Source organism: Lysobacter sp. Soil_N_51 (assembly GCF_057655755.1).
Genome location: NZ_JBDGLR010000013.1, coordinates 1 through 115,343, shown reverse-complemented (window position 1 = coordinate 115,343; position 115,343 = coordinate 1). Strand labels below are relative to the sequence as shown.

The following is a 115,343-nucleotide window of genomic DNA, read 5'->3' as shown; positions in this document are numbered from 1 at the left end:
CGCCGTCCTTGACCGCGACGGTCGCGCCGTACGGCAGCTTGTAGCGCTCGCGCTCGCGGCCGTGCGGGTCGAGCACCGACAGTTCGCCCGAACGCGAGACCGCGACCAGATGGCCGTTGGCGTGCGCGACGTGCTTGAGGTTGTTGAACTTGATCGAACCGGTGGTCTTGACCGTGACGTTGTCGATCGCCGCAGCTCGCGACGCCGCACCACCGATGTGGAAGGTACGCATGGTCAGCTGGGTGCCGGGTTCGCCGATCGACTGCGCGGCGACGACGCCGACCGCTTCGCCGTGGTTGACCAAGTGACCGCGGCCGAGGTCGCGACCGTAGCAGTTGGCGCACACGCCGAAGCTGCTGGTGCAGGTGATCGTCGAGCGGACCTTGATCGACTGGACGCTGGCTTCTTCAAGCTTCGCGACCCAGGCTTCGTCGAGCAGGGTGTTGCGGGTGACGATCGGATCTTCATCGTTGCCCGGCAGGAACACGTCCTCGGCCACGACGCGACCCAGCACGCGATCGCGCAGCGGTTCGACCACGTCGCCGCCTTCGACGATCGGGGTCATCATCAGACCTTCGAGCGTGCCGCAATCGTCTTCGGTGATCACCACGTCCTGGGCCACGTCGACGAGACGACGGGTCAGGTAACCGGAGTTGGCGGTCTTCAACGCGGTATCGGCCAAGCCCTTACGCGCACCGTGGGTCGAGATGAAGTACTGAAGAACGTTCAGGCCTTCGCGGAAGTTCGCGGTGATCGGCGTTTCGATGATCGAGCCGTCGGGACGCGCCATCAGGCCGCGCATACCGGCCAGCTGACGGATCTGCGCCTGCGAACCACGCGCGCCGGAGTCGGCCATGATGTAAATCGAGTTCATGGACTTCTGCGGAACGCGCTTGCCTTCGGCATTCTCGACGGTGTCGGTGCCGATCGCGTCCATCATCGCCTTGGCAACGCGCTCGTTCGTGCGCGACCAGATGTCGACGACCTTGTTGTAGCGCTCGCCGGCGGTGACCAGACCGGACTGGTACTGCTGCTGGATTTCCAGCACTTCAGTCTCGGCTTCGGCCAGGATGCCCTTCTTCTCGCCCGGGATGATCATGTCGTCGATGCCGATCGAGACGCCGGCGCGGGTCGCGTAAGCGAAGCCGGTGTACATCAGGCGGTCGGCGAACACGACGGTGTCCTTCAGGCCGAGCATGCGGTAGCACGAGTTGATCAAACGGCTGATGTTCTTCTTGGTCAGCTCGGTATTGGCCAACGCGTACGGCAGGCCGTCGGGCAGGATCTCGCGCAGCAGCGCGCGGCCGACGGTGGTGTCGACGATCGAGGTCTTGGGCTCGCGGGTGCCGTCCTCGTTGATCACGATCTCGCTGATGCGGACCTTGACCTTGGCGTGGATCTGCACGACGCGGTTGTCGTAAGCGCGCTTCACTTCGGCGACGTTGGCGAACACCATGCCCTCGCCCGCCTTGTTCTCCAGGGCGCGGGTCATGTAGTACAGACCCAGCACGACGTCCTGCGACGGCACGATGATCGGCTCGCCGTTGGCCGGCGACAGGATGTTGTTCGACGCCATCATCAGCGCGCGCGCTTCCAGCTGGGCTTCCAGCGAGAGCGGCACGTGGACGGCCATCTGGTCACCGTCGAAGTCGGCGTTGAACGCGGTGCAGACCAGCGGGTGCAGCTGGATGGCCTTGCCTTCGATCAACACCGGCTCGAACGCCTGGATGCCCAGACGGTGCAGGGTCGGCGCACGGTTCAACAGCACCGGATGCTCGCGGATCACCTCTTCGAGGATGTCCCACACCTCGGCCTCCTCACGCTCGACCAGCTTCTTGGCGGCCTTGATCGTGGTGGCGAGACCGCGACGCTGCAGCTTGGCGAAGATGAAGGGCTTGAACAGTTCCAGCGCCATCTTCTTCGGCAGGCCGCACTCGTGCAGACGCAGGGTCGGGCCGACCACGATGACCGAACGGCCCGAGTAGTCCACGCGCTTGCCGAGCAGGTTCTGACGGAACCGGCCCTGCTTGCCCTTGATCATGTCGGCGAGCGACTTGAGCGGGCGCTTGTTGGTGCCGGTGATGGCGCGGCCGCGACGGCCGTTGTCCATCAGGGCGTCGACCGATTCCTGCAGCATGCGCTTTTCGTTGCGCACGATGATGTCGGGCGCATTGAGCTCAAGCAGACGACGCAGACGGTTGTTGCGGTTGATGACGCGGCGGTACAGGTCGTTCAAGTCGGAGGTCGCGAAGCGGCCGCCGTCCAGCGGGACCAACGGACGCAGGTCCGGCGGCAGCACCGGCAGCACGGTCATGACCATCCACTCGGGGCGGTTGCCCGACTCGAGGAAGGCTTCGACCAGCTTGATGCGCTTGGTGAGGCGCTTGAGCTTGGTCTCCGAACCGGTCGACGCGATGTCTTCCTTCAACTGCAGCATTTCGGCCTGCAGGTCGATGGTGCGCAGCAGGTCGTAGACCGCCTCGGCGCCCATCGCGGCTTCGAAGTCGTCGCCGTGTTCCTGGCGCGCGGTCAGGTACTGCTCTTCGGTCAGCAGGTTGCCGCGTTCCATCGGGGTCAGGCCCGGCTCGGTCACGACATAGGCTTCGAAGTACAGGATCCGCTCGATGTCGCGCAGGGTCATGTCCAGCATCAGGCCGATGCGCGAGGGCAGCGACTTGAGGAACCAGATGTGCGCGACCGGCGAGGCCAGGTCGATGTGGCCCATGCGCTCGCGGCGCACCTTGGCCAGGGTGACTTCGGTGCCGCACTTCTCGCAGACCACGCCACGGTGCTTCATGCGCTTGTACTTGCCGCACAGGCACTCGTAGTCCTTGATCGGTCCGAAGATCGCGGCGCAGAACAGGCCGTCGCGTTCGGGCTTGAAGGTACGGTAGTTGATGGTTTCGGGCTTCTTCACTTCGCCGAACGACCACGAACGGATCAGGTCCGGCGAGGCCAGCGCGATCTTGATCGCGTCGAAGTCCAGCGCGGGACGCTGCTGGTTGAAGAGATTGAGCAAGTCTTTCATTTTTGACTCCGGGATTCGGGATGAGAGATTTGAGATTCGTTAAAGCGGGGATCCGGAGGATCGGGACGGTCGGCGTTCGCCTTTACCAATCCCGAATCCCGAATCCCCAATCACCGCTTCTCAGTTCTCTTCCAGCTCCATGTTGATCGCCAGCGAGCGGATTTCCTTGACCAGCACGTTGAACGACTCCGGCATGCCGGCGACCATCTCGTACTCGCCGTCGACGATGTTCTTGTACATCTGGTTGCGGCCCTGCACGTCGTCGGACTTCACCGTCAGCATTTCCTGCAGGGTGTAGGCCGCGCCGTAGGCTTCCAGCGCCCAGACTTCCATTTCGCCGAAACGCTGACCGCCGAACTGCGCCTTGCCGCCCAGCGGCTGCTGGGTGACGAGCGAGTACGGACCGGTCGAACGCGCGTGCATCTTGTCGTCGACCAGGTGGTTCAGCTTGAGCATGTGCATGTAGCCGATCGTGACCGGACGCTCGAACGCTTCGCCGGTACGGCCGTCGTGCAGGATCGTCTGGCCGCTGAGCGGCAGGTCCGCCAGCTCGAGCATGCGCTTGATCTCGACTTCGGCCGCGCCGTCGAACACCGGCGTCGCCATCGGCACGCCGTCGGTCAGGTTGTGCGCGAGCGTCAGCAGCTCCTCATCGGAGAACTGTTTCAGGTCGACGCGCTGACCGTGCAGCTTCTGGTCATGGTTGTAGATGTCGTCGAGGAACTTGCGCAGTTCGGCGATCTTCTGCTGCGCTTCCAGCATGCGCTGGATCTTCTGGCCCAGGCCCTTGGCGGCCCAGCCCAGATGCACTTCGAGGATCTGGCCGATGTTCATGCGCGACGGCACGCCCAGCGGGTTCAGCACGATGTCGACGGTCTGACCGTCGGCCGCGTACGGCATGTCCTCGACCGGCACGATGGTCGACACGACGCCCTTGTTGCCGTGACGGCCGGCCATCTTGTCGCCCGGCTGGATGCGGCGCTTAACGGCGAGGAACACCTTGACCATCTTCAGCACGCCCGGCGCGAGGTCGTCGCCCTGGGTGATCTTGCCGCGCTTGTCGGCGAAGCGACGATCGAATTCCTTCTGGTGGACGTCGATCTGCTTCTGCGCGCGCTCGATCGCCTCGATCGCTTCCTCGTCCTTCATGCGCAGGGTGAACCAATCGGTGCGCTTGAGGCCGTCGAGCACCAGGCTGGTGACCGTGTCGCCCTTCTTCAGGCCGGCGCCGCCGTTGGCGACCTTGCCGATCAGCTGCGAACGCAGACGATCGTAGATGGCCGCTTCGAGGATGCGGAACTGGTCGTCGAAGTCCTTCTTGACCCGGCGGATTTCCGACTCTTCGATCTGACGGGCGCGCTTGTCCTTCTCGATGCCGTCGCGGGTGAAGACCTGCACGTCGATGACGGTGCCGTCCATGCCCGGGGGCACGCGCAGCGAGCTGTCCTTAACGTCCGAAGCCTTCTCGCCGAAGATCGCGCGCAGCAGCTTCTCTTCCGGAGTCAGCTGCGACTCGCCCTTCGGCGTGACCTTGCCGACCAGGATGTCGCCGGCGCGCACTTCCGCGCCGATGTACACCACGCCCGACTCGTCGAGGCGGTTCAAGGCCTGCTCGGAGACGTTCGGGATGTCGGCGGAGATTTCCTCCGGTCCCAGCTTGGTGTCGCGCGCGACGCAGGTCAGCTCTTCGATGTGGATCGTGGTGTAACGATCCTCTTCGACCACGCGCTCGGAGAGCAGGATCGAGTCTTCGAAGTTGTAGCCGTTCCACGGCATGAACGCGACCAGCATGTTCTGGCCGAGCGCGAGCTCGCCGATATCGGTCGAGGGGCCGTCGGCCAGCACGTCGCCGCGGGCGATCACGTCGCCGACCTTGACCAGCGGGCTCTGGTTGATACAGGTGTTCTGGTTCGAACGCGTGTACTTGATCAGGTTGTAGATGTCGACGCCGGCATCGGTGACGCCGGAGATCTCGCTCTCGTTGACCTTGACCACGATGCGGGCCGCGTCGATCTGTTCGATCGTGCCGCCGCGCAGCGCATTCACCGTCACGCCCGAGTCGCGCGCCACGGCGCGCTCGATGCCGGTGCCGACCAGCGGCTTCTGCGCCTTGAGGGTCGGAACGGCCTGACGCTGCATGTTCGCGCCCATCAGCGCGCGGTTCGCGTCATCGTGCTCCAGGAACGGAACCAGCGCGGCCGCGACCGACACGGTCTGCATCGGCGAGACGTCCATGAAGTGGATCTCGGACGGCGGCTTGAGCAGGGTTTCGCCCTGGAAGCGGCAGGCGACGAACTGGGCGGTGATCATGCCCTTGTCGTCCTGCGGCGCGTTGGCCTGGGCGATGACGTACTCGTTCTCTTCGATCGCCGACAGGAACTCGACGTCGTCGGTGACCTTGCCGTCCACGACCTTGCGGTACGGCGTCTCGAGGAAGCCGTACTTGTTGGTGCGGGCGAACACGGCGAGCGAGTTGATCAGGCCGATGTTCGGGCCTTCAGGCGTTTCGATGGTGCACACGCGGCCGTAATGGGTCGGGTGCACGTCGCGCACTTCGAAGCCGGCGCGCTCGCGGGTCAGACCGCCCGGGCCGAGGGCCGACACGCGACGCTTGTGCGTGACTTCCGACAGCGGGTTGTTCTGATCCATGAACTGCGACAGCTGCGAGGAGCCGAAGAACTCCTTGATCGCGGCGGCTACAGGTTTGGCGTTGATGAGCTCCTGAGGCGTGAGGCCTTCAGACTCGGCCATCGACAGGCGCTCTTTCACCGCGCGCTCGACGCGGACCAGGCCGACGCGGAAGGTGTTCTCGGCCATTTCGCCGACCGAACGCACGCGACGGTTGCCCAGGTGATCGATATCGTCGACCACGCCGCGGCCGTTGCGGATCTCGGTCAGGGTGCGGATGACGTCGAGGATGTCCGAGGTCTGGCCGAGTTCGTTGCGCAGGCGCACCGATTCCTCGTCCTTACGCTCGGAGAAGTACTTCGCGTCGTACAGCACCGAGGCGCCGACGGTTTCCTTGCGGCCAATCCGGCGGTTGAACTTCATCCGGCCCACGCCCGACAGGTCGTAGCGCTCGAAGGTGAAGAACAGGTTGTGGAACAGGTTCTGCGCGGCGTCCTTGGTCGGCGGCTCGCCCGGACGCATCATGCGGTAGATCTCGACCAGCGCTTCGAGCTGAGTCTTGGACGGATCGATGCGCAGGGTGTTGGAGATGTAGGGACCGCGATCGAGGTCGTTGACCCAGATCGTGCCGACCTGCTCGATGCCGGCCTTGCGGAACGCGGCCAGCTGCTCTTCGCTGATCTCGTCGTTGGCCGAAGCCAGCAGCTCGCCCGACTTGGTGTCGACCACGTCGTGCGACAGGATGCGGCCGACCAGGTACGCATCCGGCACGGCCAGCGCGGCGATGCCGGACTGTTCCATCTGCTTGACGTGGCGCGCGGTGATGCGCTTGCCGGCTTCGACGATGACCTTGTCGCCGTCGGCCAGATCGAAGTCCAGGGTTTCACCACGCAGACGCTCGGACACCAGCTCCCACTGCACGCCCTCGGACATGATGTGGAAGGTGTTGATCTCGAAGAACTCCGAGAGCATCTCGGTGTTGTTGTAGCCCAGCGCGCGCAGCAGCACGGTGACCGGCAGCTTGCGGCGGCGGTCGATACGGGTGAACAGGGCGTCCTTCGGGTCGTACTCGAAGTCGAGCCACGAGCCGCGATACGGAATGATGCGGGCGCTGTACAGCAGCTTGCCCGAGCTGTGGGTCTTGCCGCGGTCGTGATCGAAGAACACGCCCGGCGAGCGATGCAGCTGCGAAACGATGACGCGCTCGGTGCCGTTGACGATGAAGGTGCCGTTGCCGGTCATGAGCGGAATCTCGCCCATGTAGACCTCTTGCTCCTTCACGTACTTGATCGCCTTGGTCGACGACTCGCGGTCGTAGATCACCAGGCGCACGGTCACGCGCAGCGGGGCGCCGTAGGACAGGCCGCGGTTGCGGCACTCGCGCTCATCGAATACCGGATCGCCGAGCTTGTAGCCGACGTATTCGAGAGCGGCGTTGCCGCTGTAGCTGGAGATCGGGAACACCGACTTGAGCGCGGCGTGCAGGCCGCGATCGGCGCGCTTGGCCGGATCGGTGTGTTCCTGCAGGAATTCGCGATAGGAATCGACCTGGATCGCGAGCAGGAACGGCACTTCGAGGATGGACTTGCGCTTGCCGAAGTCCTTGCGGATGCGCTTCTTTTCGGTGAACGAATACTGTTGCGTCGTGGAAGCTGTGGTCATGGTGAGCTACCGCCTCGATTTAGCTAATGGGCCGGGAAAGTCGCCTGACAGCGAGTCTTTCCGGGCGAGCCGCGCGTCCGCGGTTCAGGGGACTAATGCGAAAACAAAATTGCCAGTGGGAAGTCGCTGGTATTGCCGGCACCAGCACGCCTTCTCCCGCTACTTCCGACTGCCAACTCGTTGGGGCCGGGAATCGGGAATCGAGAATTAGGAATCGGTAGAAGCGACAGCCGCTCTTACGATTCCCAATTCTCGATTCCCGACTCCCGTGGAACGGCCAAAGGCCGGGGACTTTCGTCCCCAGCCTTCAGTGGTCGCCAAATAAAAACGGCGACGCAAGTACGGCTTACTTGACTTCGACAGTCGCACCAGCGGCTTCGAGATCCTTCTTGAACTTCTCGGAGTCGGCCTTGTTGACCGCTTCCTTGACCGTCTGCGGAGCGCCTTCGACCAGGTCCTTGGCTTCCTTCAGACCCAGGCCGGTGATGGCGCGGACGGCCTTAATCACTTCGACCTTCTTCTCGCCGGCGGACTTCAGGATGACGTTGAACTCGGTCTGCTCTTCGACCGGAGCGGCGTCAGCAACGGCAACGCCGGCGGCAACCGGAGCAGCGGCGGAAACGCCGAACTTCTCTTCGATCGCGCGGACGAGTTCCATGACTTCCATCAGGGTCTTTTCGGCGATGGCTTCGACGATTTGTTCGTTGGAAAGGGACATTTGAATAACCTCAGGAAATATTGATCTTACGAATCGGATTCAGTGAAGCGGTCGCGTGTGCGGGGCGGCGATTACGCCGGTTCCGCTTCGGCCGGCGCTTCGACAGCGACTTCGCCGCCGCCCTGCTGGTCGGCCACGGCCTTGACGGCGCGGGCGAACATGCTGGCGGGTTCGGACAGGACGCGGGCCAGCATGGCCAGGGCCTGGTCGAGAGTCGGCAGCGAGGCGAGGACGTCGACGTGGCTGGCCGGATACAGCTGACCACCCATCGCGACGACCTGAGCCTTCAGCTTGTCGTTGCCCTTGGCGAATTCCTTGATCAGACGACCGGCGGCGCCGGGTTCTTCGGTCGAGAACGCATACAGCAGCGGACCGACGAGCTTGTCCTGGACGCACTCGTATTCGGTACCGGCCACGGCACGGGAAGCCAGGGTGTTCTTGACAACGCGCAAGTACACACCGGTTTCACGAGCCTTCTTGCGCATCGCGGTCAGTTGAGCAACCGTGAGGCCAGCGTACTCGGCCGCAATCAAGGAGTGAGCCTTCGCAGCGACTTCTGCCAGTTCGGCGACTACTTCTTGCTTCTGAGACAGATTAAGAGCCATTGCACTCCTCCAAAAGCCGGGATTCGAGATTTGGGAGTCGGGATTCGCAAAGCGGCTTTCGCCTTAGCTTTACTAATCTCTAATCCCGAATATCCAACCTCGGCCAATTAACTCCGCTTACGGCTCCTGCCGCTTGCGGTCCTGGGCGGCGACCGTCCTTGGCGCCGGGGACGCCGAAGGCGTCCCGGGTGGTGGCCTTTCCTGAAGATTCATTACTGAATTCAGTCGGGGCGGCACCATCTGCGCGGGCCCGGGCTCCGAAGAGTCCGAATTAAGCGATCTCGCTTGCACCGACGGCGACTCCTTGCCGTATCGAGCTTCCGTGCCCGTCGTCGGTACGCGCTGACCGCGCCTGCGGTCTTTGACGGCTATCGCGCGGGGTTTTCGCCCTTTGCGATGCCCTCAAAATGCTAGGAACGAGTTGGGAGAAGCGAGAAACGAGTCAGAGCGACTAGGCTTTCCGCTCTCACTCCTCACTTCTCTTCACTCACTCCTGCTTATTCGATTACTTGAGCGACAAGGACGCCTGATCGACGATCACGCCCGGACCCATGGTCGAGCTGATCGAGATCTTCTGCAGGTATTGACCCTTGGCGGTCGCCGGCTTGGCCTTGATCAGGTCCAGCAGCAGCGCCTGCAGGTTGTCCTTCAGCGAGCCGTCTTCGAACGAGGCCTTGCCGATGGTGCAGTGGATGATGCCGGCCTTGTCGGTGCGGTAACGCACCTGGCCGCCCTTGGCGTTCTTGACCGCTTCGGCCGGATTGGCCGAGACGGTGCCGACCTTCGGGTTCGGCATCAGGCCGCGCGGGCCGAGCACCTGGCCCAGCTTACCGACGACGCGCATGGCGTCCGGAGTGGCGATGACGACGTCGTAGTTCAGATCGCCGGCCTGCATCTTCTCGGCCAGGTCGTCCATGCCGACGGCTTCCGCGCCAGCGGCGAGGGCTTCGTCGGCCTTGGCGCCGGCCGGGGCGAACACCGCCACGCGCACCGACTTGCCGGTACCGGCCGGCAGCACGGTCGAACCGCGCACCTGCTGGTCGGACTTCTTCGCGTCCACGCCCAGGCGGACGGCGACGTCGACGGACTCGACGAACTTGGCCTTGGTGGCGGTCTTGACGATCTTGACGGCTTCGTCGAAGGAGTAAGCCTTGCCCGGAACGACGGCGGCCTTGATTGCTTTTTCGCGCTTAGTGATCGCCATGTCTTAGCCCTCCACCACGAGACCCATGCTGCGGGCGGAGCCCGCAATCGTCTTCACCGCCGCATCCAGATCGGCCGCGGTCAGATCGGCTTCTTTCGCCTTGGCGATGTCTTCGAGCTGCTTGCGGGTGACCTTGCCCACCTTGTCGGTGTTCGGGCGCTTGGAGCCGGAGGTGATGCCCGCGGCCTTCTTCAGCAGCACCGAAGCCGGGGTCGACTTGGTCACGAAGGTGAAGGTACGGTCCGAGTAGGCCGTGATGATGACCGGCGTCGGCAGACCCGGCTCGAGCTTGGAGGTCGCCGCGTTGAACGCTTTGCAGAACTCCATGATGTTCAGGCCGCGCTGACCCAGCGCGGGACCGACCGGCGGCGAGGGATTGGCCTGACCGGCCTTTACCTGCAGCTTGATGTAGCCGACTACTTTCTTTGCCATGTTGGTTTCTCTCCGGGTGCTAGCGCCTGAACCTCAGGCTCCCCATCGGGCCGGAAATCGCGCGTTCCGGCTTCGCGTTTTGCTTGCGCACACAGCCGCCCCGGTCCTTGTGAGAGGGGGCAGCTGGATGATTTGGGTCCGCCGCACTCGGCAGCGAGCCGCGCACTATATCAGGTTTTTATGGGATCCCATAGACGGCCCCATAGACCAAGACCCGGCAAGACCGGGCCTGGAAGCTGAACGACTGTGGGCGAGCGATCCGGCGGGGCTACCCTGCCGGATCGGCACCTTGCTCAGGTGGCCTTTTCGACCTGCCCGAATTCCAGCTCGACCGGGGTCGAACGGCCGAAGATCAGCACTGCGACGCGCAGGCGGCTCTTCTCGTAGTTGATTTCCTCGACCACGCCGTTGAAATCCACGAACGGACCGTCGACCACGCGAACCATCTCGCCCGGCTCGAACAGCACCTTCGGACGCGGCTTCTCGACGCCTTCCTGAACGCGTTGCAGAATCCGGTCGGCTTCGCTGTCCTGGATCGGCAGCGGACGATCGGCGGTGCCGCCGATGAAACCCATGACCTTCGGGGTTTCCTTGATCAGATGCCAGCTTTCGCTGTCGATCCGCGGAATGCCGGCTTCGTCGTGGGTGGAAATCTGCACCAGGACATAGCCCGGGAAGAACTTGCGCTCGGAACGGCGCTTCTGGCCGGAACGCATTTCCACGACTTCTTCGGTCGGGACCAGGACGTCGCCGAAGCGGTCCTGCATTTCGAAGCGCACGATGCGATCGCGCAGCGCCTGCGCCACCGACTTCTCGAAGCCGGAATAGGCGTGGACCACGTACCAACGTTTGTTTTCTTGCGTATTCAAGTCGGTCGTCTCCTCAGCGCGACAGCAGGAATTTGACCGCGCCCTGGATTACCCAGTCGAAACCGGACAGGATCAGGCTAAGGATGGCCACTGCGATCATGACGACCCAAGTGGTCTTAAGTGCTTCTTCGCGGGTCGGCCAGACCACCTTGCGCAGTTCGAACCGCGATTCGGACAGGAACTCGCGGGTCTGCGCGCCCTTGGCGGTCAGCATGAACACCGCGGCGCCAGCCAGCAGGCCGACGACGACTGCGCCGCTGCGCAGCGGGCCGCTCCAATTCTCGAACCAGAGGTAGGCGAACACACCGCCAGCCGCAAGCAGCAGAGCCAGCGCGTACTTGACGATGTCACCGGCGCCGCCGGATTTATGTTGTTCGGCCTTACTGTTCATCTCGGGGCGATTCCCTCGCGAAAGCCCGCCCATCCGATGCGCGGCCCTTTCAATGCCTTCCAGTCGCCGGATCGTCCGACCCGACTCGGTATCGAGTGGCACGCCAGGAGGGACTCGAACCCCCAACCTGCGGTTTTGGAGACCGCTGCTCTGCCAATTGAGCTACTGGCGTACGTCTTTGAAGTGTTCGGTCCAGGTCGGCGCCTTACGTGGGCGCGGGCCGGCCGGTTGTGCATTGTGTTCGAAAACACGACGCTTTGAAACAACGAAGGCGGACCGGGTTGCCGGCCCGCCGTTCGCTTGGGCTTGCATCCATCGCCGAGATCTTGGAGATGGATCCCCGCTTCCGCGGGGATGACGATTTGACAAAGCCGGGCGCGCAAGCGCGCCCGGGTCAAATCGTCACTTGATGATCTTCGCCACCACGCCGGCGCCGACGGTGCGGCCGCCTTCGCGGATCGCGAAGCGCAGGCCTTCGTCCATCGCCACCGGGTTGATCAGCGTGACTACCATCTTCACGTTGTCGCCCGGCATCACCATCTCGACGCCTTCCGGCAGCTCGCAAGCGCCGGTGATGTCGGTGGTGCGGAAGTAGAACTGCGGACGGTAGCCCTTGAAGAACGGGGTGTGACGGCCGCCTTCGTCCTTCGACAGCACATACACTTCGGCTTCGAAGTCGGTGTGCGGCTTGATCGAGCCCGGCTTGCACAGCACCTGGCCGCGCTCCACGTCGTCACGCTTGGTGCCGCGCAGCAGCAGACCGGCGTTGTCGCCCGCCTGACCCTGGTCCAACAGCTTGCGGAACATTTCGACGCCGGTGACCGTCGTCTTCTGGGTCGCGCGGATACCGACGATTTCGATTTCGTCGCCGACCTTGATGATGCCGCGCTCGATACGGCCGGTCACCACGGTGCCGCGGCCCGAGATCGAGAACACGTCTTCCACCGGCATCAGGAACGGCTTGTCGACGTCACGCTCCGGCTGCGGAATAAAGGTGTCCAGCGCCTCGACCAGACGCAGGATCGACGGCACGCCGATTTCGCTCTGATCGCCTTCCAGCGCAAGACGCGCCGAACCGTGGATGATCGGGGTGTCGTCGCCCGGGAAGTCGTACTTGGTCAGCAGCTCGCGCACTTCCATTTCGACCAGCTCGAGCAGCTCGGCGTCGTCCACCATGTCGGCCTTGTTCAGGAACACGACGATGTACGGCACGCCGACCTGACGCGACAGCAGGATGTGCTCGCGGGTCTGCGGCATCGGGCCGTCAGCGGCCGAGCACACCAGGATCGCGCCGTCCATCTGCGCCGCGCCGGTGATCATGTTCTTCACGTAGTCGGCGTGGCCCGGGCAATCGACGTGCGCGTAGTGACGCGAAGCCGATTCGTATTCCACGTGCGCCGTCGAGATCGTGATGCCGCGCGCCTTCTCTTCCGGCGCCGCGTCGATCGCGTCGTATGCCTTGAACTCGCCACCAAAACGCTCGGCGCCCACCTTGGTCAGCGCGGCGGTCAGCGTGGTCTTGCCATGGTCGACGTGACCGATGGTGCCGACGTTGACGTGCGGCTTGGTGCGCTCGAATTTACCCTTAGCCATGGCTGTCGCTTCTCGTTTGTGGGTCTGTATGTCGCGGCGGCTGTTGGTAAAGCAGCCTTGTGTTGCGTTGGATGGTGCTCACGAAAGGAATCGAACCTTCGACCTCCTCCTTACCAAGGAGGTGCTCTACCGACTGAGCTACGTGAGCGTAAAGCTGGGTGTTGCGACCCGATCAACGGGCCTTGCTGCAATGGGGGCCGCCAAGAGTGGATTCAATGGAGCGGGAGACGGGATTCGAACCCGCATTATCAGCTTGGAAGGCTGAGGCTCTAACCATTGAACTACTCCCGCGCCGCGTACAGCCATTACAGCGTTGGAACTTTAACTTGAAACCGTACCTTGGAACCGCGCCGAACTTTCGATCGTCGCGCCACCGATATTCTGGTGGAGGGAGGTGGATTCGAACCACCGAAGGCGTAAGCCAGCAGATTTACAGTCTGCCCCCGTTGGCCGCTTGGGTATCCCTCCAAAGAGCCCGTAATTCTGGGGTGCGTTCTTCAGGTTGTCAACGCGTTTTCACATACAAGCCTGAAAAATTTTCGTCCCGCCCCGGCGACACGCATCGGCCCGACTCGGCCGCATAGTGTACTCAGACATTGAACCGGAAGTGCAACACATCGCCTTCCTGGACGCGATATTCCTTGCCTTCCAGGCGCAGACGCCCGGCATCGCGCGCTCCGGCCTCGCCCTTGTACTTGATGAAATCGTCGTAGGCGATGGTTTCGGCGCGGATGAAGCCCTTCTCGAAGTCGGTGTGGATCACCGCGGCGGCCTGCGGCGCGGTCGAACCGGCCTTGACCGTCCAGGCGCGCACTTCCTTGACCCCGGCGGTGAAGTAGGTCTGCAGGCCCAGCAATTCGTAACCGGCGCGGATCAGGCGATTGAGGCCCGGCTCGGCCAGGCCCAGGTCGGCCAGGAAGGTGTCGCGGTCCTCGTCGTCGAGTTGGCTGAGCTCTTCCTCGATCGCGGCCGACACCGGCACCACCTGGGCGCCCTCGGTCGCGGCGCGCGCGCGCACCGCGTCGAGGTGATGATTGTTCTCGAACCCGTCCTCGAGCACGTTGGCCACGTACATGACCGGCTTGAGGGTCAGCAGGAACAGGTCGCGCAGCGCCGCCTTGTCGTCGTCGGACAGCTTCAGCGCGCGCGCCGCGGTGCCCGCGTTGAGGCCCTCGCGCACGCGGCCGAGCACTTCCTTGCGCGCCGCGGCTTCCTTGTCGCCGGTCTTGGCCGAGCGCTCGGCGCGCTGATAGGCCTTCTCGACGCTTTCCAGGTCGGCCAGGGCCAGCTCGGTATCGATGGTGTCGATATCGGCGATCGGATCGACCTTGTTGTTGACGTGGATGACGTCGGGATTTTCGAAGCAGCGCACCACATGGGTGATCGCGTCGACTTCGCGGATGTGGGCCAGGAACTTGTTGCCCAGGCCCTGCCCGCTCGCCGCGCCGGCGACCAGGCCGGCGATGTCGACGAACTCGACCGCGGTCGGAATCAGCTTCTGCGGCTTGACGATTTCAGCCAGCGCGTTCAGACGCGGATCCGGCACCGGCACCGCGCCGACGTTGGGCTCGATGGTGCAGAACGGGAAATTCGCCGCGGCGATACCGGCCTTGGTCAGCGCGTTGAAGAGAGTCGACTTGCCGACGTTGGGCAGGCCGACGATGCCGCATTTGATGCCCATGACGATCCGTGATTGGTGATTCGGGATTAGGGATTCGAACAGCCGCGCTTTCCGAATCCCTAATCCCCAATCCCTAATCCCTGCTCGTATGCAACTGCGTCATCGCATCCATGAAGTTGCCCTGCACCGCCAGCGGCATCACGTCGATGGCGTTGTCGATCGCGCGCAGGATGGTGGCTTCGTCGTCCTTGCCGGGACGGCCGAGCACCCAGGAAGTGACTTTGTCCTTGTGGCCGGGATGGCCGATGCCGACCCGCAGACGGTGGAACTTGCCGTGGCCGAGCAATTGCATGGTGTCGCGCAGGCCGTTTTGACCGCCGTGGCCGCCGTCGAACTTGAGCCGCGCGGTGCCCGGCGACAGATCCAACTCGTCGTGCGCCAGCAGCGCCTCTTCGGGCTCGATCTTCCAGTAGCGCAGCGCCGCGGTGACCGACTTGCCCGACAGGTTCATGAAAGTGGCCGGCTTGAGCAGCCACACCGGACGCCCGCCGATCTCGATCTTCGAGGTCTCGCCGAACAGCTTGGATTCCAGGCCGAAGCGGCCGCCGAACTTCTCGTTCAAGGCGTCCACAAACCAGAACCCGGCATTGTGCCGGGTCCGGGTGTATTCCGACCCCGGGTTGCCGAGGCCGACGATCAGGCGCAGTCCCGCCATGGATCACAACAGTCCGCGAACGCGAACCGGCGCGCCGGTCAGGGCGCGCCGGCAGGCGATCACTTCTTGTCTTCGTCCTTCTTGGCGACCTTCGCGGCCGGCACATCGGCTTCCGGCGCGTCGGTGGCTTCTTCGACTTCTTCCTTGCCGTGCTTGGCGATCACGACGGCGACGTCGTGTTCCTTGCCCAGCTTCAGCTCGGGGATCTCGACGCCCTTCGGCAGCTTGAGCTCCGACAGGTGGACGATGTCGCCGACGGTCAGCGCCGACAGGTCGATCTCGATGAACTCCGGCAGGTCCTTCGGCAAGCAGCTGACTTCGACTTCGTTGAGCTCGTGGGTGACCACGACGTCGGCGGCCTTGCCGGCCGGCGACTTGTCTTCGTTGAGGAAGTGCAGCGGCACCGCGACGCGGATGGTCTGGTTGGCATCAACGCGCTGGAAGTCCAAGTGCATGATGATCTGCTTGAACGGATGACGCTGCATGTCGCGCAGAAGCACGTCCTGCGTCTTGCCGTCGAGTTCCAGGCTCAGGATCGAGGAGTAGAACCACTCGTGCTGGCTGGCCAGCCAGATCTTCTCGTGGTCGAGCTGGATCGCCTGCGGCGGATTCTTGCCGCCGTAGATGATGGCCGGGATGCTGGCGGCACGACGCAGGCGGCGGCTCGCACCCTTCCCCTCGACGTTGCGGCCAGTGGCCTTGATGGTGTGTTCGGACATTGGTTTTTACTCACTTTGCAGCGTTAGGACCGCCTCGCGGCGGCTTATGGAGACTCACCCGCGACCAGATGAGTCTTTTGGAGCTGGGATTGGCGATTCGGGATTGGGGATTCGTTGCAGCAACGGCCGCGCGGCCGCTCTTGCGAATCACCAATCCCGAATCACCAATCCCGGGCAAATCAATCCACGTACAACGAACTGACCGACTCGCCGAAGGCGATGCGGCGGATCGTTTCGGCCAGCAGCTCGGCGACGCTGAGCTGGCGGATGCGGCCGGTGGCGCGGGCCGCGGCGGTCAGCGGGATGGTGTCGGTCACCACCAGCTCGTCCAGCTGCGACTTGGTTACGTTGTCGATCGCCGCGCCCGACAGCACCGGGTGGGTGCAGTAGGCGACGACTTTCTGCGCGCCCTGCGCCTTCAGCGCCGCCGCGGCGGCGCACAAGGTGCCGGCGGTGTCGACGATATCGTCGACCAGCACGCAGGTCTTGCCCGACACGTCGCCGATGATGTTCATCACCGTGGCGACGTTGGCGCGCGGGCGGCGCTTGTCGATGATCGCCAGTTCCGCGTCGTCCAGGCGCTTGGCGATCGCGCGAGCGCGGACAACGCCGCCGACGTCCGGCGAAACCACGATCAAATTATCCGTGCCGTGCGCGCGCCAGATGTCGGCGAGCAGCAGCGGCGAGGCGTAGACGTTGTCGACCGGGATGTCGAAAAAGCCCTGGATCTGATCCGCGTGCAGATCGACCGTGAGCACCCGATCGGCGCCGACCGCGCTGAACATCTTGGCCGCGACCTTGGCGGTGATCGGCACGCGCGAGGAGCGCGGGCGGCGATCCTGGCGGGCGTAGCCGAAGTACGGCACCACCGCGGTCACACTGGCCACCGATGCGCGCTTGAGCGCGTCGATCAGGACCAGCAGCTCCATGAAGTTTTCCGCCGTCGGCGCATTGGTCGACTGGATGACGAACACTTCCTGGCGACGCACGTTTTCTTCGATCTCGACCTGCACCTCGCCGTCGGAGAAGCGCCCGACCAGGGCCTTGCCGATGCGGATGCCGAGTTCTTTGCACACCGCCTCGGCGAGAGGACGGTTGGCATTGCCGCTGAATACCAGCAGGTTGCGATCGTTTTGCACTGTACTTCTCCGCTTCGCTCTGACCGTGGCGGTTTTAAGGCCGGGATTCGGGATTTGGGATTCGCGATTCGTCAAAGCGCGGCGGCTTGCGAATCGCGAATCCCAAATCTCCAATCCCTAAAATGGCAGGGGCGGTAGGATTCGAACCTACGAATGCCAGGATCAAAACCTGGTGCCTTGGGCCTCTTGGCGACGCCCCTGCGGAAACCTGGTCTCGAGTGCGGCATGCAGCGGCGAACGCCCTGCTCCGCCCGCCGTCCAGGCCCGAAGGCCGGATGGCAGTTCCAGCAGCGCCGCCTCGGCGGTTTCGCGCGTGGCGAACTCGACGAAGCAACCGCTGCCGGAGCCGGTCAGACGCGGCGAACCGATCCGCGACAAGGCGGCGAAGACAGCTTCTACAGCTGTTTCGCGCTTGCGCAGAACCGGCTCGAACGCATTCCCGAGCGGCTTACCCGAAACGAAGTCCGATATTGTCGCGGGCGCGGCATCCCGCGTCAATTCGGCAGATTGAAATAAGGCCGCGGTCGGCGCGTGAACGCCCGGATCGACCAGCACGTACCAGGCCGGCGCCAGTTCGATCGGACGCAGGCTTTCGCCGACGCCCTCGGCCCAGGCGTTCTCACCGCCAACGAAGACGGGCACGTCGGCGCCCAGCCGCAGGCCGAGCTCGGCCAGCTGGTCGACGCCCAGATCGGTGCCCCACAGGGCGTCCAGCGCGACCAGCACGGTCGCCGCATCGGACGAACCACCGCCAAAACCGCCGCCGGCCGGAATGCACTTTTCGATGAGGATGTCGGCACCTTGGGCGCTGTTGGCTTCTTTTTGCAGCAACAGCGCGGCGCGGACGGTGAGGTCGTCGTGCTCGGCCACGCCCGCCACCGAGATGCCGTGGCGGACCACGCGGCCGTCGGCGCGCGGCCGCAGGTGGATGGTGTCGCCCCAGTCGAGCAGGCGGAACACGGTCTGCAGCAGGTGATAGCCGTCGGCGCGGCGGCCGACGATGCGCAGGAACAGGTTCAGTTTGGCCGGGGCGGGCCAGAGCGACCACGCGCGGCCGTCACTGTGATCGTCGACGGGAGCGGCGTTGGCGCCGGCATCGGACTGGGACATGGGCGGCATTACGAAAAAACCCGTTCAGCGGGAAGCAGACGCGGCGTGCGCCGCGGTCGCATCGCTGGCCGCATTCGCCTTCAGGCCCGCGACCAGCGACTGGTTGTAAGCGATCGCGTAGCCCGTGGCCTGCTCCAGCAGTCGCGCGTGCTCGTCGCCTTCGATTACGTCACTGGTGCCGTCGAGATAGTGGACGCCGTCGACGCCCTCGCTGTCGCCGCGCTCAAGACCAGGCGTCACGCAGGAAAAACCGCACATACCGATCAATCGCGCACGACCTTGCGCCAGGTCGGCGCGTGCGTCGCCGGCCGGATCGTCCAGGTTCAGCGTGGTGAGTTCATTGCGCAATTTGACGACGTTGGACTGCAAAGACTCCCAGCCCTTATCGCGAGAGGCGACCGGCGTAGCGGCCGCGCCACCCTGCCATTTGTCCACGATCAAACGCACCCGCGCGTTCGCGCGCCGCGCATCCAGCCGCGACGGCAGATCGCCGCTGGCGGGCCACTGGTAGGCGATGGTCCAGCCGCCCTGCTCGATCGACAGCGGACGGCCGTCCGGACCGGGGGTCAGTTTCGCCGCGGCGACGCCTTCGGCCGGCAGACCGCGCAGCCAATTGCCCAGCGCTTCGACCGGAATGTCCCAGCCGGTGGTTTCCAGCAGCAGGGCGGCGGCGTTGTCGCCGCTGCGCGGGCCGCCTTCCAGCCCTTCCAGGCGGGCTTCGCCGGGGCCGCCGGCCAATCGCCAGCTTTGCCGGGTCACCGGCGCGCTGAGCGCGACTTCGAAACGCTCGCCATGCTGAGTCCACTCGATCCGGCCGCTGCCGCCCTTGCCGGCGTTCGACACGGCGATGCGGCCGGTCAGCGACCACTCGCTGCCCGCGCGCACCCGCTGCGCGCGCGCGGCTTCGCGCTGCGCGGCATCGGCGGCGGGCACGACGGTTTCGCCGGTTGGACGCTTGACCGCGCCGCCCACGCAGGCGCTCAACCCCAGCGCCAACACCGCGATCACCGCCGCGCGGGTCAGCACCGCGCGCGCGCTAGCCATCACTGCGACCGAACCGACCATCACAGCCCGTACTTCTTCAACGCCCGCAGCAGCGAGCGATTTTCCGGATCGATCTTGCGCGCCTGTTCGAAGTATTTGCGCGCCTCGTCGCGGCGCCCGCTTTCCCACAGCACTTCGGCCAGGTGCGAGGCGATCTCGGCGTCCTTCTGCAAGGTCAGCGCGCGACGCAGTTCGGTCTCGGCTTCCTGCACCCGGCCCAGGCGGTAGAGCACCCAGCCGTAGCTGTCGATGATCGCGGAATTGTCGGGCTCAGCGGTGCGCGCGCGTTCGATCAGTTCCAGCGCTTCCTGATAGCGGGTGGTGCGATCGGCGAGCGTGTAACCCAGCGCATTGAGCGCGGCCACGCTGTCGGGTTCGGCGACCAGAATGCGGCGGAAATCGGCTTCGGCGCGGGCCACGTCGTCGCGGCGCTCCCAGCTCAGGGCGCGCGCATAGAGGATTTCCGGTTCGTCCGGGAACGCGGCCAAGCCGCGTGCGAACGCGTCGCTTTCGCCGCTGTCGCTCTTGTCCTCGGCGCGCAGGCTGGCTTCCAGAATGTAGGCGTCGCGACGGGTTTCGTCCTCAGCCGAAGCATCGGACTGGATCGCGCGCAGGCTGGCGTAGGCCTCTTCGCCGCGGCCGAGCTTGTGCAGCACGTTGGCGCTGCGCAGGCGCGCGATCGAGCGCTGCGAACCGCCGGGCACGCCCTGATACCAGTTCAGCGCTTCTTCGTTGCGCTCGAGGAATTCGGCCATCTGCGCCAGCAGCAGGCGCCGCGCCGGGTCGGGCTTGGCGGCGTCGGCGCGCAGTTCGTCGTAGAGCTTGGTCAGGGTCGGCTTGTCCTCGGCGCGGGCCAGGTAGGACGCGCGCAAGGCATAGGTCTGCTCGTCCTGCGGGCCGCGCGCGAGCACCGCGGCGACGTTCTGGAAGTCGTTGAGCCCTTCGTACTGCTCGGCGATCAGCGCGCGCAGATTGTTGTCGCTGTCGGCCAGCGGCACCAGGGTCGACAGCAACTGCTGGGCCTGCTCGGTCTTGCCGTCCTCGCGCAATTGACTGACCCGCAGCAGGCCGACCCGCGGCTCGCCGGGGAAGCGCTTGACCACTTCCTCGACGATGCGTTCGGTCAGCTTGGGCTGGTCGAGCCGCTGCGCCAGGCCGCCGAAAGCGACCCAGGCCATGAGATTGCGCGGCGGCATCTGCCCGCCGTCGATGATCTTCTCGAGCATGCGCCCGGCCTGCTGCGGGGTCTTGGACCCGGCGGTCAGCACGCCCAGCGCCTGGCGCCAGCCGGTGTCGGGGTCGCCGCTCATCAGGCTGTTGAGCTGACGCAGCGCGTCGCGCTCGTCGCCCCGGCGCAGCGCCAGGGTCGCCTCGGCGGCGTTGAGCGTCGGGCCCTTGCCGCCGAGCTTGCGCCACAGCGCCAGCGATTCGGCGGCGGTCGCGTCCTGCTTGGCGACGATGGCGATGGTGGTCGCGCGCTCGGCCAGAGCCAGGTCGCCGGCGGCGCGCGCGGCCTTCAAATAGGCGGTGGCAGCATCGTTCAGCTTGCCGGCCTGCAGCGAGAATTCACCGCTGAGCAGCGATTCCAGCGATGCGCCGGTCGGGTCTTTGGCGGCCCGGGCCTGCATCTGCGCGCGCGCGGCGGCGAGCGCGGCGGCGGACGGCTGGATCGGCGTGGCGGCGGCGCCGACCGCGCCCGAGGCGAGCGCCAGGACCACGCTCAGCACAGCGACCGGCAGCCGGCGGTGGGGATGGGCCGCAACCGCGGCCGGCTTACGTTTAGTTCTGTCTATTGGACCGATCGAGCAAATCGAATCGTAGAGAACCACGGCGAGACCAGTGGGCCGGTAGAATGGCGGCCTTCAGCAGCCCGCAGCTTATCGCAAGCACCTGAACCGATGTCCCGCGCCGCCCACCGCCCGATGAAACTTTTTCGCAGCCTTGCGATGGCGGTCGCGCGTGTCCGCGCCCCGGTCGCACGCGGCATGCGCGCGAGCGGCTTTCGTCCCTTCAGCCGCGGTCTGTCATGAGTTTGTTCGTCCTCGGCATCAATCATCAGACCGCACCGGTCAGCCTGCGCGAACGCGTGGCGTTTTCCGGCGACGCGATCGCGTCCGCGCTCGCCGCGCTGCGCGCGCTGGCGCCGGTGCGCGAGGTCGCGTTGCTGTCGACCTGCAACCGCACCGAGCTGTACGCGGTGGCCGAGGACGGCGGCGATGCGCTGGCGCAGTGGCTGGCCACGCATCCCGACGATGCCGGCGATCTGCATGCGTATCTGTATCGCCATCGCGACGCCGATGCGGTGCGGCATCTGTTCCGGGTCGCGACCGGGCTGGATTCGCTGGTGCTCGGCGAACCGCAGATCCTCGGCCAGGTGAAAGACGCCTGGGCCAGCGCGCGCGCCGCCGGCACCCTCGGCAGTCAGCTCGATCGTCTGTTCCAGCAAGCGTTCTCGACCGCCAAGCGTGCGCGCACCGACACCCGCATCGGCGCCAACCCGGTGTCGGTGGCCTCGGCCGCGGTGCGGCTGGCGCAGGAATCGTTCGCGCGCCTGGACGATTCGACCGTGCTGCTGATCGGCGCGGGCGAGACGGTGGAACTGGCGGCGCGGCATCTGGTGCAGGCGAAGGCCAAGCGCTTGCTGATCGCCAACCGCACCCTCGCCCACGCCCAGGACCTCGCCACCCGCCACGGCGGCGTCGCGTTGCCGCTGAGCGAACTCGACCGTCACCTGGGCGAGGCCGACATCGTGCTGTCGGCGACCGCGAGCCGCGAACCGGTGTTGCGCAAGCCGCAGGTCGCCGCCGCCCTGGCCACGCGCAAGCACCGGCCGATGCTGCTGCTGGATCTGGCGGTGCCGCGCGATATCGCCGCGGACGTGGCCGAGCTCAAGGACGTGTTCCTCTACACCGTCGACGATCTGGAACGCTCGATCGAAGACAACCGCCGCGGCCGCCGCGAAGCGGCGACCGAGGCCGAAGCCATCGTCGACCTGCAGGTCGCGCGCTTCGTCGAAACCCTGGCCGCGAGCACCCGCACCGCGCCGATCAAGCGCCTGCGCGATCACGGCCAAGCCGCGCGCGAAGAAGTGCTGGCCAAGGCGCGGCAGCAATTGCAATCCGGCCAGGATCCGGCCGAAGTGCTCAACTTCCTCGCCCACACCCTGACCAACCGCCTGCTGCACGCGCCGACCATCGCATTGCGCGAAGCCGCGCTGACCGGCAATCCGGAGTTGGCGCGGGCGGCGGACAAGATGTTTCCCGCGTTGGGATTGGAGATTCGGGATTCGGGATTCGAAAAAGCCGATTCGGACGAGCCTTAGCGACACTCTCGCTCGCTTGTGCATGTGCTTTTGCCAATCCCGAATCCCCACTCCCGAATCCCGGCCTCCATGACTCCCACCCTGCGCCGCAAACTCGAAGCCCTGGTCGAACGCCGCGAAGAACTCGAACGGCTGCTCGGCGATCCGGGCGTGATCGGCGATAACGACCGCTTCCGCAAGCTGTCGCGCGAATTCGCTCAGCTCGAACCGGTCGCGATCGCGCTGGCCGAGGAAGCGCGGGCCAAGGCCGACCTCGCCGCGGCCGAGGCGATGCGTAATGACCCTGAGTTGCGCGAGTTGGCCGACGAGGAAATCGTCGCCGCGCAGGCGCGGCTCGAGCAGCTCGATGTCGAACTGCTCGCGCACCTGATCCCGAAAGATCCGCGCGACGACGGCGACCTCTATCTGGAAGTGCGCGCCGGCACCGGCGGCGACGAGGCGGCGATCTTCGCCGGCGACCTGTTCCGGATGTACGCGCGCTATGCCGAGCGCCAGGGCTGGAAGGTCGAGATCGAATCGTCCAACCCCGGCGAACACGGCGGTTACAAGGAAATCATCGGCCGGGTCGAAGGCCGTGGCGCGTATTCGAAACTCAAGTTCGAATCCGGCACCCACCGCGTGCAGCGCGTGCCGGAAACCGAATCGCAGGGCCGCATCCACACCTCGGCCGCGACGGTGGCGATCATCGCGGTCGAGCCCGAGGGCGAGCCGATCGAGATCAACCCGGCCGATCTGAAGGTCGACACCTTTCGTTCCTCCGGCGCCGGCGGCCAGCACGTCAACAAGACCGAATCGGCGATCCGCATCACCCACATTCCCAGCGGCGTGGTGGTCGAGAACCAGACCGAACGCAGCCAGCACGCCAACCGCGACAAGGCGCTCAAGCGCCTGCAGGCGATGCTGTCCGATGCCGCGGCGGCCAAGGCCGCGGCCGCGCAGGCGCAGGACCGGCGCCTGCAGGTCGGCAGCGGCGACCGCAGCCAGCGCATACGCACCTACAACTTCCCGCAGGGCCGGATCACCGACCACCGCGTCGAGGGCCTGACCCTGTACGACCTGCCGAACATCGTGGCCGGCGACCTGGACGGTTTGATCGGACGGCTGATCCACGAGCATCAGGCCGACGAACTGGCGCGCTTGTCGGCGAGTTAAGTCGCGCACCCGATCGCCGGCAACACCGTGAGCCCCCTGTAGGAGCGGCGCGAGCCGCGACCGCGCTACCGCGCTTGCAACGCCTGTGCGGTTTCGCAGTCGACCAATAACCCAAGAAACCTCGCAGGCCCCAGCCGCGCCCGCATCACCGGCAAAACCGCGCACCATGGGTAGGAGCGGCGTAAGCCGCGACCGCGACATCAGGCTTGCGACGCATGCAAGATGTCGCGGTCGCGGCTTACGCCGCTCCTACAGGGGCTGGGGCCGATCGCGCCACTGAGCATGCGATCCATGTGAGGTTTCGCGGTCGCGGCTCGCGCCGCTCCTACAGGCAGCTACGGCGACGATTGCGCGCGACTGAGTGGTCGCATCGGGCAATGGCGCACACACCTCGCGCCGATGCACGATGCCGGGTCATGACGTTACGCGGCCCCAGCGGCCATAATCGGCCATCTCCCGCCGGACCGACTTCTTCATGAGCCTCACTGTCCGCCGCGCCGGTCTCGACGACCTCGACCTGCTCGCCCCGCTGTTCGACCGTTACCGGCATTTCTACACCCAGCGTTTCGACGAGGCGGTGTCGCGCTCCTTCCTCGGCGAACGCCTCAGCCGCGGCGATTCGGTGCTGCTGCTGGCCGCGCTGGACGGCGACGACGGCGCCGGCTTCACCCAGTTGTATCCGATGTTCTCCTCGGTGCGCGCGGCTCGGGTGTGGGTGCTCAACGATCTGTTCGTCGAAGCGCATGCGCGCCGGCGCGGCGTCGCCCAGGCGCTGCTCGACGCGGCCGCGGCGTTCGCGCGCGCCGACGGCGCGGCGCGGCTGGAACTGGAAACCAACCACGACAACCTCGGCGCGCAGGCGCTGTACGACGCCGCGGGTTGGCAGCGCTTCGACGGCACCCAGCGCTACCAGCTGCCGCTGCAGCCGGCCGCGTTGGCGTGAACCTGGGCCGGATTCGCATCGCATGAACGATCCACGCACCGACCTGCGCCGCGCGCTGCAAGTCAATCCCGGCGACGCCATGGGCTGGGTCAGCCTGGCCGATTACGAACTCGACGCCGGCGACGCGCGCGGCGGCGAAGCCGCGGCGCGGCGCGCGCTGAGCCTGCGTCCGGGCCATCCCGAAGCGCTGGCGCGGCTGGGCCGCGCGCAATGGATGCTGGGCCAGCGCGAACAAGCGGTCACCAGCCTGCGCGCGGCCGCGCGCAGCGCGCCGCAGCACCCGGGCATCGCGGTGTGGTTGGCGCATGCGCTGGAGGACATCGGCGACGGCGAAGGCGCGCTGGCCGCGTATGCGCACGCGCATGCGCTGGCGCCGCGGCATGCGCAGTTCGCGGCCTACCTGCTCGCCTGGCGCCGGCGCCTGTGCGACTGGACCGACCTGGACGCGCTCGCCCGCCAGGTGCGCGACGCGGTCGCGCACAGCGAGGCCTCGGTCGAGCCGTTCGCGTTTCTCAGCGAAGACACCAGCGCCGCCGAACAGCGCCGCTGCGCCGGACTGCGCGCGGCGCAGATCGCGGGCGTGGTGCGGCCGCTGCTGCCGGCGCCGGCCAAGGACCCGGCCGCGCCGATACGCGCCGGTTTCCTGTCCAACGGCTTCGGCGCGCATCCCACCGGCCTGCTGACCGTGGCCTTGTTCGAAGCGCTGCGCAAACGCGGCGGGCTGGAGGTGCAGTTGTTCGCGCTCAACGACGACGACGACAGCCCGATCCGACGCCGCCTGCACGACGCGGTCGCGGTGATGCACGACGTCAGCCGGCAACCGCACGACCAAGTTGCCGCCACCATCCGCCGCGCCGGCATCGACGTGCTGTTCGACCTGCGCGGCTGGGGCGGCGGCGGCGCGCCGGAAGTGCTGGCGATGCGACCGGCGCCGGTGCAGGTCAACTGGCTCGCCTACCCGGGCACCTCGAGCGCGCCGTGGATCGATTACGTGCTCGCCGACCGTTACGTGTTGCCCGAGGCACTGGCCGCCGATTTCAGCGAAACCGTGGCCTGGCTGCCGCGGTGTTTCCAGCCGTCCGACACCCGCCGCGAACTGCCACTGCCGCCGCCGCGCGGCGACTGCGGCCTGCCCGAGGACGCGGTGGTGTTCTGCTGCTTCAACAACAGCTACAAACTCAACCCGCACAGCATGGCGCGCGCGCTGGCGGTGCTGCGCGGCGTGCCCGGCAGCGTGCTGTGGCTGATGTCCGGACCCGGCCGCGCCGACCAGCGCCTGCGCGAATTCGCCGCGCAACAAGGGCTCGCGCCGGAGCGGCTGGTGTTCATGCGCAAACAGCCGCATGCCGACTACCTGGCGCGATTGCGCCATGCCGATCTGTTTCTCGACACCAACCCCTACAACGCCCACACCACCGCGTCGGACGCGTTGTGGGCCGGCTGCCCGTTGCTGACCCGACCCGGCGCGACCTTCGCCGCGCGCGTGGCCGGCAGCCTCAACCATCATCTGGGCATGGAGTCGATGAACATGGCCGACGACGACGCCTTCGTCGCCCGCGCGATCGCCCTGGGCAACGACCGCGAGGCGCTGGCCGATGTGCGCAGGCAATTGGCCGAGCGTCGCCGCGACAGCGGCCTGTTCGACATGGACGGGTTCGCGGTCGATTTTGCCGCGATGACGATGGCGATGGCGCGGCGGCAGCGCAAGGGCGAGGCGCCCACCGTTCTGCAGGGGCCGGCGCGTTAGCGCTGGTCCTCGACGCGAACCATTCCGCACATGCCTCTAACGTCCCCCGCCATCATTTGCGCTAGGCTCCGTCCATGACCGCAGAACGCGATTTCATCCCCCTGAACCTGTGCGTGCTGACCGTATCCGACAGCCGCAGCCTGGCCGAAGACAGTTCCGGCGATTACCTGATCCAGTCGCTGACCGATGCCGGCCATCGCCTGGTCGAACGCAAGCTGTTGCCCGACGACCGCTACAAGCTGCGCGCGGCGGTGTCGCAATGGATCGCCGACGAAGGCGTCGACGGCATATTGGTCACCGGCGGCACCGGCTTCACCGGCCGCGATTCCACGCCCGAGGCGCTGCTGCCGCTGCTGGACAAGGAAATGCCGGGCTTCGGCGAACTGTTCCGCGCGATCAGCTATGAGGAGATCGGCACCTCGACCCTGCAATCGCGCGCCTTCGCCGGTCTGGCCAACGCGACCTTTTTGTTCTGCCTGCCGGGGTCGACCTCGGCCTGCCGCACCGCCTGGGAAAAGATCGTCAGCGCGCAGCTCGACGCGCGCACCCGGCCGTGCAACCTCGCCACATTGCGTCCCCGCCTCAAGGAGTGATCGGCATGTCGCTCGATACCACCCTGCGTTTGTTGACCAAGGCCAGCGGCCTGAGCGTCACCGACCTGGCCACCGCGATCCCGCGCGCCGGCGCGGCCACCGTCAGCGCCTGGCTGCGCGGCGACAAGCTGCCCGGCCGCGATCAGGTCGATGCGCTCGCGCGCGCGTTCGGCGTCCCCGCCGGCGCCCTGCTCGCCGACCTGGCCAGCACCCTGGACCCGGCCCGCACCCAGGGCGAACACGACCTGCTCGCGGCGTATCGCGCGCTGAGCACCAAGCAACAGGGCGCGCTGCTCGAAGTGGCCACCGCGATGGCCGGTACCAAGCGCGGCGCGGCCGGCAAACCCGCGGCGAAATCCACCGGATCGAGAAAGGCCAGACGATGAGCGGACTCAAGCGCAAGGACTACGAGGCGCAGCTCGAAGCGCTGCAACTGGATCTGACGGCGATGGCGCGCTGGGTGCAGCACCACGGCAAGCGCGTGGTGGTGCTGCTGGAAGGCCGCGACACCGCCGGCAAGGGCGGCGCGATCAGCGCTTTGTCCGAACACCTCAACCCGCGCCAATGCCACGTCGTCGCGTTGTCCAAGCCCAGCGAACGCGAAAGCGGTCAGTGGTATTTCCAGCGCTACGTGCCGCACCTGCCCGCGGCCGGCGAGATCGCCCTGTTCGATCGCAGCTGGTACAACCGCGCCGGCGTCGAAAGCGTCATGGGCTTCGCCAAGCCCGAGCAGGTCAAGGCCTTTCTCAAGCAGGCGCCGGTGTTCGAAAAGCTGCTGACCGACGACGGCATCGTGCTGTTCAAGTATTGGCTGTGCTGCGACCAGGAAGAGCAGGAGGAGCGCTTCGCCGAACGGCTGAACGACCCGCTCAAGCGCTGGAAGCTGTCGCCGATCGACCTGGAAGCGCGCAAGCATTACGACGATTACACCAAGGCGCGCGAGGTCATGCTCGAAGCCACCCACAGCAAACACGCGCCGTGGACGCTGGTGGATTTCAACGATCAGCGCCAGGGCCGGCTGAGCCTGATCCGCGATCTGCTGTCGCGGCTGCCGGAGACGAAGCTGCCGGAGACCGAGCTTGAGTTCCCGCCACTGAAGGGCAAGCCGTCGAAGGAGAAGTTCGGGGTGCTCAAGCCTATTGGGCGTGGGAAGTAGGCTGTTTTGGGATTCGGGATTCGGGATTCGGGATTCGGGACGAGGTTCGAGGTTCGAGGTTCGAGGTTCGAGGTTTACAGCCTAGGCCGACACGCGACACGCTTTTGCTCGTCATCCCCGCGAAGGCGGGGATCCAGAGACTTCAGCGCTATGTCGCGATCGATAAAGCTCTCCATGTTCGGCTACGCGAAGGTAAACGCGTCGGAGTGACATCCGACGAAGACGCAGGCCTTTCAGGCAAGACCCTTCGCATCACGCTGAAGTCTCTGGATCCCCGCCTTCGCGGGGATGACGGTCCGAGGGATGACGGTCTACGCGATGACGGTCTGGTGGATGACGACCTGAGGGATGACGGCCTGATGGATCACGGACTATTGGATGTTCGGCATCCGACGCCCACGCACATCCAACCCTTACCCATCCTGCGACCGCCGATACGGCTGGAACAACTGCAGCAGCCACGGCTTCTGCGCCAGCACCAGACTCACCCCGACCCGCTCCTGCGCGCTCAGCGACGCATCTCGCGCCAGCAAGGCGTCGAACTCGCGCGCGACCTCGCCCAGCCGCTGCTTGAGCTGACGGATGCCGGCGGTGCTCAGCGCGCCGCTGAGCAACAGCAGCACGTCCTGCTCGCCGTCGAACGGGTCGGCGAAGAAATCGCCGAGCAGGCGATGACGGAAATAGCGCTCCATCGGCCCGTCGGCGCGCCAGCGGAAATTGCGCGCGGTCAGCGGCCGGCCGCGGTTGCCTGGCATCAGTTCGATGATGCCGAGCCGGTCCAGCCGCACCAGCAGCGCGGTCCACTGCGCGTTGTCGAAATTGAAATGGGCCTGGACGTCGGCCTGCTTCCAGCGGTTCAAGGTCAGGAACAAGGCCAGCAGCAGCGCCGGTTCGTCGACCAGCGCCTGCTCCTGCGCCTCGCTGAGCGCGGCCATCGGCGCGCGTCCGCGCGCGGACTCGGCGCTGAGCTCGGCCAGGCCGATGTCGAGCACCTCGCACACCTCCTCCAGCCGCTGCAGGCTCATCGCCCGGCGCGAGAACATCCGCTTGACCGCCGCCTCGCTGAGCTTCAGCCGCACGGCGAGATCGCGATAGGTCAGGTCCTGGGCGCGCAGAAAGCGCTTGAGGGCGTCGACGAGTTCTAAAGAGAGGGCCATGGGGTATCACAATACGCTACCAGGCAGTCCAGTCCGAGCCACTTTGTCGATGATTGTTGCAATCGCCTCGGGCCGCGCCGAGGGTTGGCTCCACATCAGGACCAGGTTGCTCGAATGCCACGGATTGCCGAACGCATGCTCCCCCGGGTCCTGATGGGTTTGGCCGTCGCAGGCTTGCTGGCAGGGATGCCGGCAAGGGCGGCGGGGCAATCGGACGCGGTCAGCCGCCAGTCCGAAGCCAGTCTCAACGCCTCGGTCGAAGTGCCGGTGGCGGCGGCGCATGCTTTGTCGCAGGGCGCCAAATTTTCGGTCACCGGCGTCGCCGCCAGTGCGCAGGGCGTCGCGGTGACGGTGTCCGCGGCCGGCGCGGGTGCCTCGTTCGTGGTGATGTTGTCGGCCAAGGCGGCCAAGGACCTGGGCCTCGCGGTCGGCGCCTCGGTGGTGGTGTCGGTGGTCGCGGCCGGTTGGTTGATCAGCGACGCCGCCGGCCATGCGATCTGTTTCGTTCCCGACGCCGCCGCGCGCGCGCTGATCCACAGCGCGCGGGTCAGCGCATGAATTCGCTTTGCATGGGCGCGGCGTCAATCAGCGCGGCGTGCATGAGCGCCACCTGCAAGAACCTGTTCTCGTTCCTAGTTCGAACCTTCGTGGCTGGCAGGACGCCGGCGGCCGGCAGGAAGCTGGCCATCACGCTGGGAGTGGCAGTGGTGGTATCGGGGCTGTTGCCCACACAAGGACGTGCGGGCACTCGCTGCGAGAACGCCACGATCAGCCCGCAAAGCGCCGCCGCGGCCGCGCAGACCGCATTGACCGTCGCCGCCGCGCTCGAGCAACGCGACGCGCCGGCCGCGCTGGTCGCGCGCGTGGGCACCGACCTGTCGGCGCAAGGACTGGTCTACAGCCATGTCGGTTTCGTCGTGCGCGATCATCCGGCCGGGCGCTGGACCGCGGTGCATCTGCTCAACGAATGCGGCAGCGACCGCTCCAATCTGTACACGCAAGGATTGGTGAATTTCTTCGCCGACGATCTGGTCAACCAGGACGCGCGCATCGTCTGGCTGCGGCCCGAACAAGCGCAGCGGTTGGCCGAGTACCTGCGCGCATTGCCACGCGGCGCGCTGCATCAACCGCATTACAACCTGATCGCGCGGCCCGGCAGCGCCGACTATCAGAACTCCACCGCCTGGGTGGTGGAAACCCTCGCCGCCAGCCTGCTCGAACCGGCCGGTCAACATCGGCTGAGCAACAACCGGCGCGAGGCCTACCGCGCGGCCGAACACGACGGCTTCCGTCCCGACCGCATCCACATCCCCTATTCCAAGCGCGTGCTCGGCGGTTTGTTCAGCGCCAATGTCGCCTTCACCGATCATCCGATCGGCACCCGCCTGGCCGGCGATTATCCAGTGGTGACGGTGCGCTCGATCATCGAATACCTCGAGCGCAGCGGCCACATCGACGCGCAGCGCGAATGGCGCAACGGCCGGGTGGCGACACGGTTGGGCGCGTTGTAGCCAGCGGCCGGCGGCCGGCTGGAACGGCGAGTTCATCGGCGACTTCATCGGCAGCGTGATGCGCCGCGTGTCGCCGGATACTTACGCCGCGCTCAGCCGCAGACGAATCCGTCGCCGGCTTCGTTCTCGCTCGCTGACTCGCGTAGCAATGCATCCACCCGCGCCATCGGCGGGCCGTGCGCCAGCCACTGCGCCAATCGTTCGATCGCTGCCTCCTCGCCGACGGCCAGGACTTCGACCCGGCCGTCGCGCAGGTTGTTGGCGTAGCCGCGCAGGCCCAGCGCCAGCGCCTGCTCGCGGGTGGAGGCGCGGAACCAGACGCCCTGGACCTTGCCGGTTACGAAGAAGCGCGCAGCGCTCATGCCGTGGGCGTGGCTTGCGCAGGCTTTGCTTCTGCGGGCTTTGCTTCTGCGGACTTTGCCGCTGCAGGCTTCGTCTCGGAGGACTCAGCTTCGAGTGGTTTCGGCCCACCGGCCTTGGCGATCGCGTCCTCGATCTTCTTCGCATCGACCGGGCCGAGGAATTTGTCGGCGACCTTGCCGTCGGGTCCGATCAGATACGTCATCGGCAGACCGCGCGGAGTGTCGAACGCGGCCGGCGGCGCGGTCACGTCGAGGATCGCGATCGGGTACGAGACCGGATGCTCTTTCAGGAACGCCTGCATGTCGGGCAGTTCGATTTCCTCGTAGGCCAGGCCGATCACCTCGATGTGTTCGCGCATCGTGTCCAGCGCCGACAGCTCGGGCATTTCCTTGATGCACGGCGCACACCAGGTCGCCCAGAAATTCACCACCACCCAGCGTCCGCGGTGTTCGGCCAGGTCGTAGGTCTTGCCGTCGATGGTCGCGATGCGCAGTTCGGGCGTGTCGGAGGCTGACTTGTCGGAAGCTGGCGTGTCGGTCGCGGGCTTGTCGGTCGTGGGCGCAGCAGCCGGCGCGGTCGCGGCGGGCTTGGCATCGGCGGGCTTGGCCGCATCGGATTCGGCGGGTTTCTGGCAAGCGGCAAGCAAGGCCGCGGCGATTGCGACGGCAAGCAGCGGCAGGCCGCGGCGGGAAGTGGCGCGGGTGGGGCTGAACATCAGGATCGTTCCTCTTCGGCGTGAATGCTGGACACGCGTCGTTTCATGAGCGCGCGCAACGGCACGCGCAGTTCGTCCATCGCCGCGACCGCGGACTGACCGAGCAGGTCGTCGCGGCACGGCAGCATCGCCTCGGCGATCGGAATGCGCAGGTTGCAGGCTTCGTACAGTTCGCCCAGCGACAAGTCGTCGAGATCGCGCGCCAGCAGCCATTCGCCGCTTTCGGCGCGGCGCACCACGTTGATCTGGCCGAGCTGTTCGAGCATCTGCTGGACCAGGGCGTCGGTCAGCATCGGTTCGCGCTGCTGGATCTCGTCGACATGCAGGCCGCGGCCGTCCTTACGCGCCTCGTTGAAGCGCGCGAGCAGGCGCAGCAAGCCGTACATCTCGAATCCCAGCGGCAGCCGCATCGACGCCGGCTGATAGCGGAACGCGGCGATCGACGAGGCCAGCGACGCGCCCAGCAGCACCGCGACCCAGCTGAGATAAATCCACAGCAGGAAGATCGGCACGAACGCCAGGGTGCCGTAGATCTTCGAATACGAGCCGAAGCTGCCCAGGTAGAACCCGATGCCGCCCTTGATCAATTCGAACAGCACCATCGCCAGGAACGCGCCGGCCACGGCATGCCGCCACTTGATCGTGCGATGCGGCACGACCTTGAAGATCGCCGCGAACGCCAGCCATTCCAGACCCATCGGCGCGGCGCGCAGCAGCAGACCCTCCAGCCAGCGGCCCGGTTCGGTGGCGAACACTTCCATGGCGAAAAAGCGCGCCGAGATCGCCAGGCTGGCAGCGGCCATCAAGGCGCCGAGGGTCAGCACGGTCCAGTAGACCAGGAACCGGCCCAGCCGCGGCCGCGCCGACGGCACCCGCCAGATCCGGTTGAACGCCGTTTCCACGCCGTTGAGGGTGATCAGCAGCGAGACCACCAGCGCGATCACGCCGGCGGTGGTGAGTTGGCCGGCGTTGGCCGAGAACTGCTTGAGGTAGCTCTCCACCGAGCGCGCCGCCGACGGCACGAAGTTGGAGAAGATGTAGTCGCTGAGGCGATCGCTCCATTCGCCGAACATCGGGAACGCCGAGAGCACGCCGAACACCACCATCGACAGCGGCACCAGCGCGAACACGGTCGTGTACGACAGCGCGCCGGCGGCCTGGAACAGGTTGTCGTCGAGGAAGCGCTTGGCCAGGAAGCGGAAGAACGTGCTCATGCGCGCGCGGTCGCGCACGCGGTCGGCCCAGCGGTAGATCGAGTCCAAAGGTTCCATCCGCCGCAGGGTAACCGATGGGGTGTGGGGGTGGCATGCAGTGGCGGTTGAGTCGGATCGGGCCGTGTGCCCTCATCCGGCCCTGCGGGCCACCTTCTCCCGCAAGCCACAGAAGGGAACAAAGCCGCCGCGCCTGCGAAGCCGCTGCGTATTCGAAGCCCCTCTCCCGCTTGCGGGAGAGGGGTTGGGGTGAGGGCCCGCACGCCACCTCGACGCATTCCTCTATCCTTCCCCCGCAAAGGAGAATCCAATGACCGAAGTACTGGTGCTCTACTACAGCCGCGGCGGATCGGTGGCGCGGCTCGCGCGGCAGATCGCGCGCGGGATCGGCGAGGTCGACGGCGTCAGCGCGCGGGTGCGCAGCGTGCCGCCAGTGGCCGCAGTCACCCAGACCGCCGCGCCGCCGGTGCCCGACGACGGCGCCCCGTACGTGGACGCGCGCGATCTGGTCGAATGCGCCGGCCTGGTGCTCGGCAGCCCGACCCGCTTCGGCAACATGGCCGCGCCGGTCAAGCACTGGCTGGACGGGCTCGGCGCCGAATGGGCCAGCGGCACCCTGGTCGGCAAACCGGCGGCGGTGTTCACCTCGACCGCGACCCAGCACGGCGGCCAGGAATCCACCCTGCTGACAATGATGGTGCCGCTGCTGCACCACGGCTGCGTGATCGTCGGCATTCCCTACACCGAGCCCGCGCTCAGCCACACCCACGGCGGCGGCACGCCCTACGGCGCCAGCCACGTCGCCGGCGCCCAGGACGATCCGCAGCCCAGCGAGGACGAAGCGATCCTCGCCCGCGCGCTAGGCCGCCGGGTCGCCGAGCTGGTCGCCAAGGTGAGCCGTTGAACGCGCCACGCGATCCGCGGGGCGCCGCGCCGCCCGCGCAGACTTCGGCCGCGGCGCACTGGACCCTGCTGGGTTCGCTGATCGCCCTGGCCGCGCTGTTTTCGCTGTGGTACGTGCTGCCTCGCGAGCATCTGGCCGCCGGCCTGCTGGTGTTCGTGCTGCCGCCGGCGCTGCTCGCGCTCGGCGTCGCCCTACGCAGCCGCCTCGCCGGGTACTGGGCCGGCGTGCTCGCGCTGTTCTGGTTCTGCCATGGGGTCATGCTGGCCTGGTCGTCGCCACCCGAGCGCGGCTACGCCTTGATCGAAGTGGCGCTGGCGCTGGCGGTGATCTTCGCGGCGAACTTGGCCGGGGTGAAGGCGCGGTTTTCCAAGAAATCCTGATCGCCAGGGGCGCATGCGGCGTGGCAACGGCCCTCGCAAACCACCCCACCAGCGCATTCGCGCAACCAGCGGAGCCGGTACACCCAGAAGAGGTTCTTCGCGAGAACGAGGTTTCGCGGTCGCGGCTCGTGAGCGAAGGACATCCACGCGGACGCAGCTCCTGCAGTCGACGTCCGGACCTATCGGTACGGATCACGCGATGTCGCCGCCGCGCCCGCGCAAACGCCCGCGCGCGGCTGGACCTATAATCGCCGTCTCCCCGACCTCGCGAATCTTCCACGATGGACCAGCTCTGCATCGTCACCACCGGCGGCACGATCGACAAGATCTACTTCGACGACAAGTCGGACTACCAGATCGGCGAACCGCAGATCGGCCGCATTCTCGACGAGCTCGGCGTGGCTTTCCGCTATAGCGTGATTCCGATCATCCGCAAGGATTCGCTGCACATCACCAGCGCCGATCGCGAGCTGATCCGCGCCGCGATCGCCGCCCAGGACGCGCAGCACGTGCTAGTCACCCACGGCACCGACAGCATGGTCGAGACCGCCAAGGTGCTCGCCACCATCCCCGGCAAGACCATCGTCCTGACCGGCGCGCTGAACCCGGCGCGGTTCCGCGGCTCGGACGCCGAGTTCAACATCGGCACCGCGGTCGGCGCGGTGCAGTCGCTGCCGGCCGGCGTCTACATCGCCATGAACGGGCGGATCTGGGACCCGGCCAAGGTCCGCAAGAACGTCGAAGCCAACCGTTTCGAAGCGCTGTGAACCGCGCTGCGGTGTGATCGCGCGGCGCGGGCCGAAGCTGGCCCGGGGTTGGACCGGGACTGGCCCTTATCGGCAAACCCGACCGCGCATCACATCGCAAGCTCCACCTAGGTCTCGCGGTTCGCCAACGCCGTCGCGCATTTGGGTCCACATCGGGTGTGGATTGAGCCCTTGCGGCGCCCCGCGATGGATTAGCATCGACGGCTTGTCCACTGCTGCGGTGATCTTCATGCGTCGAATCGTTCCGGCCCTGACGGTGTCTGCGTTGGCGCTGCTCGCGCTGGCGGCCTGCCAGAAACCCGCCGAACCCGCCCAGCCCGCCGCCGCGGCCCAGACCGACACCGGCAAGGCGCCGGCGGCGGCTCCGGCCGAGGCGGCGCCCAACCCGCTGGAACCGCCCGCGCGGGTGCTGCGCAACGATGCGATCGGCTACGACGGCTTCAACGGCGGCACCGAGGCCGGCGCGGTCAGCGCCAAATTCGGCGCCGATGCCGCGGCCGTGCGCGGCGCCTGGGGCGGCGAGATGAAGGACAACAACGGCCAGCGCCCCGACGCCAAGTGCTACCTGCTGTACCCGGTGCGCGGCGCGATCACCCACCAGTACGGCTTCCTGATGGGCGCCGACGGGCTGACCGGCATCGACGTCTACGATCCCAAGGCGCTCGCCCCGGGCGGCGGCCGCATCGGCATGAGCATCGACGAGATCAACAAGGCCTACCCCGGCAAGGTCAAGCAGATTCCGAATCCGAGCTTCGAAGGCGCCGCGTTCCTGCAGGTGTCGCCGCCGGACGGCAAGGACACCCAGTTGGTGTTCGAGACCGACGCGCTCGGCAGCGTCACCAACTGGCGCATCGGCAAGCGCGGCGCGATCGAACCCGACGAAAGCTGCACCCGCTGATCCGGCGGTTTGCATCCCGCGACGATCCGGACCATCGGCCCGGATCGTCGCCACCGCCCTGCCCTCAGCGCCCGGCGGTCTTGCCCACCTCGCCCAGGAACGCCAGCCCCAGCTTGGCGAACGGCACGCTCGCCTGCGCCGACTGGCCGACGCTGGCCAGGGTGTCGTTGGCGGTGTGGATGTACGGCGAATAGCCGCCGTTGGCGTTGCCGCCTTCGAAATACATCGCCGCCGGATAACCCGCCGCGGTCCACGAGGCGTGATCGGAACAGCCGTAGTTGCAGGTGTAGCTGCCCAGCCGCAGGCTGCCGCCGAGGTAGGTCGCGAACAGATCGCGCAGCAACTGCTGCAGGCCGGCGTTGGAGAAGTCGTTGATCACCCGCACGTCCGGCGCGGTGCTGGTGCGGTAGTTGGTCATGTCCAGCTGCAGCACGCCGACCACGTTGACGCCGCGTGCCTTGAAATCCGCGGCGATCGCCTTGGAACCGCGCAGGCCGATTTCCTCGGCCGCATAACCCATCAGCTTGATCGTGCGCTTGGGCCTGTAGCCGTTGGCCATGGCGATGCGCAGCACCTCGGTCAGGGTGGCGATGCCGGACGCGTCGTCGTCGGCGCCGGGCGCGCGCATGCTTTCGCCGCTGCCGCTGTTGGAAATCGTGTCCAGGTGCGCGCCGAGCACGACCACTTCGTTGGGCAGTTCGTTGCCGCGGATGGTCAGGATCACCGACGGTTGCGAACCGCAGCCGCTGCAATTGAACAGTTCGGTGCTGACGTCGCTGCGGCCGTTGCCGAGCGCGGCCCAGCGGTCGCGAACCCAGGTCGCCGCGTTGCGGCCGTGGCTGGTGTTGGCGTGACGGTTCGGCCAGTTGCTCGACAGCGACTGGATGGTCGCGCGGATGTTGGCTTCGCTGACCTGGCCCAGCCACGGCGTGACCGTGGCCTGGTTGTCGATCGCATAGCTGGCGAAAGCGGTGGTCATCGCTTCCACGCTGCGGTCGTTGCGCACGAAGGCTTCGGCTTCGGCGCGGCTGTCGAAGGCGAAATAACCGCCGCAGCGGCGTTCCTTTTCGTGCACGTGGCGGCTCAGGTCGGTGAGCTGATGGGTCTGCAGCTCGGACACGACCAGGGCCGCGCCGCTGCGGGCGACGCGGGCGCTGGCGTTGCGCGCGAGCGTGCTCAAGCCGGCGTCGTGGGTCTGGCGCGAGGTCACCACGTACACCGGCTTGAACGGATCGGGTTGCGCGGCGGCCTGGGCGATGTCGGCCTGGGCCGGAGCGATCGGGGCCGGACCGGCGCGGTCGGCGCGGTCGGCCTGCGCGAACGCGGGCGCGACCGCGGCCAACGAGAGCAGCGAGAGGGATAACAGGATCGAACGTTGCACGGTGAGGCTCCTTGAATGAGGGCGCCGCACACGACGCAGTGCGGATTGCGCGATCGATGCCGCCGCGACGCCGCGCGCGGTACGGTCGTACTCGCCGGATCCTTGACCCCTGATCTTTGATTCGAGACCCGTGACCCGACGCTGCGCCGTCGACCGATCGCCTGCCCTGGGCGATGCCGACGCGCGCGATTCCAGGCTAGAGGAGCCCGCGCAGCTCTCCGCCACGCCATGCCGTCGCCGCATCCGCACGCGGGTGATCGCCGTCATGCAAATCGGCGAATCAGACGAGTCCGAATCGGCTTGCGGCGCATGCGCTGGCGACTCGTCGGCGCGCATTCGATCGAGCGAATCGTCATGCCGGGCGGACGACCGGCGTCCGCGCCCGGCATCCACGTCGACGTGGACGTCGATATCGGCATCGGCATAAAAAACCCCGGCCGAAGCCGGGGTCGCAAACGTCTGGGTCGTTACCCACGCGCGGCGAACCGATACGCAACGGCATCGGTTCGCCGCCGTCGATCAGAACGTGATGCTCCAGGTGTCGATGCGGCCGACGTCGCCGCCGGCATTGTCGTTGACCCGCAGCTTCCACGCGCCGTTGAGGGGTTCGCTGGACAAGTTGAAGGTGAAGGTGCCGGTCACGTTGTCGGCGCTGCCGCCGGTGCGGTTGTGGATGTTGTAGAGCGAACCGTCCGGCGCGACCAGGTCGACCTTGATGTCCTGCTTGTAGGTATGAAGGATGTTGACCGACACCGAGGCGTTGGTCGGCGCGTTGCCGGTGCGGCCCGACACGTTGATCGTGCTTTCAACCGTGGCGTTGTCGGTGATCGCGACATCGGTGCCGTTGGTATAGGTCTGCACGCCGGGGCCCGGGCCGGGACCGGTGCCGGCGGTCTTGCCGAGCTCGCCGAGGAAGGCCAGGCCGAGCTTCGCGAACGGCACGCTGTTGGCCGCCGAATTGCTCATGTTGGCCATCGTGTCGTTGGGCGTGTGGATGTACGGCGAATAGCCGCCGTTGGCGGTGCCGCCTTCGAAATAGATCGCCGCCGGGAAGCCCGCCGCGGTCCACGAGGCATGATCCGAGCAGCCGTAGCCGCAGGTGTAGCTGCCGACGGTGCCGCCGAGGTAGGTGCTGTACAGATCACGCAGGAACTGCTGCAGGCTGGCGTTGGAGAAATCGCTGACCAGGCGCACCGCCGGGGCGCCGCTGACCCGGTAGTTGGTCATGTCCAGTTGCAGCACGCCGACCACGTTGACGCCGCGGTTCTTGAAGTCGGTGGCGATCGCCTTCGATCCGCGCAGGCCGACTTCCTCGGCCGCGTAGCCCATGAACTTGATCGTGCGCTTGGGCTTGTAGCCGCTGGCCATCGCCACGCGCAGCACTTCGGTCAGGGTGGCGATGCCCGAGGCGTCGTCGTCGGCGCCCGGCGCGTTCATCGCATCGCCGCTGCCGCTGCTGGAGATCGAGTCCAGATGCGCGCCGAGCACGACCACTTCGTTCGGCAATTCGCTGCCCTGGATGGTCAGGATCGCCGAGGGCTGGGTCGAGCAGTTGGTGCAACCGGTGTACAGCTCGGCGGTGACGTCGCTGCGGCCGTTGGCCAGGCCCTGCCAGGTGTCCTTGATCCAGGTCGCCGAGGTGCGGCCGTGGGTCGAGGCGTAGTAGCGGTTCGGGTATGAGGTCGACAGGTGATTGATGGTGCCGCGGATATTGGCTTCGGCGACCTGACTCAGCCACGGCGTCACCGTGGCCTGGTTGTCGATGGTGTAGGTCGCGAACTGGGTGTTCATCGCCTGCACGCTGCGATCGTTCTTGACGAAGGTTTCGGCCTCCTCGCGCGAATCGAACGCGACGAACCCGCCGCAGCGCTGTTCCTTCTCGTGGACGTGGCGGGCGATGTCGACCAGCTGGTGAGTTTTCAGTTCGGAAATCACCAACTTGGCGCCGGCCGGATTGCTCAGGCCGAGCGAGTTGTTCGTCATCGTCTTGACCCCGGCGTCGAAGGTGGCGCGCGAGGTCACGATGTAGACCGGCTTGAACGGATCGTCGGTGGCATCGGCCGGACGCACGTGATCGTGCGCGTGGTCCTGCGCGAACGCCGGCGCGGTGGTGAGCGCGAGGGCGAGCAGGGTCGGAACGAACATCGTCCGCAAGGATGAAGCGGGCACGGTGGCAGGTTGCTGATTCACGGAAAGCGCTCCTGGTTCGACGTCGCCGGCGCGATGGTTTCGGCATCGGCGCGGGGACGCGGATGGACTGGGATGACGGCCGCGCGTGGCGCGGTCGTCGCGAGGGGTTTGCTGCGCGTGAAAGCGGCGCCGAACCGTGCGGGGGAAAGGTTCCGATACGCCCGGGTTTCGACCCTAAGCGGGTAGGCATCGCGCGAACAAGCCGCAATCGGTTCGAGCGCACATTCGCGTTCGTGACCCCAGTCATGCAACCGCGCAGTAAACGCTTACGGTGCGGATGCGGATGGTCCTGGCCGGGGCGAGGCGCGGGAAATCCGCGGAATTTTCGTGGTTTCGCCGAAGGAAACAACGGAGCGTCATGAAGCAAGTCGCGCGCCGCGTTGCGGTGATCGACGCAACTACCGCATCACGTTTTTAGTGAGCTGTTGCGATGGGTGCATGTAGAAAAGTCGCTTTCGGGGATCGATGGCGGACGCGACTGGCGCTTGCTCACCTGGTGCTCGCACTGCCCTGCCCGCTTATTCGGCTTTGACGCATCGGTGGCTTTTGGCTCGGGGTGGCTTCGGACTCGTATCGCGCCGCTTCGCTTCGATTTCGGCGCCAACTCCGACTCCAACATCGGCTTGGGCTTGGGCTTGGGCTTGGGCATCGGCTTCGATTCCAGCCTCGGCCTGGCTTGGCTTTTAGTCTGAAGCAGAGGCTTCATCAGCGCTGCGCGGCTTCGGGCCCAAGTAAAAGCCACATGGCCTACCTGTAGGAGCGGCGCGAGCCGCGACCGCGAAAACGCAACTACCGTGCAGGTCTCGACGTGCTCGAGATGTCGCGGTCGCGACTCACGTCGCTCCTACAGCGGCTGCGATGTGGCCACTCGCCATTCGTGTGCAGAGCTAAAACATCGCCGCCTCAAACCGAAAAGCCCGGGCACAGCGATACCTCGCCGCACCCGGGCCCGCTACAGCTCATTCGCAATCGGTCATCCGGACCCGATCAGAACGTCAGACTCCACGTGTCGATCCGCCCGATATCGCCCGTCTGATTGTCGTTGACCCGCAATTTCCACGTACCGTTGAGCGGCTCGCTCGACAAATTCCTGGTGAAGGTGCCGATCACGTTGTCGGCGCTGCCGCCGGTGCGGTTGTGGATGTTGTAGATCGTGCCGTCCGGCGCCACCAGATCGACTTTGATGTCGTTCTTGTACGTGTGGAAGATCGTCACCTGCACCGGCGTGCTCGCGCCGCCGTTGCCGCTACGGCCCGACACCACGATCGAGCTTTCTACGGTGCCGTGGTCTACGATGGCCACGTCGGTGCCGTTGCTGTAGTTCTGTGCGCCATTGCTGCCGACGGTGACCGAACCGGTCCTGGTGTTGCTCGCGCCGTCGTCGTCGTTGACGGTCAGGGTGACGGTGTAGGTACCGGCCGCGCTGTAGGTCTTCGACGGATTGGCCGCGGTCGAAGTGGTGCCGTCGCCGAAGTTCCAGCTGCGCGAGACGATGCTGCCGTCGCTGTCGCTGGAGGTGTCGGTGAAGCTCACCGTCAGCGCGTTGGCCGACGAAGTGAAGTTCGCCACCGGCGGATTGTTGACCGGCCCGGTGCCGCCGACGGTGAAGCGCACCGCGTTCGGCGTGCCCGGCTTGCCGGAGGCGTCGGTGCCTTGCACGTACACGGTGTGCACACCCTGGCTCAGGCCGGTGGTCGAGATGCTGCCGGTGACGTTCTCGTTGCTGCTGTTGAAGCTGCCGTCGCTGGCGCTCAACGCGATCGGCGTCGCCCCGCTCGCCCAAGGCGGCGCATCCAGGTATGCGCGTGCGGAGACGATGTTCTGCACCGGTTCGCTGCCGTTGCTCTGGTTGAACAGACCGTCGTTGATGTTCGCGGTGATGGTCACCGGCGTGCCTGCCGGAACGGTGGTCGACGAGACGTTGACCACGGTGGTGTCCGGACCGCTGGGCAAGGTGTAAGGCGCCCACAGGCTGCGCGCGACATAGCGCAGGGTCTTGAGGTTGTTCGGCAAGGTGGTGCCGGTGAAGCTGCTGCAGCTTTCGAAGAAGCTGCCGCCGAGTTCGAACGCGTAGGATGCCACGCCGAGCAGACCGTACATGGTGTCGGTGGTGGTGCCGTCGGTGACGTACAGCTCGCTGGATTGCTGCGGCCGGTAGTTGTTGAAGTGCGCCATGCGCCGGCCGAGGGTGCGCAGCGCGCTCAGGTTGGGCGGCGGATTGCTGGTATCGCCCCACGGCCACAGCACCAGGTCGGCGGCGCTGTGGATGTCGATGAACACGCCCTGGGTGTCGTCGGGCGCGGCGGCGTTGACGTCGTCGGCGCGACGATCGGGGAAAATGCCGCCGCTGTAGACGCCGTTGCTGCCGCGGGTGCCGGCGACCAGGCGCATCAGGTTCTGGGTTTCCGGATCCGACGACGCGATCGGCCCCCGGTAGGTTTCCGCGCACTGGTTGCCGCTGGAACCACCCGGCGCGGTGCTCCAGTGATACGGGAAATTGCGGTTGAGGTCGGTGCCGTAGCTGCTCGCGCTGCAGTTGCCGCCGTTGCTGTTGTTGAGGTTCTTGCGCCACGACGCGCCGGCCTCGGCCTTCTTGCGGCCGTCGGGGTTGGCCTGCAGCACCAGTTGGAAGGCGAAGTTGTCGAGCAGCCAGGTCGCTTCCGGATCGGTGCCGTAGCCGTTGACCAGGCCTTCGGCGAAACGGGTGACGAGTTCTGCCGGCGCGTACTCGCGTGCGTGGATCGAACCGAACAACACCAAGGTCGGCTTGTTCGGCAAGGCCGCATCGGTGGCGGTATTGCTCAGCCGCAGCACGCGCATGTCGTAGCCAGTGCCGGCACTTTGGGTCTTCTGCCAGGTCGGGCCGATGTTGGTGATGCGCGCCAGGTTCGGCTTGCTCGCGACCAGGTTATCCATCGTCGAATAGGTTTCTTCGACAGTCCGAAAACACGAGAAACCCGGAATGCTCTGAACCCCGTCGAGCGACCCTTGCTGCGCGGTCTGCAGACGCTGCAGTCGCGCGGTGGCTTCCTGATCGACCTGATACTTGAAGCCGGCCTGGGTCAACGCGGCAAGATCGGCGGGCATCGCCTCGACCACGACCGTCTTGGCATTGCGATCGACCTTGAGATGCTGAAAGCGCGAGGCGATGCGCTGCAGTTGCGCGGGGGTGTCGTAGTGGGCGGTGACGAAGACGGGCAGATCATCGGCCGCCACGGCGCTGGCGGACAACGCCAGCAGCAGCGGCAACGCGGCAGGTTGGAAGCGCATTGGGAGACTCTCCATATAACCGTTCGATAGACAGCGACGCGGCGCGTGCCCGGTCATGCTGAGGAGCGAACGCCGCCGCCGGCAAGCGTCGCCGAAGGCCTCGCGGAACTTCTTTCGTGATGGCCGCGGCAGATCGGCGCATCGCATCGCGATGCCGTGCGCGGCCCGGCGCACGCGGACAATGACCGCGCGATTTCGATGCACGACCGATTGGTGCTATCGCAAAATAGCTCGGCACATTCGACTGTATCCACCGGCACATACGAAGACGCCGCGGCGGTGAGGCCGCGGCGTCGGCGCGATCAGACTGCGATCGTCAGAAAGTAATGCTCCACGTATCGATCCGTCCGATATCGCCCGTCGCATTGTCGTTGACCCGCAATTTCCACGTACCGTTGAGCGGCTCGCTCGACAAATTCTTGGTGAAGGTGCCGATCACGTTGTCGGCGCTGCCGCCGGTGCGGTTGTGGATGTTGTAGATCGTGCCGTCCGGCGCCACCAGATCGACTTTGATGTCGCTCTTGTAGGTGTGATAGATCGTCACCTGCACCGGCGTGCTCGCCCCGCCGTTGCCGCTGCGGCCCGACACGACGATCGCGCTTTCCACGGTGGCGTTGTCGGTGATCGCGACATCGGTGCCGTTGCTGTAGGTCTGAGTACCACCCGGGCCCGCGCTCACGGTGACCGAAGCGGTCTTGGTGTTGGTGGCCCCGTCGTCGTCGGTGACGGTCAGGCTGACGGTGTAGGTGCCGGCCGCACTGTAGGTCTTCGACGGATTGGCCGCGGTCGAAGTGGTGCCGTCGCCGAAGTTCCAACTGCGCGAGACGATGCTGCCGTCGCTGTCGCTGGAGGTGTCGGTGAAGCTCACCGTCAGCGCGCTGGCCGATGAAGTGAAGTTCGCCACCGGCGGATTGTTGACCGGCCCGGTGCCGCCGACGGTGAAGCGCACCGCGTTCGGCGTGCCCGGCTTGCCGGAGGCGTCGGTGCCCTGCACGTACACGGTGTGCACACCCTGGCTCAGGCCGGTAGTCGAGATGCTGCCGGTGACGTTCTCGTTGCTGCTGTTGAAGCTGCCGTCGCTGGCGCTCAACGCGATCGGCGTCGCCCCGCTCGCCCAAGGCGGCGCATCCAGGTACGCGCGTGCGGAGACGATGTTCTGCACCGGTTCGCTGCCGTTGCTCTGGTTGAACAGACCGTCGTTGATGTTCGCGGTGATGGTCACCGGCGTGCCCGCGGGTACGGTGGTCGACGAGACGTTGACCACGGTGGTGTCCGGACCGCTCGGCAAGGTGTACGGCGCCCACAGGCTGCGCGCGACATAACGCAGGGTCTTGAGGTTGTTCGGCAAGGTGGTGCCGGTAAAGCTGTTGCAGCTTTCGAAGAAGCTGCCGCCGAGTTCGATCGTATACCCGGGCACGCCGAGCAGGCCGTACATGGTGTCGTCGGTGGTGCCGTCGGTCGCGTACAGCTCATCGGACTGCTGCGGCCGGTAGTTGTTGAAGTAGGCCATGCGCCGGCCGAGGGTGCGCAACCCACTCATGTTCGGCGCGGGATTGCTGGTGTCGCCCCACGACCACAGCACCAGGTCGGCGGCGCTGTGGATGTCGATGAACACGCCCTGGGTGTCGTCGGGCGCGGCGGTATTGACGTCGTCGGGACGACGGTCGGCGAAGATGCCGCCGCTGTAGACGCCGTTGCTGCCGCGGGTGCCGGCGACCAGACGCATCAGGTTCTGTGTTTCCGGATCCGATGCCGCGGTCGGGCCGCGGTAGGTTTCCGCGCATTGGTTGCCGCTGGAGCCGCCCGGCGCGGTGTTCCAGTGATACGGGAAATTGCGGTTGAGGTCGGTGCCGTAACTGCTCGCGCTGCAACTGCCGCCGTTGCTGTTGTTGACGTTCTTGCGCCACGACGCGCCGGCTTCGGCCTTCTTGCGGCCGTCGGGATTGGCCTGCAGCACCAGCTGGAAGGCGAAGTTGTCGAGCAGCCAGGTCGCTTCCGGGTCGGTGCCGTAGCCGTTGACCAGGCCTTCGGCAAAACGGGTGACGAGTTCGGCCGGCGCGTACTCGCGTGCGTGGATCGAACCGAACAACACCAAGGTGGGCTTGTTCGGCAAGGCCGCGTCGGTGGCGGTGTTGCTCAGCCGCAGCACGCGCATGTCGTAGCCGGTGGCGGGATTCTGGGTCTTCTGCCAGCTCGGGCCGATGTTGGTGATGCGCGCCAGATTCGGCTTGCTCGCGACCAGGCTATCCATCGTCGTATAGGTTTCTTCGACCGTGCGGAAGCACGCGAAGCCCGGAATGCTTTTAACGCCGTTGAGCGAGCCCTGCAGCGCGGTCTGCAGACGCTGCAGTCGCGCGGTGGCTTCCTGATCGATTTGATACTTGAACCCCGCCTTGGTCAGCGCGGTGAGATCCTCCGGCATCGCCTCGACCTTCACCGTCCTGGCGTTGCGATCGACGTTCAAATGCTGGAAGCGCGAGGCGATGCGTTGCAGTTGCGCCGGATTTTCGTACTGGGCGGTGACGAATACCGGCAGATCATCGGCGGCCGCGGCGCTGGCGGACAAAGCCAGCAGCAGCGGCAACGCGGCAGGTTGGAAGCGCATTGGGAAACTCTCCATGGATCATGGGCGGTGGGCAGGCGCGGGGCGTGCTGCGGGCCATGCTGCGGAGCGGACCGAATCGCTGACAAGCGCCGCTCGGCGCGTGGACGGCGTGCTTTCGTGATACGTACGACAGAACGACGTAGTGACGACTGGCGCACGAATACATCACCACCGGCTTCGTGCGCTGACGATGCGGATCACTGCCGCGAAGTCGAATTGCGCCGCAGTGCGATGGCGAGGCCGCGGCTCGCGGGCGAAGCGATTCGCGCGCGACGCCGATGCTGTCGACGGATCGAATACGCCTGGAAAAACGCCGCGGCCCGAAGGCCGCGGCGTCGTGTCGATCACATCGGTTCGATCAGAACGTGATGCTCCACTTGTCGATGCGGCCGGTATCGGCGGTCGCATTGTCGTTCACGCGCAACTTCCACACGCCGTTGAGCGGCTCGCTCGACAGGTTCTTGGTGAACGTGCCGATGACGTTGTCGGCGCTGCCGCCGGTGCGGTTGTGGATGTTGTAGACCGTGCCGTCCGGCGCGATCAGGTCGATCTTCAGGTCGCTCTTGTAGGTGTGATAGATCGTCACCTGGATCGGCGTGGTGGCCGAGCCGTTGCCGCTGCGGCCGGACACGGTGATGGCGCTTTCCACGGTGGCGTTGTCGGTGATCGCGACATCGGTGTCGTTGGTGTAGGTCTGCGAACCCGGGCCGCCGGACACCGTGACCGTGCCGGTCTTGGTGTTGGTGGCGCCGCCGTTGTCGGTGACGGTCAGGGTGACGGTGTAGGTGCCCGCGGCGCTGTAGGTCTTGCTCGGGTTGGTCGCGGTCGAGGTGGTGCCGTCGCCGAAGTTCCAGCTACGCGACGCGATCGAGCCGTCGCTGTCGCTGGAGCTGTCGGTGAAGGTCGCGGTCAGGCCGTTGGTGGTCGAGGTGAAGTTCGCCACCGGCGGATTGTTCGGCGTGCCGCCGCCCGAATCCAGGCCGTCGATGAACTGCGCGCCGGTCGAGGCCGGATCCAGCCAGTCGCTCAGGCGCGAAGACGACGCGCCGCCGCCGGTCCACGAGGTGAACACGCGGCCGTACTGGTCGCTGCGGTTGGTGCCGGTCGCGCTGCAGCTCGACGGACCACCGTGCAACTGCCCGAGCACGCGCTTTTCCGGGCTGTAGATCGGCGAACCCGAGGAACCCGGTTCGGTCACGCCGCCGGTCGGCTGCCACTGCACGTTCAAGTGGGTGGTGCCGGCGCCGCCGCCCCAGGCCACGAACGAGGTCGGGCTGGTCGAGTTGCTGATGCGCTTCTCGGCGACGTTCGGGTGATGGATCGCGATCGCGCCGGGGTAGTTCTGATCGCGGCGGTCCCAACCGGCCCAGAACAGGTTGAACGCCGGATTGGCCGGGGTGTTCAACTCGAGCAGGGTGAAGTCGGAGGTCGCGTAGGTCGCCTTGACCGTCGAACCGGTCTGGGTCTGGCTCATCGAACCGTCGCCGTTGGCGCCGCTGGCCGGGGTGTTGGGCGCGCGGCAGGTCGAGTTCTGATAGTTCCAGTACACCACGATGCTGGCCGCGGTCGACGCCGTGGTCATGCCGCAGTGGTGCGCGGTCAGGAAGTACATCTTGCGGTCGTTGGCGGTGTTGTTGACCAGCGAACCGGTACACGCCAGCGAGCCGTTCTTCGAGTAGGCCGCGACGGAACGGATGATGTCGCGACGGCCGTCGCCCTCGGGGCAGACCACGTCGATGTTGCAGCTGCCCGACACGCCCTTCTCGCCCGCGGCGAGCGCCAAGCGACGCGCGAGCGGACCGAAGCCGACGTAGTCGTGGTTGACCTTGGTCAGGTGCAGCTTGAGCTCGCCCATCTTGGCGCGCGGCACCACCACTTCGATGACCGCTTCGGCGCCGGGCACGACCGCGGTCCACAGCTGGCCCTGCGCGTTGTTTTCGCGCGCGGTGTATTCGCTGATCAGCGCGCGATCGCCGCCGGCGGTCTGGGTCGCCGGATAGACCAGCAGGCGGCCGCCCTGCGGCATGTGGTACTGGGTGAAACCGAAGTTCAACGACAGCGCTTTTTCCGAACGGATGCGCTGGCGCCAGACCACGGTGTCGGCGTCGACGTCTTCCCACACGCCGGAATTCAGCGGGGTCATGTCGACCGTCATCGGGAACGCGAAGCGCGGGATGTCGCCGCGCTTGTCGCGCTGCAGGTCTTCGGCCTTGAGCTTGGCCACGTCGACCGCGGGCATGGAGCGCAGCGAGATCTTGTCGACGCTCGACAGGTTGGAATGTTCAAAAGCCGCCGGGCGCGAGGGCGGCGCGGCGAGAGCGGCGCTGATCGACAGTCCGAGCAACAGCAAGGAACCACAAATGCGTTTCATGAGTCTCTCCGTCCGTAGTAGAGGCATGACCGCGCCGCCGGCTGGGCCGGTGACCGATGGCGATGGCGACGGGTCAGATGGTGGGAACTGGAAGCTCCAGCGATTGATGCAGGCGGTGCCGCATGCTTCCCCATGAGCGTGCGTTGGTTCTTCGACGCGTGGCGCGCAACGAAGCATTGATGGCGTCCACGGTGTGACTCTGCGGCACACTTGTCGCACACAACAAGACGCAAATCCGCCTAGTCGACATAGCATCCGTGCATCGCGTCACGCATACGACGAAGATTTGTTGCGGTTGAAATCGGTGTGCATGACGGGAAATTGAAACTGAGACGCCGCACGAATTCACAATGAAATGCAGCGCACGAAGCGGGGGAACTTCGGGGTGGGGTGATGGGAAGTTCACTGGCGCGGGAGATGGCGCGGGAGATGGCGCGGGAGATGGCGCGGCAGGGTTGGCGGCGATTGGGGCTCGGCCTTTCGGCTTGGCCGTACGGGTTCGGGGCATGCATGGATCGATTGGCGCGGCGATCTGAGCGGAAGGCGTCGGGGCTCAAGCCCCTCCCACAAAAGACCTCGCCGGCTCACCTCGCCTGAAGATCGCGTTCGGTAGTGCGACGGTCGATCATCGGCGCTCAGGGCGATCGAACATGACCGTCGCATCGCATCGCATAGCATCGCGTCGCTTCGCTTCGCATCACGTCACATCGCGTCGCAACGCAACGCAACGCGGCTTGCGGCTCGTGGCGGGACGCAGCTTCAGTCCGACGCGCCGGGCGTCGATCGCAACGCTCGCGCAAAACAAAGAACCCCGGCCGAAGCCGGGGTTCTGCTGTGACTACTTCGGATCGAAGGACTGGATCAGAACGTGATGCTCCAGCTGTCGATCTTGCCGACATCGCCGCCGGCGTTGTCGTTGACGCGCAGCTTCCAGGTGCCGTTCAAGGCTTCGCTCGACAGGTTCTTGCTGTAGGTCTGGATGATGTTGTCGGTGCTGCCGCCGGTGCGGTTGTGCAGGTTGTAGACGGTTCCGTCCGGCGCGACCAGGTCGACCTTGAGGTCGCTCTTGTACGTATGCAGGATGTTGACCGCGATCGGCGTGCTGGACGGTGCGTTGCCGCTGCGGCCGGACACCACGATCGCGCTTTCCACGGTGGCGTTGTCGCTGATGGCGACGTCGGTGCCGTTGCTGTAGGTCTGGCTGCCGTTGCCGCCGCTGACCGTGACCGAAGCGGTCTTGGTGTTGGTCGCGCCGTCGTCGTCGGTGACGGTCAGGGTGACGGTGTAGGTGCCGGCCGCGCTGTAGGTCTTGCTCGGATTGGTCGCGGTCGAGGTGGTGCCGTCGCCGAAGTTCCAGCTGCGCGAGGCGATCGTGCCGTCGCTGTCGCTGGAGGTGTCGGTGAAGCTCACCGTCAGCGCGCTGGCGGTCGAGGTGAAGTTCGCGCTCGGCGGATTGTTGGTCGGCGGAGTGCCGGTCGAATCCAGGCCGTCGACGAACTGCGCGCCGGTGCCGGAGGCATCGAGCCAGTCGCTCAAACGCGAGGCCGCGGCGCCGCCGCCGGTCCAGGAGGTGAAGATGCGGCCGTAGTAATCGGCCTTTTGTTCCTGCGGCACGGAGCAGCTCGACGGGCCGCCGTGCAGCTGGCCGATCACGCGCTTGTCCGGGCTGTACAGCGGCGAGCCCGACGAACCCGGCTCGGTCACGCCGCGATTGACGCCCCACTTCACGAACACGTGGCTGCCGTTGGCGACGGTCGGCGGGTTGTAATCGGCGCCGCCGTAGTTGGTGGTGCGCGAGGCGCTGTCGGAGAAGCTGATGCGCTTGTCGGCGACGTTGGGATGGTGGATCGCGATCGAGCTGTTGTAGTTCTGATCGCGACGATCCCAGCCGGCCCAGTACAGGTTGTAGGCCGGGTTGGCGGCGGTGTTGAGTTCGAGCAGAGTGAAGTCGGAGGTCGCGTAGGTCGCGCGCAGGGTCGCGCCGGTCTGCGATTGCGACAGCGAGCCGTCGCCGTCGGCGCCGCTGGCCGACGAACCGGGCAGACGGCAGGTGCTGTTCTGGTAGTTCCAGTACACGACCATCGAGTTGTTGATCGAGGCGCTGGTCATGCCGCAATGGTTCGCGGTCAGGAAGTACATCTTCTTGTCGTTGGCGGTGTTGTTGACCAGCGAGCCGGTGCACCACATCGTGCCCTGCTTCGAGTACGCCGCGACCGAACGGATGATGTCGCGATAGCCGTTGCCTTCCGGGCAGACCACGTCGATTTCGCAGCTGCCGGAGGTCGCCATCGGGCCGACATCCAGCGCGGCGTTGCGCGCGAGCTTGCCGAAGCCGACGTAGTCGTGGTTGACCTTGGCCAGGTGCAGCTTGAGTTGTCCGACCTTCGCGGCCGGCACCACCACTTCGATCACCGCTTCCTCGCCCAGCACCACCGGCGTCCACAGTTCGCCGAAGGCGTTGTTGTCGGCCGGGGTGAAGCTGCGCACGCGGCCGGCGTTGGAGTTCGGCGCCTGGTCGGCCGGATAGATCAGCATGCGCGCGCCTTCGGGCAGATTGAACTGATCGAAGTGGAAGTTCAGCGACAACGCGTTCTTGGATTCGATGCGGGTGCGCCAAACCACGTTGCCGTCGTCGAGCGATTCCCAGGTGCCGGTGTTGAGCGTGTCGATGCTGACCGGCAAGGCGGTGGCGAAGCGCGGTACTTCGTTGCGCGCGTTGCGCTTGACGTCTTCGGCGCGCAGCTTGGCCACGTCGACCGCCGGCATCGCGCGCACGGCGATGGCGTCGACGCGCGACAGGCGGGCGTTGTCGAACGCGGCCGGGCGCAGCGCCGGGCCGGCCAGCGCGGTACCGATCGACAAGGCGAGCAGGCCGAGGGTGAGGGTGATTCGTTTCATGGTTAGCTCCGTGCGTTGATGATTCAGGCGATGGTTCGGTTTGGACCACGATGAATGGCGGTGTGGATCGCGTGGAGCCGATGCCGGCCCGTGTCCGTCGTGGACCGGGACGGCACGTCGCCGTCGTACACGGCCACACGCCACGCGGCTTGAGGCGCTCCCCTGCGCGCGCTCGAACTGCGAGGTCTTGCGCTTGCGATGCCCGCGGATCGACGCGATCCGCGGGCGGGTGACATCGCGTTGGACTGCGTCACGACGATGCAGGCCAAAACGCCCCCTGATTGACCTTCATGCGCTCCGGCGGACCGCGTCGATCGAGTCAGGCTCGATCGACGCGAGCCGATCAGAACGTGATGCTCCAGGTATCGATCTTGCCGATGTCCGCGGACGCGCGATCGGCGGCGCGCAGCTTCCAGGTGCCGTTGAGCGCTTCGCTCGACAGGTTCTTGCTGAAGCTGCCGCTGACGTTGTCGGCGCTGCCGCCGGTGCGGTTGTGGATGTTGTAGACCGAACCGTCCGGCGCGATCAGGTCGACGATCAGGTCGCCCTTGTACGGATGCACGATGTTGACCGAGATCGAGGCGTTGCTCGGTGCGTTGCCGCTGCGGCCGGACACCACGATGTTGCTGGTCACGCCGGTGGCGTTGTTGTCCGGGATGTTGACGTCGGCGCCGTTGGTGTAGGTCTGCACGCCGCTGGCGTCGACCGTGACCGAGGCGGTCTTGGTGTGGGTGGCGCCGCCGTTGTCGGTGACGGTCAGGGTGACGGTGTAGGTGCCGGCCGCGGCGTAGGTCTTCGACGGATTAGTCGCGGTCGAGGTGGTGCTGTCGCCGAAATTCCAGCTGCGCGAAGCGATCGTGCCGTCGCTGTCGGTCGAGATGTCGGTGAAGCTCACGCTCAGGCCGCTGGCCGAGGAACTGAAGTTCGCCACCGGCGCGGTGTTGCCGCCGGGCGCGCCACGGAACGCGGCGACCGCGGCCTTGGTCTGCACCAGCACGCGCTGGTTGTGGTTCTTGTCGGCGGTTCCCATCGGCACGCCGTTGTAGGTCACGTCCGGGTTCGACCAATAGTTCAGGCGGGTGCAGCCGCCGGTGCAGGCGTAAGCCATGATCGTGCGCCACTTGGTGCCGGTGGCGGGTTCATAGCGATAGCCGTGGCCGTAGGCGTACGGCGTGTTGGTCGGATCGGCGGCCGGATCGTGACGCGCCGACAGCAGATGGCCGATTTCGTGGGCGAAGCTGTAGTAACCGGTGGCGCAGTCGTAATGCACGGTCGCGAACGCGGTCGCCGCGGTCGAACCGATCGAATGAGCCAGGCCGCAATTGCCGGCGTCGTTGATGACCAGCACGCTGACGTCGGCGGCGTTGGCGTCGCGGCTGGCATGGATGTCGTCCATGTAGCCGTCGCTGGGATCGGCGAAGCGTTCTTCGTCGGTGAAATGGCCGTCACCGGCCGAGGTGTATTGCACGGTGCGGTAGTTCGCCAGCTCCAGCTGGATGCCGACGTTGGAGTTGATATAGCCCTGGTTACTCTCGGCCACCGCCAGTTCGACCAGCGCCTGCATGTCGCCGCCGTACGCGGTGACCGCTTCGTTGGTCGCAACGACCTGCACGCGGATGGTCGCGGTCGCGCCCGGATCGATCGCGGCCGGTCCGATCGCGGCGCGGTTGACGCGCGCGCTGGCGGCGTTGGCGTTGGCGACGCGGGCCGCTTCGCGCATGTCGATCTGCGGCAGGTCCGAATCGCGATAGCCCAGCGGGTGATCGGGCGGCATCTTGCTTTCGTCGACTTCGATCACCGCGTGGCTGCCGTCGGCGAGCGGACGGATCCGATACAGCTGGCCGTCGACGCGCACGTTGCCGGTGACGCCGTCGCCGCGGCGGACCAGGGCGACCGAGTTGAGTTCGTCGTGACGCACTTCGCGCGCGTCGGCGCTGGCGCGCTTTGCGTTCTCACGTAAATGACCGAGCCACACCGTGCTGCCGCGGCCGGTATCGCGCGCGCTGTCGAGCACGGCGTTGACCCGATGCCCGCCGAGTTGCAGTTCGATCTCGCGGGTCTGCGCGCTGACCAGCGCGGCATTGGCGCGCTTGAGTTGCAGCGATGCGGTGGCCGGCGCGGCGGCCAGGCTTTGGGCGTGGCTCAGCGCCGAAGCTTGCGCGCTGGCCAGGCCGGCGCGCGCGGTCGGCGCGTCGCCGGTGAACAGCGGCTGCGCGGCGAACGCCGGCGCGGCGACCAGGCTGGAGACGAGCACCGCGCCGCGCAACGCGGCGCAAAGCGTTGCCGTACCGCGCGCGGGCGCGCGGCGTGAGGACTTGCTGGACATTGGTGGAACCCCCGATGGATGAAAGCCGCTTGCGCGGTCGAAGCGTCGGATTGCGATGGTCGTGGCCGGAATTCAGCGACAGCGCGGTGGCAGGCGATCCCGCATTTCCGGTCTGATGATGGGTCGAGTCGTCGGCTCGCCCATGTCATGACGCTAGCCGGTGAAGGAACGCGGCGGCAACGGCATCGGCCGCGATTCAGCCGCGTCGTTCGTGATGTTTGTCATGCATCGTAAAATTGCTGCATTAATTGGATTTTTTCGGCATGCATAAACACGTTTTTGGTGACTGGACGCCACCGCGGCGCAACAAAAAACCCCGGCGATGCCGGGGTTTTCGTTTCAGCTCCAGATCAGTTCCAGATCGAGCCGCGAACGCTGTTCAACGGCGCGATCGATCCAGCGCGAGCGCGCTTATTTGTCGATCACCGCCGGGCCGCGGATGATCGGGCCGAGCGAGATGTGGTTGTCGGGCTCGATGAACTGCACGTCGGGATCGTCGGCGAAGGTTTCCATCAATCGCACCGCCTCGGCGCGATCCAGCGCGGGACTGACGCTGAACACATCGGCCTGGATGCCCATGCGGTGCTTCCAGGTCAGCTTCAGCCCACTCTTGTTGGCCAGACCCGCGCGTTGCGCGGTCTGGTCCAGGCGCGCCTGCACCGCGCCTTGCTGCGTCAGCGGCCCGGTGCCGTCGCGGTATTTGACGATGAACTGGCCGAACGGCCCGGCGCCGACCGGCGCGCCGACCTGGGCTCGACCGGCGACCGGCTTGGCCGACGCATCGCCGGGCTGGACGTATTGCGGCGGCGCCTGCTCGGGCTGGTTTTGGTCGGGACCGTTTTGGTCGGGCTGCACCGGCTGAGTACTCGGATCGAGCGAGCCGGTCCGCGCGGGCTGCGGATCGGCGGATTTGGGATCGGAAGGATTGGTGCCGGATGCCATGCAGGCGCTCACTGAGAAGGAAAGCAACACGGCCACGGCGGGAAGCCAGCGTGTACGGATCGAGGATGACATGCGGGCAGCTCCTGAGGTGGAACAGGTTTCAACGCAGGCCGGGGCCGATCGGGGTCGAGCCGGCGGCGTGAATGCCGAACCCGTGCCCAACCCGTGCCGGACGCAACAGGCCGATTTCATTCTTGCACAGCGGGCATGACGAACCCGGCGACGCGATCGTCGCCGGGTCGGGTGTGCAGCGAGTGGGTTCAGCGAGACTGAACGCGCGCCGGTCCGGACCCGGACCGGCGCCGTCATCCACGATCAGGGCGTGACCGAGCGCGCCATCGCCACCGCCGCGGCCGCGTCGACCAGGCCGGCACCGCAACCGCCGGGGCAGTTGGCCGCGCTGATCGGACGCGACGTCGCCGCCAGGATCTGACGCACCTGCTCGAAGGTCCGCGGCGTGGGCGCGGCGGTCTGGATCAACGCGATCACGCCGGCCACGTGCGGCGTCGCCATTGAGGTGCCGTCCAGGAATTCGTAACGATTGCCCGAATAGGTCGAAAGAATGCCCTGGCTCAGATGCTGACGGGTGCACTCCTGCGGCTTGTTGACGAAGCGACCCAGCGGCATGAACTCGGTCGAAGGCGAGCAGCTTTCGCCGCCCGGCGCGGTGACGTCGATGCCGGTGCCGTAACCCGAATACCAGGCGCGGCGGCCGCCCTGGTCGCTCGCGGCCACGGTGATCACGTTGTTGCAGCTGGCCGGGGTGAAACTGCGCACGTCGATATTGTTGTTGCCGGCCGCGGCGGCCACGATCGTGCCGTTGGCGGTCGCGGTGTTGATCGCGGCCTGCCACGCCGGCGTCTGCGAACAGGCCGCGACCTGGCCCACCGACAAGTTGATGACGTCGGCCGGATTGGGATTGGCCGGCACGCCCGCCACGCGTCCGCCCGAGGCCCAGACGATGCCGTCGGCCAGATCGGACATGAAGCTGCTGCTGTTGTGGCCGAGCACGCGCACCGGCACGATCTTGACCCCGGGCGCCACGCCGGCGACGCCGACGCCGTTGCCGGTCACCGCCGCGACCGTGCCGGCCACGTGGGTGCCGTGCGGCAGCGACGGCGCGTAGACGGTATCGGTCGGATTGGGATCGCGTCCGTCGCCGTCGGCGCCGGCGCTCACCGGCACCATGTCGTAACCGGCGATCACATTGCCGTTCAAGTCCGGATGCGAAACGATGCCGGTGTCGACCACCGCCACCACCGCGCCGCTGCCGTCGCTGGTGCTCCATGCGCTCGGCGCGCGAACCCCGACCGCGCTGTCGGCCATGTCCCATTGCTCGGCGAAGCGGGTGTCGTTCGGCAACGCGGTGATCTCCACCGGCAGATCCGCCTGCACCCATTCGACATTCGGATCGTCGGCGATCCGCCGGATCAGCGCCTGCGTCTGCGCGCGGTTCAAGGGCACGTTGCTGGCCACGACATCGCTGCCGATGGCCATGCGCCGCACGCGCTTGAGCGTCGGCGCGGATTGGCCCGCCGCCAGACCCAGGCCGGCGCGGCGCAACGAGGCGTCGACCGCGGCGGCCTGGCGCGCCGGCGCGCTGCCGGGAACGAATTTGACGATCAACTGCCGGTAGGTCTGGCCGTCCTTGAGACCCGACACATGGGCCTGGCCTGCGAACGCCGGAACGGCGGCGATGCCGCCCAACGCCAGCAGCGCGGCGGCGGCGAACGAATGCACACGCCGGTTGCTATCGGAACGCGATTTCATGAGAAAGAACCCCTGACTGAATGCCGCATGGCGGCGAACTGCAACGTTCCCGCGCTCGCAGCGCGCGCGATGCGGTCGACGGGACGTTCGATACGGACGCGGCGCATGCCGTGTCCTTACCTCGACGATAGGCAGCAAAAAAATTCCGCGGCAAGGCGGCGACGGATCATGACTGCGCTCGAAAACTGTCGCCGGTCACATATCGCGACATCGCGCATGGCGCGATTTCGACAACGAAATAGCGGGTTTTTCCCCCATTCTGACAAGTCAGATTCGCGGCGCGAACAAGTCGCGCTGCGTATCTTCAACGTCATTCGTACGCAATAAATGCGCCTCTGTTCGCCCATTTACACCGCATCGTCCTTGACCGCCGCAGGCACCGATTCGAGCCCGGACCGCTTCGTCCAGCCAACATCGAATTGTCATTCGGGTAAGGCACAAGCGCGTTGCGCCCGCCTGCGCGCGGACGCGGTCGCTTCGGCCATCGCGAGCGCATCGCAAGAACAAGTCGCGATCGCGAAACCGGGCAAGCAAAAAAAGAACCCCGGCCTCGCGGCCGGGGTTCGCTTCGAACCTCAGTTCATTGCAGCCGCGATCAGAAGGTGATGCTCCAGGTGTCGATGCGGCCGATGTCCTGCGCGGCGCGATCGGCGGCGCGCAGCCTCCAGGTGCCGTTGAGCGCTTCGCTCGACAGGTTCAGGGTGAAGGTGCCGCTGACGTTGTCGGCATCGGCGCCGGTGCGGTTGTGGATGTTGTAGACCGAACCGTCCGGCGCGATCAGGTCGACGATCAGATCGCTCTTGTACGGATGGATGATGTTGACCGTCACCGAGGCGTTGCTCGGCGCGTTGCCGGTGCGGCCCGACACGGTGATGCTGCTCGACACGCCGGTCGCGTTGTTGTCCGGGATATTGACGTCGGTGCCGTTGCTGTAGGTCTGGGTGCCGGTCGGCGGCGTGGTGCCGGCCGCGGCGGCCACCGCGGCCGCGGTGTCGACCAGGCCCGGACCGCAACCGCCGGGGCACTTGGCCGCGGTGATCGGGCGCGCGGTGCTGGCCAGCAGGCTGGCGATCTGCGCGGTGGTCTTCGGCGTGGTCGACACGGCCTGCATCAGCGCGACGATGCCGGCCACGTGCGGCGACGCCATCGAGGTGCCCTGCATGAAGCCGAAGCTGTTGTTGTTGAGGGTCGACAGCACGCCATCGGCCGGATGGTTCCTGGAGCAGCCCACGGTGGACGGATCGGTGTTCAGCGGCAGGAACTCGTTGGTCGGCGAACAGGTCTCGCCGCCCGGCGCGGTGATGTCGATGCTCGTGCCGTAGGTCGAATACCAGGCGCGGTTGCCGTTCCTGTCGCTGGCCGCGACGCTGATGACGTTGTTGCAGCTGGCGGGATTGGAGCCGGTCACGTCGATATTGCTGTTGCCGGCGGCCGCGACCACGATCGCGCCGTTGGCGGTCGCGATGTTGATCGCGTCCTGGTAGGCCTTGGTGCAGGCCTGGTCGCTGCCGAGCGACATGTTGATGACGTCGGCCGGGTTGGCGTTGGCCGGCACCGAGGCGACCGTGCCACCCGACGCCCAGACGATGGCATCGGCGATATCGGAGGTGAAGCCGGCGCCGCGCTTGCCCAGCGTGCGCAGCGGAACGACCTTGGCGCCGTAGGCGACACCGGCCACGCCGCTGGCGTTGTTGGTCACCGCGCCGATGGTGCCGGCGACATGGGTGCCGTGATAGCCGGAGGTCGTGCCGGAGCTGTCGTTGGGATTGGCGTCGCGGCCATTGCCGTCTTCGCTGGCGCCGCAATCGAAATTGATGCCGTCGCCGCAGTTGCCGCCGGTGACCGAGGAAACGAAGTCGTAGCCCGGCAGGATATTGGCGTTGAGGTCGGTATGCGAGGCGATGCCGCTGTCGATCACCGCCACCACCATGCCGGTGCCGGTGGTGCGATCCCAGGCGCCGGGCAGGTTGGCGCCCGCGGCGCTGGCGGCGTAATGCCACTGCTCGCCGAAACGAGTGTCGTTGGGGGTGGCCAACTGACGCGCCATCAGGTCGAGCTCCACCGATACCACGTTCGGATCGGCCGCGATCTGGCGCATCAGCGCCTCGGCTTCGTCGCGGTTGAGGCGCTTGTCCGCGGTGACGACCTTGCCGCCCAGCGCCATCGTGCGCAGATGCTTCAGGCCCACGCGCTTGCCCTTGGCGGCGGCGGGCAGCGCGACGTTCGCGGCCGCCGAGTTCAGCGAAGAAGCCAGCGACACCGTGTCCGCGGCCGGCGCGCTGTCCGCACGATAATTGACGATGAAGCGGTCGTAGCTGCCATTGGCCTTCAGCCCGCTGAGGTTGGCCTGCCCGGCGAAGGCGGGCGAGGCGGCGCAGCCAAGCGCCAGGGCAGCGGTGAGCGCGTGCAAGCGGATATTGCGATGTTGACGTACGGCCATGCGAGTCGATCCCCTTTCGAATAAAGCCGCGAGACGCGGCGAGTCGACCTTGATCGGACCGGCGCGGACAGGCCCGGAGCCGGATCAGGTCACGACGGGCGCGAACGAATCCGCACCCGTGCCATCCACGCTGCGAGGTCGCGGTGGCCGAAACAATCAGACGCGCTGCGTTCGTCGACCAAAGAAAAGTGGCATCCATCACAATTTCAATGTTTCGTACGGCGGAAAAATTGCCAACGCAAAAATGCTCTTTCACCCCACCCCACGCGATCGATCCAAGTGGAATCAAAGCGTGCATACGTAAAAACATCATAATTTTCAGCAGAATATTTCACACATAACTATCATTAACCGCATGCAATAAGCAGCCGGCATCGCAGCCGCCACAAAAGATAAATGCCAATACATGGTTGCTGTTCGCCGCAGCGCCCCCAATGGCCTCGGCGCCGGGATTGACTGTCGACGACACAAAAAAAGCCCCGGCTCGCGCCGGGGCTGTATCGCGCACTTGCAGATGCGGGCGCGGCGCCATGGCCGCGCGTCGCGATCAGAAGGTGATGCTCCAGGTGTCGATGCGGCCGATGTCCTGCGCGGCGCGATCGGCGGCGCGCAGCTTCCAGGTGCCGTTGAGCGCTTCGCTCGACAGGTTCAAGGTGAAGGTGCCGCTGACGTTGTCGCTGGCCGAACCGGTGCGGTTGTGGATGTTGTAGACCGAACCATCCGGCGCGATCAGGTCGACGATCAGGTCGCCCTTGTACGGGTGGATGATGTTGACCGTCACCGAGGCGTTGCTCGGCGCGTTGCCGGTGCGGCCCGACACCGCGATGCTGCTCGACACGCCGGTCGCGTTGTTGTCCGGGATGTTGACGTCGGTGCCGTTGCTGTAGGTCTGAGTGCCGGTCGGCGGCGTGGTGCCGTTGACCGCATCGAGCGCCGCCTTGGCGTTGACGATGCCGGCGCCGCAACCGCCCGAGCAGGCGCCCGGCAAGGCGCGCGCGGTGTTCTTGAGCAGGGTTTCGATTTCGGCCGGGGTCTTCGGCGTGGTCGCCTTCGACTGCAGCAACGCGACCACGCCGGCGACATGCGGCGACGCCATCGAGGTGCCGCTCATGTACACGTACTGCTCGCTGCCCTGGGTGGTGGTGCCGCTGTTGTGGGTCGAGGCGATCTGATCGCCCGGCGCGGACACGTCGATGCCGGTGCCGTAGTTCGAATAGCTGGCCCTGGCGCCGGTCGAGGTGGTCGCCGCGACCGCGATGACGTTGGCGCAGTTGGCCGGGGTCGAACCCGACACGTTCGCGCCGTCGTTGCCGGCCGCCACCACGATGGTGGTGCCGCGGCCGACCGCGCCGTTGATCGCGGTCTGGTAGCTGCTCGGGCAGGCGCCGCCGCCGCCGAGGCTCATGTTGATCACTTCGGCCGGATTGGCGTTGGCCGGGATGCCCGACACGGTGCCGCCGGAGGCCCACACGATCGCGTCGGAGATGTCGGAGTCGTAACCGCCGCAGCGGCCGAGCACGCGCACCGGCACGACCTTGGCGTTGAACGCGGTGCCGGCGACGCCCTTGGCGTTGTTGGTCACCGCCGCGACGGTGCCGGCGACGTGGGTGCCGTGCCAGCTCGAATTGCCGGCGGGCGCGTCGTAACCGGGCGAATCGCATTCGGTGGCGTTGTTCCAGTCGCCTTCGTCGTTCGGATTGGAATCGCGGCCGTCGCCGTCGCGCGAGACGAAGGTGTCGGAGATGAAGTCGTAACCGGGCAGGATGTTGGCGTTGAGATCGCTGTGCGGGGTGATGCCGGTGTCGAGCACCGCGACCACCGAGCCGGTGCCGGTCGCGACATCCCAGGCCTGGTCGGCGCGGATGCCGCCGTTGGCGCCGTTGAAGCCGTACTGCACGCCGTAGTGGGTGTCGTTCGGGGTCAGCTTGCGCTGGCGCAGCACGTCGACTTCGACGTATTCCACGTTCGGGTCGGCGGCGATCTGGCGCATCAGCGACTCGGCCTGGCTGCGGTCGAGCGCGCGATCGCTGCGCACGACGTCGGCGCCGATCGCGGTGCGGCGCAGATGGCTCAGACCGAACGCGGCCGCGCCGCGGGTCTTGCCGACGGTGCTGCTGGCCGCGGCGTTGAGCGCTTTCTGCACGTTCGCCGCGCTGCCGCGCTCGACGCTGTTGTTGTTGTACTTGACGATGAAGCGGTCGAATTTCTGCGCGGTCTGCAGACCGCTGAGGTTGATGCGTTCGGCGGCGAACGCGCTGCCGGCGGTGCTGGCCAATACCAGAGCCGTGGCGACAGCCAGAGCGTGCGTGCGATGAGTACGGACGGACATCGTGTGAAACCCCCGAGAAAGCCGCGAGCGCGGCAGAGTGGTCCGGTGCGGCGACGGCAACGACGGGAAGCCGCGTCGACCGGACGGTTTACGGACGCATATCCGGCGTGCGGCCGGCTTGCGTCCTTCGATTCACGCTAACGAGTGCGCGAACTCGGGGACAAGGGTTTTGCGGGGATTTTTTACGTCTTAATGGTGAAACAAATCACGCATTGATTACTCAGTTGTGTGCCGAGTGTCACAACGCAGAAGCGGAAAAACACCCTACCCGAGGGTTGTGCGGCTTGTGTTCGCAGTGGATTGTGAATGGGTGTTCGGGGTGGGTGTGACTGGAATCGTCGAGGCTTCGAAACGGTGCATGGATGAGGCGCTGGCTCTGCGCGTTCGCGGGGATGATGAGCAAGGGCGAGGTGCGCGCGGGCGGCGGCTCGAGGCGACCGCGCGGGAAGGCGGCGCGGATGCTCGTACCGTCGGCAGGAGCGGTAAGTCACTGGATCCCCGCGTTCGCGGGGATGACGAGCAAAGGCGAGGTGCGCGCGGGCGGCGGATCAAAGCGAGCACGTGGGAAGGCGCTGCGACCTCGTGCCGTCGGCAGGAGCGGTAAGTCACTGGATCCCCGCATTCGCGGGGATGACGAGCAATGGCGAGGTGCGCGCGGGCGGCGGATCAAAGCAAGCACGCGGTAAGGCGGCGCGGATGCTTGTGCAGTCGGCAGGAGCGGTAAGTCACTGGATCCCCGCGTTCGCGGGGATGACGAGCAAAAGCGAGGTACGCGAGTGGCGGCTTGAAGCGATGGCGCGGGAAGGCGCCGCGAGCGCTCGCGCCGTTGGCAGGAACGTCGGCTTTGATGAAGCCCTGCTGTCTTCGCGGGCATGACGAGCAATCGCAAACAGCGCGGGCAGAAACAGAAAACCCCGGCCGAAGCCGGGGTTTGCTGTGCGACACCTGGCGCTTCAATCACAAGCGTGGTGCGCGATCAGAACGTGATGCTCCAGCTGTCGATCCGGCCGATGTCCTGCGCGGCCCGGTCGGCGACGCGCAGCCCCCAGGTGCCGTTGAGCGCTTCGCTCGACAGGTTGACCGTATAGGTCTGGTTGATGTTGTCGGCATCGGCGCCGGTGCGGCTGTGCAGGTTGTAGACCGTGCCGTCCGGCGCGATCAGGTCGACGATCAGATCGCCCTGATAGGTGTGGACGATGTTGACCGAGACCTGCGCATTGCTGGGCGCGTTGCCGGTGCGGCCCGACACGGTGATGCTGGACGACACGCCGGTGGCGTTGTTGTCCGGAATGTTCGCATCGGTGCCGTTGCTGTAGGTCTGCGCGCCCGGAGCGCTGCCCTGCGCCGCGGCGACCGCGGCGGCCGCGTTGACGATGCCCGCGCCGATCGGCTTGGTGCCCGGCGACACCGGGAACGCGCGCGCGGTGTTCTTGAGCAGGGTGCGCATCTGTTCCTGGGTCAACGGCGTCGGCGCCACCGACTGCACCAGCGCGGCGACGCCGGCGACGTGCGGCGAGGCCATCGAGGTGCCGCTGCTCGAACCGTAGGCCTCGGCGCCCGGTCCCTGCGTGCCGCTGTTGAAGGTCGACAGGATGCTCGATCCCGGCGCGGCGATGTCCACCCCGGCGCCGTAGTTGGAGAAGCTCGAACGCGCGCCGGTGGAGGTGGTCGAGGCGACCGAAATGACCGTGCCGCAATTGGTCATCGTGTAGCCCAAGACCTCTCCCGCGGTATTGGTGGCGGTCAGCGAGTCCCGGTCGCTGTTGCCCGCGGCGACCACCACGATGGTGCCGCGCGCCGCCGCGCCGACGATAGCGTCACGATAGATCTGCGGACACGCGGTCGGATTCCTGCTGCCCAGGCTCAAATTGATCACGTCGGCCGGGTTCGGATTGGCCGGCACACCCGGCACCGCGCCGCCCGACGCCCAGATGATCGCGTCGGAGATATCCGAACCGTAACCGCCGCATTTGCCAAGTACGCGCACCGGCACCACCTTGGCCGCGTGCGCGGTGCCGGCGACGCCCTTGGCGTTGTTGGTGACCGCCGCGACCGTACCCGCGACATGGGTGCCGTGCCAGCTGGAATTTCTCGAACCCGACTGCGGGCCGCATTGATCGTTGACGAACCAGTCGCCGGGATCGGCCGGATTGGCGTCGCGCCCGTCGCCGTCGTTGGCGACGAAGAAGCCGCCCGCCGGCAAGCCCTGATTCGGCGGATCGCCGCTGATGAAATCGTAGCCGGCGATGACGTTGGCGTTGAGATCGCTGTGGTTGGTGATGCCGGTATCGATCACCGCGACCACCGTGCCCGCGCCCTGGGTCGCGTCCCAGGCGGTGGTCGCGCGGATGCCGCCGTTGCCGGTGCCGAAACCGAACTGCTGGCTGAAATTGGTGTCGTTCGGGGTGAGGTACGGAACCATGAAGATGTCGTTGGACACCTTCTGCACCGCCGGATCGGCGGCGAGCTGGCGCATCAACGCGGCGGCTTCGTCGCGGCTGAGCGGCCGATTGCTGACCACCACGTCGGCGCCGCTGGCGGTGCGGCGCAGGCGCTTGAGCTGCACGGCGCGCTTGCCGCCGCCGAGGCGGCTGCTGGTCGCGCTGGCGGCGCTGTCGATGGCCTTGTTGAAGCTGGCGACGTCGCCGCGCGGCGCGCTGCCTTTTTGGTACGTGACCAGGAAACGGCTGAAGCGATCGCTGTTGTTGGCATTGAGGCTGCTCAGATCGACGCGGTCGGCGGCGAACGCGGAACCCGATACGCCGGCGATCACCAGGGCGGTGGCGGCGGCGAGGCTATTGAACGAGTTGGAACGTGCGGACATCGGTTGAAACCCCCTGTCAGAACATTGGTGTCAGAACACTGGGCCGCATGCGCGGCAATGAACCGGTCGCGGTTGCGCGGGAACCGTCTGCGCGTCGCGGGTCGGATGCAGCGAGTCCGTGCCGGCGGCGCGGACCCTGGAACTCACGCTAGAGCCTCCATGGCCCGCGCGGCACGGTTTCGACGTGCGAGTCATCACTATTTTTTGAGACTCCCATCACCGAAACTCGCGAATAGGACAAGTCCTAATCGCAACTAGCGGTTGCGCCGCCGCTGGCGCCACGAGGCGCCACGGCCGGCCGCTCCATCCGCCTTGGCCGCGCTTGAAAACCCCCGGCCGAGGCCGGGTTCGCGAACGGTCCGCGGCGACGCGGCCGCATTGCTGCGACCGCGTCGCGGTGCGGATCAGAACTTGATGCTCCAGCTGTCGATCTTGCCGGTGTCCTGCGAGGCGCGATCGGCGGCGCGCAGCCTCCAGGTGCCGTTGAGCGCTTCGCTCGACAGATTCACCGTGTAGGTCTTGACGATGTTGTCGGTGCTCTGCCCGGTGCGGCTGTGCAGGTTGTAGACCGAACCGTCCGGCGCGATCAGGTCGACGATCAGGTCGCCCTGGAAGGTGTGGACGATGTTGACCGACACTTCCGCGTTGCTCGGCGCGTTGCCGCTGCGGCCCGAGACCACGATGCTGCTGCTCACGCCGGTGGCGTTGTTGTCGGGGATGTTGAAGTCGGTGGTGTTGCTGTAGGTCTGCACGCCGCCGCTGCCGCCGCTCACCGTGACCGTCGAGGTCTTGCTATGGGTCGCGCCGCCGTTGTCGGTCACCGTCAGGGTCACCGTGTAGGTGCCGGCCGCGGCGTAGGTCTTGCTCGGATTGGCAGCGGTCGAGGTGGTGCCGTCGCCGAAGCTCCAGCTGCGCGAAGCGATGCTGCCGTCGCTGTCGCTGGAGCTGTCGGTGAAGGTCACGCTCAAGCCGTTGACCGCCGAGCTGAAGTTCGCCACCGGCGCCTGATTGCCCGGCGTGCCGCCGCCGGTCAATGCGTCCAGCGCCTCGAGCCCTTGCACCAGGCCGGCGCCGTACTCGTTGTCGCGGCCGGCCGCGCCCAGGTCCAGCGCCGTCGAGATCATCGCATCGCGCAGCTGCGCGGGCGTCGCCGAGGGCTTGGCGCTGAGCAGCAGCGCGGCGACGCCGGCCACGTGCGGCGTGGCCATCGACGTGCCGCTGGAGAAGTTGTAGGAATGAACGTTGTAGATCGTCACGCCGCTGACCGTCGCGGTCTGCCCGGCCAGTGCGCGCAGGGTCTGGCCGTCGGCCTGGCTCACGCTGACCGCGGGGATGGTCGAGGTGACGTTATCGCCCAGGGTGCCGGCGAACGGACCGGCGACGTTGTTGTAGATGACCACGCCGAGCGCGCCGCCGCTCTTGGCGTTGACCACCTTGTCGTTGAAGCTGATGTCGCCGCGCTCGCACAGCACCACCTTGCCGCTCCAGCTGCCGGCGCTGGCGCAGCGCGCGCCGTCGACCATCGGCGCGCTGACGGTGATTTCCGCGGCGCCGGAGATGGGGTTGGTTTCGTAGTCGGTGCCGTTGACCTTGACCGGCGTGCCTTTCTTCGGATACGTGCTGAGGATGCCCTCGCCCGGCGCGGCGATATCGACCGCGTCGTTGAACTGCGAGCTGACCGCCTTGACGTTGTTGGAATCGACCGACGCGACCGAAATCACGCTGGCGTAGGAGGCCGGGTAGCTCTTGGTGGTGTTGCCGCTGTTGCCGGCCGCCGCGATCGGCAGCACGCCCTGGTTGAGCAGATTGGTGAACGCGGTGTTTTCGGTGCTGCTGGACAAGGGACCGCCCAGGCTCATGTTGATGATCTTGGCGCCGGCCTGGGCGCAGCGATTGGCCGCGTCGACCAGGGTCGAGCTGTAGCTGCGGCCGCAGGTCGGGCCATCGAAGTACTTGATGATGTGCAGCGACACCTTGCCCGGGCTGACCCCGACCACGCCCTTGCCGTTGCCGCCGACCGCGGCGATGGTGCCGGCGACGTGGGTGCCGTGGCCGCAGGTATCTTCGGTCCAGTTCTGCCCGCTCGGCGCGTAGCCGGTGATGGCGATGCCGGCGAAATCCTCGTGGTCGGCCTTGAGGCCCGAGTCGATCACGCATACCTTCACCCCGGTGCCGTCGGCGCCGCTGGCGACCATGTCGCGCGCCTGGACCTTGTCGATGCCGAAGGGCACGGACTCGGCCATGGGATAGCGCGGCACGTCCTGTTCGATGACCAGGTTCGGGTTGCCGCGCAGGTTGGCGAGCACTTCCGGCGGAAGCGTCATCACCACCGCGTTGAGGTTGTCGAATTCGTAATGGGTCTTGCCGCTGACCGGCGCCGCCGCGGCGGCCTTGCCGGCGCTCTTGCTCGCGGCCAGCTGCAGGGCCTGGATCTTCTGCGCGACCATCGCCTTGACCTGGGCCTTCTGGCCCGGCTGGAAGCGGATCCAGACGCGGTTCGGGTCGCCCGGCAGTTCCTGCGGGGGCGCGGCATGGGCGATGCCCGCCATGCACAACGCCACGGCCGCGGTGAGCGCGCAAAGGCGCGGATGACGCTTGAATGCAAAATACATGTTGATTCCCCCAAATGTTCGTTCGATACGACTCGAAAGCGCGGGCGCGACCGCATCGGGCGGCGCCGGTGACGGGCCGGCTGGCATGGCCCTTAATCCATACTCATTACCGGGGTAAGCGGATGGAAGCGGTGGATACCGATACCATCGGGCAGGAATTGTTAAGCACGTCACATTCCAAAAAAGAAAATATTTTCTTTATTTGAAACTTGACCCTCGCGGCCGTTGTCGGGCGCCGGATCGGCGGCGGCCGGCTGCGTCCATGACCCGGCCCTGCGACCGGGGTTCGCGAACGGTCCGCGACGACGCGGCCGCATCGCTGCGGCCGCGTCGTGGTGCGGATCAGAACTTGATGCTCCAGCTGTCGATCTTGCCGGTGTCCAGCGAGGCGCGATCGGCGGCGCGCAGCCTCCAGGTGCCGTTGAGCGCTTCGCTCGACAGATTCACCGTGTAGGTCTTGACGATGTTGTCGGTGCTCTGGCCGGTGCGGCTGTGCAGGTTGTAGACCGAACCGTCCGGCGCGATCAGGTCGACGATCAGGTCGCCCTGGAAGGTGTGGACGATGTTGACCGACACTTCCGCGTTGCTCGGCGCGTTGCCGCTGCGGCCCGAGACCACGATGCTGCTGCTCACGCCAGTGGCGTTGTTGTCGGGAATGTTGAAGTCGGTGGTGTTGCTGTAGGTCTGCACGCCACCGCTGCCGCCGCTCACCGTGACCGTCGAGGTCTTGCTGTGGGTCGCGCCGCCGTTGTCGGTCACCGTCAGCGTCACCGTGTAGGTGCCGGCCGCGGCGTAGGTCTTGCTCGGATTGGTCGCGGTCGAGGTGGTGCCGTCGCCGAAGCTCCAGCTGCGCGAGGCGATGCTGCCGTCGCTGTCGCTGGAACTGTCGGTGAAGTTCACGCTCAAGCCGCTGACCGCCGAACTGAAGTTCGCCACCGGCGCCTGATTGCCCGGCGTGCCGCCGGATGCCGCTGCGACCGCCGCGGCCGCATCGATGATGCCCGCGCCGCAACCGCCGGAGCAGCGGTTGGCCGGGATCGGCCGCGCCGTGCTTTCCAGGATCTGCTCGATCTGCGCCGGAGTCTTCGTCGGCGACACCGACAGGATCAAAGCCGCCACGCCGGCCGCATGCGGCGCGGCCATCGAGGTGCCCGACATCCCGCCGTAGCCATTGCTCGACAGCGTGGAGATCACATCGGTGGCGCCGCCGAACAGCGAACCGTTGCCGCCCGGCGCGGTGATGTCGATGGTCGCGCCCCAGGTGGAGTACGAGGCGCGCGAACCGGTCGTGGAGCTGGCCGCCACCGAGATCACGTTGTTGCAGCCGGCCGGGGTGGTGCCTGCGACGTCGTTGTTGCTGTTGCCGGCGGCGGCGATCACGGTCGAACCGTTGGCCACGGCGAGGTTGACCGCGGCCTGCCACGCCGGCATCTGGCTGCACGGCACGTTGCCGCCCAGCGACAGGTTGATGATTTCGGCCGGATTGGGGTTGGCCGGCACGCCGGAAACACTGCCGCCCGATGCCCAGACCACGGCATCGGCGATATCCGAATCGCTGCCGAAGCCCTGATTGCCCAACGCGCGGATCGGCAGGACCTTGCCGCCGAAAGCGACGCCGGCCACGCCGACACCGTTGTTGGTCACCGCGCCGATGGTGCCGGCCACATGAGTACCGTGCACGATATTCGATGAGTCCAGCGGATTGGCGTCGCGCCCATCGCCGTCGTCCGACTTGCCGCATCCGGGTTGTCCGCCGGCTTCACGGCATTCGGCCTCGGGAAGACCGGTGGTCGAGCTGACGAAGTCGTAGCCCGGGAGAATGTTGGCGTTGAGATCGGTATGCGACAGGATGCCGCTGTCGATCACCGCCACCACCACGCCGCTGCCGTTGCTGGTGTTCCAGGCGACCGGCGCGCGGATGCCGAACGCGGTATCGGCATAGTGCCATTGCTGGCCGAAGCTGGGGTCGTTCGGGGTCATCAGCGCCTTGCTGATGCCGTCGAGCTGGACGAATTCGACATTCGAATCGGCGGCGATCTGGCGCATCAGCGCGATCGCTTCGGCGCGATTGAGCGCGCGGTCGGACGCGACGACGCGGCCGCCGGGCATGATCATCTGGCGCAACGGACGCAGCGTCGGACGCTTGCCCGCGGCGGGCATGGCGGCGATCGAAGTGGCCTGGCGCAGCGAAGCGGACATCGATGCGGGGCTGGTGGCCGGCGCGCTGTCAGGCTTGAACTTGACGATGAACTGCTGGTTGCCTTCGTCCAGCAGGTTGCCCAGATACACCTGGCCGGCGAACGCGGGCGCGGCCAGGCCGGTCAACGCCGCCGCGGTGGCCGCGGCGAGCAGGTGCAGGCGATTGATGCGATTCGAACGAGACGTCATGGCGTGATGATCCCAAGTGAGCGCCGCGAGGCGGCGAGATGGAACGCTCTGGCGGACGGGGCGGTGGCGGACGCTTGCCTGCGGAACGTTGCGATGGATGCGGGTGGGGCCGCGACCCGGGGTCCAACGCTAGCGGCGCGGGAAAATTCCCGCCAAGCGTTTGCGGATGATTCGATCGACCGCGAAGTGATGCGCGTCGCAATGTGCAAAACGGTTATTTCGAATCGGCGCGCAACGAAAAACGACGCGATTACCCTACTCCGGGATTCGATGTTCTCTTTCGATGTGGCGCTTAAAACAACTAGAAAACGTAATTAATGTGAGTCATCGACACTATCGAAGTCCTTTGTAAGCTTCGATTACTGGACGTCATGCATCGCATGCACCGGGCTCGAATGCTCTTGTCGTTGATGCGCGTCCGGACTCCCGCGCCGCGCGATCGAAATCACTGATGAATCGCAAGACTCGAACCGCTCGAACACGAACTGGCGCATTCGGCAATCGAAGCGCGGCAGGCTGCGCGATCGATCCGAAGCGATCGCAAGCATGCGATGCCCTCGACTCACGCAGGCGACGCATCCGTTGTTCACGACGCGGGCCGCCGAACGCGGTCCCGGGCCGCGATGACCATCGAAGCCCGGGACCGCTTGCCGCACTTCATGCCGGCCCGATCGCACCGACGAAGCCGAGTGCTGCACACCGTCGTCATAAGTCCGACGCCAAAGCATCCGGCAACTCTCACTTCTTGTTGCTGTTGCTATTGCTATCGCTGTTGCTATTGCTATTGCTATTGCTATCGCTGTTTCTTTTGCTTGTTGCTGTTGCTCTTGCTTGGCGCTGTTCCTATTTCCTATTTCCTATTTCCTATTTCCTATTTCCTATTTCCTATTTCCTATTTCCTATTCCCCGTTTCCACCTCACGCACCTCCAATGGCTGACCGCCGTCATCGAGTCGCTCATCGCTGCTTTCCACCCACTGATATCGCATCGACCCACTGCGTCCACATCCGCTTGCCGCTCCACCACCGGCCATGCCGCGCCGGCCCTCACTTGCCCCTGTGCGCCTTCTTCTCGCTCCCATCGCGGTTGGCTCGATGCGCGATCGCGCACGGCGATAGCCGCATCGCCAACGGATTCCCGGACTCCGGCCGCGACCGGAGTCCGGGAGCCGCTCTCCAACACCACGCAGGAAACTTTTTTAACGTCGTTCGATAACTCGTCGCATGCGGCGACGGGTTCCCCGGACTTCCGCCCCCACGGAAGTCCGGGCCCGCCCCCTGTCGTGCTCGCCGCGATGGATGCGGCGACGGATCAGAACTCGATGCTCCAGCTGTTGATCCAGCCGGTGTCGTTGCTGTAGTTGTCGTTGACCCGCAATCGCCATGCGCCGTTGAGCGGCTTGCCCCACAAGTTCACCGCGACGGTCTTGACGATGTCGTCGGCATTGCCGCCGCTGCGGTTGTGCAGGTTGTAGACGCTGCCGTCGGGCGCGACTAGGTCGACCTTCAGATCGCCGATGTAGCTGTGGCGGATGGTCAGGCTGACCGGCGTGCCGGTCAGCGGCGCCGCGTCGCTGCGGCCGGATACGAAGATCGCGCTTTCGACGGTGGCGTGGTCGTGGATGATCACGTCGGCGTCGTTGAGATAGCGCCGCTTGCCGCTCGCGGGCGCGGGATTGGCCGCGCGCACCGCTTCCATCGCGGCCTTGGCGTTGAGGATGCCGGCACCGATCGGCCGATCGTTCGCGAGCGGGAAACGCCGCGCGGTCTGCTTGAGCAAGGCTTCGATCTGCGCCGGCGTTTTCGGCGTGACCGCCAGCGATTGCATCATCGCGATCAGCCCCGACACCTGCGGCGTCGCCATCGAGGTGCCGTTGTAATAAGCGTAGCCCTCGCCGGCGACCTTGGTGGCGCCGACGCCAACCGTGGACAGGATATTGGTGCCGGGCGCGGCCAGGTCCACCGCGCTGCCGTAATTGGAGGCGTAGCCGCCACTCCAGATCGAACGCCGGCCGTCGGCATCGCTGGCGCCGACGGTGATCGCACCGTTGCAGTTGCCGGGGCGGAAGCCGCCGGCATCGGCATTGCCGTTGCCGGCCGCGACCACCACCGCGACGCCGCGCGCGATCGCGCCGTTGATCGCGTCCTGGGTCGCCGCATCGCAGACGCCAGCGCCGAGCAGGCTCAGGTTGATCGCCTCGGCCGGATTCGGATTGGTCGGCGCGCCGGGCACGTAACCACCCGAGGCCCAGGTGATGGCGTCGATGATGTCGGAGAAATCGCCGCCGCAGCGGCCGAGCACACGCACCGGCACGATGCGAGCGCCGTAGGCGGCACCGATCACGCCGTTGCGGTTGTTGCCGACCGCCGCGACCGTGCCGGCGACATGGGTGCCGTGCCAGCCCGATGCACCCGCGCCGTGGCCGGCGTAGCACTCGTTGGCCGCGACCCAGTCGCCTTCGTCGAGCGGATTGGCGTCGCGTGCATCATTGTCGCGCGAGCGCCAGGTGCTGGCGATGAAATCGTAGCCGGGCAACACGTTGGCGTTGAGATCGCCGTGCGCGACGATGCCGGTGTCGATCACCGCGACCACCGCGCCGCTGCCGTTGCCCAGGTTCCAGGCCTCGCCGCTGTTGCTGCCGGCGTCATAATCGTGGAACGCCCACAATTCGGAATAGCGGCTGTCGTTGGGCGACAACGCCGCCTGCGCCTTGCCGTTGGGCACGACGTATTCGACTTGCGGATCGCTGGCGATGCGCCGCATCAGCGCGAGCGCTTCGGCCCGGTCGAGCGCGCGATCGGCGCGGATCACATCGGCGCCGGTGGACACCCGGCGCACGCGGCGCAGACCGGCGGCCTGGGCGAAGCCGGCTTCGGCCTCGCGCAACGCCCGATGCAGGCTGTCGGCATCCAGGCGCGCGCGGCTGCCGCTGCGGTATTTGACGATGAACTCTTGCATGGTCGCACCCGGCGGCTCATGGCCCGCCACCCGCGCCGCGGCCGCGTCGGCGGCGCGCGCGCCGGCCAGCGACGGCGCGGCGGCGACCGTCATCGTCGCCGCGGACACGGCGGCGACCAGCGAAACGATGCGCGAAACAGACCAGGCGCGGAGCGGCATGACGGAAACCCCGATGATCAACCGCCGCGAGCGGCGGCGTTGGCGGCGAAGCGCTCCAGGTTCGATGCGGAGCGTGCTGCGGATGGACGTTCGTACGGCCACCCTCGGGATTGAAATTACTCAGCGTGTGCACACGCAACCATCAGACACGTCTGAAACAGCACACTTAACGCACTTCAAATGCACCTGTCCGGATTGGATTCGCTGTTGCGATATGCGCTTATCCGACGCGGATGGATGTCGCCGGACTCATGATTTCGCGTATGCACAAACGGCTTCGGCGACACAGATCGCCCTTCGATCCGGCGATTTCGAAGCAATCGCTCGACGCTGATCGAACGACCAAAAAAAAAGAACCCCGGCCGAAGCCGGGGTTCGCTCATGAAACCAGGGCGCTCGCATCGCGAAGCGCCCGTCGTGCCAGGATCAGAACGTGATGCTCCAGGTGTCGATGCGGCCCAGGTCGGCCGGGCCGGAGTCGACCGCGCGCAGCTTCCACGCGCCGTTGAGGGTTTCGCTCGACAGATTCAGCGTGTAGGTGCCGGCGACGTTGTCGGCGCTGCCGCCGCTGTTGTTGTGCAGGTTGTACACCGAACCGTCCGGCGCGATCAGGTCGACCTTCAGGTCGCCCTTGTACGGATGGATGATGTTGATCGACACCGAAGCGTTGCTCGGCGCGTTGCCGGTGCGGCCCGACACGGTGATGGTGCTCGACACGCCGGTCGCGTTGTAGTCCGGGATGTTGTAGTCGGTGCCGTTGCTGTAGGTCTGGGTGCCGGTCGGCGGGGTGGTGCCGCCGAGCGAATCCAGCGCCGCCTTGGCGTTGACGATGCCCACGCCGATCGGCTGGTCCGGCGTGCTCGGGAACGCGCGCGCGGTGTTCTTGAGGATGGTCTCGATCTCGGCCGGAGTCTTCGGCGTGGTGGCCTTGGCCTGCAGCAACGCGACCACGCCGGCGACGTGCGGGGTCGCCATCGAGGTACCGCCGTAGGACGCGTAGCTTTCCGCGCCCGGGGTGGTGGTGCCCGAGTTCAGCGTCGACAAAATGTTCGAACCCGGCGCGGCGACGTCGACCACGCTGCCGTAGTTCGACTTCTGGATGCTGCTCCACACCGAACGCGCGCCGTTGCTGTCGACCGCGCCGACCGTGATCACGCCGGTGCAGTTGGCCGGACGCGCATTGGAGGCGTTGCCGTTGTTGTTGCCGGCGGCGACCACCACGGTCACGCCGCGCGAGATCGCGCCGTTGATCGCGGTCTGGTAGGTGGAACCGCAGGTGCCGCTGCCGCCCAGGCTCAGGTTGATGACTTCGGCCGGGTTCGGATTGGCCGGCACGCCGGATACGGTGCCGCCCGAGGCCCAGGTGATCGCGTCGGCGATGTCGGCCAGGGTGCCGCCGCAACGGCCGAGCACGCGCACCGGCACGACCTTGGCGTTGTACGCGGTGCCCGACACGCCCTTGGCGTTGTTGGTGACCGCCGCGACGGTGCCGGCGACGTGGGTGCCGTGCCAGCTGGAATTGCTCGCGTAACCCAGGCCGCAATCGGCGGCGGCGAACCAGTCGCCCTGGTCGGCCGGGTTGGAATCGCGGCCGTTGCTGTCGCGCGCGGCGGTGGCGTCGCTGATGAAGTCGTAGCCGCCGATGATGTTGGCGTTGAGATCGCTGTGGCTGACGATGCCGGTATCGATGACCGCCACCACCACGCCGGTGCCGGTGCTCACGTCCCAGGCCTGGGTCGCGTTGATGCCCGAGGCGGTATAGCCCCACTGCTCGCCGAAGCGGGTGTCGTTGGGGGTGAAGAACGCGGTCATGCGCGCGTTGGGTTCGACGAACTCGACGCTCGGGTCGGCGGCGATCTGGCGCATCAGCGATTCGGCTTCGGCGCGGTCGAGCTTGCGTCCGGCGCGCACGACGTCGGCGCCGATCGAGGTGCGGCGCACGTGCTTGAGGCCCAGCGCGTTGCTCTTGCCGGAGAACCCGGTCGAGGCGGCGCCGAGCGATTTGAGCAAGGTGGCTTCGTTGCTTCGCGCGGCGCTGCCGTCGCGGTACTTGACGATGAACTCGTCCTGCTGCCCGGCATTGGCCAGGGCGGTGAGGTTGATGCGGTCGGCGGCATGGGCGGATACCGCGACGCAGGACAAAGCGGTCACGGTGGCGGCGGCAAGCGCGTGCTTGCGCAGGACGCGCATGGTGCGGTCGGACATGGATGAAACCCCCAAAAACGAAGTGCCGTCTTGCGGCGTTCAACGCGTGGTGGCGGGTGTGGCCACATCCATGTCTGCACACGACAGCGACCACGCTGTTTGTGTACGGACTCGTGACTGCCTGGTCCGCGTTAACACGCTAAGGCTGCACTAACAGTGCCAACAAGCCGTTGGCCGCAGGGTTGCAGGGGGTGTTGTGTGAGCGGCGTTGCACATTTGGGTTTTTTCGATGCAACCGATGCTCACCTCATACACATAAATGGTGGTGTTGCGGCGCAGCACACGCGCCACGGATCGGAAAGCGGATCCTGCGCTCACCGATTCCCTAGTTATTTCGTATGAAATTCATGATCGTCGCGTATCGGTGTCGCTTCGTCCCCTCTCCCGCGGCGCGGGAGAGGGGCGAAGCACATGCGCCTGTCGGCAATGCGCATGCGTGCGATCGATCGGTGCCTGTCGATCGGTGCCGCTCCAATCGCGAGGCTTGGCACCGGTTTACATCACATCGGTTTAGCTACATCGGTTGAGCTACATCGATTGAGCCACATCGGTTTGAGCCGCACCGGCATGAACTGCACCGACTTGCGCACCGGTTCGCGCCGCGCCGCTTCGATTCGTTGGCGACGAATCGAATGGCCCGATCGCTCCGGCTCGGATCAGAACGTGATGCTCCAGCTGTCGATGCGGCCGATATCGCCACGGGCATTGTCGTTGACGCGCAGTTTCCAGTTGCCGTTGAGCGCCTCGCTCGACAGGTTGAAGGTGAAGGTGCCGCTGATGTTGTCCGCGTCGCCGCCGGTGCGGTTGTGGATGTTGTAGAGCGAACCGTCCGGAGCCACCAGGTCGACCCTCAGGTCCTGCCGGTAGGTGTGGACGATGTTGACCGACACGCTGGCGTTGCTCGGCGCGTTGCCGCTGCGACCGGACACGACGATGGTGCTTTCCACCGTGGTGTTGTCGCCGATGGCCACGTCGGTGCCGTTGCTGTAGGTCTGCACGCCGCTGCTGCCGACGCTGACGGTACCGGTCTTGGTGTGGGTGGCGCCGTCGTCGTCGGTGACCGTGAGGCTGACGGTGTAGGTGCCGGCCGCGGCATAGGTCTTGCTCGGATTGGCCGCGGTCGAGGTGGTGCCGTCGCCGAAGTTCCAGCTGCGCGAGGCGATGGTGCCGTCGGCATCGGTCGAGCTGTCGGTGAAGTTCACCGTCAAGCCGCTGACCGAGGAACCGAAGTTGGCCACCGGCGCCTGGTTGCCCGGGCCGGGACCGCCGGAGAACAGCGAGAACAGCAAGCGGTTCGGCGAACCGCTCAGATCGGTGACCTTGCCCGGAGTGGCGTTGTTGACGATGGCCGCGTGCACCTGGTCCGGCGTCGCCGTCGGATTGACCGCCAGGTACAACGCCGCGACGCCGGACACGTGCGGCGCCGCCATCGAGGTGCCGCTCATCATCGCCGTGGAGGTCGCGCCGCTGATGCCGGCCGAGGTGATGCTGTCGCCGGGCGCGAACAAGTCCACGCAGGCGCCCCAGCCCGAACCTTGGCCCAGCGGCCACAGCGCGCGGGCGTCGTTCCTGTTGGTGGCGGCGACGGTGAGCGCGCGCGGCACGCGCGACGGCGACCCGTTGCAGGCGTCGGTATTGCTGTTGCCCGCCGCCGCCACCGCGACGACGCCGGCGTTGATCAGCGCGTTGACCGCGGTATCGGTCGTGGTCGACACCGGGCCGCCCAGGCTCATGTTCGCCACCGCGGGCTTGACGTGATTGGCGGTGACCCAGTCGATGCCGGCGAGGATCTGCGAATGCGGCGCGGTCGAACCGCAGCCGAATACGCGCACCGGATGGACCGTCGCTTTCTTGGCCACGCCCCAGGTGGTGCCGGCGAACGTGCCGGCGACATGGGTGCCGTGACCGTGGCAGTCGGTGGTGCTGGTGTCGCCCGCCACCGAGGAGAAGCCGTTGCCGATGCGGCCGGTGAACTCGACATGGTCGGCGCGCAGGCCGCTGTCGATGACGTAGGCGTGCACACCGGCGGCCTCGGTGTCGTAGGTGTAGGTGGTGCTCAGCGGCAGATTGCGCTGATCGACGCGGTCCAGTCCCCAGGTGGCGTTGTTCTGGGTCGCTTCGATCGACACCAGGCCGTCTTCTTCGACGTAGGCCACGCGCGGATCGTTGAGCAACTGCGCCAGGGACGCGTCGTCCGCTTCGACCACGAATGCGCGCAGCGCGTGTTGATAGCTGCGCAGCAGCTTGGCCCGATGCTGGCTCGCCATGCCGCGCGCCACCGTGGACATGTTGCTCACGCCGCGGCTGCTCTGGGTCGACAGCGTGGCAGCCTGATCCTTCAGCACGACGATGTAACGGCCTTCGATGGGCCGCTGCGCGGTCAGCAATTCCGCGGCCAGGCCCGGCGTCGCGGCGCATACGAGTGAAGCACCGATAGCCAGCGACAAGATACGACGATTCATGCACGTCTCCGTGAGTGAGTGGGATCGCGCGAAGCGACGGCGACGATGCGGGCCGAGGCGGAGAACGCGCCGCGAGCGGCATCGTGCCGACGGGTGGCCGGCACGCTGCATCGATTCGGCGGTTCGACGACTGACGCGATCGCATCAAACGCGGCGCGCAGCCGTCCCCGCTCAGTGCCGCGTGGACACCGACTGTTCTTTGCAACCCCGAGGTTGGAACCGAGTGCCGCTGTTGGCGGCGGATATCCGTCGCGGACGGCGCATCGAGCGGTTGTCGACAGGCGCTGACCGAACGGCGTCTACGGCCGCTGCATTCGCAACGCCGTGCTTACACGCTAGAAAACCCACGTCGGCGTGTCCATGCGCGGGACGGGGTCTGGCGGCCGGCAAAACGTGATCCCGCCGGGCATATTTTAAAATCAGAGAAAATTTCTCTGATAAGAAAATCACACGATGCGGCCGAGTACTGGCGAGCGAGCGCGCACACGCGCCCGCGTCGATGGTTTGAGGTTTTGCGCGGCCTGGATGAGGCTGCGTGCGCTGTCTGAGCCTGACGCGTTGCGCGTCGGCACTTGTCGGTCACGGCGAGCGCATCGGCAGCGTGTTGCCCTCGCCCAACCCCTCTCCCGCGCGCGGGAGAGGGGCCGAGAACCTGCGACGCGTTGCGGCCGCGGTGCCGCAACGCGTTGGATCGCTGAAGCGCGTATCAGGATGCGTGGATCAGAACGTGATGCTCCAGGTGTCGATGCGGCCGGTGTCGAAGCTGGCGTTGTCGTTCACCCGCAGCTTCCAGCTGCCGTTGAGCGGCTCGCTCGACAGATTGAAGGTGAAGGTGCCGGTCACGTTGTCGGCGCTGCCGCCGGTGCGGTTGTGGATGTTGTAGAGCGAACCGTCCGGCGCGACCAGATCGACCTTCAGATCGCCCTTGTAGGTGTGGACGATGTTGACCGACACGCTGGCGTTACTCGGCGCGTTGCCGCTGCGGCCGGACACGGCGATCGCGCTTTCCACCGTGGCGTTGTCGCGGATCGCGACATCGGTGCCGTTGGTGTAAGTCTGCGCGCCGCTGCTGCCCACGGTGACGGTGCCGGTCTTGGTGTGGGTGGCGCCGTCGTCGTCGGTGACGGTCAGGGTGACGGTGTAGGTGCCGGCCGCGGCGTAGGTCTTGCTCGGATTGGCCGCGGTCGAGGTGCTGCCGTCGCCGAAGTTCCAGCTGCGCGAGGCGATGCTGCCGTCGCTGTCGGTCGAGGTGTCGGTGAAGCTGACCGTCAGGCCGCTGACGCTGGAGCTGAAGTTCGCCACCGGCGGGTTGTTGGGGCCGGGGCCGCCGCCGAACAGCGAATACAGCAGACGGTTCGGCGAACCGCGCAGATCGGTGATCTTGCCCGGGGTGGCGTTGTTGACGATGGCCGCGTGCACTTGATCCGGCGTCGCGGTCGGATTGACCGCCAGATACAGTGCCGCGACGCCGGCCACGTGCGGCGAGGCCATCGAGGTGCCGCTGTTGGAGACCGACGCGGTCGCGCTGCTGATGCCGGCCGAAACGATCGAGGTGCCCGGCGCGAACAAGTCCAGGCAGGTGCCCCAACTGGAGGCCTGGCCGCTGGTCCAGATCGAACGCGCATCGTTGCGGTCGCTGGCGCCGACGGTGATCGCACGCGGAACGCGCGATGGCGATTCGGTGCAGGCATCGATGTTGCCGTTGCCCGCCGCGACCACCGCGACCACGCCGGCGTTGATCAGATTGTTCACCGCGGTATCGGTCGCGGTGGAGGCCGGACCGCCCAGGCTCATGTTCGCCACCGCGGGCTTGACGTGATTGGCGGTGACCCAGTCGATGCCTGCGATGATCTGCGAGTTGGGCGCGCTGGAACCGCAACCGAATACGCGCACCGGATGGACCGTCGCCTTCTTGGCCACGCCCCAGGTGGTGCCGGCGACGGTGCCGGCGACATGGCTGCCGTGACCGTGGCAGTCGGTGGTGCTGGGATCGCCGGACACCGACGAGAAACCGTTGCCGATGCGGCCGGTGAACTCGGTGTGGTCGGCGCGCAGGCCGGTGTCGACGATGTAGGCGTGCACGCCGGTGGCGTCTGTGTCGTAGGTGTAGCTGGTGCTCAGCGGCAGATTGCGCTGATCGATGCGGTCGATGCCCCAGGTCGCGTTGTTCTGGGTCGCCTCGACCGACATGTAGCCGTCTTCTTCGACGAAGGCCACGCGCGGATCCTTGAGCAGTTGCGCCAGCGACGCATCGTCGGCGTCGATCACGAAGCCGCGCAGCGCGTGCTGATAGCTGCGCTGCAGCTTGGCGCGGTATTGATTGGCGATGCCTTGCGCGACCGAAGGCACGTTGGCCACGCCGTTGCGGCTGTCGGCCGACAAGGTGGCGGCTTGTTCCTTCAGCACGACGATGTAGCGGCCTTCGATCGGCCTGTCGACGGTTAACAGCTCGGCGGCGAAACCGGGCAGCGCGACCGATACCAGCGAAGCACCGATGGCCAGCGACAAAATACGACGATTCATGCACGTCTCCCTGAGTGAGCGGGATTCCCCGGTCGTCACGGCGGACTGTGCGCACGAGGCAGCAGCGGCAAGCGGCGTCCCGCTCGCGCAGGCCGGCGCACCGCATCGAAGCGGACACCGACATCGCACCGAACACAGCAACACGCGGCGGCTCCGCCGCCCGCGCTTCCACGGCACTGACCGTTCCCTGCAATCCCGACGTTGAACTGAGTGGTGCCGCAATGCGCGGCGGGTTAACCGTCTGGCTTGCGCGTGGCGCAATTCGAAAGAGACGAAAGCCAGTCGGCAGGTACGGCGCTGCGTTCGCAGGGCCGTGGCCAACAACCTAGGCACACATGCAACCGGCGTCCATGTGCTGAAAACGGTTTACGAAGGCGCAAATCGTGAACACGATTGGCACTTCCAAACATCGGCATAAGCGAGCGGACGGTAACGGTGCGCCATACGTCGGCGTGCGTTGCCGCTGCGCCGGAGGGCGTCAGAGCATTCCGGTTTCCAGGCGCGCGGCCTCGGACATCATGTGCCGGCCCCACGGCGGATCGAACACCAGCTCGACATCGGCCTCGGCCACGGTCGGAATCATTTCGAGCTTGCTGCGCACGTCGTCGACCAGGATGTCGCCCATGCCGCAGGCCGGCGCGGTCAGGGTCATGCGCACTTCGACCACGCGCTGGCCGTCGTCGCGCGGCTTGACCGTGGCCTCGTAGACCAGGCCCAGCTCGACCACGTTGATCGGAATTTCCGGATCGAAGCAGGTGCGCAGTTGCTTCCACACCAATTGCTCGACCGCCTCGTCGTCGGCGCCCGCGGCCAGTTCCAACGGTTCGGGCGGTTCCTTGCCGATCGCGTCGGCATCGCGGCCGGCGATGCGGAACAGGTTGCCTTCGACGAACACGGTGTAGCTGCCGCCGAGCGCCTGGGTGATGTAACCCACGCTGCCGGCGGGCAGATTGACCTGCTCGCCTTGCGGCACGAGGACGGCGGCGCAATCGCGCTCGAAACGGACGGGTTCGCTGCTGCGGGAATACATGGCGGAAAGATGGGGATGCCGTGCCGCAGCACAAGTCGCGACATTCTACCGGTCGCGGCCGGCTATGCTGTAGGGCTTGCCCCATCCACAGTGTTCCGCCCATGACCGTCGCCGTCCCGCCCGATCACCACGCGACCGCCCCGCGCGACCACGCTTCGCAAGGCGAGGCTTCGCAAGGCCAGACTTCGCAGGGCCAGGCTCCGCAAGGCGCGGACCCGCGGGCCGGCGGCGAGCGCCGGATGACCCCGCTGTCGTGGCTGCTGCTGATCCTGGGCATTTTCGGCTTCGCCGCGTTCTGGGTCCTGCTGAGCCTGGCCTGGGACCGCCAATGCAGCTGGATGGCGGTGCTGGGCGCGCTCGACATCGCCTGGATGATGCGCCTGGGCGGCTGGCGCCCGGGCCCGCGCCGGCTCGCGTTCGGGGTGCTGGCGACCGTGGCGATCGTGCTGTTCGCCAACTGGGGCATCGCCGCGGGCCAGTACGGCGCGGTGATGGGCCTGGATCCGCTGGACTCGGCGTCCAAGCTGGGGCCGAACTTCTTCCTGATCCTGTTTCAGCTGGCCAATACCGGCATGGACCTGATCTGGCTGGGGCTGGCGCTGATCGTCGCGGCGGTGGCGTCGCGCTGAGGGATCGAGCCGAGGCGCGGCTTGCGCCGATGTTGGTGATTCGCGGTCGCGGCTTGCGCCGCTCCTACAGGGGCTGCGGGATGGCCCGATGCAGGCCCGATCACGCGATTGCTTCACCGCCTCCCTATAGGAGCGACGCGAGTCGCGACCGCGACAACCAGGCGACGGCGCAACCGTCGACAATCCAAGCAGCGCCCACCGGCCGCTGAAGACCGTCGACCGCATGACGAATCGAACCGAGGCCTGCGCGGCAGTTGCGGTTCGCGGTCGCGGCTTACGCCGCTCCTAGAGGGAGCTGCGGGCCGCTTTCGCCGCCAATCGTGCCTCAATCTGCGAACGCCATCGCCTCCAGGCAATGCGCGAACATCCGCGCCGCCTCCTCGATCTCGACCACCGACAACGCGCCGTAGCCGAACAGCAGCCCGGCGCGATCGGGCGGGTCGAAGTAATACGGCGCGATCGAATACAGCCCCAGCCCGCGGGTCTGGGCGAAGGCGATGAACGCCGCGCCCTGGGCCGCGTCGCGACCGCGCAGCCACACCAGCAGGTGCATGCCGGCATGCGAGTCGTCGATCTGGACCGCGTCGCCGGTCAGGCGGCGCAACGCTTCCAGCAATACGTCGCGGCGTTGTTTCAGGGTCTTGGCGGTGCGGCGCAAGTGGCGCTCGAAGCCGCCATCGGCGAGAAAATGCGCCAGCGCGGCCTGTTCGATCCCGGGCGAACCGAAGTCGTCGCACCATTTGGCGCTGATGAAATCATCGCGCAGGCCCGGCGGGGCGACGATGTAGCCCAGCCGCAGCGACGGAAACAGCACTTTCGAGAACGTGCCGGTGTAGATCACCCGGCGGCCGTCGTCGAGCCCGGCCAGGGCCGCGTGCGGCTGCGCGTCGTAGCGGAATTCGCCATCGTAGTCGTCCTCGAAGATCCAGCACTCGTGGCGGTTGGCGTAGTCCAGCAGCGCGCGCCGGCGCGGCAGCGACATCAGCGCGCCGGTCGGGAACTGGTGCGACGGGGTCACGCAGATCAACCGCGGCGGGCGCTCGGGCAGCAGGTCGGTGCGCAGGCCTTCGCCGTCGACCGGCACCGGCAGCAGCCGCGCGCCGTGGATCTGCAGCGCTTCGCGCACGGCGAAGTACTGCGGCTCCTCGATCGCCACTTCGTCGCCTTCGTCGAGCAGCACCCGCGCGGTCAGGCCGATCGCCTGCTGAGTGCCGGCACAGATCACCACGTCCTCGGGCGCGGCCTGCACGCCGCGGCGCAGCGACAGGTATTCGCACACCGCCGCGCGCAAAGCCGGCAGGCCCTGCGCGGGCGGGTAATTCGGCGGTTGATACGCGGCCGCGTGCGACAGCGCGCGCGCCCAGGCCGAGGTCAGCAGCGGATTGGTGAACGGCACCCCGTACTGGAAGCTGTGCAGGGTGCCCGGCGCGCGCCGGCCGGGGATGTTGGCGTGATCGTGATAGCGGCGCAGACGCCGGGCGTAGGCGCTTTGCGCGGCGATCCGCGTCGGCGGCTCGCTGCGCGGCTGCACCGGCGCGCCGGGCAGGGCCACGTAGCTGCCGGAGCCGACCCGGGCCTGCATGAAGCCTTCCGCGCGCAGTTGCTCGTAGGCCGCCAGCACCGTGTTGCGCGACACGCCGAGCTGCTGGGCCAGCAGCCGGGTCGGCGGAAAGCGCATCCCGGCCGGCAGCCGGCCGGCCAGCACGGCCTCTTTCAACGACCGGACCAATTGGCCGTGCAAAGGCCCCCGGCCGTCCAGCGGCAGATACATGGCGTGGCTCCGGATTGGCCCCTGCGGGCGCGGCTTACGGCCGATAGTGCCAAGCCAATCGGCGACTTGCGAGGCGTGGCGAGCGAGTCGGTCGTTCCCGGCACATCGACGGAACGGCCCCGGCGCAATGCCGGGTACCGCGGGTGAGCCGGACCGGCACCGATTGGCTCCTTCGAGGCCAGGGTAATTGGCCCTCCAGATGACAGCTTCGGATGGCTAGCTTAGGGGCCAACCGCTGTGGTTTTCCCCACTGCCGCACACCCCACGAGGCGCGCATGAGCCTGCATCACCACCGCATCCACTTCGCCGAACACCTCGACCTGTCGGCGTCCCGCCCGACCCTGCACCTGGTCCGCGCCTCCGGTCGCGCGGTCCAGCTGGACCTGCCGAGCGGCTGGCTGTCGCTGTGGCTGCCACTGCGCGGACCGCTGCGGCTGGAGTCGGCCGACAGCACCTGGGAGCTCGCCCCCGGGCACCTGCAGATCTGGCGCGACGGCCGCCTGCGCAGCAGCGCGCGGGTGCCGTGCTGGTGGCTGTGCCTGTGCGGTCCGGAAGCCGCGTGGCGCACGCACCTGCTGACCGGCCCGGACGAAGGCGCCGAGGACCTGTTCCCCTGGGAAGGCCTGGCTCCGCGCGACGCCCAGCGGCTGCTGGTGCGGCTGGCGCGGCTGGCTGCGCACCCCGACGAACTGGCCGCCAACAGCGAAGCCCTGGTCCGCACCCTGTGCTCGCTGCTGCTGGAACAACAACGCGATCTGCAGGCGCGCCTGCCGCGGTGCAGCGGCCGCACCCAGCGCCGTCGCCAGCAGACTTTGCTGCGGCTGCTGCGCGTGCAGCACCTGATCCGCCGGCATCCGGAAATCCGCCTCGATCTCAATCGCCTGGCCCGCAGCGCCAACTATTCGCCCTGCCACCTGATCCGCATCTACCGCGACGTGTTCGACGAAACCCCGACCGAGTACGCCGCGCGCCTGCGCTCGGACCGCGCCTGGCGCATGGTCCGCGACACCCGCATGCCGGTGTGCGAGATCACCGAGGCGCTGGGTTTCGAAAGTCAGAGCGCGTTCTGCCGCGCGTTCAAGAATTCCTTCGGGGTGACGGCGACGCAGGCTCGGCGGTTGGAGCGGGCGGTGGTGCGGGCGGCTTGATTGGGGGCGGGATTCGGGATTCGGGATTCGGGATTTGGGATTTGGGATTTGGGATTTGGGATTTGGATTTTTTGAGGCGCGCGCGTTACTTGCAATCGCTCATGAGTCATGACGCCAAAGTCGCTGGATTCCCGCGTTCGCGGGAATGACGGATTGGAAGTGTTTCGCGCGCTTTTGCTTTTGCTCGTCATTCCCGCGAACGCGGGAATCCAGCGACTTTTCCACAAGATCACTAGGCCACTCGGTCTCGCGGCGTATGACACGCCAACCGCATACCACTGCATCTGCAACATCTCACAGCTACCACGCGACACATCGACTCAGTCAACAGCCGCCATATCCCCTAGCCCGAGCCCACCATGCCCGCCACCGCCCGCTCCCTGCCCCTGTGGACCGTCATCGGCGGACTCATCGCCGGCACCCTCGATATCGTCTACGCGATCACCTACTGGGGTCTCACCCAGCACGTTCCCGCGCAGCGCATCCTGCACAGCGTCGCGTCCGGCCTGATCGGGCGCGAGGCGGCGATGTCCGGCGGCGCGGCGACCGCATCGCTCGGTCTGTTCCTGCATTACCTCATCGCGCTGGTCATGGCCGCGGTCTACGCCATCGCCGCGCGCAAACTCGACTGGATACGCCGCCATCCGTGGCTGGCCTCGACCGTGTACGGCCTGTGGCTGTTCGTGGCGATGAACTTCATCGTCGTGCCGCTCTCGCGCGCCGGCGCCAAGGGCCTGCCGCCGGACATGCTGTGGATCGTGCTGAGCGTGGCGGTGCATATCGTGTTCGTAGCCTGGCCGATCGCCTGGGCGGTGAATCGCGCGCTGTCGGATCGCGGCTAGCGTCATGGGCGTTGACCGCGATCGCAGCATCGCGAATGCGCAAGCCGAAGACCGCTTCGCCTGCCCGATCGGCTATACGCGCTGACCCCACATCCGCAGCGGCCTGATCACCGCCAAGCACCCGCATTGCCGCGCTTCGAGCGAATGGCCCGATCGGGCCGAGCCGCGAGCGGGCGAGTCGCAATCACGGCCGCACCCGATACCGGCGCCTCGCGTCCGCCGCGGCACCGGCCGATCCGTCATTGATCCGGGCGCCGCTCAGGACGATTGCGATTCCACCTTGTTTCACGCGCGACCGATGCATCGAAATCGTCTCCCTACCCCGCGCATGCCCCCGTGACGCCGGCCGCCTCGCCTCTCCGTGCGAATCCGGGCAAAAACCGCCGCGTTCACGCCCCATGCGTCCCCAGCCCCGCCCGAAATGCGAGAATCCGCCCTCGTACCCCATCTCGACGGCCGCCGGGCGTTCTCGCCGGGCGCCGCATCGACGACGGCACTCCATCGGACGGCGGCGCCCCGCGCGCCGGCCGACAGCTTCACCCCCGGGCCGGCGGCCCGACCCGGCAGGACAGACCATGATCACCAACGACGTATTGCGCAGCATCCGCTACATGCTCGACCTCAGCGACCTCAAGGTGGTCGAGATCGTCAAGCTCGCCGATCCCGACTTCGCCCTCGAAAAGGCCGACGTGCAGGCCTTCCTCAAGAAGGACGAAGACGAGGGCTACGCCGAATGCACCGACGCGGTGCTCGCGCGCTTCCTCGACGGATTGGTGTTCCATTACCGCGGTCGCGACGAAAACGCGCCGCCGCGGCCGATGGAAAAGCGGGTCAGCAACAACCTGGTGCTCAAGAAACTGCGCGTCGCCTTCGAACTCAAGGACGTCGACATGCACCAGGTGTTCGAGCAGGCCGGTTTTCCGGTGTCGAAACCCGAGCTGAGCGCGCTGTTCCGCCAGAGCGACCACAAGAATTTCCGCGCCTGCGGCGATCAGATGCTGCGCAATTTCCTCAAGGGCCTGACCTTGCGCGTGCGCGGCGGCTGATCGATCGGTCCGGGCGCGCGGCCGCGACTCAACGTCCGGCCACGCCGATCCCCACCGGCGCACCGTTCGCGAACACGATCGGCGCGCCCGCGCGTTGCAACCGGTCGGCTTCGATCCGGAACGTGTACATCGCGCGCTCGACGATGCTCTGCGCGAACAGCGTGCGCGAATCGTCGGCGAAACCGATGCCCTCGGCCCAGCCGCCGAACGGCGCCTGATCCAGCCATTTCAGGCGCCGGCCTTCGATCTTCAACAGCACCACCAAGCTGTCGGGCGAGTAGAAGGGATGGTCCTTCGGCCGATTGCTCATGTTCTGCACCGCCGCGACCGCGTAGCGGCCATCGGGCGAACAGGCGACATCCTCCGGCGCGGAACCCACGCTTACGGTGTCGACGATGCGCGGTTTGGCGCCGGACAGATCGATCAGGCTGACCGTGTCGATATCGCCGTTGCCGCTGTCGGGAATGCCGAAGTTGGCGACCACGGCCAGACCGCTGTCGCCGCAATACGACGGCGTGAACGGGGTGACGCCCGCGCCCATCTCGCGGATCGCCGGCAATCGCAGGCGATCGTTTTCGACCGCGTACAAAGCCACGCGCTGACCGTCGGCCTGAGTCACCAGCACGTGTTTGCCATCGGGCGCGAACCCGGCCGCGAGCGCGCCCATGTTCGCGGCCATCTTCAGCGTATCCACCACCGCGATCCGGCCCTCGCGCACCGACAACACAGTGACGCTGTTGCCCGGACTCGACGGCACCAGCGCCATCGTCCCGGCCGGGTTTAACTTGATCGAGGACGGCGACACGCCGAGCGCCAGCGTTTGCGTCAGCTTCGGCGCCTTGCCGCTCAGATCGATCACCGACACGCGATCGTCGTCGGCGTATTTGCCCGGATCGTTCGGGTCCAGCCGCGTCGAGGCACTGACCAACGCGAGCTTGCCGTCACCCGACACCGTCACCGACGACGGCGCGCCGAGGTAACTGGTCGGCACGTCGACTTCGCCGAACCTGCGCAACGCGCCGTCGGCAAAGCGGAAGAACACCGCCGAATCGCGATGCGGCCCGGGCGCGATCGCACTGGCGCCGTCTTTCAGGATCACCTTCGAATCCACGGCGACGCCGATCACCTGACTCGTGGCGGCGAACGGCAACACTGCCGCGGCGATGGCGAGCGATACGGCGTGTAGTTTCATCACGGTGAATCCTGCGGGGCTTAGTCGTCGATCATCGGCAGGCCGATGCGAATTCCCTAATCCCAAACGTCATCACTTTGCCCTGCGCACGCGCGCGATCGGCTCGCTCGGCGGCCTGGGCACCGCACCGACCCCGCAAACAAAAACGCCGGACCCCGCATGCGCGGCCCGGCGTTTTCAATACAGCGATACCCGAGCCACGGCTGGCCCGGCGCGATCAATGCCCGCCGTCGAGCCCCTTCAATTCCGACACCAAGGCGCTGGCCATCTCAGCGCCGTCGCCGTACAGCATGCGGGTGTTGTCGGCATAGAACAGCGCATTCTCGATGCCTGCGAAGCCGGTGCCCTTGCCGCGCTTGATCACGATCGTATTCTTGGAATTGATCACGTCGAGGATCGGCATGCCGTAGATCGGCGAGGCCGGATCGGTCTTGGCGACCGGGTTGACCACGTCGTTGGCGCCGATCACCAGCGATACGTCGGTGTTGGCGAACTCGGGGTTGATGTCGTCCATGTCGACGATCAGGTCGTAGGGCACGCCGGCTTCGGCCAGCAGCACGTTCATGTGCCCGGGCATGCGGCCTGCGACCGGATGGATCGCGAATTTCACCTTGACCCCGCGCTCCATCAGCTTCTGGGTGAGTTCCCAGATCTTGTGCTGCGCCTGCGCCACCGCCAGGCCGTAGCCGGGCACGATCACCACGCGTTCGGCGAAGGCCATCATCGCGGCGACGTCGCCGGCTTCGATCGGCTTCTGGGTGCCGCTGATTTCCTGGGCTTCGCCGCCGCCGCCGAAATTCGAGAACAACACGCCCCTGATCGGCCGGTTCATCGCCTTGGCCATCAACCGCGTCAGCAGCATGCCGGCCGCGCCGACCATGGTGCCGGCGATGATCAGCGCCTCGTTGCCGAGCACATAGCCTTCGAACGCCACCGCCAAACCGGTGAACGCGTTGTACAGCGAAATCACCACCGGCATGTCGGCGCCGCCGATCGGTAGGGTCATCAGCACGCCCAGGGCGAGCGCGACCACGAAGAAGGCGATGATGATCGGCACGTTGAGGGTCATGAACGCGGCGACGCCCAGCGCGACCATCGCCAGCGCGACGATCGCGTTGAACACCTGCTGGCCCGGAAACACCACGCGCCGGTCGAGGCGACCGTCGAGCTTGGCCCAGGCGATCACCGAACCCGACAGCGAGATCGCGCCGATCGCCGCGCCGATCACCGCCAGCACCAGCGACACGCTCGGGGTCTGCATCGCGATCACGCCGCGCTCGATCTGCGCCTGCAGCGGATCGGCCGGCATCCGCGCCGACAGCCGCAGCAGTTCGACCGCGCCGATCGCCGCCGCCGAGCCGCCGCCCATGCCGTTGTACAGCGCGACCATCTGCGGCATGTCGGTGATCGCGACCTTCTTGCCCGACACCCACGCCAGGCCCGTGCCGATCACCAACGCCAGCAGGATCAGCCCGAAGTTTTCGATACCCGGCAACGCGAACGTCGCCACGGTGGCGATGACCATGCCCGCGCCGGCCCAGCGGATGCCGCTGCGCGCGGTCACCGGCGAGGCCATGCGTTGCAAGCCCAGCAGGAACAAGGTGGCGGCGACGAGATAACTGCTCTTGACCAAGATCGGCAACAGATCCATCAGGACGCGCGCTCCATAGAAAGACAGCTGCCCGGACGGCAGGACGTAACCGAGGAAAGACAGGCCGGCGACCAGCGCCAGGCCGATGACGGCGGCCGCGGCGATCGCGGCGAAGGCACGAAAGCGCTCATTCAACCGCCCGCCTTGCCGGCCGGCTTCTTGCTGGACTTGAACATTTCCAGCATGCGCTCGGTCACCACGTAGCCGCCGGCGGCGTTGCCCGCGCCGAGCAGCACCGCGATGAAGCCGATGGCTTTCTCCAAGGTGGTGTCGGCGTGGCCGAGCACGATGATCGCGCCGATCAGCACGATCCCGTGGATGAAGTTGGAACCCGACATCAGCGGGGTGTGCAGGATCACCGGCACCCGCGAAATGATGACGTGGCCGGCGATACCCGCCAGCATGAAGATATACAGCGCCACGAACCCGTCGCTCATCCGTTCTGTCCCCATGCGATGTCAGCCGCATCATAACCGTCCGTGAATGCAGCGCCACCGCTGTCAACCGATCCGGGGCGGGGACGTTTGCGGATTGTGTAAGCGCCGCACATTCCGGTGCCTGGATTTGCCCATGCCGACCACCACCCACCGTCACACTCGCCCGCCCGGCCCGGTCGGCCGCCGTTGAGGAGGTCCAGGTGCTGCTACCGCCAAGCGCCCGTATGCTGGAGGCCGTGAGCGTCGACAACGACCCGCCGAGCGATCCGCTGGAACACCGCTACGACCACCGGCGGGCGGCCGGCGTGCGCCCGCAGTCTGCCGCGCCGACCGAACCGGGGACGCCACGAACGGCGTCGGGCCTGGCCTTGGACCCGGCGGCGTCCACCCGCAGGCTGCGCGAGAGCGCGCCGCTGGACGCCGCTCCACAGTTGCCTGACTCAAGCGAACAGGCCCGGCACGAACAGGTGCAGCAAGAACCGCCCGCGCGCCTGCCGGCGACGATCGAGGAATTCCTGGCCGGCCTGGGCACGCGCGCGTTCCGCTTCGCCGAACTGGGCCTGCGCCACCGCGAGGACGCGCTCGATGCGGTCCAGGACGCGATGATGAAGATGCTCGGCTACCGCGAGCGGCCGCCGCAGGAATGGACGCCGCTGTTCTGGAGCATCCTGCGCAGCCGCATCGTCGACATCCAGCGCCGCCGCACCTTCCGCCTGCGCTGGCTGATGCCGGCCGCGCGCGACGACGACGATGCGCCGATGGACTGGGCCGACGACGGCCCCGACCCCTCGCGCACCCACGACGGCCGCGAGGCCTACGGCAAACTCGCCGACGCGCTGGCCAAGCTGCCGCGCCGGCAACGCGAGGCGTTTTCCTTGCGGATATTGGAAGAACTCGACGTCGCCACGACCGCGCGGGCGATGGGTTGCAGCGAAGGCGCGGTGAAAACCCATCTGTCGCGAGCACGCGAAGCCCTGCAGCGGCAATTGGAGGAATGGCGATGAGCACTCAATACCCACCCGGCGGCGACCCGTCGCGGTCCCAGCGGCACGACGATCCGGAGCAGCGCTTCGACGCGGCGATGCGCGCGATGTACGCGCAGGCGGTCGAACAGGTCAGCCCGGACACCCGCATGCGCCTGCGCGCGATCCGCAACGATTCCAGCGCGCGCGCGCAACGCCGCGGCGGCGTGTTCGGCTGGGCCCTGGCCAGCGGCGGCGTGGCCGCGTTCGCGCTGGCCCTGGGCCTGCAGTTCGTCGGCAACCCGGGCACCGCGCCCGGCGCCACCGCGGTGCCCACGCTCGCCGGCACCGCCGACCTCGCCCACCCGCTCGTCGACGTCAGCTACGACCCCGGCACCGCGGTCGCCGCGCTCGACGAAAATCCCGACCTTTACCTGTGGCTGGCGTCCAACACCGACGCCCTGCCGACTCACACGGAGTAACCCGCCATGCGTCGCCTCGCTACGCTCCGCTTCGCCGGCCTGGCCCTCGCCGTCGGCGTCCTGTTCGCCGCGCCGGCCTTCGCCGCGCCGCCGCCCCCGCCGTCAGGCGCGTCCGCGGCCAACCTGCCGAAGTGGGAGCAGCTCAGCCCGGCGCAGCGCGAGCAGCTGATCGCGCCGATGCGCGACCGCTGGAACAACTCGCCGGAAGAACGCGAGCGCATGTTCGAACACGCCCGTCGCTGGCAGCAGATGAGCCCCGACGAACGCCAGAACGCACGCCGCGGCATGAAGCGCTGGGAGCATCTGAACCCGGAAGAGCGCGGCCAGATGCGCGCCCTTTTCGGCAAGATGCGCGGCCTGGACGACAACGCGCGCCGCGCGCTGATGGAGAAGTGGCGCACCATGACCCCGGACCAGCGCCGCGCCTGGGTGCAGGCCAACCCCGCCCCACCGAAGCCCGAGGGTGGGCGGCCGCCGCGGGATTGAAATTCGGGATTCGGGATTCGGGATTCGGGATTCGGGATTCGGGATTTGGGATTTGGGAATCGGGAATCGGAAATCGGAAATCGGAAATCGGAAATCGGAAATCGGGATCGATTTGACTCGGCCGTGGCCGAAGCCACAAGCGCGCACCGCCTATTCAATCCGGGCGACCTGATGACGTCGCCATCGAACCTTGCGTGTCGCGGCTCTCGCCGCTCCTACGGGGCCTGATCGCGGCCACGACGGCCCCCTGTAGGAGCGGCGCAAGCCGCGACCGCGCCACCGCACCCACGGCGCCACCACATTTCATCTGGCAACCATCACAGCGTGATCGCCTCAAACGCGCGCCCCCTTCCCCTTAGGAGGGGGACGCCGCAACGCCAGGCACCGCCGCTACGCAACCCGCGGAAACCTCGATAAATCGGCCGCAATAGCGCCTGCCCGCGCGTCTTAGCGCAACACTCCACCCGCATCCCCCGCCACCACCCCATCCAGCCGCACCGCCATCCAGGCGATCGCGTCATGCAAGGCCTCGAACCTGATTTCCTCGCCGCGATGCGGCTCGCGATAACTCAGCACCCGCCAATCCCCGGGCCGCGGATCGAAACTCAGGCTGAAAACCGCGCGGCCGCGCTTGAGCTCACCGGCATCCAACGTGTCGCCCTGCGCCGCGTCGAACAGCAGGATGCGTGATGACGACCAATGCCGGTCGCAGCGCACCGCGAAGCCGCGCATGCGCAACTGCGACAGCGCATCGGCCAGCGCGTCATGGCCACGACCGCGTTCGTTGCGAAGCGCGTTGATGCGGCGGCCGACTTCGTGCGCGGCCTCATGCAGGGAATCGAAACTGGTGTCGTCGCTCTGCGCCGCGCTGGCCACGACCTGCCAGCGCGCGCCGTCCTGAGCGATCAGAAAGGTGTCGTGATGCAGATCGAGCACCGTGCCCGGATCACCGGGCCCGCGCCGGCCGGCACCCAACACCACGCGCTCGGCTTCGCCGGCGATACCGATACGGCCCGGACGCTCGGCGCCCGGCCAATGCAGGAAACCCTGATCCTTGAACCAGGCGATCGCGTCCTCGCGGGTGACGATCCGCTTCACCGATCAGGCGGGCGCCGCGCGCTCCGGCCACACCGTCTTGGTCAGCAATTCGTCGTTCCAATCGAAATTAACCGCACCGTCGTTGACGAACAGGCTGACGAAGTTGAACACGTTGCGCGCATACATCTCGCTGGCATGCACCGCGCCGCTGCTGGCCAGATTCAACGGCCCGGCGACGGTCACGCCGTTGACGTCGATGGTTTCGCCGGGCTGGGTGAGTTCGCAATTGCCGCCGGTTTCGGCGGCCAGATCGACCAGCACGCTGCCGGGCTTCATTCCGCCGATCATCGCCGCGGTCACGATCTTCGGCGCCGGGCGCCCCGGCACCGCGGCGGTGCAGACGATCACGTCGATGTTCTTGAGATGCTCGCCGAGTCGGCGCTGCTGCTCGGCGCGTTCTTCCTCGGTGAGCTGGCGCGCGTAGCCGCCCTCGCCCGCGGCGCTGACGCCCAGGTCGAGGAACTTGCCGCCGAGCGATTCGATCTGTTCGCGCGTTTCCGGGCGCACATCGAAGCCCTCGACCTGCGCGCCCAGGCGCTTGGCGGTCGCGATCGCCTGCAGGCCGGCGACGCCGGCGCCGACGATCAGCACCTTGGACGGGCGGATCGTGCCGGCCGCGGTGGTCAGCATCGGGAAGAAGCGCGGCGCCAGCTGGGCCGCGATCAGCACCGCCTTGTACCCGGCCATGCCGGCCTGCGAGCTGAGCACGTCCATGGCCTGGGCGCGGGTGGTGCGCGGCAGGCGTTCGAGCGGGAAGGCATTGAGCTTGCGCGCGACGATCGCCTCGCCGCGCGCGGCATCGGCCTGCGGCTGCAGCAGGCCGACCAGCGCCGCGCCTTCGCGCAAGCTCGCCAGCCGCGCCGGGTCGGGCGCCTGCACGCACAGCACCACTTCGGCGTCGGCCACGGCCGCGGCCGCGTCGTCGGCGAGTTCGGCGCCGGCCTGGACATAGGCATCGTCGGTGAAGCTCGCCGCGCGGCCGGCGCCGCGCTGCACGCGCACCCGCGCGCCGCGGGCGACCAGTTTCTTGCAGGTTTCCGGCGTGAGCGCGACGCGCTTCTCGCCTGATGCGGTTTCGCTCGCAACGCCAATCGTAATGCCCGACATGCTCCGCTCCGTACCCCGTTCACCGCATCGTAGCGGAATGCCCGGCGGCCGTGCGATCTCGGATCGATGACGGCGACGGCGGCAGCGCGCGGAAACGGATTGGGGTCACATCGTGGCGACGAGGATGCCACTCTCCGGCCCCCTGGGGTCGCCGCACCGTCCTACCGAACAGTCGCGGCGAAGCCGCGATGTCTTTTGTGGGAGGGGTTTCAACCCCGACGCTTTTCGATCAGGTCGCTGCGAGCCCCGCCAGATCGACGCGATCGGTGCCGAAAGCGTCGGGCCTGAAGGCTCTCCCACAAAAGACTTCGGGGCTTTCGCCCCGTTGTGGTGGTGTTTCTAAAGGCAAAAGCATCGTTCGGTCACGCATCGACGGCGAACTCAGTTGCCGGATATTTCAGCAGGCCTGGTAACCAGGCCTGGTAACTCAGATCACCCGATCCAGATGCCGCCGCACCTGCCGCATCGCTTCATCGAACGCGGTGCGTTCGGCGCCGACCAGCAGCCGCCCGGACGCCGCCAATACCGCCAATTCCTCCGCCGACGCCACCAGCGCGCGCACGCCGCGCCGATTGACCAGCAGGAAACGCGAGGTCAGCGGACTGACCCAGGCGACCTTGACCGCGACGGTCTCGCCCTGGGTGTTGGTCAGGCGCAGCCAATCGCCCGGCTCGAGCTGGCGCATGCGCTCGGCCAGCAAGGGATCGTGCGCGCCGGAACCGTCGCCGCCGGCCATGTACAGGCGCCGTTCCTCGGCGATGTCTTCCTCGACTTCCGACCCGCTCGGCGGCGCATGTTCGTCGCGCTCGCTGTCCGGGGTCGCCAGCGCCCGCACCAGACCGGCCATGCCGTGCTGGGCCGCGCTGTCGTCCAGGCCCGAACTGGCCAGACACTGGACGATGATCGGCTGCAGCGCCAGCAACTGATCGGCGAGTTCGCGGCCGCGGTTCTCGGCGGCGAGCTTGTCGGCCATCACCAGCGCGTCGCCCAGCGCCAGCGCCTGGGCGCGGCGCTTGGGATCTTCGTTTTCGCGCAGCAGCACCTGGACCATGTGGTGACGCCACGGCGTGGCCAGGAAATCGGCCACCGCCTGGGTCAGCCGGCCTTCGCCGATGCGTTCGCGCACCGCCGCGTCGGCCTGGCTGCGCGCCGCGCCGAGGCGCTCGCGTCCGTAGGTCGCCTTGGCCGCGCGCTGTTCCTGCAGTTCGATCCGGCGCCGATGCTGCGACAACAACGCGTCGAGTTCGGCGTGGGCCAGCTCGAACACCGCCAGGTCTTCGTTGTAATCAGAGACGATCCGCTGCGAAATATCAGACGCGCGTTCGAGCAGATCACGATCCTGCGGGGTTTCGCCGTCGTTGCCTTCGCAGGCTTCGGTGATCGCATCGAGCAGACGCCGCGCCGGGTGTTCGCGCTTGACGAACACTTCGTTGTCGGTCAGCGCGACCTTGACGTAGGGCATCACCAGCCGCGCATACACGCGCCGCGCGCGGTCCTGCAGGGCGTGGTTGCGGAACAGCGAATCGAACAGCAACGCGACCAGATCGATCGCATCGTCCTCCTCGGCGCTGAAGCAGGTCTGGTCGGGATTGAAGCCGAGCCGGCGCGCGCCGTCGAACAGCTGGTCGCGGATGGTTTCGCCCAGGCGTCCGGACACCGCCAACGCGCGCGCGTACGCGTCCGGCGGCTCGGGCTGTAGCAGCGAGGCCATGCCGACCACTTCGTCGATGCGCAGCTCGCGCCGCGGCGCCATCGAACGCTGCGGCGCCTGGCCCGGCGGCGGACCGCCGGCCTTGACCATGCCCTCGCGCCAGGCGTGCAGTTGCGAACGCAGTTCGGCCAGTTCGCTGGCCATCGCCGCCACATCGGCCTGCGAGATCGCCTGATTATTGGGCTGGCTGTCGTGACCGCCGGCATGCGCGGCCTGGCCGCCGCCGTAACCGCCGCTCGCGGCGGAGTGAGCGTTGTAGTCGTGGGGCACGGACGCGGCAGCCTCGCGATGCGGGACGGTGTCGAACACGCTGTCGAGCGTGTTGCGGTCGCGGCGTTCCTCGGCCGCGCGAGTCGGTGCCACGGGCGCGCCCGCGCCGCCCATGCTGACACCGTAACCGGCCGTCGCCATCAGATTGTTGACGCGGCCGTACAAGTCGCCGAGCAACCGCGCGAGTTCGTATTCGTACTGGCGGAACAGGCGCAGGCGCAGGCTTTCGTTGACCTGCGCTTCGCTGTAGATGGCGGTGAAGGCCTTGACCAGCCGGTACGGGCCCAGCGGGTTGTCGCCCTCGGGCGCGCCCATCGCCTGCGACATCATCTGCAGGCGGCTGCGGATCATTTCCAGCGGGCGCTGATAGCGCACTTCCAGCGCCTCGGTCAGGCGCTCGCCGTCCAGATCGAACGCCAGTTGCTGCTCGCCGACCAGTTGCAGCGGCGAACCGCCGAGCCCGCCGACCACGCTGCCGGGCTGGCGGAACGCGTCGAAGCCGTGACCGACCTGCTGGCGAAACGCCATCACATGGCTGGCCTGTTGCTGACGCAGGATCCACAATGCGGCCTGGTCTTCGTAATGATGATTGCGACCGTCGCCCTTGAGCGAGTCGGCCTTCAGCGCTTCCTCGATCGGTCCATACAAGGTGCCCGGCAGCCCCCCGAGTTGCTCGAGCGTCTGTCGTTTTATTTCTTCGAGCACGCGCGACGGATCGCTGCGCGTGGTCTGAACGACGCCGTGCAAATGACCGGACACGTACGGAGTTCCCCCTGATGGATGCGGTCGCGTCTGTTTGCGACTGCCACGGTCAGGATAGTGCCTAGATGCGTCCATTTATGTGTTGCCATTCATTTTTGTGACCGAGGTTCAACTTACTTCCATGCCCTCCGCCTCCCCCGACTTGCTCATCGCCCTCGACCGCCGTCGATCCGTGCCCGCCAAGCAGCTCACCGCGCCCGGACCGGACGAATCCACCCTTAAGCGTATGTTGACCTCAGCCGTGCGCGTGCCCGATCACGGCAAGCGCGTGCCGTTCCGCTTCCTCACCATCGAAGGCGAGGCGCGCCACACGCTCGGCGAACGCGTCGCCGCGCGCGGCATCGAAGTGTTTCCCGATGCCGGCGAGGCCGCGATCGAAAAGGACCGCGGCCGCTATTCCTCCGCGCCGCTGATCGTCACCGTGATCGCCAAACTCGGCCCCGACGAAAAAATCCCCGAGTTCGAACGCGTGCTCACCGTCGGCAGCGTGTGCTTCGCGTTGTTGCAGGCGGCGCAGGCGTTCGGCTTCGGCGCGGTCTGGCTGACCGGCTGGCCGGCCTACGACGAGCAGGTCGCGAACTGGTTGGGCTTGCAGGCCGACGAACGCATCGCCGGCTTCATCCATATCGGCACGCCCAAGCTCGATGCGCCCGAACGCGAGCGCCCCGATCCGGCCGAGTTGACCCAAGCCTGGTCGCCGAGCTGAGCGCCGCGTGTTTGAATGAGCCCATGAACAACGCCGCACCCACACCGGCCGCGCCCACCGCGGTCTACCTGGTCGACGCCAGCCTGTACGTGTTCCGCGCCTGGCATTCGATCCCCGACGAATTTCAGGACGCCGAAGGCTGGCCGACCAACGCCGTGCACGGCTTCGCCCGCTTCCTGCTCGAACTGATCGAACGCGAACGCCCGCGCCATATCGCGATCGCCTTCGACGAAGCGCTGGACTCGTGCTTCCGCAATGCGATCTACCCGGCCTACAAGGCCAATCGCGAACCCGCGCCGGACGCGCTCAAGCGCCAGTTCGGCCACTGCCAGGCGCTGTGCCGCGCGCTCGGCCTGGCGGTGCTGTCGGATTCGCAGTACGAAGCCGACGACCTGATCGGCAGCGCGATCGTGGCCATGCGCGGCCACGGCTACCGCGGGGTGATCGTGTCGGCCGACAAGGACCTGTCGCAATTGCTCGATACCCACGACGAGCAATGGGACTTCGCCCGCGGCCAGCGCTGGGGCGCCGACGGCGTGCACGCGCGTCAGGGCGTGCATGCGCGTCAGGTCGCCGATTACCTGGCCCTGACCGGCGACGCGGTCGACAACATTCCCGGCGTGCCCGGGATCGGCGCCAAGACCGCGGCCGCCCTGCTCGCCCACTTCGACACCCTCGATGCTTTACTGGCTCGGGTCGAGGAAGTCCCGTTCCTGCGCCTGCGCGGCGCCGCCAGCGCTGCGGCGCGGCTGCGCGAACATCGCGCCCAGGCCTTGCTGTGCCGGCAGCTGACCACGATCGCCCTGGACGCGCCGCTGGGCGACAGCAGCGGACATTTCGTGCGCGGTCCCGCCAATGCGGCCGGCCTGATGGAACTGTGCGACCGTCTGCGCTTCGGACCGATGACCCGGCGCCGGCTGCACGAAGCGGTCGGCCTGGACTTCGCCGCGTCACAGGTTCCGTCGTAGCATCACCCGCCCGCGGCGCGGCGCGGCACCGACCGACCTCGCCCCGCTGCGGTACGCTGAGAACATGAACGCGTCGCCGCGCGGCCGCGGCCGGTCCCGGCCGGCACCGTCGCGACGCGCCCCCTTCCAGCCACGCCCAAGCGCCTCGCTCACGCGAGACGACCCTGCGAGGAACGCAATGACCTCAGCTGATCACACCGCGCACGACCAACCGATCGAAACCATCTACACAGGCCAGTGGCTGCGCATGATGCGCCGCGGCCATTGGGAATACGCCGAACGTACCCACGGCAAGGGCATGGCGGTGATCATCGTCGCCGTCACCCCCGACGACAACATCCTGTTCGTCGAGCAGTACCGCGTGCCGCTGGGCGCGCGCACCATCGAAATGCCGGCCGGCCTGGTCGGCGACGACCACGACCACGACACCCTCGAATCGGCCGCGCAACGCGAATTGATCGAAGAAACCGGCTGGGACCCCGCGCGCGTGGAAGTCCTCCTGACCGGCCCGACCTCCGCCGGCATGAGCAGCGAACGCATCGCCTTCGTCCGCGCGACCCAGCTGAGCAAGGTCGGCGACGGCGGCGGCGTGGCCGGCGAAGACATCATCGTCCACGAAGTCCCGCGCGCCACCGCGCCGATGTGGCTGATGCAGAAACAGGCGGAGGGTTACGAACTCGACCTCAAGCTGTGGGCGGGGCTTTGGATGATTGAGCGGAATCCGGATGGGTCGGCGGTGGGTTGAACGACCCCGAGCGCTCCGAATTCCAAGGCAAAACGACCACACGGTGTCGCAGTGCGCCCGTTCAACCGCGCCCGGGCTTGCATCCGAACAGGGCATGGGCCGAGGCCAACTCGGTACAAGCCTCGGCGCTCAATCCCAAGTTGATGTCGTCGAGCTCAAGCGCCTCCGGAGCGGCCATCAGCTCGGCGACGGTCATCGTCGCGAAGCGTTCGCGAGACTCAGGCGGCAGTCCAGCGTGGTAGCGCGTGAGAAACCAATTCAAGGCCCAGATCGGTTTCATGGCGCCGTAGACTTCTATGCGCTGCTCCAACAATCCGGAGAATAAATTGGCGATGCCTTGCCGGGTCATATTGTAATAATGATGAGGATACCCATGCAGCGGCTGCAGAAATGGGGCTACGCACATCAATTGACCTCCTGGCTTGAGCACGCGCATCAGTTCGCGCGCCGCCTGAAACGGATCCTTGACGTGTTCGAGTACATTCAAGCTCAGCACCGCATCGAAGCTTTCATCGGTGAACGGTAGACGCTCGGCAACGGCCAGGACGTCGGTGGTGTCGTAAGCCACGACCTCGCAATTCACGACGTTTCGGTAATAGGTGTCGCGCAGTCCCGCACCACAATCCAGCACGAGTCCGTCGCGATGGCGCTCGATCAAACCTAGCACCTCGTGGTCGTATCCGTGGGAGCTGACGTTTTCGGTAGCGACGATGCCGAACTCTTCGGCAAGTTCCGCGCTCAGAAAATTCAGGCAATCCATCGAATCCACGCATTCCATCTCCGCACGCAGCAGCGCGCGCACCTTCGCCAGCTTTTCCTGCTTCCAGGACGCCGGGATCGTTAAGCGCAGACGGCGCTGCTCGAGCCGACCAAACGCATCAAAATGGGCCCGGCCGCTCGCACAATGGCCCGCCGCCACCTCTCGCGCCACATCCGCGTTCCCGCGCAGGTAAGCAGCTTCGTCGTAGTTACTTTCGTCAGCGACGACCCGGAGTGGAAGTGCGTTCACGAATATTCATCCCCGCGTCCGATGCGACCGTCTTTGACACGAATCGTCGATAATAGCAACGCGGACACATCATGTCGGCACGCAATTGCCTTCAGCCGCACAAGCGGGTCGCTCAAGCGACGGCCCGCTACAGCACGCACACCGACTGCCCCAACGTTCCCATGCCATAGACCTCCCGTCCGTCGGCCCAGCGCAAGGTCCGGTCAATCGGAATACGCGGAAGATGACCATCGTCGATCTGAATTATTTCCAAGTCGAGATGACGGGCGAAGGCGCCGATCATGTCGCGATCGATGAATTGATTGAGTAACTTCTCAGGCCGTTCGTCGCGCACCGAATTTTCCAAAATGAACCAATGCGAGGCGATACGAAATTCCAGGAACGAAAATCCAATTCGTCCATCCGGCTTGAGAACGCGCCAGGCCTCACGCAAATAGCGATAGATTTCCTCATAAAACAGGTGAGTGAATACGGAAAAGAACACGACGAAATCGGCCGACTCATCCGGCTCGGGAATCGTGACGCCGGGCACCGTGTAGAAGCGCCAGTCATTTCGTCCGCAAAGCGTCCGCGCGTACTGATGCAACTCCGGCACGTCGATTCCGACGAAGCTTCCGACCAGGTAATCCTTGAGTTTCACCACGAGCCGACCGCTGCCACGACCGACATTGATGACATAGTGCTGCGGTCGCAACCCCAGATGCTTGAGCAGACAGATCTCCAAGACACCAACCGTCTCGAAGTCCCCACCCACCGCCAGCTCCACCGCCCTGGCCGTATCGTGCGATCCGATCAGGCTGCGACTTTGATTGAGATAGGTGCTGATGAAATGCGGAAGTTTCATGCCGCGCCAACCTGCTTGTCATGGATGTGAAAAAGACGCTATTGAGCTAACGCCTGTAACGTCGATTTTCCATCGCTCCGTACTTTGTCCAGTGCGCCTTGGCGCTGTGCTCCCCACTGATGCCCGCATCCCTCAGTCCAGGGTTCAGGTCCAGATACGCGCCAAACAAAAAATCCGCAGGGGCCGAATAGCGGGTGGCCCGACCTTCGTTGGCGCCATAGGTGAGATAGTGCAGCGTCGCACCGACCGGATTAGCCAATCCGGCCCTGACCACGTCGGGATGCAGGAAAAGATATGTCGGCCAATGAAAATTCTGCGGCTTATGGGAGAAATCGTGAGCGGCAGAGTATCCGTGCGCGAACACGCCAAAATTCTGGTTGAGAATACGGCCGTACTCCTTCGGCGGCGCCCCATGCACATACACGCGCTTCCAGGTCGCATAGAGACCGAGCGTGCGCGGATCGTCCAGACAGGAAAGGACCATCGACGGATTCTTGTATGGAATATCGATACCGACCACGCAACGCGAATTGATCATCAAGCACCCGTCAATAAAGTCGAAGGCCCCCGACCCGAGCGGATCGTTCGCGTGACGTTTCTCCACGGACAAAATGATTCTTGAAAACCCAGACCTGAGCGCGACATTGAAATTCTCGACGCTGTAGCATTTCACCACGACCTGATTAATCAAGCCAGCCGAGCGCGACGTGTCCGCCAGATGCGAGATGATGAATTCGTAGTCGCGCTCAATTGAAATACCGCAGACCAAGGCCCGCCCCTTTCGCGCGCAAAGCCCGATCGCATCCTCGACGGCGATCGGCGTCAACCCACCCTCGAACCGACTTCGCAGAAACTGTTCTGTCGATGTCGATACGAATGCTTGTTCGAGCCCGTATTTTGCCTCGGTTCCTTGCCTCGCGACGATGACGCCGTCGGCGCAGCGGGAGAATTCCAGCTCCACCCAATCCACCGCAGCCAAAGCGCACTCGACCGCCTCGCGGGAGCTTGACTCATTCACTCCCTTGAACCGGCCGCCTTTCTGAGCGATCAAGCGGTTGCGTGAGAAGAACAGGTTCTGATGCGCGGCCGAATAAGATGACTCGGTCTTTCGTCGCTCGCGCAGCTCGGCCAGCGATCGATCTTGCTCCATGTCACACGCACGAGCGATCTCCGTCGCGACCGCTTTAACGCTCCCTGGCTCGATCCTCGTACCGTGCAGGATTCTGTCACGCATGCGTTGCAAGGCCACGGACACATGCTCGTCACCCGCCAGAACCCTTTCGACGGCGCGCATCACTCCATCAGGACGGGTCGGCAATCCGCCACAAAACAACTCTGCCGTGCCCGCCGCGTAAGGGAAATCATAAACGACGGCATTGTTGTCGGAATACTCCCTGAGCAACAATTGCACGACCGGCCGGCCCAACGCCGCGGCCTCGTAGATCGTCGAGGAAAGATCGGAGACCACGCAGTCGGCATGCTTGAGCAGCTCACTCACCACCCCGCTTTCGTTCACCGCGACATTCAGCCTTGAAACATCCAGATGCGCGGTTTCTGGATGCAGCAACGCAACATGGTTATCGATCTTGGCTATTTCCAAAATCGCGGCCGCCATGTCCGGATTATTGGAAATGTGCCAGGTCGGCGCGAACAGGATGATGGGCCGCGCGGGGTCCAACGCATACTTGAGCGCGATCTGTTCCCGGCTCAACGAGGGCAGCTGCAGCAACTGCCCGGACTTGATGAATCCGGCCGACCTGACCTTGCCGTAGCTACCGCCGATGTCGGAAAAGAAGGTCAGCAGGGCATTGGTGTGGTCCGGTCCGGCGGTGACGATCACGTCGAAGAAGTCGAAACGCGCCGGATTCGACAAGAACCACTTCAAATGACTGGCGCCATGATCGACCAGCACCCTGGGCTTGCTTGCGTACTCGCTCGCCGGCGCGCTCACCGGAAGATTGAAATACACCAGACAATCGCAATCCACGCCGCGGGGCAGAGTCTGGCCCGCCGAGAATATCGGTGCGATATTGGAGGCTGTGAGCTCGTTGACCAGACTCAAGGCGCAGTCGTAATGTTTGCGGATGTAGGTATCGCCGAATAGAACCCGCTTGCACTTGAATCGATCCCCAAGCTCGAGCTTCACCTCGGTGGATGAAATGCCCGGCGTCCTGGAAAGATAAGCCACCTCGCAGCTGACCCAGTCGAACTTTCCGCGCCAATCGTCGCCCATGACGAGCAAATCGGCGCCATGCTCGCGAATGTACTCATCTTTTCGCTCCAGCGAGTCTTCGAAGAACACCTCATCCACGACCTTCAGAGCAGCGACGCACTCCATGCGGTGCTTCTGGTCGAAGAAGGAACGCTTTCCCTTCTGCGCGTTCAAGTGATCCGTGGACACGCCTACGACCAGGTAGTCGCCTAGCGATTTCGCCCGTTCTAGAATCCTCAGATGTCCATCGTGCAACAGGTCGAAGGTTCCAAACGTTATGACTTTTTTCATTGGTCGGACGATCTTCTTACGTTGTCTGGATGATCGATCGAGCGACGCATGTCAGTTCCAGAACCGCGACGGAGCGAATCGTGGCAGGGAAAAATCCGCGACCTTTCTCGCGATCTTGCGATCCATCTCGAACACCGGCTCTTCGAGAAGATGGAGATTGTCACGACCGACCAGTCGACCGAACTCCTCGCGCAATCGTTGTGCTTGCTCGTCCCCACCCCATTTCCGGGCCAGGTAGTAACCGCCGGCCAGCATCGACTGCTGCCGGCTGCGCTCGGTCGTCGATGCCTTGTCGCCGATGAATCTCGGCGTGACGTCGTGCACGAACCGGGCTGCCGGACACACCTTGAGGTAGCCACCGATCAGCCTGACACGCCACGACAGATCCACATCCTCGCAATACATATGAATCCTTTCGTCGAACCCGCCGACCTGCGTCCAAAGCTTGTAGGGCAGCGCGAAGCAAGCACCGGAAACCCACGCGGTGTCCAGAGTCACCGGATCGTGCCATTTTGGATGATCGATAGGCGCCGCGCTTCCCTCGATCAAGGCCTGATCTTCGTGGAAGTCAGAAAAATCAACCAAGGCCTTTATGCAACCCGGCGTGAAGTACCCATCCGGGTTGGCCCCGATGTACAGCCTATCCGTATCGAAGCAGCGCCTCATCAATTCGTTGTGCGCGCGACCAAAGCCGATATTCGCGCAGTTCTCGTCGAAAATGATCCTGTCGCCCAGAACCTTTCGATATTGCGGAAGGTTTTCGGTATCGTTCACGTAGTACATCCAATCGATACGATAGCCGTCGCTGATGCGCACTTCATTTCGCAGCGACGCATCCAGACGCCTCAGCTCGTCCTCGCTATTGTTGTAAAGCACTATCCCAATGAACGCATCGCGACGACGTTCGTGGGCTCGATGACGCAGGGATGGCAGCGAATCGCGGGCATAGGGTGTCGGCCACGCCGGTCCGGCGATGCGTCCGGTTCCCCTGGTGTGCGCGAGGAATCCCTTGACGCTGCGAAACGCATCGTTTCCTGACAGATGCGCGGAGTTCCTTAGGAACTGGGCACTGACCCGCTCGTCGGGCGCGAATCGTCGCCCTTCGGCGAGTCCATACTGGATCAGGTGCATCAATGGGACGACGTTGGCCTGCTCCAAGTCAAGATTATTTGACATGTAGTACGCCATGGATGCCAGCGAGCTGCATTCCAGATATCCGGCATCGCAGCGCCCTCGGACGTTGAGATAGCGCTCCAAGGGAATGTCCTCGGAGGTCACTACCGGTCGGCCTTCGGATTGGCGATATACCGCATTCTCAAAGAACGGGCCCGGATCGACGTCGGTGCACTGCAACATGTGGCGTAACCCGCGAAACCGACTGAACTGCTCGCGCTTTCGTTCCAGATCCCATCCGCTCGAACCTGGCTGAATCTGTTCGAGAATGTAGTCCATGTCGAACAGGACACACGGCGCACGCCCCTCGAAGAAGCCATGCGTAACGTAGTGCAACAGCGGATTGACGTCGCTTACGACCAGATCCGGGTTGCTGTCCAGATAGTAGCGCCCGTTAAACAGCGCGGACGTGGCAGCGCCCCAGTAATCTCGGCTCTCGAGATACATGAATTCGACCGGGACACTCGCCGCCTTGGTCAGGTCCACGCCTATGGCCCGCGCCAGATATTCGGGATCGAACAAGCCCGACTCACGCAACAATGCCATTTCGGCCAGTTTTTCGTTCAACATTTATCAAAAATCCGAGGCGAACAGTTTCACTTGATAGGTACTGCGCAAGGCGTTCAGGCGATCGCGATTGTGCTTCCATACCCGTTGCTTTTCGCGATCCTCCTCGCTTCCGTTATTGCTCGGCGTGCTGTTGCTGTGATCGCTGCGGATGATGTAAATGCCTATGCGGCAACCGAGGGCGGAGAAATCGCAAGGGTTGGGCCCGGCGATGCGCAGCAGGAAGTCGTAGTCCTCGACCCGGCTCAGCTCGCTCCTAAAATACAGCTCACAGGGATCAATCTTCGAACAATCGATCAGATACGAATGCAGAGGGCAAAAATTGTCCTTGACCAAATCCATCTTGTTCTTGCCAACGAACGGATAGCTCATGTCGTATATGAAGTCGTAATCGCGCATGCCGACCGCGTGCGCCATCTCGATGCCGGCAAATGAAACCGCCACCCGGGTTTCCAGCAGCGGTCGCTTCAGGATTCTGTAGGCATGCGTGTAGAGAATGTCGTCGTAATCCAGGAACGCCAGGAAGCGATTGCCGAGCTTCAGATGTCTTTGAATTCCCAGATTCATCAGATCCGAACGCGCATCGCCCATCCCTTCGTCCGAATAGTTGATCACCGCGGCGGCGGGTAACCAATCGAAGAACCACTGCCTGGCGACCGCACGCGAAGTGGCCTCGACATCCGATGAGCTGAACCGCTGCGTCACCACGATGGGTTGAATCGCGGCGTCTGTCTGCGCATGCAGGCTTTGGATTGCCCGCTCCAGCTTTGGCAATTCGCGTATGTCATGGAAACGTACAACCACGCTGACGACATCGTTCAGCACGGACGCGTTTCCCACTTTTTCAACCGCCTTTATCGCCGCCTTCTTGAACATTATTATTTCGCCAATTGCGTCAATTGATTTCGATCAGCGCGGCGCTTGCCAGAGGCAACGGCGCACCGGTCTTCCCCGCCAATCGGCCGACGCTGACCCTCAAGGTGCCGATGAATCCATCGGGGTCGAAGCGCGTCGGCCGGAGCATCGTCACCCGAAATCCATAGCGGCCCGACTTCTTCGCGAGATGCAGGCGCACGTCCAGGCGATCCACTCGCTCGGGCTCCAGCATTTCGCGAACGCCGTTTGCTTCGACCAGGATCATGCCGACCTCGCCGCCCCGGTCGTCGGTCGCCCAACCTTCCAGCTCGATGCCGCTTTCCACGATGCGCACCCGTTCAACCACACCCGTGGCGTGTCCAAACAACAAGGGATCGGATGCACGGGCCTGCGCTTGCAACTGCGCGCCGACCCTGGAAACGATGTCGCGATAGGCCTCTATGCCTTCTTCCATATCGCCGAAATAGCGCATTTTTCCGTTGTCCATCACCAGCGCCTTGTTGCACACACGCCTGTGCAGCTCTATTCCGTGGCTTGCCAGCACCACGATCCTGCTGTGATTGAATCTGTCTTCCATGCGGCTTCGCGCACGCTCCATGAACGCGGCGTCGCCAGTGGCGATCCACTCGTCCATCAGCAAAATGTCGGGCTGAACGCAGGTGGATATTGCAAACCCCAAGCGCATTCGCTGTCCGGACGACAAGGTGTGCAATCGGTAATTCGCGCGATCGCGCAGGCCGGAGAAGTCCAGGATGTCTTCCATTGCGTGCAAAAGCTGTCGGCGTCGCAGACCCATCGCAGTGCCGCGGAGAATGATGTTTTCGGTGACCGACGCATACTCCGAAAATCCAATTGTCGCGTTGAGCAGAGATTGCATGGTGCCGCGACGCTCGACCGAACCACGGGTGGGAGCGAACGCGCCGTTGAGCACCCGCAGCAGCGTGCTCTTTCCCGCGCCATTCAATCCGATCAACGCAATTCTGTCGCCCTCGCGAGCGGCAAATTGGATTCGCGACAACACGGTGGCATAGCGACGCACACTGCCGGATAGCGCGGCCTTAAAACCCATGGCGCCCGCGGTCGATCCACGCTGCAGATCCAAAGGCAGTTCCAGGGATACTTCATGGACGTTCAGACATACAGTCATGGTTTCAACCTCAAAGCCAAACCGGCACGCGACGTGCCTTCGCGCCGTAGACAATGGACGCAAGGAATACGCCCACCATCGTCAGCCCGCCCAGATAGGCATAGGTCGTCGGCTCGACAGTTTCCTGGAGCAACGGACCACGCACCACTGCCAGCAAGTGATACAGCGGATTCAATCGCATCAACTGGCCATGCAAGGTCTCCGAAGAAGCCGCGCTTGAGTACCAGACAATCGGCGTGATCAAGAACAACGCCATGATCGCGCTGCCCATCAGTTCGTGCAGATCCGGGAAGCGAGCGCCCGCGATCGAAAACAGTACGCCGTAGAGAAACAGGTTCAGCACAACCACCGCCATGCCCGCGATCGATGGCGCCAGTCCAGCCGGGTCGAATTGCGGCGAAGCCAGTACGGCAATCGAGACCACGGGCAGGGAAAGCAGGAAATAATAGAACGACCGCGCCACGGATCGCAGAACGAAATCTGTCAGGCGCAGATGACCGTCATAGATGTAGGACTGGCTGTTGGCGAAAACCGATGTAGCGTCGATCAGCACAGTCGACAACAGTCTGAATACCAGGAAGCCCATGCCGACGTGCGCCAGAAAATTCGGCACGCTAACGCCTGGCTGCAACGCGGCCAGAAAACCGCCGATGCCCCAGATGTATACGACCGTGGGAATCAGCAGCCAGACAATACCCAAGCGAGTCTTTCGGTATTTGACTACGGTATCCAGCCAGCTTCCATAGACCCAATGGTCAGGTCGCCTCAAGCTGTCCAGAAGATGCGTGAACAATAGGCTCATGGGCTCACCAGTAAGCAATGGGCAGGCCGAACGGCGCCCGAGACGCGGCTGGCCATGGAACGCGGTGGAAACGCCAGCTCGAAATGCAGACTGTTCAACGACAGGTTCGGGTTATAGGCGGGGTCGTTGAGCAACAGGTCGCCCCAGCGCTGGCGCATGATGTCGGTCTCGGCGCGGAAGCGCGCGCGTTTTTCCGGCGTGTTTTCGTGTCCGCGGCTCGCCGATTCGTGGTGGTACAGCTCGGCGAACGGTGTCCACACATTGCGATAGCCGCGTTCGTGGATACGCAGGCACAGGTCGATGTCGTTGAAGGCGATAGCCAAGCCTTCGTCCATGCCACCGACCTCGTCGAACACTTCGCGCCGTAACGCCAGGCAAGCGCCCGTGACGGCGCTCATGTTCTGCACGACACCGGCGCGACCCAGGTAGCCATTGCTGCCGCGGCGCAGGTGGACGTGCGCGTGGCCGGCGATACCGCCGACGCCGAGAATCACCCCCGCGTGCTGGATGGTGTCTCCGGGGTAATACAACATCCCGCCGACCGCGCCGACTTCGGTACGCGTGGCATGCGACACCAGTTCATCCAGCCAGTGCGCGGCGATGATTTCGGTGTCGTTGTTGAGCAGGCACAGCACGCCGCCGACCGCGTGGCGCGCGCCATGATTGATGATCGCGGAAAAGTTGAATGTGCCCGGGTACTCGATCACGCGGACACGCTCGCGCGCCCGCAGCTGATCGAGATAGGTCAGCGCGGCCGGCTCGGTCGAACCGTTGTCGATCACCAGTATTTCGTAGGAGCGATAGGACGTCCGCTCAAGCAAGCTGGCGACACACTTCTTCAATAGATCGGCGCGGTCCCGCGTCGGCACCAGCACCGACACCAGCGGCGGCGCCGCGCCGAGTTTGCGCACGGTGCGGTAGTAGCCGTGCGCGGTGACCTGCACGCTCGCGTCCACGCCGGTGCGGCCCAGGTGATCTTCGATCGCGCGCCGGCCCGCATCCAGCGCGTACGGCTTGCTGCCGCCGCTTTGCGCCGTGGATTCGCCGCTCGATCGCCAGTGATAGAGCACCTTGGGCACATGCACGATCTGATCGGGCCGGATGCGTTCGGCGCAACGCAGGATCAGATCGTGGTCCTGCGCGCCCTCGTAGCCGGGGCGCAATCCACCCAGCTCGCGCACCAGTTCGGCCTGGATCACGGTGAAATGGCAGACATAGTTCTGCCCGCACAGCAGGTCCGGATTCCAGGCCGGCTTGAAGTGCGGCTCGTAGCGATCGCCCGATTCGTCGATCTTGTCCTCGTCGGAGTACAGCAAGCGCACATCGGGATGTTCGGCGATGGCCCGCGCCATTTCGCGCAGCGCATCGACATGCAGTTCGTCGTCGTGATCGAGGAAACCGATAAACTCGCCACGCGCCAGATCGATCGCGTTATTGCTCGCCTCGCAGATATGCCCGTGGTTCTCGCGAAAATGCACGGCGATGCGCGGGTCGCGGCTGGCGTAGCCGCGCAACAGGCGCTTGACCGCGCCCGAGGAGGAGGCGTCGTCGGCGATACACAGTTGCCAGTTCGGGTAGGTCTGGGCGAGCACGCTGTCGATGCAGCGGCGCAGCCAGGGCAGCGGCGTGTCGCGCACGGGCAGCACGATCGAGATCAGCGGGCCGTCGCCGGCCGGGTCGATCGATGCCGCGCCGGCACGCTCGGACAGATGGCCGCCGAACCGCGCCAGCCACTGTTGATACGAATGCGCGCGCTGGCGCAGGGTGCGGCGGTAGCGTTGCGCGAGCAGTTCGCCGCCGGCGCCGACCTTGCCGCGCAAGGCCCGGCTGAGAAACAACGCGAACGCGGTCAGCGCGTCTTCCCACAGCAAGCGCCGGGTGATGCGCTGGATGCCGCGCAGCATTTCGAACACTGCGCGCACGCGTGAAATAGGCTGGAAATCGAAACGGCGCAGGCCGAAGCGCGCACCGCATTCGGTGGGATCGAAACGCAGCGCCAGCAGCGACGGGCCGATCACGATCACCGTGCGCGAGCGTCCGTCCGCGCTCGGATCGGCCAGGTCGATGCGAATGGATTCGTTGAGGCCGCTGCCGTAATCGGGGTACAGGCATGGCGCGACGATCGCGCCGTCGTCGACATCGAAATCCACCGTCAGCAGATACCAGCCGGTCGCCGGCAACGCGCCGCCCTGAGCCGCGCGCACCTCGAATTGAGGATCGTCACCCTCGGCGATGTAGCGAGACCGCGCGTCGGACGAGTCGGGCTGTTCCAGCAATTGCTGCAACGGCACCAGCGCCCACGGCTGACCTGGCCGATGTAGTGAACTGTTCTTCGACATCCCCTGCCCCGCACCCTCGTGACCCGGACGCAGCGCGTCCGCCCCCACTCAAATCGCCGCCGACGAAATCCCCACACCGCCGCGACGTTAAAAAACTCGTGAAATATTTATTCTGATTAGAGAATCACACCCCGATCGGAGAAATGTCAAGCAAACGGCCAGGGGCCGCGCACGTCGTGCCGGCGATGTGATTTCGGCTGAAAAGCAGCGGTGCGAAGGGGGCGCGGCGGGACTTTATGAGTTAGTTGTGCCGCGATTCGCGCGAAATTCAGCGATGGCCTGTAGTGAACAGGCCACGCCTACGCACATTAATTACGCCACGTTCGGCGTGAGTGGATCAAAACGCGACGGCGCAGCCGGCAATCGGCGGCATGCGCCAGCGAAAACCTCGGCGCGCACGGCGCGCACGGCGCGCTGCGATGGCGCGGCCGCTATCGCAGCCGTCAAGCGGTTTCGCCGGCGGCGGCGGGCCGAAGCCCGACGCCGCGCTCAAGTCTTCAGCCGATCAGGCGAAACGATCGGTCGCCTGCACCAGCGCGTCGATGTTTTCGATTTCGAACGCCGAATGGCCCGAGGCCGGGGTGATGTTGAGCTCCGCCTTCGGCCAGACCTGCTTGAGATCCCACGCGTTCTGCAGCGGGCAGACCACGTCGTAACGACCGTGCACGATCACCCCGGGGATGTCGGCGATCTTGTGCGCGTCGCGCAGCAACTGATCCTCGACTTCGAAAAAGCCACCGTTGACGAAGTAGTGGTTCTCGATGCGGGCGAACGCCAGCGCGAACTTGGCGTCTTCGTGACCGCTGACGAAGTCCTGGTCGACATGCAGGAAACTGGTCGCGCCTTCCCACACGCTCCAGGCGCGCGCGGCGTCGAGCCGGGTCTGCTCGTCGTCGCTGGTCAGGCGGCGATGGAACGCGCTGATCAGATCGTGGCGTTCGACCAGCGGAATCGCCTTGAGGTAGTGCTGCCACGCATCCGGGAACAAGCGCGAGGCGCCTTCCTGGTAGAACCATTCCAGTTCCCAGCGCCGCAGCATGAAGATGCCGCGCAGGACCAGCTCGGTGACGCGTTGCGGGTGGGTCTGCGCGTACGCCAGCGACAGCGTCGCGCCCCACGAACCGCCGAACACCTGCCAACGCTCGATACCGAGCTGCACGCGCAGTTTTTCGATATCCGCGACCAGATCCCAGGTGGTGTTGCCGACCAGATCCGCATGCGGCGTGGACCGACCGGCGCCGCGCTGATCGAACAGCACGATGCGGTACTTGGCCGGGTCGTGAAAGCGCCGCATCTTCGGGCTGCAACCCGCGCCGGGGCCGCCGTGCAGCAGCACCACCGGTTTGCCGTTCGGGTTGCCGCACTGTTCGTAATACAGGCTGTGACGATCGTCGACCTGGATCGTGCCGGTGTCGAAGGGTTCGATCTCGGGATAGAGCGTGCGCATCGCAGATCTCGCAGTCGGGGAGGGGTGCAGTCTAACGAGCGGCGTGGCGGTGCAGCTAGGGCGTGGGTTGGGGTATGGCTCGTAACGCGTCGTGATTGGATGACGTCGCTTCGCGAAAGTGGATTTTGGCTTATTCGGTGCGGCCGAATGTCGGGAGACTTCAGGGTCATCCCTCCAGGCCGTCATTCCCAAAGCGGTCTCCTCCACAAGCCCACCACGAATGAGCATCGTGCAGACGCGCGTCGTCGGCGACGCGAGCCAACGCATCCACACCGGCCAAACAGGCGTATCTCCCTGGCAACAGCGATCACTCGCCGCTCGCCCGCGCGCCCATCCCCGCAGCCACCCGGACCCCGTCACGATGCCGTCACTGCTCAGATCGTTCACCACCTTGATGATCGCCCTCGCCGCGTTGCTCAGCAGCGGCTGCGAGCGCGCGCTGTTCGGCTACATCAACCGCGGTCTGCCGCCGGCCGAGGCCAACGCGGTGTACGCGCCCGAACTGGGGCTGTCGCTGGACATCTATCGGCCGCAACCGGCGCCCGCGCGCGCCGCGCCGGTGGTGGTGTTCTTCTACGGCGGCGGCTGGCAGCGCGGCAGCCGCGCGCAGTACCGCTTTGTCGGCCGGCGCCTGGCCCGGCAGGGCGTGCTCACGATCGTCGCCGATTACCGCACTTGGCCGCGCGCCGGGTTCCCTGACTTCGTCGACGATGGCGCGCGCGCGGTGGCCTGGGCCCGGGCGAATGCCGGCGCGTACGGCGGCGACCCGCAACGCGTGTTCATCGCCGGGCACTCGGCCGGCGCGCAGATCGCCGCCCTGCTCGGCACCGATGCGCGCTATCTGCAGCAACGCGGCGTGCGCATGAACGAGATCGCCGGGATCATCGGCCTGTCCGGACCCTACGATTTCGAAATCACCGGCCAATACCGCAAGGTGTTCGGGCCACCGGCGCAATGGCCGCAAGCGCAGGCGCTGAACTTCGTCGATGGCGACGAGCCGGCGTTCCTGTTGATCCACGGCGATGGCGATCGGGTGGTCGAGTCGCGCGACAGCGTCGAACTGGCCGACAAGTTGCGCGCACACGGGCGTTCGGCGCGGCTGATCCTGCTCCCGGGTGCGGGTCATATGGCGCCGCTCGGTGGCCTGTATCGCGATGAGCGCTCGCCCCAGGTGGTGCCGGCGATCGTCGACTTCGTCAACGCCGACCTGTCCTGACCCAACGCGGTCGCCGCACCTTCGCCCGCTCAGCCCGCCTCGGTCGGCTTGCGCGCCGACGTCACCCGGTCGCGATCTTCCCAGTCCTTGTGCGTAGCCGCGTCGATCAGGCCGGCGGCGATCAGCAACGCACGCACCGCCTCGCCCTGTTCCCAGCCGTGCTCGATCAACAGCCAGCCGCCCGCGCGCAGATGCGCGGGCGCGTCGCGCGCAATGATCCGGATCGCGTCCAGGCCGTCGGCGCCGGACGCCAGCGCGCCGGCCGGCTCGTAGCGCAGATCGCCCTGGGCCAGATGCGGATCGCCGGTTTCGATATACGGCGGATTGCTCGCGATCAGATCGAAGCGTTCGCCGGCGAGCGGCGCGAACCAGTCGCCCAGGCGGAATTCCACGTTGCCGAAGTCGAGCGCATGCGCGTTGGCGCGCGCGACCGCCAACGCGGCCGGGCTGACATCGACGGCGATCACCCGCGCATTCGCGCGCTCGCAGGCCAGCGCCAACGCGATCGCGCCGCTGCCGGTGCCCAGGTCGGCGACGCTGAGCGCGCCCGACTCGGGCAATCGCTGCAACGCCAGTTCGACCAGCAGTTCGGTTTCCGGCCGCGGGATCAAGGTCGCCTCGCTGACCTGTAGATCGAAGCGCCAGAACCCGCGCCGGCCGGTCAGATAGGCCACCGGCTCGCCGTTCGCGCGGCGTTCGATCAACGCGGCGTAGTCTGCAACGGTCTGCGTGTCGAGCACATCGTCGGCGTGCGCGAACAGCCAACCGCGCGGCTTGTCCAGCAGGTGACACAGCAGCAACTCGGCGTCGGCCGATTCGACGCGCGCGCGCGCATCACGCAACAGGGCATCGACGCGGATCATTGCGGGGCGGTCTCGACTCATGGGCGGGATCGCTATCGTACGCGAGCGCATCGCAGCGGCCTCGCCGATGCGCCTGTCCGCCGCCGGCATGTCGCCATTGCAACGAATGCGACCGGCGACACGGACGCGCACAAGCGTGCTGCGGCGCAACGCGGCACGGCCTGGTTCTGTGGACACGTTCGAATTCGCGCACTGCCCGCCACGAGGCGACAGCGCATTGATTGCTCTGGAAAAACTTCGCCGCGGACCTGGGTTTAGACCTTTTTGCCCGATTTAAATCGATCCAAATGTTGACACGCCGAAATCCGCGCTCGCACTGTCGCCGCGTCGCCGCACGGCGACAAGGACTGCGTTCCCGTGCCGCGCCCGCCATCGCGATACGGGAACGCGCATTGCCGCCATTGCGTCGCCACCGACGCTCATCGCAGGGGATCGCTCCATGTCGAAGTCGAACCAGAAACCGCCCGCCACCCTCCGCCGGGTCGCGCCCGCATTCGCCGCGTTGACGCTCGCCCTGGCCGCGCCGGCCGCGATCGGCGCCGAATCGGCGATCTTCGGCGGCGGCCCGTTCTATTCCGGCGGCCAGACCGTGATCAACGATCTGCGCAACTCGGGCTTCACCACGGTGTTCCTGTGGAGCATCCACATCGAGGACAACGGCGATCTGGTCTACAACGACATCCCGATCGTCAAGAACGGCGCCTACGTCGGCGCCGACGCCGATTGGCCGGCGCGACTGGCGACGCTGAAAACCGCGCCGACCTCGGTCAAGCGCGTGGAGGTCTCGATCGGCGCCTGGGGCGTGCCCGACTTCGAGCGCATGGCCAAGCTGGCCAACGGCACCGCCGCCGGCTGCGGCACCACCCTGGTCTGCGGTACCGGCAGCGGCAGCATCCTGTACCGCAATTTCCAGGCGCTGAAGACCGCCACCGGCGCCGACGCGGTCAACTTCGACGACGAGAGCCACTACAACGTCGCCGACACCACCACCTTCGGCCAGATGCTGGTCGGGCTCGGCTACAAGATCACCTTCGCGCCCTACACCAACCAAAGCTTCTGGAAGGGCGTGAAAGACAACCTGGGCGCCTCGGTCGACCGCATCTACCTGCAGGTCTACGACGGCGGCGCCGGCAACAACCCGGCCACCTGGAACACGGCGATGGGCATGACCGTCATGCCCGGCCTGTGGACCAAGCACGGCAGCGGCTGCAGCGCCGGCGACAGCCCAGCGCAGGTCAACACGCGCATGGCCGGCTGGAAGACCAGCGCCGGCATCAGCGGCGGTTTCCTGTGGTTATACGACGACATCCAGGCCTGCTGGGCGCAGGGCACCAGCGCGCAATACGCGGCGGCGATCAACAACGCGCTCAGCGGCAACACCGCGCCGGTGGCCAACTTCGGCGTTAGCATCAGCGGGCTTACCGCGAATTTCAGCGATTCCTCCAGCGACGCCGATGGCAGCATCGCCTCGCGCAGCTGGAACTTCGGCGACGGCGGCACGTCCACCGCGACCAATCCTTCGCGCACCTACGCGAGCGCCGGCAACTACACCGTCAGCCTGACCGTCACCGACAACGGCGGCGCCAGCCACACCAAGACCCAGACGGTGTCGGTGGGCGCGGGCAACGTCAACCTGGCGCTCAACAAACCGGTCACCAGTTCGGCCGCGTGCAACAGCAGCGAATCGGCGGCGAAGGCGGTCAACGGCAGCACCTCCGGTGGCAACACCGACAAGTTCTGTTCGCTCGCTTCGCCGGCGTGGCTGCAGGTCGACCTGGGTTCGGCGCAGACGGTCAGCGGTTTCACCGTCAAGCATGCCGGCGCGGGCGGCGAGTCGACCAGTTGGAACAGCAAGGCGTTCACCATCCAGACCTCGAGCAACGGCAGCACCTGGAGCACGCCTGTGAGCTCGACCGCGAACACCGCCAGCACGTCGACGCATGCGATCACGGCGACGTCGGCGCGTTACATCAAGCTCAATGTGACCACGCCTACGCAGAACGGCGATCCGGCTACGCGGATTTATGAGTTCGAGGTGCGTTGAGGTTTGGTAATGGGGCCGGTTCGCGATGCGATCGCGGGCCGGCGTTTTTGTGGGAGCTTGATTCGATCCGAACGGTGGGCACCGGGTTGAGTCGAAATCGGCGTCGTGGTTGTGTTTTCGCGGTCGCGGCTTGCGCCGCTCCTACAGGTAGTCCATGCCGCTTTCGCTTGAGGTCGCGCCTACCTTCCAGCGCTGCGAGGCTTGTAACTCGCGTTAGCAACAGGACACCCGTAGGGCGGCGCACATGGATGTGCGCCGTGCGCCACCGAGACAGGATGTCTCGTGTGGCGCATGCCTGCGTAAGCTCCGCACTTGCGGGCCCTTGATTCAAAAAAAGCGTTTTTCTTTGGTTACCTTTCTTTTGTCGCTTTAGACAAAAGAAAGTAACTCGGCCGCTTGTGGACGAAAGCTGTTGCCTTTGCCTTAAAGGCTCTAGAGCCTCAAAGCTGCAAGCAGGATCAAAAGCTTCCGCCACTAAAGCGGCGGGTCACTTTCTTTTGTCTAAAGCAACAAAAGAAAG

Annotated in this window: 83 protein-coding genes, 5 tRNA genes and 2 pseudogenes (1 of these 90 running past the window's edge); 28 read left to right on the top strand and 62 right to left on the bottom strand. The window is 66.0% G+C overall.

Annotation, left to right across the window (positions count from 1 at the left end; genetic code table 11):
- The 21 genes from rpoC to AC3A4T_RS22740 form a co-directional block, all read right to left on the bottom strand.
- Positions 1-3,028, bottom strand: partial view of a DNA-directed RNA polymerase subunit beta' gene (gene rpoC, locus AC3A4T_RS22840; protein ID WP_487677497.1) — the 5' portion only. Its footprint begins 1,205 nt before the window's first position; the window shows 3,028 of its 4,233 coding nt (coding positions 1-3,028); its start codon is at positions 3,026-3,028; the stop codon falls past the left edge of the window.
- Positions 3,029-3,148: 120 nt separating this feature from the next.
- Positions 3,149-7,318 carry a DNA-directed RNA polymerase subunit beta gene (gene rpoB / locus AC3A4T_RS22835; protein WP_487677496.1) on the bottom strand — a complete coding sequence of 1,390 codons (4,170 nt, stop codon included), beginning with the start codon at positions 7,316-7,318 and terminating at the stop codon, positions 3,149-3,151.
- A 346-nt stretch (positions 7,319-7,664) separates the two neighbouring features.
- Complete coding sequence (rplL, locus tag AC3A4T_RS22830) at positions 7,665-8,036, bottom strand: 50S ribosomal protein L7/L12 (RefSeq protein ID WP_487677495.1); 372 nt, start codon at positions 8,034-8,036, stop codon at positions 7,665-7,667.
- A 71-nt stretch (positions 8,037-8,107) separates the two neighbouring features.
- Positions 8,108-8,641, bottom strand: a complete 534-nt coding sequence (rplJ, locus tag AC3A4T_RS22825) for a 50S ribosomal protein L10 (protein WP_487677494.1) — start codon at positions 8,639-8,641, stop codon at positions 8,108-8,110.
- A 505-nt stretch (positions 8,642-9,146) separates the two neighbouring features.
- A complete protein-coding gene (gene rplA / locus AC3A4T_RS22820) occupies positions 9,147-9,845 on the bottom strand; it encodes a 50S ribosomal protein L1 (RefSeq protein WP_036115420.1) in 699 nt (232 codons plus the stop codon).
- A 3-nt stretch (positions 9,846-9,848) separates the two neighbouring features.
- Entirely contained in the window at positions 9,849-10,277 is a 429-nt protein-coding gene (rplK, locus tag AC3A4T_RS22815; protein ID WP_036115418.1) for a 50S ribosomal protein L11, read from the bottom strand.
- Between the two features lie 293 nt (positions 10,278-10,570).
- Positions 10,571-11,146, bottom strand: a complete 576-nt coding sequence (gene nusG / locus AC3A4T_RS22810) for a transcription termination/antitermination protein NusG (RefSeq protein ID WP_036115415.1) — start codon at positions 11,144-11,146, stop codon at positions 10,571-10,573.
- A 13-nt stretch (positions 11,147-11,159) separates the two neighbouring features.
- Positions 11,160-11,537 carry a preprotein translocase subunit SecE gene (secE, locus tag AC3A4T_RS22805; protein WP_487677493.1) on the bottom strand — a complete coding sequence of 126 codons (378 nt, stop codon included), beginning with the start codon at positions 11,535-11,537 and terminating at the stop codon, positions 11,160-11,162.
- 96 nt (positions 11,538-11,633) lie between these two features.
- Positions 11,634-11,709: transfer RNA gene (locus AC3A4T_RS22800), tRNA-Trp, on the bottom strand.
- A gap of 230 nt (positions 11,710-11,939) precedes the next feature.
- Entirely contained in the window at positions 11,940-13,130 is a 1,191-nt protein-coding gene (tuf, locus tag AC3A4T_RS22795) for an elongation factor Tu (protein WP_046657641.1), read from the bottom strand.
- A gap of 72 nt (positions 13,131-13,202) precedes the next feature.
- Positions 13,203-13,278: transfer RNA gene (locus AC3A4T_RS22790), tRNA-Thr, on the bottom strand.
- A 68-nt stretch (positions 13,279-13,346) separates the two neighbouring features.
- Positions 13,347-13,421 (bottom strand) — tRNA-Gly (locus tag AC3A4T_RS22785).
- Positions 13,422-13,512: 91 nt separating this feature from the next.
- Positions 13,513-13,598: transfer RNA gene (locus tag AC3A4T_RS22780), tRNA-Tyr, on the bottom strand.
- 121 nt (positions 13,599-13,719) lie between these two features.
- Complete coding sequence (gene ychF, locus AC3A4T_RS22775; RefSeq protein WP_487677492.1) at positions 13,720-14,811, bottom strand: redox-regulated ATPase YchF; 1,092 nt, start codon at positions 14,809-14,811, stop codon at positions 13,720-13,722.
- A gap of 73 nt (positions 14,812-14,884) precedes the next feature.
- Complete coding sequence (gene pth / locus AC3A4T_RS22770) at positions 14,885-15,466, bottom strand: aminoacyl-tRNA hydrolase (protein ID WP_487677491.1); 582 nt, start codon at positions 15,464-15,466, stop codon at positions 14,885-14,887.
- Between the two features lie 59 nt (positions 15,467-15,525).
- Positions 15,526-16,185 (bottom strand): 50S ribosomal protein L25/general stress protein Ctc, encoded by a 660-nt coding sequence (locus AC3A4T_RS22765; RefSeq protein ID WP_487677490.1) that lies wholly within the window; start codon positions 16,183-16,185, stop codon positions 15,526-15,528.
- 179 nt (positions 16,186-16,364) lie between these two features.
- Positions 16,365-17,324: a ribose-phosphate diphosphokinase gene (locus AC3A4T_RS22760; protein ID WP_036111835.1), complete on the bottom strand. Its 960-nt coding sequence runs from the start codon at positions 17,322-17,324 to the stop codon at positions 16,365-16,367.
- A gap of 123 nt (positions 17,325-17,447) precedes the next feature.
- Positions 17,448-17,524 (bottom strand) — tRNA-Gln (locus AC3A4T_RS22755).
- A complete protein-coding gene (gene ispE / locus AC3A4T_RS22750; protein ID WP_487677489.1) occupies positions 17,487-18,434 on the bottom strand; it encodes a 4-(cytidine 5'-diphospho)-2-C-methyl-D-erythritol kinase in 948 nt (315 codons plus the stop codon). The genes AC3A4T_RS22755 and ispE overlap by 38 nt, the downstream gene beginning before the upstream one ends.
- Before the next feature lie 24 nt (positions 18,435-18,458).
- Positions 18,459-19,478, bottom strand: coding sequence for a lipoprotein insertase outer membrane protein LolB (lolB, locus tag AC3A4T_RS22745; RefSeq protein ID WP_487677488.1), 1,020 nt, complete (start codon positions 19,476-19,478; stop codon positions 18,459-18,461).
- Between the two features lie 20 nt (positions 19,479-19,498).
- Entirely contained in the window at positions 19,499-21,106 is a 1,608-nt protein-coding gene (locus AC3A4T_RS22740) for a tetratricopeptide repeat protein (RefSeq protein WP_487677525.1), read from the bottom strand.
- A 398-nt stretch (positions 21,107-21,504) separates the two neighbouring features.
- On the opposite strand from AC3A4T_RS22740, the gene hemA reads away from it, so the two are divergent.
- The 7 genes from hemA (at position 21,505) to ppk2 (ending at position 28,391) form a co-directional block, all read left to right on the top strand.
- Positions 21,505-22,800 carry a glutamyl-tRNA reductase gene (hemA, locus tag AC3A4T_RS22735; protein WP_487677487.1) on the top strand — a complete coding sequence of 432 codons (1,296 nt, stop codon included), beginning with the start codon at positions 21,505-21,507 and terminating at the stop codon, positions 22,798-22,800.
- A 69-nt stretch (positions 22,801-22,869) separates the two neighbouring features.
- Entirely contained in the window at positions 22,870-23,952 is a 1,083-nt protein-coding gene (prfA, locus tag AC3A4T_RS22730) for a peptide chain release factor 1 (protein ID WP_487625953.1), read from the top strand.
- A 475-nt stretch (positions 23,953-24,427) separates the two neighbouring features.
- Entirely contained in the window at positions 24,428-24,895 is a 468-nt protein-coding gene (locus AC3A4T_RS22725; protein ID WP_487677486.1) for a GNAT family N-acetyltransferase, read from the top strand.
- 22 nt (positions 24,896-24,917) lie between these two features.
- Complete coding sequence (locus tag AC3A4T_RS22720; protein WP_487677485.1) at positions 24,918-26,642, top strand: O-linked N-acetylglucosamine transferase, SPINDLY family protein; 1,725 nt, start codon at positions 24,918-24,920, stop codon at positions 26,640-26,642.
- 74 nt (positions 26,643-26,716) lie between these two features.
- Positions 26,717-27,235, top strand: a complete 519-nt coding sequence (gene moaB, locus AC3A4T_RS22715; RefSeq protein ID WP_487677484.1) for a molybdenum cofactor biosynthesis protein B — start codon at positions 26,717-26,719, stop codon at positions 27,233-27,235.
- 5 nt (positions 27,236-27,240) lie between these two features.
- The gene (locus tag AC3A4T_RS22710) at positions 27,241-27,621 is read left to right on the top strand and encodes a helix-turn-helix domain-containing protein (protein ID WP_483585416.1); all 381 of its coding nucleotides are present in this window, start codon (positions 27,241-27,243) and stop codon (positions 27,619-27,621) included.
- Positions 27,618-28,391, top strand: a complete 774-nt coding sequence (gene ppk2 / locus AC3A4T_RS22705; RefSeq protein WP_487677483.1) for a polyphosphate kinase 2 — start codon at positions 27,618-27,620, stop codon at positions 28,389-28,391. Before AC3A4T_RS22710 ends, ppk2 begins: the two co-directional genes overlap by 4 nt.
- A gap of 413 nt (positions 28,392-28,804) precedes the next feature.
- Here the strand turns inward: ppk2 and AC3A4T_RS22700 are convergent, their stop codons facing one another.
- Positions 28,805-29,548, bottom strand: a complete 744-nt coding sequence (locus AC3A4T_RS22700) for a helix-turn-helix domain-containing protein (RefSeq protein WP_056113203.1) — start codon at positions 29,546-29,548, stop codon at positions 28,805-28,807.
- 135 nt (positions 29,549-29,683) lie between these two features.
- On the opposite strand from AC3A4T_RS22700, the gene AC3A4T_RS22695 reads away from it, so the two are divergent.
- A complete protein-coding gene (locus AC3A4T_RS22695) occupies positions 29,684-30,106 on the top strand; it encodes a hypothetical protein (RefSeq protein ID WP_487677482.1) in 423 nt (140 codons plus the stop codon).
- Positions 30,107-30,147: 41 nt separating this feature from the next.
- On the top strand, positions 30,148-31,059 hold the full coding sequence (locus tag AC3A4T_RS22690) for a DUF2145 domain-containing protein (RefSeq protein ID WP_487677481.1): 912 nt from the start codon (positions 30,148-30,150) through the stop codon (positions 31,057-31,059).
- Positions 31,060-31,151: 92 nt separating this feature from the next.
- On the opposite strand, the gene AC3A4T_RS22685 is transcribed toward AC3A4T_RS22690, so the two are convergent.
- The 3 genes and pseudogenes from AC3A4T_RS22685 to AC3A4T_RS22675 all read right to left on the bottom strand — a co-directional run bounded on the left by AC3A4T_RS22685 (position 31,152) and on the right by AC3A4T_RS22675 (position 33,408).
- Positions 31,152-31,421: an acylphosphatase gene (locus tag AC3A4T_RS22685; protein WP_487677480.1), complete on the bottom strand. Its 270-nt coding sequence runs from the start codon at positions 31,419-31,421 to the stop codon at positions 31,152-31,154.
- A gap of 107 nt (positions 31,422-31,528) precedes the next feature.
- Positions 31,529-32,137 (bottom strand): annotated as a pseudogene (locus AC3A4T_RS22680) (TlpA family protein disulfide reductase); the annotation flags it as partial.
- Positions 32,137-33,408: a YihY family inner membrane protein gene (locus AC3A4T_RS22675; protein WP_487677479.1), complete on the bottom strand. Its 1,272-nt coding sequence runs from the start codon at positions 33,406-33,408 to the stop codon at positions 32,137-32,139. The gene AC3A4T_RS22675 and the pseudogene AC3A4T_RS22680, both read right to left, overlap by 1 nt.
- Positions 33,409-33,658: 250 nt before the next feature.
- On the opposite strand from AC3A4T_RS22675, the gene wrbA reads away from it, so the two are divergent.
- The 4 genes from wrbA to AC3A4T_RS22655 all read left to right on the top strand — a co-directional run bounded on the left by wrbA (position 33,659) and on the right by AC3A4T_RS22655 (position 36,297).
- Positions 33,659-34,252, top strand: a complete 594-nt coding sequence (wrbA, locus tag AC3A4T_RS22670) for an NAD(P)H:quinone oxidoreductase (RefSeq protein ID WP_487677478.1) — start codon at positions 33,659-33,661, stop codon at positions 34,250-34,252.
- Complete coding sequence (locus AC3A4T_RS22665) at positions 34,249-34,632, top strand: DUF2069 domain-containing protein (protein WP_487677477.1); 384 nt, start codon at positions 34,249-34,251, stop codon at positions 34,630-34,632. The genes wrbA and AC3A4T_RS22665 overlap by 4 nt, the downstream gene beginning before the upstream one ends.
- A gap of 281 nt (positions 34,633-34,913) precedes the next feature.
- Complete coding sequence (locus AC3A4T_RS22660; protein ID WP_487677476.1) at positions 34,914-35,399, top strand: asparaginase domain-containing protein; 486 nt, start codon at positions 34,914-34,916, stop codon at positions 35,397-35,399.
- 229 nt (positions 35,400-35,628) lie between these two features.
- Positions 35,629-36,297 carry a hypothetical protein gene (locus AC3A4T_RS22655; RefSeq protein ID WP_487677475.1) on the top strand — a complete coding sequence of 223 codons (669 nt, stop codon included), beginning with the start codon at positions 35,629-35,631 and terminating at the stop codon, positions 36,295-36,297.
- Positions 36,298-36,361: 64 nt separating this feature from the next.
- Here AC3A4T_RS22655 and AC3A4T_RS22650 read toward each other — a convergent pair whose 3' ends face one another.
- The 9 genes and pseudogenes from AC3A4T_RS22650 to AC3A4T_RS22610 all read right to left on the bottom strand — a co-directional run bounded on the left by AC3A4T_RS22650 (position 36,362) and on the right by AC3A4T_RS22610 (position 54,280).
- Positions 36,362-37,678: a M20/M25/M40 family metallo-hydrolase gene (locus tag AC3A4T_RS22650; protein ID WP_487677474.1), complete on the bottom strand. Its 1,317-nt coding sequence runs from the start codon at positions 37,676-37,678 to the stop codon at positions 36,362-36,364.
- 519 nt (positions 37,679-38,197) lie between these two features.
- Positions 38,198-39,868 carry a M20/M25/M40 family metallo-hydrolase gene (locus AC3A4T_RS22645; RefSeq protein ID WP_487677473.1) on the bottom strand — a complete coding sequence of 557 codons (1,671 nt, stop codon included), beginning with the start codon at positions 39,866-39,868 and terminating at the stop codon, positions 38,198-38,200.
- A gap of 987 nt (positions 39,869-40,855) precedes the next feature.
- Entirely contained in the window at positions 40,856-43,138 is a 2,283-nt protein-coding gene (locus AC3A4T_RS22640; RefSeq protein WP_487677472.1) for a M14 family zinc carboxypeptidase, read from the bottom strand.
- Positions 43,139-43,454: 316 nt separating this feature from the next.
- The gene (locus tag AC3A4T_RS22635; protein WP_487677471.1) at positions 43,455-45,743 is read right to left on the bottom strand and encodes a M14 family zinc carboxypeptidase; all 2,289 of its coding nucleotides are present in this window, start codon (positions 45,741-45,743) and stop codon (positions 43,455-43,457) included.
- 358 nt (positions 45,744-46,101) lie between these two features.
- On the bottom strand, positions 46,102-48,114 hold the full coding sequence (locus tag AC3A4T_RS22630) for a proprotein convertase P-domain-containing protein (RefSeq protein WP_487677470.1): 2,013 nt from the start codon (positions 48,112-48,114) through the stop codon (positions 46,102-46,104).
- Positions 48,115-48,975: 861 nt separating this feature from the next.
- The gene (locus AC3A4T_RS22625) at positions 48,976-51,012 is read right to left on the bottom strand and encodes a proprotein convertase P-domain-containing protein (RefSeq protein WP_487677469.1); all 2,037 of its coding nucleotides are present in this window, start codon (positions 51,010-51,012) and stop codon (positions 48,976-48,978) included.
- 343 nt (positions 51,013-51,355) lie between these two features.
- Positions 51,356-51,943 (bottom strand): proprotein convertase P-domain-containing protein, encoded by a 588-nt coding sequence (locus AC3A4T_RS22620; RefSeq protein ID WP_487677524.1) that lies wholly within the window; start codon positions 51,941-51,943, stop codon positions 51,356-51,358.
- A gap of 27 nt (positions 51,944-51,970) precedes the next feature.
- Positions 51,971-53,338 (bottom strand): annotated as a pseudogene (locus tag AC3A4T_RS22615) (M12 family metallo-peptidase); the annotation flags it as partial.
- Between the two features lie 411 nt (positions 53,339-53,749).
- The gene (locus AC3A4T_RS22610) at positions 53,750-54,280 is read right to left on the bottom strand and encodes a hypothetical protein (protein WP_487677468.1); all 531 of its coding nucleotides are present in this window, start codon (positions 54,278-54,280) and stop codon (positions 53,750-53,752) included.
- On the opposite strand from AC3A4T_RS22610, the gene AC3A4T_RS22605 reads away from it, so the two are divergent.
- Positions 54,279-54,491, top strand: coding sequence for a hypothetical protein (locus AC3A4T_RS22605; RefSeq protein ID WP_487677467.1), 213 nt, complete (start codon positions 54,279-54,281; stop codon positions 54,489-54,491). The genes AC3A4T_RS22610 and AC3A4T_RS22605 overlap by 2 nt on opposite strands.
- 104 nt (positions 54,492-54,595) lie before the next feature.
- On the opposite strand, the gene AC3A4T_RS22600 is transcribed toward AC3A4T_RS22605, so the two are convergent.
- Positions 54,596-56,050 (bottom strand): S8 family serine peptidase, encoded by a 1,455-nt coding sequence (locus tag AC3A4T_RS22600; protein ID WP_487677466.1) that lies wholly within the window; start codon positions 56,048-56,050, stop codon positions 54,596-54,598.
- Positions 56,051-56,413: 363 nt separating this feature from the next.
- On the opposite strand from AC3A4T_RS22600, the gene AC3A4T_RS22595 reads away from it, so the two are divergent.
- Positions 56,414-56,656 (top strand): hypothetical protein, encoded by a 243-nt coding sequence (locus AC3A4T_RS22595; protein WP_487677465.1) that lies wholly within the window; start codon positions 56,414-56,416, stop codon positions 56,654-56,656.
- Here the strand turns inward: AC3A4T_RS22595 and AC3A4T_RS22590 are convergent.
- From AC3A4T_RS22590 to AC3A4T_RS22570, 5 genes are all read right to left on the bottom strand, one after another.
- Complete coding sequence (locus AC3A4T_RS22590) at positions 56,646-58,490, bottom strand: S8 family serine peptidase (RefSeq protein ID WP_487677464.1); 1,845 nt, start codon at positions 58,488-58,490, stop codon at positions 56,646-56,648. The two genes, AC3A4T_RS22595 and AC3A4T_RS22590, sit on opposite strands and share 11 nt — an antisense overlap.
- 547 nt (positions 58,491-59,037) lie before the next feature.
- Positions 59,038-60,819 (bottom strand): S8 family serine peptidase, encoded by a 1,782-nt coding sequence (locus tag AC3A4T_RS22585; protein WP_487677463.1) that lies wholly within the window; start codon positions 60,817-60,819, stop codon positions 59,038-59,040.
- A gap of 976 nt (positions 60,820-61,795) precedes the next feature.
- Positions 61,796-63,643, bottom strand: a complete 1,848-nt coding sequence (locus tag AC3A4T_RS22580; protein WP_487677462.1) for a S8 family serine peptidase — start codon at positions 63,641-63,643, stop codon at positions 61,796-61,798.
- 404 nt (positions 63,644-64,047) lie between these two features.
- Positions 64,048-66,255 carry a S8 family serine peptidase gene (locus AC3A4T_RS22575; RefSeq protein WP_487677461.1) on the bottom strand — a complete coding sequence of 736 codons (2,208 nt, stop codon included), beginning with the start codon at positions 66,253-66,255 and terminating at the stop codon, positions 64,048-64,050.
- Positions 66,256-66,597: 342 nt separating this feature from the next.
- Positions 66,598-68,643 carry a S8 family serine peptidase gene (locus AC3A4T_RS22570; protein WP_487677460.1) on the bottom strand — a complete coding sequence of 682 codons (2,046 nt, stop codon included), beginning with the start codon at positions 68,641-68,643 and terminating at the stop codon, positions 66,598-66,600.
- A gap of 451 nt (positions 68,644-69,094) precedes the next feature.
- Between AC3A4T_RS22570 and AC3A4T_RS22565 the strand changes: the two genes are divergently transcribed.
- Entirely contained in the window at positions 69,095-70,003 is a 909-nt protein-coding gene (locus AC3A4T_RS22565) for a hypothetical protein (protein ID WP_487677459.1), read from the top strand.
- On the opposite strand, the gene AC3A4T_RS22560 is transcribed toward AC3A4T_RS22565, so the two are convergent.
- From AC3A4T_RS22560 to sufT, 5 genes are all read right to left on the bottom strand, one after another.
- Complete coding sequence (locus AC3A4T_RS22560; protein ID WP_487677458.1) at positions 69,955-71,760, bottom strand: S8 family serine peptidase; 1,806 nt, start codon at positions 71,758-71,760, stop codon at positions 69,955-69,957. The two genes, AC3A4T_RS22565 and AC3A4T_RS22560, sit on opposite strands and share 49 nt — an antisense overlap.
- A gap of 426 nt (positions 71,761-72,186) precedes the next feature.
- Positions 72,187-73,965, bottom strand: a complete 1,779-nt coding sequence (locus tag AC3A4T_RS22555) for a S8 family serine peptidase (protein ID WP_487677457.1) — start codon at positions 73,963-73,965, stop codon at positions 72,187-72,189.
- A 656-nt stretch (positions 73,966-74,621) separates the two neighbouring features.
- The gene (locus AC3A4T_RS22550; protein ID WP_487677456.1) at positions 74,622-76,427 is read right to left on the bottom strand and encodes a S8 family serine peptidase; all 1,806 of its coding nucleotides are present in this window, start codon (positions 76,425-76,427) and stop codon (positions 74,622-74,624) included.
- Positions 76,428-77,147: 720 nt separating this feature from the next.
- Positions 77,148-78,950, bottom strand: a complete 1,803-nt coding sequence (locus AC3A4T_RS22545; RefSeq protein WP_487677455.1) for a S8 family serine peptidase — start codon at positions 78,948-78,950, stop codon at positions 77,148-77,150.
- Positions 78,951-79,428: 478 nt separating this feature from the next.
- Positions 79,429-79,980, bottom strand: a complete 552-nt coding sequence (gene sufT, locus AC3A4T_RS22540; protein ID WP_487677454.1) for a putative Fe-S cluster assembly protein SufT — start codon at positions 79,978-79,980, stop codon at positions 79,429-79,431.
- A 101-nt stretch (positions 79,981-80,081) separates the two neighbouring features.
- Between sufT and AC3A4T_RS22535 the strand changes: the two genes are divergently transcribed.
- Complete coding sequence (locus AC3A4T_RS22535; protein ID WP_487677453.1) at positions 80,082-80,609, top strand: hypothetical protein; 528 nt, start codon at positions 80,082-80,084, stop codon at positions 80,607-80,609.
- Positions 80,610-80,934: 325 nt separating this feature from the next.
- Here AC3A4T_RS22535 and pdxR read toward each other — a convergent pair whose 3' ends face one another.
- Positions 80,935-82,380, bottom strand: coding sequence for a MocR-like pyridoxine biosynthesis transcription factor PdxR (gene pdxR / locus AC3A4T_RS22530; protein WP_487677452.1), 1,446 nt, complete (start codon positions 82,378-82,380; stop codon positions 80,935-80,937).
- 275 nt (positions 82,381-82,655) lie between these two features.
- On the opposite strand from pdxR, the gene AC3A4T_RS22525 reads away from it, so the two are divergent.
- The 3 genes from AC3A4T_RS22525 to AC3A4T_RS22515 all read left to right on the top strand — a co-directional run bounded on the left by AC3A4T_RS22525 (position 82,656) and on the right by AC3A4T_RS22515 (position 85,416).
- Positions 82,656-83,528 carry a helix-turn-helix domain-containing protein gene (locus AC3A4T_RS22525; RefSeq protein WP_487677451.1) on the top strand — a complete coding sequence of 291 codons (873 nt, stop codon included), beginning with the start codon at positions 82,656-82,658 and terminating at the stop codon, positions 83,526-83,528.
- A 359-nt stretch (positions 83,529-83,887) separates the two neighbouring features.
- Entirely contained in the window at positions 83,888-84,370 is a 483-nt protein-coding gene (locus AC3A4T_RS22520) for a hypothetical protein (protein WP_487677450.1), read from the top strand.
- 575 nt (positions 84,371-84,945) lie between these two features.
- Entirely contained in the window at positions 84,946-85,416 is a 471-nt protein-coding gene (locus AC3A4T_RS22515; protein ID WP_056113102.1) for a YehS family protein, read from the top strand.
- Between the two features lie 28 nt (positions 85,417-85,444).
- Here the strand turns inward: AC3A4T_RS22515 and AC3A4T_RS22510 are convergent, their stop codons facing one another.
- The 3 genes from AC3A4T_RS22510 to AC3A4T_RS22500 all read right to left on the bottom strand — a co-directional run bounded on the left by AC3A4T_RS22510 (position 85,445) and on the right by AC3A4T_RS22500 (position 88,696).
- Positions 85,445-86,608: a YncE family protein gene (locus AC3A4T_RS22510; RefSeq protein ID WP_487677449.1), complete on the bottom strand. Its 1,164-nt coding sequence runs from the start codon at positions 86,606-86,608 to the stop codon at positions 85,445-85,447.
- A gap of 217 nt (positions 86,609-86,825) precedes the next feature.
- Positions 86,826-88,259 carry an NAD(P)(+) transhydrogenase (Re/Si-specific) subunit beta gene (locus AC3A4T_RS22505; RefSeq protein WP_487677523.1) on the bottom strand — a complete coding sequence of 478 codons (1,434 nt, stop codon included), beginning with the start codon at positions 88,257-88,259 and terminating at the stop codon, positions 86,826-86,828.
- A gap of 131 nt (positions 88,260-88,390) precedes the next feature.
- Entirely contained in the window at positions 88,391-88,696 is a 306-nt protein-coding gene (locus AC3A4T_RS22500; RefSeq protein ID WP_487677448.1) for an NAD(P) transhydrogenase subunit alpha part 2, read from the bottom strand.
- 467 nt (positions 88,697-89,163) lie between these two features.
- Between AC3A4T_RS22500 and AC3A4T_RS22495 the strand changes: the two genes are divergently transcribed.
- From AC3A4T_RS22495 to AC3A4T_RS22485, 3 genes are read left to right on the top strand one after another with little or no spacing between them, the layout of a single operon-like run.
- Positions 89,164-89,700, top strand: a complete 537-nt coding sequence (locus tag AC3A4T_RS22495; RefSeq protein ID WP_487677522.1) for an RNA polymerase sigma factor — start codon at positions 89,164-89,166, stop codon at positions 89,698-89,700.
- The gene (locus AC3A4T_RS22490; RefSeq protein WP_487677447.1) at positions 89,697-90,140 is read left to right on the top strand and encodes a hypothetical protein; all 444 of its coding nucleotides are present in this window, start codon (positions 89,697-89,699) and stop codon (positions 90,138-90,140) included. The genes AC3A4T_RS22495 and AC3A4T_RS22490 overlap by 4 nt, the downstream gene beginning before the upstream one ends.
- 6 nt (positions 90,141-90,146) lie before the next feature.
- Positions 90,147-90,626: a DUF3106 domain-containing protein gene (locus tag AC3A4T_RS22485; RefSeq protein WP_487677446.1), complete on the top strand. Its 480-nt coding sequence runs from the start codon at positions 90,147-90,149 to the stop codon at positions 90,624-90,626.
- 447 nt (positions 90,627-91,073) lie between these two features.
- Here the strand turns inward: AC3A4T_RS22485 and AC3A4T_RS22480 are convergent, their stop codons facing one another.
- The 3 genes from AC3A4T_RS22480 to AC3A4T_RS22470 all read right to left on the bottom strand — a co-directional run bounded on the left by AC3A4T_RS22480 (position 91,074) and on the right by AC3A4T_RS22470 (position 95,571).
- A complete protein-coding gene (locus AC3A4T_RS22480) occupies positions 91,074-91,724 on the bottom strand; it encodes a hypothetical protein (protein ID WP_487677445.1) in 651 nt (216 codons plus the stop codon).
- 3 nt (positions 91,725-91,727) lie between these two features.
- Entirely contained in the window at positions 91,728-92,831 is a 1,104-nt protein-coding gene (locus AC3A4T_RS22475) for an NAD(P) transhydrogenase subunit alpha (RefSeq protein ID WP_487677444.1), read from the bottom strand.
- Positions 92,832-93,258: 427 nt separating this feature from the next.
- Positions 93,259-95,571, bottom strand: coding sequence for a DUF1631 family protein (locus AC3A4T_RS22470; protein ID WP_487677443.1), 2,313 nt, complete (start codon positions 95,569-95,571; stop codon positions 93,259-93,261).
- 124 nt (positions 95,572-95,695) lie between these two features.
- Between AC3A4T_RS22470 and AC3A4T_RS22465 the strand changes: the two genes are divergently transcribed.
- From AC3A4T_RS22465 to AC3A4T_RS22455, 3 genes are all read left to right on the top strand, one after another.
- Positions 95,696-96,280 carry a nitroreductase family protein gene (locus AC3A4T_RS22465; protein WP_487677442.1) on the top strand — a complete coding sequence of 195 codons (585 nt, stop codon included), beginning with the start codon at positions 95,696-95,698 and terminating at the stop codon, positions 96,278-96,280.
- Positions 96,281-96,291: 11 nt separating this feature from the next.
- Positions 96,292-97,248 carry a 5'-3' exonuclease gene (locus AC3A4T_RS22460; protein ID WP_487677441.1) on the top strand — a complete coding sequence of 319 codons (957 nt, stop codon included), beginning with the start codon at positions 96,292-96,294 and terminating at the stop codon, positions 97,246-97,248.
- 178 nt (positions 97,249-97,426) lie between these two features.
- A complete protein-coding gene (locus tag AC3A4T_RS22455) occupies positions 97,427-97,993 on the top strand; it encodes an NUDIX hydrolase (RefSeq protein WP_056113067.1) in 567 nt (188 codons plus the stop codon).
- A gap of 61 nt (positions 97,994-98,054) precedes the next feature.
- Here the strand turns inward: AC3A4T_RS22455 and AC3A4T_RS22450 are convergent, their stop codons facing one another.
- The 9 genes from AC3A4T_RS22450 to pip all read right to left on the bottom strand — a co-directional run bounded on the left by AC3A4T_RS22450 (position 98,055) and on the right by pip (position 110,700).
- A complete protein-coding gene (locus AC3A4T_RS22450) occupies positions 98,055-99,002 on the bottom strand; it encodes a class I SAM-dependent methyltransferase (RefSeq protein WP_487677440.1) in 948 nt (315 codons plus the stop codon).
- A gap of 127 nt (positions 99,003-99,129) precedes the next feature.
- Complete coding sequence (locus tag AC3A4T_RS22445; RefSeq protein ID WP_487677439.1) at positions 99,130-99,846, bottom strand: class I SAM-dependent methyltransferase; 717 nt, start codon at positions 99,844-99,846, stop codon at positions 99,130-99,132.
- Between the two features lie 46 nt (positions 99,847-99,892).
- On the bottom strand, positions 99,893-102,349 hold the full coding sequence (locus tag AC3A4T_RS22440; RefSeq protein WP_487677438.1) for an adenylyltransferase/cytidyltransferase family protein: 2,457 nt from the start codon (positions 102,347-102,349) through the stop codon (positions 99,893-99,895).
- A gap of 51 nt (positions 102,350-102,400) precedes the next feature.
- Positions 102,401-104,092 (bottom strand): glycosyltransferase family protein, encoded by a 1,692-nt coding sequence (locus AC3A4T_RS22435; protein WP_487677437.1) that lies wholly within the window; start codon positions 104,090-104,092, stop codon positions 102,401-102,403.
- A 3-nt stretch (positions 104,093-104,095) separates the two neighbouring features.
- Positions 104,096-104,965, bottom strand: a complete 870-nt coding sequence (locus AC3A4T_RS22430) for a glycosyltransferase family A protein (protein ID WP_487677436.1) — start codon at positions 104,963-104,965, stop codon at positions 104,096-104,098.
- A 19-nt stretch (positions 104,966-104,984) separates the two neighbouring features.
- The gene (locus AC3A4T_RS22425) at positions 104,985-106,112 is read right to left on the bottom strand and encodes an ABC transporter ATP-binding protein (protein WP_487677435.1); all 1,128 of its coding nucleotides are present in this window, start codon (positions 106,110-106,112) and stop codon (positions 104,985-104,987) included.
- Positions 106,113-106,122: 10 nt separating this feature from the next.
- Entirely contained in the window at positions 106,123-106,914 is a 792-nt protein-coding gene (locus AC3A4T_RS22420) for an ABC transporter permease (protein ID WP_487677434.1), read from the bottom strand.
- A complete protein-coding gene (locus AC3A4T_RS22415) occupies positions 106,911-109,253 on the bottom strand; it encodes a glycosyltransferase family 2 protein (RefSeq protein ID WP_487677433.1) in 2,343 nt (780 codons plus the stop codon). The genes AC3A4T_RS22420 and AC3A4T_RS22415 overlap by 4 nt, the downstream gene beginning before the upstream one ends.
- A 505-nt stretch (positions 109,254-109,758) precedes the next feature.
- The gene (gene pip / locus AC3A4T_RS22410; protein WP_487677432.1) at positions 109,759-110,700 is read right to left on the bottom strand and encodes a prolyl aminopeptidase; all 942 of its coding nucleotides are present in this window, start codon (positions 110,698-110,700) and stop codon (positions 109,759-109,761) included.
- 361 nt (positions 110,701-111,061) lie between these two features.
- On the opposite strand from pip, the gene AC3A4T_RS22405 reads away from it, so the two are divergent.
- The gene (locus AC3A4T_RS22405; RefSeq protein WP_487677431.1) at positions 111,062-111,916 is read left to right on the top strand and encodes an alpha/beta hydrolase; all 855 of its coding nucleotides are present in this window, start codon (positions 111,062-111,064) and stop codon (positions 111,914-111,916) included.
- Positions 111,917-111,945: 29 nt separating this feature from the next.
- Here the strand turns inward: AC3A4T_RS22405 and prmC are convergent, their stop codons facing one another.
- On the bottom strand, positions 111,946-112,800 hold the full coding sequence (gene prmC / locus AC3A4T_RS22400) for a peptide chain release factor N(5)-glutamine methyltransferase (protein ID WP_487677430.1): 855 nt from the start codon (positions 112,798-112,800) through the stop codon (positions 111,946-111,948).
- A gap of 418 nt (positions 112,801-113,218) precedes the next feature.
- Here prmC and AC3A4T_RS22395 point away from each other — a divergent pair, with 418 nt between their 5' ends.
- A complete protein-coding gene (locus tag AC3A4T_RS22395; RefSeq protein ID WP_487677429.1) occupies positions 113,219-114,823 on the top strand; it encodes a PKD domain-containing protein in 1,605 nt (534 codons plus the stop codon).
- Positions 114,824-115,343 lie beyond the last annotated feature (520 nt).

Excerpts from the sequence above, each read along its gene's own strand:
- rpoB (WP_487677496.1), bottom strand. The coding sequence starts at position 7,318 with ATGACCACAGCTTCCACGACGCAACAGTATTCGTTCACCGAAAAGAAG.
- rplL (WP_487677495.1), bottom strand. The coding sequence starts at position 8,036 with ATGTCCCTTTCCAACGAACAAATCGTCGAAGCCATCGCCGAAAAGACC.
- rplJ (WP_487677494.1), bottom strand. The coding sequence starts at position 8,641 with ATGGCTCTTAATCTGTCTCAGAAGCAAGAAGTAGTCGCCGAACTGGCA.
- rplA (WP_036115420.1), bottom strand. The coding sequence starts at position 9,845 with ATGGCGATCACTAAGCGCGAAAAAGCAATCAAGGCCGCCGTCGTTCCG.
- rplK (WP_036115418.1), bottom strand. The coding sequence starts at position 10,277 with ATGGCAAAGAAAGTAGTCGGCTACATCAAGCTGCAGGTAAAGGCCGGT.
- secE (WP_487677493.1), bottom strand. The coding sequence starts at position 11,537 with ATGAACAGTAAGGCCGAACAACATAAATCCGGCGGCGCCGGTGACATC.
- tuf (WP_046657641.1), bottom strand. The coding sequence starts at position 13,130 with ATGGCTAAGGGTAAATTCGAGCGCACCAAGCCGCACGTCAACGTCGGC.
- ychF (WP_487677492.1), bottom strand. The coding sequence starts at position 14,811 with ATGGGCATCAAATGCGGCATCGTCGGCCTGCCCAACGTCGGCAAGTCG.
- pth (WP_487677491.1), bottom strand. The coding sequence starts at position 15,466 with ATGGCGGGACTGCGCCTGATCGTCGGCCTCGGCAACCCGGGGTCGGAA.
- AC3A4T_RS22765 (WP_487677490.1), bottom strand. The coding sequence starts at position 16,185 with ATGTCCGAACACACCATCAAGGCCACTGGCCGCAACGTCGAGGGGAAG.
- ispE (WP_487677489.1), bottom strand. The coding sequence starts at position 18,434 with ATGTCCCAGTCCGATGCCGGCGCCAACGCCGCTCCCGTCGACGATCAC.
- lolB (WP_487677488.1), bottom strand. The coding sequence starts at position 19,478 with ATGGCTAGCGCGCGCGCGGTGCTGACCCGCGCGGCGGTGATCGCGGTG.
- AC3A4T_RS22740 (WP_487677525.1), bottom strand. The coding sequence starts at position 21,106 with ATGCAGGCCCGGGCCGCCAAAGACCCGACCGGCGCATCGCTGGAATCG.
- hemA (WP_487677487.1), top strand. The coding sequence starts at position 21,505 with ATGAGTTTGTTCGTCCTCGGCATCAATCATCAGACCGCACCGGTCAGC.
- prfA (WP_487625953.1), top strand. The coding sequence starts at position 22,870 with ATGACTCCCACCCTGCGCCGCAAACTCGAAGCCCTGGTCGAACGCCGC.
- AC3A4T_RS22725 (WP_487677486.1), top strand. The coding sequence starts at position 24,428 with ATGAGCCTCACTGTCCGCCGCGCCGGTCTCGACGACCTCGACCTGCTC.
- AC3A4T_RS22720 (WP_487677485.1), top strand. The coding sequence starts at position 24,918 with ATGAACGATCCACGCACCGACCTGCGCCGCGCGCTGCAAGTCAATCCC.
- moaB (WP_487677484.1), top strand. The coding sequence starts at position 26,717 with ATGACCGCAGAACGCGATTTCATCCCCCTGAACCTGTGCGTGCTGACC.
- AC3A4T_RS22710 (WP_483585416.1), top strand. The coding sequence starts at position 27,241 with ATGTCGCTCGATACCACCCTGCGTTTGTTGACCAAGGCCAGCGGCCTG.
- ppk2 (WP_487677483.1), top strand. The coding sequence starts at position 27,618 with ATGAGCGGACTCAAGCGCAAGGACTACGAGGCGCAGCTCGAAGCGCTG.
- AC3A4T_RS22700 (WP_056113203.1), bottom strand. The coding sequence starts at position 29,548 with ATGGCCCTCTCTTTAGAACTCGTCGACGCCCTCAAGCGCTTTCTGCGC.
- AC3A4T_RS22695 (WP_487677482.1), top strand. The coding sequence starts at position 29,684 with ATGCTCCCCCGGGTCCTGATGGGTTTGGCCGTCGCAGGCTTGCTGGCA.
- AC3A4T_RS22690 (WP_487677481.1), top strand. The coding sequence starts at position 30,148 with ATGAGCGCCACCTGCAAGAACCTGTTCTCGTTCCTAGTTCGAACCTTC.
- AC3A4T_RS22685 (WP_487677480.1), bottom strand. The coding sequence starts at position 31,421 with ATGAGCGCTGCGCGCTTCTTCGTAACCGGCAAGGTCCAGGGCGTCTGG.
- AC3A4T_RS22675 (WP_487677479.1), bottom strand. The coding sequence starts at position 33,408 with ATGGAACCTTTGGACTCGATCTACCGCTGGGCCGACCGCGTGCGCGAC.
- wrbA (WP_487677478.1), top strand. The coding sequence starts at position 33,659 with ATGACCGAAGTACTGGTGCTCTACTACAGCCGCGGCGGATCGGTGGCG.
- AC3A4T_RS22660 (WP_487677476.1), top strand. The coding sequence starts at position 34,914 with ATGGACCAGCTCTGCATCGTCACCACCGGCGGCACGATCGACAAGATC.
- AC3A4T_RS22655 (WP_487677475.1), top strand. The coding sequence starts at position 35,629 with ATGCGTCGAATCGTTCCGGCCCTGACGGTGTCTGCGTTGGCGCTGCTC.
- AC3A4T_RS22640 (WP_487677472.1), bottom strand. The coding sequence starts at position 43,138 with ATGCGCTTCCAACCTGCCGCGTTGCCGCTGCTGCTGGCGTTGTCCGCC.
- AC3A4T_RS22635 (WP_487677471.1), bottom strand. The coding sequence starts at position 45,743 with ATGCGCTTCCAACCTGCCGCGTTGCCGCTGCTGCTGGCTTTGTCCGCC.
- AC3A4T_RS22630 (WP_487677470.1), bottom strand. The coding sequence starts at position 48,114 with ATGAAACGCATTTGTGGTTCCTTGCTGTTGCTCGGACTGTCGATCAGC.
- AC3A4T_RS22625 (WP_487677469.1), bottom strand. The coding sequence starts at position 51,012 with ATGAAACGAATCACCCTCACCCTCGGCCTGCTCGCCTTGTCGATCGGT.
- AC3A4T_RS22605 (WP_487677467.1), top strand. The coding sequence starts at position 54,279 with ATGCAGGCGCTCACTGAGAAGGAAAGCAACACGGCCACGGCGGGAAGC.
- AC3A4T_RS22610 (WP_487677468.1), bottom strand. The coding sequence starts at position 54,280 with ATGGCATCCGGCACCAATCCTTCCGATCCCAAATCCGCCGATCCGCAG.
- AC3A4T_RS22600 (WP_487677466.1), bottom strand. The coding sequence starts at position 56,050 with ATGAAATCGCGTTCCGATAGCAACCGGCGTGTGCATTCGTTCGCCGCC.
- AC3A4T_RS22590 (WP_487677464.1), bottom strand. The coding sequence starts at position 58,490 with ATGGCCGTACGTCAACATCGCAATATCCGCTTGCACGCGCTCACCGCT.
- AC3A4T_RS22585 (WP_487677463.1), bottom strand. The coding sequence starts at position 60,819 with ATGTCCGTCCGTACTCATCGCACGCACGCTCTGGCTGTCGCCACGGCT.
- AC3A4T_RS22580 (WP_487677462.1), bottom strand. The coding sequence starts at position 63,643 with ATGTCCGCACGTTCCAACTCGTTCAATAGCCTCGCCGCCGCCACCGCC.
- AC3A4T_RS22575 (WP_487677461.1), bottom strand. The coding sequence starts at position 66,255 with ATGTATTTTGCATTCAAGCGTCATCCGCGCCTTTGCGCGCTCACCGCG.
- AC3A4T_RS22570 (WP_487677460.1), bottom strand. The coding sequence starts at position 68,643 with ATGACGTCTCGTTCGAATCGCATCAATCGCCTGCACCTGCTCGCCGCG.
- AC3A4T_RS22565 (WP_487677459.1), top strand. The coding sequence starts at position 69,095 with ATGAATCGCAAGACTCGAACCGCTCGAACACGAACTGGCGCATTCGGC.
- AC3A4T_RS22560 (WP_487677458.1), bottom strand. The coding sequence starts at position 71,760 with ATGCCGCTCCGCGCCTGGTCTGTTTCGCGCATCGTTTCGCTGGTCGCC.
- AC3A4T_RS22555 (WP_487677457.1), bottom strand. The coding sequence starts at position 73,965 with ATGTCCGACCGCACCATGCGCGTCCTGCGCAAGCACGCGCTTGCCGCC.
- AC3A4T_RS22550 (WP_487677456.1), bottom strand. The coding sequence starts at position 76,427 with ATGAATCGTCGTATCTTGTCGCTGGCTATCGGTGCTTCACTCGTATGC.
- AC3A4T_RS22545 (WP_487677455.1), bottom strand. The coding sequence starts at position 78,950 with ATGAATCGTCGTATTTTGTCGCTGGCCATCGGTGCTTCGCTGGTATCG.
- sufT (WP_487677454.1), bottom strand. The coding sequence starts at position 79,980 with ATGTATTCCCGCAGCAGCGAACCCGTCCGTTTCGAGCGCGATTGCGCC.
- AC3A4T_RS22535 (WP_487677453.1), top strand. The coding sequence starts at position 80,082 with ATGACCGTCGCCGTCCCGCCCGATCACCACGCGACCGCCCCGCGCGAC.
- pdxR (WP_487677452.1), bottom strand. The coding sequence starts at position 82,380 with ATGTATCTGCCGCTGGACGGCCGGGGGCCTTTGCACGGCCAATTGGTC.
- AC3A4T_RS22525 (WP_487677451.1), top strand. The coding sequence starts at position 82,656 with ATGAGCCTGCATCACCACCGCATCCACTTCGCCGAACACCTCGACCTG.
- AC3A4T_RS22520 (WP_487677450.1), top strand. The coding sequence starts at position 83,888 with ATGCCCGCCACCGCCCGCTCCCTGCCCCTGTGGACCGTCATCGGCGGA.
- AC3A4T_RS22515 (WP_056113102.1), top strand. The coding sequence starts at position 84,946 with ATGATCACCAACGACGTATTGCGCAGCATCCGCTACATGCTCGACCTC.
- AC3A4T_RS22510 (WP_487677449.1), bottom strand. The coding sequence starts at position 86,608 with ATGAAACTACACGCCGTATCGCTCGCCATCGCCGCGGCAGTGTTGCCG.
- AC3A4T_RS22505 (WP_487677523.1), bottom strand. The coding sequence starts at position 88,259 with ATGGATCTGTTGCCGATCTTGGTCAAGAGCAGTTATCTCGTCGCCGCC.
- AC3A4T_RS22500 (WP_487677448.1), bottom strand. The coding sequence starts at position 88,696 with ATGAGCGACGGGTTCGTGGCGCTGTATATCTTCATGCTGGCGGGTATC.
- AC3A4T_RS22490 (WP_487677447.1), top strand. The coding sequence starts at position 89,697 with ATGAGCACTCAATACCCACCCGGCGGCGACCCGTCGCGGTCCCAGCGG.
- AC3A4T_RS22485 (WP_487677446.1), top strand. The coding sequence starts at position 90,147 with ATGCGTCGCCTCGCTACGCTCCGCTTCGCCGGCCTGGCCCTCGCCGTC.
- AC3A4T_RS22475 (WP_487677444.1), bottom strand. The coding sequence starts at position 92,831 with ATGTCGGGCATTACGATTGGCGTTGCGAGCGAAACCGCATCAGGCGAG.
- AC3A4T_RS22465 (WP_487677442.1), top strand. The coding sequence starts at position 95,696 with ATGCCCTCCGCCTCCCCCGACTTGCTCATCGCCCTCGACCGCCGTCGA.
- AC3A4T_RS22455 (WP_056113067.1), top strand. The coding sequence starts at position 97,427 with ATGACCTCAGCTGATCACACCGCGCACGACCAACCGATCGAAACCATC.
- AC3A4T_RS22445 (WP_487677439.1), bottom strand. The coding sequence starts at position 99,846 with ATGAAACTTCCGCATTTCATCAGCACCTATCTCAATCAAAGTCGCAGC.
- AC3A4T_RS22440 (WP_487677438.1), bottom strand. The coding sequence starts at position 102,349 with ATGAAAAAAGTCATAACGTTTGGAACCTTCGACCTGTTGCACGATGGA.
- AC3A4T_RS22435 (WP_487677437.1), bottom strand. The coding sequence starts at position 104,092 with ATGTTGAACGAAAAACTGGCCGAAATGGCATTGTTGCGTGAGTCGGGC.
- AC3A4T_RS22430 (WP_487677436.1), bottom strand. The coding sequence starts at position 104,965 with ATGTTCAAGAAGGCGGCGATAAAGGCGGTTGAAAAAGTGGGAAACGCG.
- AC3A4T_RS22425 (WP_487677435.1), bottom strand. The coding sequence starts at position 106,112 with ATGACTGTATGTCTGAACGTCCATGAAGTATCCCTGGAACTGCCTTTG.
- AC3A4T_RS22420 (WP_487677434.1), bottom strand. The coding sequence starts at position 106,914 with ATGAGCCTATTGTTCACGCATCTTCTGGACAGCTTGAGGCGACCTGAC.
- AC3A4T_RS22415 (WP_487677433.1), bottom strand. The coding sequence starts at position 109,253 with ATGTCGAAGAACAGTTCACTACATCGGCCAGGTCAGCCGTGGGCGCTG.
- pip (WP_487677432.1), bottom strand. The coding sequence starts at position 110,700 with ATGCGCACGCTCTATCCCGAGATCGAACCCTTCGACACCGGCACGATC.
- AC3A4T_RS22405 (WP_487677431.1), top strand. The coding sequence starts at position 111,062 with ATGCCGTCACTGCTCAGATCGTTCACCACCTTGATGATCGCCCTCGCC.
- prmC (WP_487677430.1), bottom strand. The coding sequence starts at position 112,800 with ATGAGTCGAGACCGCCCCGCAATGATCCGCGTCGATGCCCTGTTGCGT.
- AC3A4T_RS22395 (WP_487677429.1), top strand. The coding sequence starts at position 113,219 with ATGTCGAAGTCGAACCAGAAACCGCCCGCCACCCTCCGCCGGGTCGCG.